Here is a 115,343-nt window from a genome sequence, read left to right as displayed (position 1 = left end):
CCTTGATGGTGTTCAGGCCGCCATACTGGGACGCGGGGAAGAACTTGGTGACCTTGAGGCCCAGGTTCTCGGCTGCGGTAACCTCGGAGGGGGTCACGGTGCCGGGAAGGACGGGCAGGTCGATGTCGATGCAGTGCTTCACGACGTTCTCGTTGTAACCCGGGGAGACGATGAACTTGGCACCGGCGGCGCGGGCCTGCTCAACCTGCTCGACGGTCAGGACAGTGCCGGCGCCAACGCACATCTCGGGCTCGGCCTCGGCCATAGCGGCGATGCACTCGGCGGCGCAGGCGGTGCGGAAGGTGACCTCGGCGGACTTCATGCCAGCTGCCATAAGGGCGTGGGCGAGCGGAGCGGCGTCCTCGACCTTGTCGAGCACAACGACCGGCACGATGCCCAGGGACTCAAGCGTGGTGTAGAACTGATCGAACATGATGTTCCTTTCGATGTGTGGCGCGCATGGGCGCGTGATTGCCAAATGTGCTGGTCAGGAGCCGATTTTGGATTGGTTATCGGAGGCACTGCTTGGGGTTCAAGCAATTCCAAAACCGGCTGCTCGACCAGTCATGTAGGAAATTCCAGGCAAAACCGGAATGGGACTGGTGGTTTTGCCCGGCCGGAGGAATCGGGGAGCGGGCCGCAGGGGTATGGGATTGGAAAGCTGCGGCCCGCGGAATGGAGACGGACTAGCGTGCGACGCGAGTGCCACCGTCGGCGGCTGATGCCACGGCTGCGATCTCGTCTGCGGTCACCAAGTTGGAATCGCCCTTGATGGTGAGCTTGAGGATCGAGGCCGCGATGGCGTAGTTGACGGCAGCCTGCGGGTCAAAGTCGTTGATGAGGGCATGGACGAGGCCGGCGTTGAAAGCGTCGCCGGCGGCAACGCCCTCGAGTACGTGCACGTCGTGAGCAGGGGAGAACCAGTGCTCGCCGCTCTCGGCCTCAAAGAGCATTCCCATCCAGATGGAGCGCTCGACGCAGGAGATGTTGCGGACGACCGAGGCGACCTTCTTGCAGCCGTACTCGGCGCAGATCTGACGGGCCATCTCGACATAGGTGTCGCGCTCCTCTATGCCGTGGGCAAGGGAGCCAGAGACGCAGGTCATACCGAGGCCAGCAGGCGCATCCTCGTCGTTGGCGATGCAGATGTCGACGAGCGGCAGGAGTTCCCTCATGGTGGCCTGCGACTTCTCGGGCGACCACATCTTGCCGCGATAGTTCACGTCACACACGGTGGTGATGCCCTTGGCGCGGCAGGCGGCGAGCGCATCCTTGCAGGCGGCGGCCATCTCATCGGAGACGGCGGGGGTCACGCCGGAGAAATAGAAGACATCGATGCCCTTGAGGATCTCGTCCCAGTCAAAGACGTCGCGCTTGGCCATGTTGATGGCAGAGTACTTGCGGTCGTAGACGCAACCGTTGCCGCGCTGCGAGGCACCGACCTCAAACACATAGGAGCCAAGGCGGTCGCCCTGACGCACGACGCGCGTGGTGTCGACGCCGTAGGCCTTCAGCGAACGCAGGGCGCACTCGCCCAGACGGTTGGCCGGGACAACGGAGACGTAAGCGGCCTTGTCGCCCTGGTAGGCCAGGGAAAGCGCAGTGTTGGCCTCGGCGCCGCCGTAGCGGACGTCAAACTCGGTTGCCTGCTCAATACGCAGGTGGTCTTTGGGTGAGAGTCTCATCATGATCTCGCCGAAGGTAAGAACCGTTTTACCCATGGTCGCGCAGCTCCTTTTACTCGTGCGTACACCTTTGATATGGCGTTGGCACGCAGGTGCCAAGACGGTAGGGTGCGTCTTTGCACCTGTGTGCCAACGCTCACCGAAATCGGTTTACGAAATCGGTTTCGTTTCGAGTTGTAGTATACTCACCTACAGCGTTTTGCAACCGAGATTTTTAAAAAATGCCTAAAATGGCTCAGACTGCCGACATTGGGAAACGGGGTGCGCTATGGCGCAGATGAGAATCAAGGACATTGCCGCCGAGGCGGGCGTGAGCCCGGCCACGGTCTCGCGCTATCTCAACAACCGCCCCGGGCAAATGACCGAGGAGACCCGTGCTCGCATCGCGGCAGTTATCGAGCGCACTGGCTATCGCCCACGTGCCGCCGCGCGCAATCTGCGCAGCTCGCGTACGAACCTCATCGGTGTGATTCTGGCTGACATCGCCAACCCGTTCTCGAGCGCCATGCTCGAGGGCCTTTCCGCCAGCGCCGCGGCGCGCGGCTGCTCGCTCATGACGGCCATTAGCGGCAACGACCCCGCTAAGGAAGCGGAGTCGCTCACCAGACTTATCGATGCCGGCGTGGACGGCCTGGTCGTCAACACCTGCGGAGGCAACGACAAGGCGATCGCCGCGGCAGCGGGACGTCTGCCCGTCGTGCTGCTCGACCGCGACGTTGCCGACGGCGGTGTTGACCTGGTGACATCTAACAACCGTGAGCTGGTCGCCGGCTTGGTAGACGCCTTGGCAGCTGCGGGCAGCGAGCGTCTGTGCCTGCTCACCGAGGCAAGCGACGACAGTCCCGTGCGTCGAGAGCGCGCCGAGGCCTTTGCCGACGAGCTTTCGCGACGCGGCCTTGCGGGCGAGGTCGTCACCCTGGCCGACGGTGGCGCCGCGGGCGTTGGCCGTTTGGACGAGACCATCCGCGGCTATGCGGGCAAAAAACTCGGCCTCATTGCTGTCAACGGCCTGGTTTTCCTGCGTCTGACCGAGGCGCTGGCGCAGCTTGGTCCCTCGCTGCCGGCGGGGCTCAAGATCGCGACGTTTGACGACTACCCCTGGAACCATGTGCTCTTTGGCGGCGTCACCACGGCAGCGCAAGACACCCTCACCATTGCCGAGCGCGTGGTCGAGCGTCTCTCCGAGCGTATCGACGTTGTTACCACCACCGTGGGCGAGGCCGCGAAGCTGGCGCCTAAACGCATCGAGATCCCCGGTCACATCGAACATCGCGCCTCGACCTCGCGCTAACCATTCGTTCGCAACTGCCTGTTCACACACGTTTTTTGAGCGCTTGATATGCTTTAACCCTGCGGAAACATTTTTCTGCGATAGTATCTGCGATATAGACCAGTCGAAACCCGCCCGAAAGAAAGGGGAGCGACATGAACCAGCAGAACATCGATTACGTACTCCGCTCCGTAGAGCAGCGTGACATCCGCTTTGTGCGTCTGTGGTTTGTCGACATTCTCGGCCGCCTCAAGAACTTTGCCATTAGCCCCGAGGACCTCGAGGTCGCTTTTGAGGAGGGCATTGGCTTTGACGGCTCCGCTATCGAGGGCTTTGCCACGCCCGAGGAAGCCGACATGCTGGCGTTCCCCGATGCTTCGACCTTCCAGATTTTGCCGTGGCGCCCGAGCCACAACGGCGTCGCCCGCGTGTTCTGCGACGTGTGCACTCCCGATTGCAAGCCCTTTACCGGCGATCCACGCGATGCCCTGCGCCGCATGTTCCGCAAGGCCGAGAAGGCTGGCTATCTGCTCAACGTGGGCGCCGAGCTGGAGTATTACTATTTCCCCGACGAGCACACGCCCGAGCCGCTCGACAACGTGGGCTACTTCGATCTTTCGGTGAGCGATGCCGCCCGCGACCTGCGCCGCAACACGGTCCTCACGCTCGAGAAGATGTCCGTGCCCGTGGAGTACACCTTCCACGCCGCCGGTCGCTCGCAGCACGGCATGAGCCTGCGCCACGCCGAGGCCCTGAGCATGTCCGACGCCATCACCACGGCCAAACTCATCATTAAGCAGCAGGCCTACGAGAGCGGTTGCCACGCCTCCTTTATGCCCAAGCCGTTGGCGGGCGAGGACGGCAGCGCCATGTTCCTGTGCCAGTCGCTATTCGACCACGACGGCAACAACGTCTTTTGGGGCGAGGACGACGAGAAGTATCACCTCTCCGATATCGCCAAGCACTACATGGCCGGCATTCTGGCACACGCGCGCGAGATCAGCGCCATCACCAACCCCACGGTCAACTCGTATAAGCGCATCACCACGGGCGGCGATTCCGTGCCGCAGTACGCCACGTGGGGCCTGCGTAACCGCGCGAGCATGGTCCGCATCCCGGTCTACAAGCCCGGCAAGCAGCTGTCCACGCGCATCGAGCTTCGCAGCCCCGATCCCATGGCCAACCCGTACCTGGTCAATGCCGTCACGCTGGCGGCTGGTCTGGACGGCATCGAGCGCAAACTGGAGCTCCCGCCCGAGGCAACGGCCGAGACGCTCAAGCTTACCGACCGTCAGATGGTCGAGGCCGGCTACACGCCGCTGCCGCGTTCGCTCAAAGAGGCGCTCGACGTGTTTGAGGACTCGCAGTTTATGAAGGATGCCCTCGGCGAGCACATCCACAGCTTCTTCCTCAAAAAGAAGCGCGACGAGTGGCATAAGTTCGAGTCTACGATCACCGAGTGGGAGATCAAGCACTACCTGGCGAACTCCTAATCGCGCTGGCTCGTTCCAGTACGATTGAGCTCATTTCTTTGGAGGCCGATATGTCCGAAAAGAGTGCCCTGTTCATGGCGCGCACGACGCGCTTCCACGAGTTTGCCCGCAGCTTGACGACCACCCTGGGTGTCGAGGTGAGCCTGGCAACCCCCGATTCGCCGACTGCGGCGCACGACTTTGACCTGCTGATTCTCGATTCCGATGGCATCCGCAGCGACCGCATCGATCAGATTGCCAAGTGGCTTGACGATCGTGGCGGCGTCCCCATGTTGGTGATCGTCGACGATGAGGCGCTCGGCACCCTGCGCCTGCCCAATCACGCGCATGCCGACTTTGTGTGCCCCACGGCGACGCCCAACGAGCTCAAGGCTCGCGCGCAGCGCTTGATGGGCGAGGAGGAGACCGTTACCGCCGACGATGTGCTCAATATCGATAACCTCGAGATCAACCTGGCAACCTACCAGGTAACGCTCGATAACGAGCCCATCGACCTGACGTTGATGGAGTACTCGCTGCTGAGCTTTTTGGCGACGCACCCCAACCGCGCCTACAGCCGCGAGGTGCTGCTGCACCGCGTGTGGGGCTTTGAGTACTGTGGCGGCACGCGCACCGTCGACGTGCACATCCGTCGTATCCGCTCCAAGGTGGGTCCGCAGATCGCGGCACACATCACCACCGTCCGTGGCGTGGGCTATCTGTTTAAGGACTAGCAAGTAAATAGAGGAATGTGAGGGTACCGGAGATTTCTCCAGTACCCTTTTCTCGTTTAGGGCGAAGAGAAGACCTTTCACCGATTTAAAGTGGGTCAGTAAAAACAATATCAAACGTATAACACTATCTCACGAATATCATTTAGTTACCGTATCTCCCTACTGCACGGATGGAGGAAGAAATGCGTTATTCGAGAAAGGTGATTGTCGGATTCATAGTATTGCTTGCCGCCCTGATGTCTCCAAGGTTGGTTTTTGGAGACGACGACTTGGTTCGTGTCACACCGCAAATAGCTGTGGAGCAAGCGCAAGCTTTCTTTGATGACGTATCGGATGAGCCGGTGACCGCTTGTGACCCAGTAAAAATGGTGAATTCCGATGGGGAATCAATCGGGTATATCGTTCGCGCGAAGCGGGATGACGTTAACTATGGCTACGTCGTATTTGATTCAGAGCGATCTTGGTGGATCAGCGAATACTGCTTGGCTCCGAACGCCCCTATGCCCATTGAGAATACAAGCGATGAAATAGCTCTTCTCGCATCCCAAGATGACATCGTTGCTTTGAAATTTGACGAGCTGTCTTTTGGTATTGCAGATCTGGATAATAACGTTGTTTTAGATGAGAAGGGATGCCGGTCAACAGCGGTGTCTTCTGTGGGAAATAGCCGCAGCGGATCTCCAGGCAGGTTCGAGGATGTTTTCGTATCGCCCAAAGACCTGTATAAGCAAGGATATGTCATTGACGCAAGTAAAACAATTTCAGGGATGATAACGCCTACACAATCAGAGGTTATTAAAGAAACGGGGACCTATGCTTGCGATGTGTCTGCAATGTTTGCGGTAAGCAGCCATTATGTAACGCTAAACCGGCTCAAATTGCCAGACTTATATCATGAGCTTTGGCAGTTATCGGGAACATCCGGCGATCCAAATAAGTCATTCGATCAAGCTACGGGCCTTTACTTTACCCAAGGAAGGACTCCATCTCCAAATGCTGCCCCGGCTATTAAGGAGTTCTGTGCTAGGCGCGGGAAAAGGCTTGAGACATCATTTGCTTGGTATCCATCTTGGGATTCTTTCAGGGCAACTGCAGATTCTGGAAATCTCAGTATTTTTTCTGGGACTCTCAGGTCAAGCCATGACGCTCATGCGATGGCTGTTGCGGGATATGTGGCTATGCATAATACATATTCAAATGATAAGAAATATATGCTTGTTGTCTGGGACGGTTGGTTTAATCAGCTGCGTTTTCTTCCATATGACACAACGATTTATATATCGCATGAAGGGACGTATTGTGGAGAGTGACGGCGAAGATGATAGAAAGCGCATACGTAAAACGCTGGGGCTTCTTTGCGCATTTCTTGGGATATTGGTTGTCGCGGCCTATCAACCGAGCCCCTCGGTCGTTGGTGGAAAAGATGACGAACATATTTCAGTTGAAGTACAGACGCTGTCGGATATTCATAACGGGCAATTTGAGGCGCTTATGCCAAGTGGTTGCCGTAAGAAAATCGATATGCGCCGTAAGTCAAGTTCCGGATATGTCTCAGGGTTGAAAGCAGGTGATAAATGGATTCTAGTTTTTGTGGAAGATAAGGAACTTGACGGGACTGTTCTGTATCCCCATTCAGCTGAGAAAGTCAAATAAAGTAGACAAGGGGAATGAAGAATGATTGATAGAAAGCAGTTTTTAGGTCTGATGGCAGGGGCTCCTATTTTGATGCGAGCTGGGATGGCAGAAGCCGTGGAGTTGCCGGGCGCTCGGAAGCGATTGACGCTCGTGGTCGACACGGTGGTCAGAGATGAAAATGGCAATGAAAAAACGCGAACAAGAAGCAGAGAGACTATTTTCACGCCAGAGAGCGAAATTGTGTCTGCGGACGCTATGGCCGGTGATGTCATAACAATCCAGAGGGAATCAGATGAAACGTTGCCGCTGCTTGCCAAGATTGAGCTCACGGTCGCTTATTTTAACGATAAAACAGAAATTGAGATTCGTTCCGGAAAGTACTCGATAGTCCAAACCGATCCGCTTGTGATGTATGCAAACGCTTGGTACGCGCTCATGCAGAAGGATAAATACGTGATGAATAACTTCACGGAAAGCGAAGCATCATATGAAACGGGGTGGGGGCCAACGCCATACGACGCGGAGAAAGATAAGTGGACGTGCGGATCAGGCATGGGTGCGACGATTACGGACTTTATTAACGATTCAACATATAGTTTTGCTATCGACTGTTATATCGAATAGACATGACGGCATAAAACGAATTGGCTTATAAGCATGTCATTACTTAAGCAAAGCTGAAATCTTGGCATCTAGTGCTCGGGACTGCCCAGCTTGGGGTACAACTCAACGTGAACAATGATGGCCCGCCACATGTTTGGCGGGCCTTTGGTTATTAGACGAAAGGATCGCAGCCATGAGCGAGAACGATTCCCAGCGTCCCCAGGATGCGGGCAACGCTGGCGAGACCCAGCAGCAGCCGCGTGTGCAGGTGGAGTCGACGCCTGCCGGCAGCAACATTCCCTATGTGCAGGCCTACGACACACAGACTGGCAAGCCGCTGGGCAGCCAGCAGGTTGTAAACAAGCACACAGTGGTCAAGACCAAGACCAAAAAGCTGCCGATCTTTATTACGGCACTCGCCGGCTGTGCCTGCGGAGCCCTGCTGGTCATTGCGCTCATTATGAGCGGCACGCTCGATATCGGCGGCGGCAGGAACGCCGTGACGGCGGGCGCTTCGGGTTCATCGACGCAAAAGATCACCATCGACTCCGAGGACACCACGCTGGCCGAGGCCGTTTCTGCCAAGGCATTGCCCTCCGTGGTTTCCATTACCGCCACTTCGAGCGGCAGCCAGAATGGCTCGCTTTCGCAGTCTGCCGACGAGTCGGATGGCTCGGGCAGCGTCGGCTCGGGCGTTGTGCTCGATACCGAGGGCCACATCCTCACCAACAACCATGTGGTCGATGGCTACGACCAGTACGTGGTGACCATGGACGACGGCACCACCTACGAGGCCGAGTTCGTGGGCAACGACGCCTCGAGCGACCTAGCCGTCATCAAGCTCAAGGACGCCGACGCCTCCAAGCTTACGCCGATCGAGATCGGTGATTCCTCCAAGCTCAACGTGGGCGAGTGGGTCATGGCCATCGGCTCGCCGTTCGGTAACGAACAATCTGTCTCTACCGGTATCGTCTCGGCGCTCTACCGCTCCACGGCCATGAGCTCTACCAGCGGTAACACCATCTATGCCAACATGATTCAGACCGACGCCGCCATCAACCCGGGCAACTCGGGTGGCGCGCTCGTTAACGACAATGGTGAGCTGGTGGGCATCAACTCGCTCATCGAGAGCTATTCGGGCTCCAGCTCGGGCGTGGGCTTTGCTATTCCCGTTAACTACGCCAAGAACATTGCCGACCAGATCATCGGCGGCAAGACGCCGGTTCATCCGTATCTGGGCGCCACACTTTCGAGCGTCAATGCGCTTAACGCCCGCACCAACAAGCTGAGCACCGATAGCGGCGCGTATGTGGCGAGCGTCGTTGAGGATGGTCCTGCTGCTAAGGCCGGAATTCAGGAGGGCGACGTCATCACCAAGCTGGGCGACGACGAGATCACGAGCGCCGATGGCCTGATTATCGCACTGCGCAGCCACGAGGTGGGCGAGAAGGTCGAGATCACGCTTATGCGCGGCAAGGACGAGAAGAAGGTCACGGTTGAGCTGGGCTCCGATGAGGAGTTGCAGAACCAGCAGCAGGACGACAGCTCGACCGACACCGGCAACGGCGGTATTACCGACGAGCAGCTGCGCCAGTACCTGGAGGAGCTGCTGGGCCAGCAGGGTCAGGGCCAGGGCTACGGCCAGGGTTACTAACGAGCCGTATCGCACATACCGATGCCAAAGGGGGCCGTCCCATCAATGTGGGACAGCCCCCTCTTTTCTCATTGATCCGTTGGGAACGGAGGAAAACGGATCACTTGTGGCTGGCAAGAGGCCTGGTTCGTAATGGTCTGGACAGTTAGTTCAGATACGTATAAATCTGGGGCAGCTTGGGATGCGTTTTGAGCAATTTTGATTGGGATGGGGTTTGAATGGGTGTTTGGGAGGGCGAGCGGGACGTTTACATGGTCTCAGGGAGCCCAAATTAGTTGAAACAGGGGTGTTCGTGTCTAATCCAGCTCTAGGATTTATACGTATCTGAACTAACTGTCCACCCCAGTCTGGCGGCTGCCGATTCGGTGCGGTTTGAGACCGCTATTCGGCCCCATTGCGACCGGTGGTACTCTTGTATCCGTTTGAAATCGAGCGAAGGAGTGCCGCTATGGAGCAATCGAGCCTGTTTGGTGACGGCGTGGACATCGATACCGAAACACCCGCGACCGCGGAAGCCACCGCACCGACCGATGCCCGTGCCCAGGCGGCAGCGCGCGCGGCCGAGCTGCGCCACGAGCTCGATTACCACGCCTATCGCTACTACATGCTCGATGCGCCCGAGATCACGGACGCCGCCTTTGACAAAATGCTCGTTGAGCTGCAGGAAATTGAGGCGACCTACCCCGATCTGGTAACGCCCGACAGCTACACCCAACGCGTGGGCGGCTACGTGAGCGAGCAGTTTACGCCGGTCACACACATGGCCCGCATGTATTCCATGGACGATGCCATGGATCTGGATGAACTTGACGCGTGGCTCCAGCGCACCGAGGATGCGCTCGGTGCCGGTAGCGTCACCTATACCTGCGAGCTTAAGATCGACGGCCTGGGCGTGGCGCTTACTTACCAAAACGGCACCTTTGTGCGCGCCGCTACGCGCGGTGACGGCACAACGGGTGAGGATGTGTCACTCAACGTGCGCACCATCAAGGACGTGCCCATGCATCTGTCCGAGGCGGCGCTCGCCCATATGGGCGCCGACCGCGAGCGCACCATCGAGGTGCGCGGCGAGGTCTATATGCCCAAGGGCAGCTTTGTCCGCCTGAATGAAGAGGCCGATGCCGAGGGCCGCGACCCATTCGCTAACCCGCGCAACGCTGCCGCCGGTAGCCTGCGTCAGAAGGATCCCAAGATTACGGCGCGGCGCGACCTGGCTACCTTTATCTATGCCATCGCCGATACCGATCCGCTGCACGTTCACAGCCAGCGCGAGTTTCTGGACTGGCTACGTAGCGCCGGCTTTAGCGTCAACCCCAACGTGGCTCGTTGCGCCACACCGGTCGAGGTCCACGAGTTCTGCGCCCAGGCCCTTGAGCATCGCGGCGACCTAGACTACGACATCGACGGTGTAGTTGTAAAGGTTGATAGCTTCCAGCAGCAGCTTGACCTGGGCTTTACCGCCCGCGCACCGCGCTGGGCCATTGCCTTTAAGTTTCCGCCCGAGGAAAAGCAGACCGTCCTGCGCGAAATTCGCATCCAGGTGGGCCGCACCGGTGTGCTCACGCCGGTCGCCGAGTTCGACCCGGTGACAGTCGCCGGCTCCACCATCGCGCGCGCCACGCTGCACAACATTGACGAGATCCGTCGCAAAAACGTGCGCGAGGGCGACACCATCATCGTGCATAAGGCGGGCGACGTGATCCCCGAGGTCGTGGGCCCGGTGCTCGATAAACGCCCGGCCGATTCGGTCGACTGGCACATGCCCGAGGTCTGCCCCGTGTGCGGTAGCCCCGTGGTCCACGAGGACGGCGAGGTCGCTTATCGTTGCGTCTCCATCGATTGTCCCGCACAGCTTAAGGAGCGCCTGCTCCACTGGGTGAGCCGCGGTTGCATGGATGTTGACGGCCTGGGCGACGAGATCGTCGACAAGATGATTGCCGCCGGGCTGATTCACGATGTTGCGGACTTCTACCAGCTCACGGTCGACGACATCGCCGGCTTGGACACGGGGCGCACCTATGCCAGCTCCAACAGCAAAAAGGGCGTCAAGAAGGGCGATCCCATTCCGGTAGGCCTCAAGACGGCCGAGAAAATCATCGCCGAGCTCAACAAGTCCAAGAGCCAGCCGCTCGGTCGCGTGCTGTTTGCCCTGGGCATCCGCCACGTGGGCAAGAGTGTGGGCGAGGTCATCGCCGAGCGATTCCTGTCGATTGACAAGCTCATTTTGGCGAGCGAAGAGGACATCGCCGAGTGCGAGGGCATCGGTCCCAAGATTGCGGCGAGCGTCAAGCAGTTCCTGGCCGTGCCCGAGAACCTTGCCGTGCTGGAGCGCCTGCGCCAGGCGGGCCTGTCGCTCGAGGTCGACTTGGGCGCCGCGCACGCGCAAGCCGCAGCCGACGCTGGCGTGGCGGGCGAGCTCGCCGACGCACAACCACTCGCAGGCCTGACCTTCGTGCTCACCGGCACGCTCGTCAACCGCACGCGCGACGAGGCGGGCGCGGCGCTCAAGGTGCTTGGTGCCAAGGTTTCGGGCAGTGTTTCAAAGAAGACGAGCTATCTGGTCGCCGGCCCCAAAGCAGGCTCCAAGCTCACCAAAGCCGAACAGCTAGGCGTACCCGTGTTGGACGAGGATGCACTCGAGCAGATCTTGGCTACTGGTGAGGTGCCGGAGGCGTAATGGATATAGAGAATCGCAATTGCTCGCAGGCGGAAGGGCGCACGAAGCACGCCCAAGGGCAGGCAAAAGAGCACCTGATGGCGCGAATTCGCATTGCGGAACGTGAGCGCTTGGCAGGTGCGTCTCGCGATGCTTTTGAGGCGTTGACCGAGCTAGAGACGAGGTTCGGTCTAGCCTAGCGATACGGGCACCGTGATTTGCGTCACGTAGGTCGCCGGGTCGTCGCTGATGATGTCATCGATAAGGGCGATCTCGCGCGAAGGCCCGGCGGGTGTCAGGCAGTGCTCGCGCATATAGCCGAGCAGCTGCTCGTAGCGCGGACCCGCTTGCCCGTGCGTGCCGCGGAAGCTTATAGTCAGGCAGCGTGCGGCGGGCCGTGTCTCGACATCGCCCAGGTATTCATCGGTATCGTCGAGCAGCAGAAAGACCTCGTCGTAGCCATCAAAGTCGCCGGCGGCCAGACGCTCGGCGCCAATCCCAACGCCCAAGTTGCCCAGGAAGACAAAGGTCTCGTGCTGGCCCTTCTGCAATTGACGAATCTGCCACTCCAGCGCATAGGCGTCGGTAGGGTTGACGCGTTCGCGCAGCACGGCGCAGCGAAGTTCGGGCGCATCGATTGTGCAAATGGTATCGAGCTTGGTGTTCAAGGCATCGTGCAGCAGCGCAAGCCGGTTATCGATCTTGCGCGACACGCGCTCCAGCTCGCGGCGCTTGCGCTCGATGAGCTCCTGCTGCTGAGCTAGCTGCCGCTGCATGAGGTCCACATCGCGCGTGGTCACGAACTCGCGAATCTGCGCCAACGGCAAGTCGAGAACACGCAGGTGGCTGATGGTGTTGAGGGTGGAGAGCTGCCGCGATCCGTAGTGGCGGTACCCGCTCACCGGATCGATGTGCGCCGGGTCCAGCAAGCCCATCTGCTCGTAATGGCGCAGCGTGCCCACACTCAGATTAAACAGGCGTGCAACTTCGCCAATGCGGAGCAGGCCCTCAGTATGTTCACTTGGCATGTCGGTCACAGGACCGCTCCTTTCGGCAAAAAGCAGGGGAGGGGCGTCAGACTCGCGTTGCCCCGCTACGCCACCAGCTTGTCAAAAGCCCCGCGCCGGTTGAGCACGGTAAACGCGACAACACAGATGACTGCCGACAAAATCGATCCGCACGGCGAAGCGATGCCCATGGGAAACAGCGTGTCGGAATAGGCGTTCGACAGCAGCCACGCGCCCGGCACGCGAATGAGCGCCACGGCCAGCACGTTGTGCGCAAAGCCGATGTAGCTCTTGCCGTATGCAGCGAAAAAGCCACTAAAGCAAATGTGGATGCCGGCAAAAATCGCGTCGAAAATGTAGCTGCGCATATAGCCGGTGCCGGCCGCGACCACCGCGGAGTCCTTGGCAAAAAAGCCAATAAACGCCGGCGCCACCAGCCACATCAGCACCGTGATCAGACAGCCGTACACCACCGAGATCGTCATGGCGTCCTTAAGCACCTGACGCGCGCGGTCGCCCTTGCCCGCGCCGGCGTTTTGCGCCGTGAGCGCGCTGACAGTGGCGCCCATGGAACTCGGCACAATGAACAAAAAGCTGATCATCTTCTCGACCAGGCCCACGGCAGCGGCGTCGACCAGGCCACGATGGTTGGCGATGACGGTGATAAACATAAACGCCACCTGGATGCAGCCGTCCTGCACGGCCACGGGCACGCCGATCTTAAGAATGCTGCCGAGCACCTCGGGCTGGGGGCGCAGGTCGCTGCGCTTAACGTGGATGTTCGTGCGACGGCTCTTGAGCCACACGAGCGCGAGGGCAACGCTTGCCGTCTGGGCGGTTACTGTGCCGAGCGCCGCACCCACGGGGCCGAGTCCCATGTGGCCGATAAATAGAAAGTCGAGCGCGATGTTGATGATGCACGCCACGCCGATCACGTACATAGGCGAGCGCGAATCGCCCAGCCCGCGAAAGATGGCCGAGAGAATGTTGTACGCGGCGATAAACGGAATGCCGACAAAGCAGATACGCAGGTAGGCGGCGGTGCCTTCGACTGCCTCGGCCGGCGTGCCAATGAGCGCCACGATTTGCGGGCACAGTGCGAGCAGGACAGCGGCCAGCACCACCGAGACGCCCATAAAGAGCGTGATGGTGTTGCCGATGGCGGTCTCGGCGCGATCGAAACGGCGCGAGCCCACAGCGTGGCCGACGATAACCGTAGTTCCCATGGCCAAGCCCACGAGCGTCACGGTAATGATATAGAGCGTCTGCGCGCCATTGCCCACGGCAGTGATGCCGGCGGCGCCGCTAAACTGCCCCATCATGTACAGGTCGGCCATACCGTAGAGCATCTGCAAAAAGTACGAGAGCATATAGGGCAGGGCAAAGACCGCGATGGTCTTAAGGACATTGCCGCGTGTGAGGTCGTGTTCCATGGGCGGGGCTTTCTGGCTGGGTTTGTTTACGTACCAGTGTAGTGAAAACCCTATAACGATTGTAGAGTCAAGGTTTGTGATGACGCCGGAGCGAAAAAGTCTCGCGCACCATTATTCCGAGTGAATATGGACACACATCACGAGAACTCGCCGCCGGCGCTAACCTTGCAGAAAACGATTTCGGAATACTTGACACCATTATTCGGCGCGCAATAATACGTGCGTTTGCGAACAACGTTTGATGGGGGTTGAACCTGCGTGCGCAATCTCAAAATACTGTTTTCCTATCTAGGGGCATACCGTCGCGATGCCATCCTCGGCGTGTTCTTTGTGTCGGTCGAGACGGTGCTCGAGCTGTTTATCCCGGTCATCATGGCCAACATCATCGATGTGGGCGTGCCTGCGGGTGATATCAACTACATGCTGCTGCAGGGCGCGTACATGTTGGTGTGCGCTGCGCTTTCGCTGGTACTGGGCTTGGGTTATGCCCGCACGTCCGCCCGCGTTGCCTCGGGCCTAGGCGCCAACCTGCGCGAGGCCGAGTACAAAAAGATTCAAACGCTCGCCTTTGGCAACCTGGACAACTACGACGCCAGCTCGCTCGTCACCCGCATGACCACGGACATCACCGTTATCCAAAATGCTGTGGGCAACGGCTTTCGCCCTATGGTGCGCGGCCCGGTGACGCTTATCGTCGGCCTTATCTACGCGCTGATGCTGTCGCGCCCGCTCGCCACCGTCTTTGCGATCATCTTGCCCGTGCTGGCAATCGTACTGGGCGTCATCACCTATCGCGTGAGCCCGCTCTACCGCCAACTCCAGACCTCGATGGACCACCTCAACGGCGTGGTACAGGAAGACCTCACCGCCGTGCGTGCCGTCAAGGCGTATGTGCGTGCCGAGCACGAGGAGGCCAAGTTCGACACCGTCAATACCGAGCTCGCCGGCACTGCGACGAAGACCTTTGGCAACGCGGTGCTCAACCTGCCGGTGTTTCAGCTGTCGATGTACGTGGCTGCGCTCTCCATCCTGTGGATTGGCGGCCGCATGATTCTCGCCGGCAAGCTGGGCGTGGGCTCGCTCACGGGCTTTATGAGCTACGTGCTGCTGATCATGAATTCGCTCATGATGATTTCCAACGTGTTTTTGCTGCTCACGCGCGCTCTTACGAGTGTGGGCCGTATCGCAGAGGTGCTCGATGAGGAGCCCTTTATCGCCAACCCCGCGGGAGACCTCGCGATTGCGGCGCCAGCGGATGGCAGTATCGAGTTTCGCGACGTTTCCTTTAAATACCGCGCGGATGCAGCCGAGGATGTGCTCGAGCATATCGACCTTCGCATCGAGAGCGGCTCGACGGTGGGCATCCTCGGCGGCACGGGTTCGGGCAAGAGCTCGCTTGTGCAGCTGATTGCGCGCCTGTACGACGCCACCGAGGGCGCCGTGCTTGTGGGTGGACGCGACGTGCGCGACTACGACCTCGCAACTCTACGCGACGCCGTGGGCATTGTGCTGCAAAAGAATGTGCTGTTTACGGGTACCGTGCGCGAGAACCTGCAGTGGGGCAATCCGCAGGCGTCGGACGATGAGCTCCTCGCGGCTTGCCGCGCGGCGTGCGTGGACGAGTTCCTTGATCGCATCGGCGGGCTGGACGGCGAGTTGGGCCAAGGCGGCGCCGGTGTCTCGGGTGGCCAGAAGCAACGTCTGTGCATCGCGCGCACGCTGCTCAAGCATCCGCGCGTGCTCATTTTTGATGACTCCACCAGCGCGGTCGATATGGCGACCGACGCAAAGATTCGCGAGCACATCGCTCGGATTCCCGATGCGACCGTGCTCATCATCGCCCAGCGCATCGCGAGTGTCATGGATGCCGATCGCATTGTGGTGTTGGACGACGGTCGTGTCCACGGCGTGGGCACGCACGAGGAGCTGCTGGCGGGCGACAACATCTACCAGGAGATTTACGCCTCGCAGATGGAGTTTGCGGGGAACGCGGACGCCGGCGATGGCAACGACGGTGGCTGCGCGAATGATCCATTTTCCTCTGTCGCATGCGGATCACCCTTGGAAGGGGGTGAGCGCCATGCCTAAGACCGCAGCCCAAGCACGCCCGGCCGACCTCAAGCGCACTGTGCGTCGCTTGCTCTCCTACATGGGGCATGCCAAGTTCTCGTTGCTCGCGGTGGGCGTGCTCGCCTCCGTCGCCGCCATCGCGAGCCTCGCCGGCACCTACATGGTGCGTCCCATCGTTAACGGTTTGGCCACGGGCGGGGAGGAACTGCTTGCCAAGCAGGTTATCCTGACGGCGATCATCTACGCCGCGGGCGTGCTCTCGGCCCTGGGCTACTCACAGATCATGGTGCGCGCGGCCCAACACGTGGTGTCCGATATTCGCCGCGACCTGTTCGCGCACATCCAGACGCTGCCGCTCAGTTATTTTGACAGCACGCGCTCGGGCGACATCATGAGTTTTTTCACCAACGACGTCGACACCGTCTCCGAGGCGCTTAACAACAGCTTTGCCAACGTGATTCAGGCCGCCATTCAGGTTGTGGGCACCACGGCTATGCTCATCATCCTTAACTGGCAGCTCACGATTATCACACTCGTGTGCGATGCGGCCATTGTGCTGTATGCGCGCTACTCGGGCGCGCGCTCTAAGCGTTTCTTTGCTGCCCAGCAGGCATCGCTTGGCGACCTGGACGGATATATCGAAGAAATGGTCTCGGGCCAAAAGGTCATCAAGGTCTTTAACCGTGAGGCAGCGAATGTCGCCGGCTTCACCTGCCGCAACGACGAGCTTCGCCGCACCGGTACCGCCGCCGTGAGCTATGCCAACTCCATGGTGCCCATGACCGTCGTGATTGGCTATGTCAACTATGCCATCGTCGCCGTGGCGGGCGGCATGCTCTGCATCAAGGGGCTCGCCGATGTGGGCGCACTTGCAAGCTACCTGGTCTTTGTGCGCCAGGCCGCCATGCCCATCAACCAATTTACGCAGCTCGGCAACTTCTTGCTCAACGCGTTGGCCGGTGCCGAGCGCCTGTTTGCGGCTATGGACCTTGAGCCCGAGGTGGACGAGGGCTGCGTGGAGCTGGTGCAGACGGGCGACGCCGCGTGGGCGTGGAAGATTCCCGAGGGCCAGGGCGTGGGCGCGTACGGGCACTTGCATGACGTGGCAGCCGTTGATGAGTCGGGCCGCGCGGTGGCCGCCGACGGCACCGAGCTCACGTGCGGCTTGGTCCCGCTTGCCGGCGACGTGCGCTTCCATGCCGTGGACTTTTCCTACGTGCCGGGCGCCCGCGTGCTCACGGACCTCAACCTGTTTGCCAAGCCGGGGCAAAAGATTGCGTTTGTGGGCTCCACGGGCGCCGGCAAGACGACCATTACCAACCTCATCAACCGCTTCTACGAGGTCGATGACGGCGAGATCACGTACGACGGCATCGACGTCAAGCACATTGCCAAGGCCAGCCTGCGCGGGTCGCTCGGCATTGTGCTGCAGGACACGCACCTGTTTAGCGGCACCATTGCGCAGAACATCCGCTTTGGCAAGCTCGACGCGACCGACGAGGAGGTGCGCGCCGCTGCCGAGGCCGCCTGCGCCGACTCGTTTATCCGCCGCCTGCCGCGGGGCTACGACACACCGGTCACGGCCGACGGCGCCAACCTGTCGCAGGGCCAGCGTCAGCTGCTCGCCATCGCGCGCGTGGCCGTCGCCGATCCGCCGGTGCTCATCCTGGACGAGGCCACGAGTTCCATCGACACGCGTACCGAAAAGCTCATCGAGCGCGGTATGGACCGCATCATGCGCGGTCGCACCACGTTTATGATCGCGCACCGCCTGTCCACTGTCCGCGACGCCGACGCCATCATGGTCCTCGAACACGGCCGCATCATCGAGCGCGGCACGCACGAAGAGCTGCTCGCCCAGCACGGCGAGTACTGGCAGCTGGCGCATGGCTTAAAAGAGCTGGATTAACCCGTTCGAGCACGATGCTTTGATCCCTCCGTGCCCCTCACTTCGCCTCAAACCATCACAACATTCGACGTTTTTTGCCAAAAACGGGAAAAGCATCGAATGTTGTGATGGTTTTTCTGCCACTCGACCGGGTGGAATCGCTTTCTTGCGCACGAAGGTGTGCGAACCCGTGAGCAGGGGAATAAGGTTGGTTATCCGACTCCATTGGAGGGCTCATGGACCTGCCGATCGTCCTGTCCCATAAGACTGCCTGGCTGTACCACAACGTGGCGCGCCCGTCCGAGCCGCTCTCGCGAGCAAGCAGCCTATACGATGAGGACTCGCTTGCTAACGAGGCGGAGCCGACCGCGAGCCTGCCCAAACTGGGACTCGATGCCAAGGGGCTGAGGGCTTCAACGGCAGTTGGGATCGTTACCGACTATCTGGTTTCGCTCGGTATTCCACGAGAAGAGCTCGATCATATCGATACGCTCGTCAACTTCGATTTTGAGCGCTCGACGCCGGCTGGATTTAGGTGCCACGTGTTTGGAGCGCCGGTACCTCCAGGCCATCTTATCGAGGTGGCGGAGGGCCTTCTAGTGGTTGATGAGGCCATGTGCTTTGTCCAAGCGGGTTCGTGGATGAGTGAGCCCGAGCAGCTGGAATATGGCTACGAAATCTGCGCTCGATACCATTTGAATCATCTGTCGACAGGCGATTATATCGAGATGGGGCAGAGGTATACCGTTGCCGACTTGATTGCTTATTGCAATGAGAACCGATCTCGTCAGGGGGCCATACGCGCGGCCGCCGTGCTCAAGCGCGTGCACGATGGCGCGCGATCGCCCATGGAGACGGCCACTGCAATCATGGTCGTAGCAAAACGTTCTCAGGGAGGGCTGGGATACGCCAAGGTTGAGCTCAACCATCGGGTGGATGTTCCCAACGAGTTCAAGTATCTCGCAAAGGCCGGGTATTTCGAGATCGACGTATATGCGCCTGCAAGCGGTACGGGGATTGAATACAACGGCTCGGACCATCTTGATAAACAGCGCAGCGCGTCGGATGCGGAGCGTATGACCGTGCTGAGTGCGCTGGGCTTTAGGATGATCGTCCTCACCGGGACTCAGTTTGCCCATCAGCTGCAATTGCATCGGGCGATGAACGCCATCGCACTCGCAATTGGTCTCAAGTGCGACCGAAGCGAAGCGTTCCAGAAACGTCAGAACGACCTGCGAGAATTCGTGATTCGACACTGGGACGGCGGCCTTTAGGGGCGCTTTGGTCCTTCTACGGGGTACCGTGGGCAGGCAAACCATCACAGCATTCGACGTTTTTTGCCAAAAACGGGAAAAGCATCGATTGTTGTGATGGTCTGTGCTGAGGATGGGCTTGGGAAGTCCGTTTTGCTCGAAGCGACCTGTCCTGTCGTACGGGTGTCGGCATGATTCTCTCGTGGAGTATTATGTTTTCCGAAGAATAAAACGCCGCGTGAGGGGAGGGCTGCGTGGACGGGCACGTGCAACATGACGGCTTTGGCCGCGATATCAACTACCTGCGCATTGCCGTTACCGACAAGTGCAATTTCCGCTGCATCTATTGCATGCCGGCCGATGGCGTGGCGCCCCGCGCGCATGACGAGCTGCTCAGCGCCGAGGAAATCGCCCGCTTTGTGCGCTTGGTAGCGGGGGAGGGCATTCGCCGCGTACGCCTGACGGGCGGCGAGCCGCTGGTCAGCCGCCGTATCATCCCGCTTATTCGCGACATCCGCGCGATTCCGCAGATCGAGGACATCTCGCTCACCACCAACGGCGCCCTGCTGCCCAAGCTGGCGCCGCAGCTCAAGGACGCGGGGCTTAACCGCGTCAACATCTCGCTCGATACGCTCGACCCTACGCTCTTTGGAAAGATCACGCGCTTGGGTCGGCTCGAGCAGACCATGGCTGGCATCGACGCGGCACTGGCTTGGGGCTTTGAGCCCGTTAAGGTCAACTGCGTTGTGGTGCGTCGGCTCAACCAGGATGTGGCGGCCCTTGCGCGGCTCACGCTTGACCGCCCCATCCACCTGCGCTTTATCGAATATATGCCCATCGGCGACGAGCACACGAGCTCGCATTGCGCTGTGGACCCGCATGCGCCCGCGCTCAATCCCGAACTGTGGGACGCGAGCGATACCGTGCCGAGCGACGAGCTGCGGGCGCGCATCAATGCCGGGGCCGCGGCGGCGGGTCTGGGCGAGCTCGAGCCGCTCGGCATCAACGACGCTCCTGCCGGCGCGGGCCCTGCGCGCTATTGGCACTTTCCGGGCGCGGCGGGAACGGTTGGCTTTATTAGCGCCATGTCCAACCATTTTTGTGCGAATTGCAATCGTCTGCGCCTGACGGCCGATGGCAACGTGCGTCCGTGCCTGTTCAGCGATGCCGAGTATTCGGTGCGTGAGGCGCTGCGCCGTGGTGATGATATGCAGGTACTTTCGATTTGGCGCGATGCCGTGGCCCACAAACCGCAGGAACACGCGATAATTGAGGGCACGCAACGATTTATGTCCCAAATCGGAGGATGATCATATGGCCAAGAGCAGGTACGCCGACGCCACCAAGGCCGCTCGCAGGGCCGCGATGTCTGCTCACAAAGTCACGGCTGCGGCGAATGCTGGCAACGCCGACGCGCCCGCGCAGCCGACTGCCAGCGCTGCCATCGAGCCCGCCCGCGACGCCCGTCGCGACGAGCTGACGCACGTGGACGCCAAGGGCGAGGTACGCATGGTCGACGTGTCCGACAAGGCCGAGACCCATCGCATCGCCATCGCCGAGGGCACCATCCTCATGCATCCTGAGACGCAGGCCATGGTGCTGCAGGACCGCGCCAAAAAGGGCGATGTGCTCGCCTGCGCGCGCGTGGCGGGCATCATGGCCATTAAACGCACGAGCGACATCATCCCCATGTGCCATCCGCTGCTCATTACCAAGAGCAAGTGCGACATTGCGCCCATCGCTTCGGCGGGGACGCCGGCCGAGGACGTGCCCGAGGGCTGGGCGCCGGCGCGCGCGGACGGGCAGGTTGGCTTTCACGTACTGGTTACGGCCGGCGTGACGGGCAAGACGGGTATCGAGATGGAGGCCCTGACCGGCGCGAGTGCCGCGTGTCTGACCATCTATGACATGTGCAAGGCGGTCGATCGCGGCATGGAGATCGTCGACGTGCGCCTGCTGCACAAGGAGGGCGGCCGCTCGGGCATATGGGATCGTGCCGAACGCCAGGCCGCTGCTGTTGAGGCTGTGGCCGCTGACGGTGCCGCGCCCGCGAGCGCACCCGTCGCCGTCGCGCCCGCAGCTCCGGCACCGGCCGTCCCCGCGATCGCGTTTATCGGCTACCAAAACTCGGGCAAGACCACACTTGTCGAGAAGGTTATCGCCGAGCTCACCCGCCGCGGCCTGCGCGTGGGTTCGCTCAAGCATCATGGGCATCACGGCTTTGATATCGATGTACCCGCTAAGGATACCTGGCGCCATCACCAGGCCGGATCCAAGCACGTGGGCCTCATCTGCGCCACGCGCTGGGCGGAGTACGCCGACACGCGCGAGGAGGACGAGATGCCCGCGCGCGAGCTGCTGTCGCGCTACAACGATGTCGACGTGGTGATCATCGAGGGCTACAAGACCGAGGGCTTCGACAACATCGTGGTCGCGCGCTCCGGTGTCGACCGTCTGCGCGGCAAGAGCTCGCTCGACCTGGTCGACGGTCACACGCTGGCCCTTGCCTGCAACGAAGCCCTGGCACGCCAGGCCTTCGACGCCGGCTTTGCGACCCGAGCCATCAACATCAACGACGCCCGAGCCATCTGCGATCTCATCCAAGATTATCTGGCCTAAAACCTGCCAAAAAAGACAGGTTAATTTGGCAGGTTTTATCTGGGCAAACGTCATTTCCACCACAAAGGGGCCAGGCACCTTTGTGGTGGTTTTTGTTTAAGTAGATGTGTGGGACATGCCTTACAATCTACCAAGTAGTTCATGACGGGCGAAAAACGGAGAGAAGGGGCTCTTGATGCGTCCTTAATGTTTCATGCGGATAGATTGATTTGACAGACGGTGGCGAATGCCCGCCGTCCGTATTCGTATGAAACAAGGAGTCTCCATGCTCGCCTCTCTTTTCTCAAAGCCTCAACCATCGCTGTCCGTGCAGGCCAAGCGCCTGGTGGCGATGCGCTTTCTCATCTACACCGGTTTTCAGACCAGCTACTTTATCGGCGTTATCGGAACGCTCACCTATGCAGACGATGCCTCGGTCGTTGCGACGTCGCTGGCCGTCCTCTTTATGAACGTCTTCGTAATCTTGGGGTCCTTTGCGGGTGGCGCTGCGCTCGACGCCTGGGGCCCGCACCGTCATTTCTTGCTGAGCATCGTGGGCACGCTGGCAACCGGCGCGGCGATCCTCGTTTTTGGTAGCGCGACCGGCATCGTCCTGCTCGGCGCGGTGCTCCTGGGCTTTGTGATGGGGTTCGCCCAGCCCATCGCCACATCCTATCCGGCCTACCTTACCGACGATCCTGTCGAGCTCAAAGACATCAACTCCGCCATCGCCATGTTTTCAAACGTGAGCATCATCGTTGGTCCCACGCTGGGTGGCTTTGTCGCGGCGGCTGCGTCGTCGCGCGCGGTGTTCGTGCTCATGATGCTCTTTACAGTGCTGGCACTCGTTGCCGGTTGGGGCTTTAGGCCGCAGACCAGCCATGTCGCCGGGGATGCGGATGCCGATTCGGCAGAGGAAGGGGAGTGTGCGGGACAAAGCCCCGACCCCAACACATCTTCCCGCGCCACCTTCGCGACCAGCATCAAGACGGTCTTTACCAATAGCGTTCTCGCCCTGCTGTTCTGCATTATTTTCCTTTCGAACTTTGGCTACGGTGCCTTCGACCCGCTGGAGTCGTTCTTCTACCGTGATGTCCTGCACGTCGGTGTCGAATGGATGGGCTGGCTCTCGTCGGCCAGCGGTGTGGGCGCGGTGCTGGGCGCCGTCCTCGCGCTCCGCTTGCCGCCGCACCTGGTCAACCTTAAAACCCTGCTCGTGGCGCTCATGTCCGTGGGCCTGGGAAGTTTGCTCTATGTGGGGACACCGTACGTGGGTGTAGCCCTCGTCGGCCAGATTGCACTGGGCATAGCTTGGGGCATCGTCAACCCGCTCCACAACACGATCGTGCAAACGACGGCCCCGCTCGAGCAGCTCGGTCGCGTGAACTCGGTCATGGGCTTTGGCAATATGTTCGCCGGCGTGGCCCCGCTGGCTATTGCCCCGTGGCTGGCGGCGACGTTTGGTGTGCAGCAGACGCTCATCGGAGCGGGCATGGTCGTGACGGCGGTTCCCGCGGCGCTGCTGTTGTTTGGCCGCCGGCACTTGAATCGTGCTGCAAAGCAGTAAAAACCATCACAACATTCGATGAAAATCGCGATTTTGCCGAAAAGCGTCGAATGTTGTGATGGTTTCGCCGCGGGTCCGGCCACCACAGGGGGGCAGGCACCTTTGTGGCGATTGGGTCCCAACGGCCTGCGCCTTGGTATACCATGTACGCCGTTCGCGAATACACCCCACACCGCCGCACAACCCAGAAAGGCCCCCATGGACACCACCTTCAGCCACATCAAAGCCGTGTTCTGCGATATCGACGGCACGCTGCTCACGAGCCAGCACACGGTGTCCCCGCGCACCGTGGCGGCGATCCGCGCACTGCGCGAGCGCGGCGTGCTCTTTGGTCTGTGCACCGGGCGCGACGCCCATGCGACCGAGGCCATGTACGAGCTCTGGGGCATCGAAGGCCTGGTGGACGTGCTCGTGGGCTGCGGTGGCGCCGAGGTCATCGACCGCGCGTACGACATCAACGAGCTGAGCTATCCGTTGCCGGGCGAGACCATCGCGCGCATCTGCGAGCACATGGCGGACCTTCCGGCAACGCCCGTCTGCCCCCGAGACGGCGTGTTCTACGTGCCCGAGAGCAACGCGTGCGTCGAGCACCTGTCGCGCGTCGACGGCGTGCCCTACCAGGTGGTCGATTTTGCCGAGTTCTTGCGCGAGCCGCAGCCCAAGGTGATGTTTACCATGGCGCCCGAGGTGATGCCGCGGGTGATTGAGCGGGCGTCGACGTTTGCCGATGACACTGTTAAGGCGGCGGCTCTGCAAACCACGCAGCGGCTCTACGAGTTCATGGATCCGCGCGTGTCCAAGACGCGCGGCCTTGTGCGCGTGGCGGAGCTCAACGAAATGGAGCTCCAGGACGTCTGCGTGTTTGGCGATGCGGACAACGACACCTGCATGGTGGCTGACGCCGGCGTGGGCGTGGCCATGGCAAACGGCAGCGATGCCACCCGTGCCGCCGCCGACTTTGTGACCGCGAGCAACGACGAGGACGGCATCGCGATCTTTATCGAGGAGCATCTGCTGTAGCGCCGGAGGAGAACCACCGCAAAGGGGGCAGGCATCTTTGTGGTGGCTTCAGGCGATTTGGGCGAATTGATACCGAAAATCTGTGTGAAAATTCAGATATGGTTGTCTGAACATTACATTTCTAACCACCGATGAGTTAAAGATATTCCCATCAATTTGGTAGTCTATTCCTCCCGGTTAATGACCTACCGCTCACGGTCGATTTTCGACCGTTCACAGGATGCTTGCTCTTGAGCAAAATGTTGTGCAAATAAATTAAATGCTATTAAAAAACTGATAACTAACTTAATTACCAGTAGAAACAGATATTTCAGAGCGAATAAACGAAGGCAAATCTGAGTAAATGTCAAGAGAATTGAGAACTGGCTACAAAAATGTCGGTTTTGTTGCTCGGATGTTTAAACAATAGTTACAATAGTATTACTACGCGAGCGCAATTACAGATTGCGCAGATACGTTTGATAGTGAAAGAGCAAGATCGCGGTCTCTTGGGGAGGAGACATCGATGAAAGCGAATTCGGACAAATCTAAGCAGAGTAAAAAAGCGACGCGTCGTGTACTGGCAGGCGTTTTGTGCGGAGCCTCCGTTTTGAGCCTGGTACTGTCGCTCGTCATGCCTCCGATCTCGCAGGCCATTGCCAACGATGCCCAGACAGTTTCTACCGAGGAAACTGTGATGGGGGGGGGTCCTCAAGTGAGTCTACTGGTGTAGACAACACTACCAACGGGGATACCGAAAACCAGAATAGTGACGCTATTGAGGGTGGCGAAGCCGATCCTTCAAATGGTGTTGAGCAGGTTCAGCCTGAAGGTAAGCTGCAGGCCGAAGATGGCGAGTTGTCGGATGGCAATACCGTAATGCTGGCTGCGGAAGGCGGGCAGACTAAAACGGAATCCACTGAAATACGAACAGCTGACGACTTGAAAAAACTGGCGAATGCAAGCGGTGTTGCAAGCTTCAAGCTTATGAATGATGTCGAGACCAGCGAGACGATCACGCTCAACAACGGCAGCAATATCACGCTGTATTTAAACGACTGCAAAATTAAGCATACAAGTCCGAGCCAGCCCCTATTCAACATAACCGGCGGCGCAACGCTGACCGTCAAGGATAAAGAACCAACGGATGATCAACCTATTGGAAGCCCTCAAACGGATCAACCTATTGGAAGCCCTCAAACGCTGAGTGACCAGGGTCAGAATCTGACTGCCGCTAATTACGGCAAGAAAGCCGAGCCGGTGGGTTACGATTCCAATGGCATTCCGGCTAACCTTATCTACTACGTAACCGAATCGGTCGCAAACGGAACCCGTACAACCGAGACTCTTAAGGCGTATAAGGCTAATATCCAGGGTGCCATCGTGGCGTGCGGCGGCGATAATGCTTATGGTTTGAAGCTTGTCAACCTTTTCGACGGTGGTCACTTCAACCTCGAGAGTGGCACACTTACGCAGAAGCAGGGCGATCACGTCGGTAATCTGATCTATGCCGAGAACGGTTCAACTGTCACCATGAACGGCGGCTACATTTGCGGCGCCGATACGGGAGACTCGGGTGCTGGCGCCGGCATCAAGGTGTCAAATTATAAAGGCAAACGGTCAACTTTTAAAATGACCAACGGTGTAATCGCCGGCAATACTGCTTCTAGCGGTGCTGGCGTTTTTGCAGAGGACTACGTTAATGCCTCCGAGGCGAATAAAGATAACGAATTTACTAGGGGTCATCCTACAGTCGAGATGACTGGTGGCATAATTACCGGCAACTACACACGCGATTCTGTCGACGGCCTTGGCGGTGGCATCTTAGCTTCGGGCGGTAGTGTGACCGTTTCTGGTGGCTATATCACTAACAACAAATACGCTAAGTATTGCCGCAACGATGGCTGGGGTTGTCATGGCGGCGCTGGGCTTGCTGCCAATAACGGCGCCAATGTCACTATTTCTGGTGGCCAGATTACCGGCAACTACTCCGAGGAAGCCGGCGGCGGTGTTTATGTCACGGATGTCAACCGTAATACTCAACCCCGTACGGGTATGGCGTGGCTGAAAATCACGGGAGGAATTATTGCCTCTAACGTGAGCTACCGATCTGAAGGTGCCGGCATTCGAGTGGGCCAGATGGTTGACGCGATGATTAACGGCACTGGAGGCAATAAAGTCTATATCACTAACAATCACTGCATGTCTCGCTTTGACTGGGGCGGTGGCGGCATCTTTGTTCAGGGAAACTCGGATGAGGGTAAGGAAAAGACCGCTGGTAGATTATTTGTATACAACTCGTACATTAGCAGCAATACCGCTGGCGGCTATGGCGGCGGTGTAGCAGTCTGCCCCACGGGCAAGACGTTGGTAACGAACACTGAGGGCACGGCAATCTTTGGCAATTTGTCTGCTCGCGATGAGCACAGTGCCAATGGTTACGATAAGACAAATGGCACTGGTAATGATGGTACGCCCCATCTTTCAGCTGGTGGTGCTGATGGTACTAATAAGACTGAAGATCAAGAGGCATACAACTCGAAGGATTTTCGCACGTACGGTCATGCCGATTTCTTCCTCGCAGCGACAGGTCACACAACGCCGGTCGCAGTGGTAAGCGGCAAGATGCTTGGCGATATAGACGCCAAGTATTCGGGAAGTATTGAGCTAAAGGGTCCCATTACCATCCCCGCCAACGGTGTTGCTCAGGTAAAAAATAGCATCGGTCTGACTTCGGGTGTTAGCGCCACGGATAAAGCGGTGATTGAGACATTACAGAATAATAAAGTGACAACTTTCATCACGGACAACTACTCCTGGAACCATGGTGGCGGCATCATGTCGAATGGCGACTTGTACCTAGGCGAGCCTGCGGATACGTACGTCTACCCGAGCCTTAAGTTGAAGGCAACCAAGGAGTTGGACGGCCGCGGCCTCAAAGATAAGGAGTTCACCTTTACGGTTTATCGCAAGGACTCCGGTACTGCGAAGGCGCCTTCTTGGAAGAATGATAAATTCGACAAAGGTGACTGCGAGCCTGTCGAATCTGTCCCGAATAGCGCTGACGGCAACATCGCCTTTGACCTTAGCGAAGACGTTCGCAAGCAGCTTCTTAATAACGAAAACGTTCGCAAGCAGTTCTTAGCGAATGGTGCTGCCGAAATTACATACTACTTGGTCGAAGATGCGGGCAAACTTCCTGGTGTCATATACGATCGTGCTGTATATGAGATTAAGGTGACAGTCAAATACACGTCGACTGTACTTATGTCTGTTCCGATACAGGGAAAGACGGATGAGTTTAAAAATCTTAATGTCTATAGCTACACGATTGATCGTGTGGACGTGACTAAGAATCCTGGGGGTTCAGCTAGCTCGCCGAGGACTGCGTCAGTAGATGCTAATGGGTATTATTCGATCGTCGACTCCAGCAGCGCAACCTCCACCAACAAGGCAACCTTCACCAACAAGTACGACCCTGAGGTTTCTTGGACTCCTGAGGCGACTAAGGTCGTTGAGGGTGGCGAGATGAAGGAGTTTACACTTCAGCTTGCGAAAGACAGCAAATTTGACAACATCATCGGTACTGCCGTGACCTCTGCTGGTGAAGATACGGAGCAGACGCTTTCGTTCAAGGACACCACTGATAACAATAAAAAGGTTGAGCTCAAGTACTCGCTTTCTGATATCAGGAATAATCCCGACGACCCGGGTGGTTCTTTCAAGACCTTTACGTACTATGTGCGCGAGGAAACCGACGGTTCGCAGTTCTCGCACTACACGTACGACCAGTCGGTCTATGAGTTCACGGTTGAGCCAACGTATGACGCCAAAAAAGGAGAGATCAAATGTAGGGTTACCTACAGGAAGGGAACCGTTGACCCCGGCGGTACGTGGACAGACACCGATAATAAGGACCACGAGTTTCCCGACACTACCCCCACCTTCACCAACACCTACTCCACCTCTTTACCCCTTTCTGGTATGTCGGGCGTCACTCTGACGTACCTTGCCGGCGCGGCGGTGCTTTGCGCTGCTGCGGCCTGGATGCACATTCGTCGTAAGGCGAATGCGAAGGGAGGTAAGCGTCGTGAATAAGAAAGTTTGCTCCTTCCCGATCTTGTTTGCGCTGCTTGCCCTCCTGATCGGCACCTGCGCGGTTGTGTTCCCCGCTTCCGCGCAGGCCGCGCCGACCTCGACCGGTTCCATCACGGTGAGCGGCACCGTGGCGCGCAGCTACGATGCCTACCAGATCTTTAGCGCCAACGTCGTCGACGGCGACAGCGACGCCAAGATCGCTACCGACCTCGCCTGGGCAAGCGACGCCGTGCGCGACGCCGCGCTGCCCGTGCTGCACAGCGCTGGCATGCCCAAATCCCAGACCACCGCGCAGGAAGCTGCCGAGTGGCTCAACACCGATTCCCACCTTACGAGCGCGCTGAGCGCACAGCTCGCTCGTTCCCTCCAGAGCTCTGATGCCGAGTCCGTGCCCCTTAACGCGGGCACGACGGCCGAGCTGTCCTGTGGCTACTGGCTCATCGTCGCCGACGACGCCGCCATCGCCCAGGGTGAGGCCGGCACCGCGCCGATTATGGCCCTGGTCGGCGGCAGCGCCGTCACCGTCAAGCCCAAGGCGGCGACGCCCAAGGTCGCCAAGCATGTGCTGGAGGACAGCACCGCCGCATGGCAGAAGGCCGCCGACGCCACGGTCGCCGACGACCTGTACTGGCGCCTTTCGGCCACGGTTCCGGCGGGGCTCACGGCCTACGACACCTATACGGTGCGGTTCGTCGACACCATGAGCGCGGGGCTCGACCCCTCCAAGGTCGCCGCGAGCATGCGCGTGTACGTGGCGGCGGGCGCGGACGGCGGCTTCGACGCCGTCCAGACCAGCAAGGACGGCCGCGCCGGCACCGAGCCCGCGAAGGGTTGGACCGACATCACGGCCCAGTGCGCCACCAAGGTAGCGGCCGACGGCAAGAGCTTCACCGTGCGCACCGGCGACCTGATCGCCGCGCTCGGCGGGGCCGACGCCTTCACCGCGGGCGCCCGCGTGGTCGCCGTGTACAACGCGCCGCTCAACAGCGCATGCAGCCACGGCATCGCTAAGGGCAACCCCAACGAGGTCTACCTGCGCTACCCGCGCTCTCCCTTTGCCGACCAGTCCGGCGATGCCGGCTTTACCCGCACGCCGAGCGACGATGCGTGCGCCTACACCTGGGATCTCGCGCTCACCAAGCGCGGCAGCGACGGTGACAAGCCGCTGCCCGGGGCGGTCCTGAGCATCGCCGACGACCGCGGTCGCACGCTGGCGGCCGACGGCACGTGGGATGCAGAGGGCAAGGCCACCGTCACCACGGGCGAGGACGGCCGCGTGACCGTCTCGGGCGTGGACTCGGGCAAGCTGGAGGTCCGCGAGCTCAAGGCGCCCAAGGGCTACACCGCCTTTGAGGGCACGCGCTCCGTGACGGTCAAGGCTGAGGGCCTGGACGTCGACCAGGTGGCCGCCGCCAAGCCCAAACTCACTATCACGGCCGAGTCGCCCCTGCGCGCCGACAGCGCGGACGGGTCGACGGGCAGCCTGGAGGCGTCGCTCATCAACACGCCCACCGGCACACCCCCTAGCATTACCACCGGAGGCTTTATGCCCTCGACTGGCGATATGGCAATGTACGCCGCGGCCGCCGCAGCGGTCGCCGGAGCCGCGCTCATCGTGGTCGCGCTCCTGGTCAAGCGGGGAGGTGGCAGCCATAAAGAGTAGCTGGCAGCCCCACAGAGAGCGGGGCGAGACGTAGCGAAGTAGATGCTAAGACACAGACAGATGATGACCGATCGAATGAGAACTAAACGGAAAACGGAGGAAAAGAAGATGAGCATGAACAAGAACATCGCACGCCTGGCAGTAACCGCCGGCCTCACGGCGGCGTTGAGCTTCGGCGGAGTCATGGCCCCGGTGACCATGGCGTTTGCTGCGGGTGCGCCGACGGTAGCCACGGAGAAGGGTAAGGTGGCTATCACCGACGAAGCATACACCGACACGACATTCAAGGGCATTCAGATCTTCACCGCGAAGGTCACGCAGGATCAGAAGGGCGATGGGAGCTGGGATGTCTCGGCCGCTAAGACTCTTTCCGATATTAAGTGGGCTTCGGATGATGTGAAAACCCTCGTTACGACTGCGCTCAAAGACGTTCCTGGAGTACCTAACGTAAATGAAGACGCCCAGACGTGGGCGGAGTTCATCAGCACGACTCAGGGCTCTAATTATGGAGAGACTACGGCGGTTGATAATGGCACGGTTCTGGACTTGATTGCCGAGGCCTTGGAGGGGGACAAGACGCTTACTTGGACACAGCCAAGCAATTCCAGCAAGGGTAACTTTGAGAGTCTGGACCAAGGCTACTGGCTTTTCGTGACCGATGCGCCCAGTAAGACCGGCAATACTGACGTGTACACTTCGCCGATTTTCACCATTGTCGGTGGCTCTGACGTTAAGGTAGCCCCCAAGAAGAGCGTCCCCACGGTCGTGAAGAAGATCAAAAACGATGGCGGCAGTGATTGGGCCGACAAGGCCGACTCGCAGATGGGCCAGAAAGTTGAATATAAGCTGACTGGCACCGTTGCCAGCAATATCGCAACGTTCGATACTTACCATTATGAGTTCAGCGATAAGCTTTCTGACGGTCTGACGGCAGATGATAGCAGCGTCATCGTTAAAATCGGTGAAAAGATCCTTTCACCCAACACGACTCCTGGCGCCAAGACCGGTTACGATGTTTCGATTGATAAGGCAACTAACACGTTGACCGTAAAGTTTGCCGACCTCAAGACTGCTGCGAAACAAGCTAACGCGGCGCTCGACGGTAGCTCCAATGTCGTCGTCACTTACACCGCTATGCTTGATCCCATGAAGGCTACGAACGTTACTGTCGGCGACACGGGTAACGACAACGCTGTAAAACTCATTTATTCCAACAATCCCATGGGCGAAGGAACGGGTGAGTCTGTGCCCGATACCGTCCGCGACTACACCTACGCGCTCAAACTCGTCAAGGTTGACTCTGTGGAGACGGCCAAGAAGCTTGAGGGCGTAAGGTTCACCATTCAAGCCACGACTCCTGACGACGCGTCCTCCAATGGCAAGTTTGTCCAAGAGAAAGGCAATCTCGGCGCTGATGCTTATGAGTTCACGACTAATAAAAATGGCGAGATCAGCGTAGCGGGTCTCGATGCCGGCACCTACACGGTGCACGAGGTCGAGGGCAGTAACCCCGGCTACAACACGCTGAAAGACTTTGACTTCACCATTGAAGCCAATGGCCTTAAAAAGCTCGAGGGCGAGAGGCTCGATGATAACACCGACCCGAATACGCTGAAGGTAACCGCGAGGAGCAATAATCCCACCATGGTTACCCCGTCAGCCGACGGCGGCACCATCACCCTTACCGTCAAGAACGAGAAGGGCTCTGGCCTCCCGCTGACCGGTCTCAACGGCGTGACCTTCACTTGGATCGCTGGTGGCGCGGTGCTGTGCATCGGCGTGGCGCACCTCATCCGCAGCCGTAAGCAGGCCGAGGAGTCCGAGCAGGAGTAACGCTCGCTCACCCATCCCTTTGGCAGGTGGGATGTGATGGCCATGAGACTTGCGGACACTTTTCTCGTCCATCCACGTTCTTGCTTTGCCATTTTCTTTTCGGGGCAGACTCCGCACTGGAGTCTGCCCCGTTTTTTGGGATAACGCAGCCAGCCTCCATCGTCCGATGCGGGCCCGTTCGTCATCGCGTTTCTTGACTCGTATGAAGTTCGGTTTAAGGTCCGTAGGCGCACGCGCGGTGCGGACGGTGGACGGCATTTGCGTCGAAAGCGCAAATAAGAATGCCCGGGGGTCGGATCCCGGGCATTTAACAAAAGCTGAAAACTAGGCCGCCCGCGCTCTCGTACACTTACGCGGGGTACGTCGTTTTCTATTGACATTGTATCCCGAATCGCCCCGCCGATTCGGGACATTTTGAAAACGCAAACACGTCGGGCAAACGCGGACAATGCGGCCAAGCTCCTCTGGGCGGGGAACCGTGTTTGTAACTATCGAACAAATGTTTGTCAAAATCGCGTTTACCAGGCGTGGGTGCATACACTCGCAGTAAAATACCCTTGCGACGCATTCCGTGCGCGGGCGGCCGACGACTCGATCGGAGGTCCCCAAATGCTGAAATTCCTTAACGTGCTCGCCGCCCTCGCGGCGGTGGGCACGTTCGTCATCGCGTTTTTTGACTCGTATGAGGTTCGGTTTAAGGTCCGTAGGCGCACGCGCGGTGCGGACGGTAGAAGGCATTTGCGCCGCAACAAGCGCAAATAAGAATGCCCGGGGTTCGGAGCCCGGGCATTTAACAACGTCGGAAACTGGTCGCCCGCGCTCCTAAGTACTTACGCGGGGTGCGTCGTTTCCTGTAGTTATTGTATCCCGAATCGCCCCGCCGATTCGGGACATTTTGAAAACTCAAATGCGGGCCCATACTCGCACTGCGCAATGCTGCCAAGCTGCGTTGTCCGGCGCGGAAGCACGCTAATCGGCTATTATTTGTTTAGACAACTTGAGTTGTAGAGGAGTGACCGGCGATGGTGCAGGGCGCCAAACATATGAAGAGCAATAACGCCGCGGACAACGGTGGCTCAAACCCCCAGCCCAAACCTCAACCAAAACCCAAGCGCCGCCGCAAGCGACTGCCGCGCTGGGCCGACCGGCTCATCACCATCGTCATCATCCTTATTGGCGTGGGCCTTATGACCTGGCCGTGGATCTTGGACCGGCTCGAGGCCTCGGGCGTGTTCAACCAGATCAGCACCGTGTCCAGCACCGTGGACGCGCTGTCTGCCGAGGAGCGCGAGCGCATCCTGCTCCAGGCGCGCTCCTTTAACGAGCAGCTGGCTGGCAAGGCCACCGAGCTTCCCGCCGACCAGATTGAGCCCTACACCCAGCAGCTCATCTTTGACCGCGACCCCATGATGAGCTGGGTCGAGATCCCCTCCATCGACGTGAGCATGCCCATCTACCACGGCACGAGCGAGGAAATCCTTATGGCGGGCGTCGGCCACCTGGAGGGCACGAGCCTGCCGGTGGGCGGCACCTCGACGCATTGCGTGCTCACCGCGCACTCGGGCATGCGCAACCTGAGCATGTTCGACGACATCCATTCGCTGAAGCCCGGCGACCTGGTGCTGCTGCACACCATGAACAAGACGCTCGCCTACAAGATGGTGGACTCCGAGGTGGTGCTGCCCGAGGAGATGGAGTCGCTGACCATCGAGCCCGGCGCCGACAAGGTGACGCTCGTTACCTGCACGCCCTACGGCGTGAACGACCATCGCCTGCTGGTGCACTGCGTGCGCACCAAGTACAGCAAGAAGGACGTCGACAAGCAAAAGTCGCTGGCCGGCCGCCACTGGGGCAAGCGCGAGTTTGCCGTGCTCATCGTGGTCGTAGCCATTGTGCTGTTGCTGCTGGACATCGTGATCCACGCGGCCCGCAAGCGCCGCAAGGCCAAGGCCTCGGCATAGGACATTCTCCAGAACCACCACAATGGGGACAGGCACCTTTGTGGTGGCCGGGACTTCCAAACCATCACAACATTCGATGAAAATCGCGATTTTGGCGAAAAACGTCGAATGTTGTGATGGTCTTCGTTGCGGTCGGGACGGCTTTCGCTGTGGACGGGACGGTTTTCGCTATGGGCGGTGCGGTTTCGCTGCAGAACCGCCAGCCCGACGCCTGCCAGCCCGCCGCCCTCGTTACGTTTTCGCTGCATTTGGGTAAAGCACCTGCTCCAAGCGGCGTTGCCTTGTATACTAGAGCGGTTTAACTGTTATGCGGAAGGGAGCGCCTATGGCACTCAGCGAGAAAGACGTGCGCGGCATTGCCGAGTACGCAAAGATCGCACTGACCGATGACGAGCTCACCCAGATGACGTCCTACCTGAACGACGCCGTCCAGATGCTCGAGCCCGTCTTGCAATATGACTTGCCCGACGTGGAGCCCACGTTCCATCCCATCGGAAGCCTGTCCAACGTGATGGGCGATGACCTGCGCGAGCCCGAGCGCGACCTGCCGCTCGACGTTGCGCTCGAAAACGCCGGCAGCGCGCGCGACCGCTACTTCCGCGTGCCGTCCATTTTGGGAGAGGGGGAGAGCGAGTAATGGCGCTAAGCTTCGATTCCCTTACCGCCGCCCAGATCGCCGCAGGCGTTGCCGCCGGCGACTATACCGCCACCGAGGTGGCCCAGGCCTCCCTTGCCGCCATCGAGGCGCGCGAGGGCGGGGTCCAGGCATTCCTGCAGGTGGCGCCCGAGCTTGCACTCGAGGCCGCTGCGCGCGTGGATGCCGACCGTGCCGCAGGCAAGCCGCTGCCCCCGCTCGCGGGCGTGCCGCTGGCCATCAAGGACAACATGAACCTCGTGGGCACGCGCACCACCTGCGCTTCCCGCATGCTCGAGAACTACCAGAGCGTTTACACCGCTACCTGCGTCCAGCGCATGCTCGATGCCGGCTGCCTGCCCATGGGCAAGGCCAACATGGACGAGTTTGCCTTTGGTAGCTCCACCGAGAGCTCGGCGTTCCACCGCACCAACAACCCCTGGGATACCGAGCGCGTGCCCGGCGGCTCCTCGGGCGGCTCCGCTGCAGCCGTCGCCGCGGGCGAGGTCGCGCTCTCGCTGGGCTCGGACACCGGCGGCTCCATTCGCCAGCCGGCGTCGCTGTGCGGCGTGGTGGGCTTTAAGCCCACGTACGGCGCCGTGAGCCGTTACGGCGTGGTGGCCTTTGGCTCGTCGCTCGACCAGGTGGGCCCCTTCGGCCACACGGTCGAGGATGTCGCGCTGGCCATGAACGCGCTTACCGGCGCGGGCCACGATCCGTACGACTGCACCAGCCAGGATTGCGCCGTCGACTTTACCGAGCATCTCAACGACAGCATCGAGGGTAAGCGCGTGGGCATCATCCCTGCGTTTATGGAGGCCGAGGGCCTGACGCCCGAGGTCAAGGCCGCTGTTCAGCGCGCCGCCCAGGAGCTGCAGAACCAGGGTGCCGAGCTGGTCGAGGTCGACCTGCCGCACTTGGACGCCGCCATCGCCGCCTACTACGTCATCGGCCCGGCCGAGGCGTTCTCCAACCTGGCACGTTTTGACGGCATTCGCTACGGCTATCAGGAGGAGGGCTGCGCCAACCTGTCCGACCAGAGCTCGCTTTCGCGCACCCATGGCTTTGGCGCCGAGGCCAAGCGCCGTCAGATGCTCGGCGCCTACCTGCTGAGCTCGGGCGTGTACGACAAGTACTACTACGCTGCGCAAAAGGCCCGCACGCTCATCACGCAGGACTACGACGCCGCGTATGCCAAGGTGGATACCATCCTCATGCCCGCCTCGCCGCGCGCGGCCTTTAAGTTTGGCGAGATCAGCGACCCCACGCAGATGTACCTCTCCGACCTGTACACCATCTCGCTCAACATTTGCGGCAACGGTGGTATCTCGGTGCCGCTGGGCCTGGGCGAGGATACTCAGCTGCCCGTTTCTGCCCAGCTGGTGGGTCCGGCCTTTAAGGACCGTCAGCTGCTCACGTTTGCCCGCGCCCTGGAGCGCGGCTTTGCCGATGCCGCCACGGGCGCGCCCGCGCTTTCCGTCGCGCCCGATTTTGCCGGGAAGGGAGGCGAGCTGTAATGAAGGAGCTTTCCGAGGTCCTGCAGGATTGGGAGGCCGTGATCGGCCTGGAGATCCATACCGAGCTCACCGCACTCGATACCAAGATGTTCTGCAACTGCAGGCTCAGCCACGATGACGAGCCCAACGCCAACGTGTGCCCGGTGTGCCTGGGCCTGCCCGGTGCGCTGCCGGTGCCCAACAAGCGCGCCATCGAGAGCATCGTCAAGGCCGGTCTTGCCACCAACTGCGAGATCCAGCGCCACTCGATGTTCTACCGCAAGCACTACTTCTATCCCGATATGGCCAAGAACTTCCAGACTACGCAGGGTCCGATCGCTTTTGCCATGTACGGTCACCTGGATCTGGACGTGACCGGTCGCGGTGCCGCCGAGCGCCCCGACTGCGCGTTTGGCGAGGCCGAGGCCCAGAGCCTGGCGAGCGCCTCGGCCAACGCCGAGGGCCTGTCCACGTCCATGACGTCGACCATGCGCGAAGGCAACCAGCGCGCCGGCCATCTGGCCAGCTATGATGCGTCCAACCTGCAGATGCCCGAGCGTCGCGAGGACGGTTCCTACACGGTGCCCATCCGCATCCTGCGCATCCACATGGAGGAGGACGCCGCCAAGATGGTGCACGTGGGCGGTGCCGAGGGTCGCATTACCGCTGCGGCCGAGTCGCTCGTCGACTACAACCGCTGCGGCACGCCTTTGATTGAGCTCGTCACCGAGCCCGACTTGCGTACGCCCGAGGAGGCTCGCCTGTTTATGGAGAAGCTCCGTCGCATCTTTGTGACGCTGGGCATTTCCGACTGCTCCATGGAGAAGGGTTCCATGCGCTGCGACGGCAACGTGTCGCTGCGCCGCCGCGGCGAGACCAAACTGGGCACCAAGACCGAGCTCAAGAACCTCAACTCGTTTAAGAGCCTGCATGACGGCCTTGCCTACGAGATCTGCCGCCAGGCCGAGGTGCTCGAGGAGGGCGGCATCATCTATCAGGAGACCCGCCACTGGGAGCCCAGCCGCAAGCGCACCGTGGTCATGCGTGTGAAGGAGACGGCCGACGACTATCGCCTGTTCCCCGATCCCGACCTGGCGCCGTTCGATCTGGACGACGAGTTCATCGACCGCTGCCGAGGCGAGATTCCCGAGCTGCCCGACGCCAAGCGTGCCCGTTTTGAGGCCGACTTTGGAATTAAGGCGGCTGACGCCGAGCAAATCGCCGGCGACCCCGAGTTTGCCGACTTCTTTGAGGCCGCTGCTGCCGGTATGGCCGGCAAGGAGGCCCAGACGGTCGCAAACCTGCTGGTCAACGAGATGATCGCCTACCTTAAGGGTGCAGGCGTTTCACTAGCCGAGTCCGGCATTGCGCCGGCTCAGGTGGCAGCCCTTGCCAAGCTGCTGGCGACCGATGCCATCAGCTCCAACCAGGCGCACGAGGTCTTTGAGGCCATGGCCCAGACCGGCGACGACCCCAACAAGATTGTCGACGAGCGCGGTATGCGTCAGGTGAGCGATGCCGGCGCACTGCAGCCGATCGTGGACGAGGTGCTGGCGAACTGTGCCGATCAGGCGCAGCAGTATCGTGACGGTAACCAAAAGGTCATCGGCTTTTTGGTGGGCCAGTGCATGAAGGCGAGTCGCGGCAAGGGCAACCCGAAGCTCTTCAACGAGTTGCTGAGAACGTCGCTCTCGTAAGCGGGAACCCGGGAGCCCCGGCAGGGCGGGTACTTGCTCAAAATTTCGAACAGTCCTGCGCAAGACGAAGGCCACATTAAGTGGCCTTCTTTGCGTGCGGAACTCATTTTGAGCAAGTACCCGCCCTGCCGGGGCTCCCGGGTTCTGCAACGACTCGACCGTTCGGGTCAGGCGGGCTGAATGGAATTTGGTGAATGAGGGCGCCGTTGGCGCCCTCATTCTTTATGGATGTTGAAAACGAAGGTGAATACTTTTCCGCGAAGTGAACGACCTATTTTGGACCCCTGAAACATCAACACTTTTCTGGCTCGGTTTCCTGCGGTTTTGTCGAGTTTTTCCTGCGGTTTTGCTGCGAAAAAATGCGGATGCTTCGGAGGTCCAATTTTGCTCGTTCACTTCACGGAAAAGTATTAGACCTCGATTCGTTGGGCCGGGGGAGAGCCTTTCTTGGATGCCGGAGATGTACATCGCGGCGGGCGGATCGCCAGAAGCCGGCTGCTCCGCATCTTAAGATTTCCAAAAAGTTAACCTTTGTTGACCTCAATAGTTAGATAAACTAAACTATTTTCCAAAAGTGTGCTCGAGCAAACTTGTTTACTCGGGTGCTGAGGCACCGTGCCGCGTCCAATGCGGCAAAAGGGAGAGACATCATGAAGAAGTCGACGTTCAATACCCTGCTTGTCGGTGGCGGTTTTCTGCTTGGCACGGCCGGCATCAAGCTGCTTACCAGCGCTCCGGTCAAGAATGCCTGCGTGCAGGGTATCGCGTGCGGCATGCGCATCAAGAACGGCTACCAGGACATGGTCGAGCAGGCCAAGGCTAATGTCGACGACATGGTTGCCGAGGCGGCCTACATCACCCAGAGCGAGGCCGCTGCTGACGAGGCAGCAGAGTAACGCTCCCAGGCACAAACTATGAGATTCTCGATTATTAGCGAGATCCCCGGCAGGACCCGTCTTCAATTGGCGGGTCCTGTGCCAGAGAGCGATCTCGATGCACTTCTTAAGCTCAGCGGCGATATCGACGGCGTGCACAAGGTGCGCGTGTATGGCCGCATTGGCCAAATGGCGCTCGAATATGACGAGCCACGCCGCGATGCCGTGCTGGCCGCCGTCGGTGCACTCGATGCCCAGGCCATTGCCGACGCAAAGACGGGTTACGTGATGCAGCTTGAGCCACGCAAACACAAGCTCGTCATGGATCTTGCCACACTTATCGGCGCCCACTACGCGCGCCGCTGGTTTTTGCCCACGCCCCTGCGTGCGGTGTTTGTCGTGGCCGGTTACATGGCATTTTTGCGCGCTGCCCTTCATGAGCTGGCGCAGCCGCGCCTAACCGTTCCTGTGCTTGACGCTTCGGCCATCGGCATTTCGTTCGTCAAACGTGATGTCGACACCGCGGGCCAGACGATGTTCCTGCTCAACGTGGGTGAGCTGCTCGAGGACTACACCCGCGCCATGAGCGAAAACGAACTCATCAACTCGCTGCTCGATGTGCCCGACAAGGCGCAAAAGGTCGTCGGCGACACTGAGGTAAGCGTTGCCGCCACCGAGCTTGAACCCGGCGATTTGGTCGCCGTGCGCACCGGCATGTCTATCTGTATCGACGGCGTGGTCGAGCAGGGGAGCGCTATGGTCAACCAGGCGACCCTGACCGGCGAACCGCTGGCCGTCGAGCGCAGCGTGGGCGACGACGTATTCGCCGGCACCGTTGTGGAAGATGGCAGCATCTTGGTGCGTGTGCGCGCCAACACGGCTCAGACCAAGCTCCGCTCGATCGTCTCGCTCGTGCAGACGGCCGACTCGCTCAAGTCCGAGGGTCAGTCGCACATGGAGGACCTCGCCAACAAGATCGTCCCATGGAACTTCCTGCTCGCAGGCCTGGTTGCGCTCACCACGCGCAGCCTCATCAAGACCTCAGCGGCGCTGATGGTCGACTACTCGTGCGCACTCAAACTCACGGGTTCCGTCGCCGTCATGACTGCCATGAGCGACGCTGCCAAGATGGGCGTAATGGTCAAGGGCGCCAAGTACTTTGAGTCGTTTGCCAAGGCCGACACTATTGTGTTTGATAAGACCGGCACGCTCACCGAGGCGCAGCCGCGCCTGGCTTGCGTGCTCACGACCGATGGCTGGAGCGAGGACGAGGTTCTGCGCCTTTCCGCATGCCTGGAGGAGCATTTCCTGCATCCGGTGGCGCGTGCCGTGGTCAACGCCGCCCGCGAGCGCGGGCTCGAGCACCGCGAGCGCCATGCCGCCGTCGAGTACATCGTGGCGCACGGCATCGCTTCGTCCATCGAAGGGCGTCGTGCCATCATCGGTTCGGCGCATTTTGTGTTTGAGGACGAGGGCGCGCAGCTCGAGTCCGACATTAAGGAGCGCATCGAGTCCCAGATGCAGGGCCTGTCGCCGCTGTATCTGGCGGTCGACGGCACCGTTGTGGGCGTGCTTGGTATCGAGGACCCGCTTAAGCCCGGGGTCCGTGAGGCCATCGCCGACCTGCATGCGTTGGGCGTTAAAGACGTGGTTATGCTCACGGGCGACTCGGAGCGCACGGCCGAGCGCATTGCTCGCGAGGCAGGTGTCGACGAGTTTAAGGCCGAGCTGCTGCCCGAGGACAAGTACGCCTATGTGGAGCGGATTAAGCGCGAGGGGCGCCACGTTGCCATGGTGGGCGACGGCGTCAACGATTCGCCGGCGCTCGGTTTGGCCGACGTGGGGCTGGCCATGGGCGGCGGAAGCGACATCGCCAAGGAGGTCGCCGATATCATCCTGACCGATACGGATCTGGCCGCAATCGTGCGCCTGCGACGCATGAGCCAGGGGCTTATCGACCGTCTGACGAGTTCGTATTCCAAGGTGATGCTCACCAACTCGGCGCTCCTGGCGCTGGGCATTACCGGCATGATCACTCCGCAGACGTCGTCACTGCTGCACAACGGCTCGACGATTGCCTACAGCCTGGGCAACGCGAAGGCATATCTGCGCTAGCAGGCGTGTTCGCCCACGTTATCTGGCCTGCGCCCAGACGGCATCGGTGCCGTCTGGGCGCAGGCCTTTTGCATTTGACCATTTGCTAGCTCCTCTATATAGTGTTGCTAGCGGTGTTAGCAATTGAAGGGAGCGGGATCAACGTGGGTGCTGTTAGCGGCATGGCGCAGGTGAACGTTCGCGTGGATCGCCAGGTCAAGAACCGTGCCGAGGAAGCGCTGCGGCTTTCGGGCGGGTCACTGCCCGAGCTCATCAAAAAGGTGGTGGCCAAGGTCGCGCAGGGTGGCGGGCAGTGCGAGGAGGTGCTTGCGGCTGTCGACGACCGGCACCAGGCCGTCGCGCCCGATACTCCGTTTGCCGTGTCGTGGGCAGCGGCAGACCGGCTTTATGCAGATTTGGGGATCGCTGCGTCGCCTGTATCCGACGATCGCGATTGGGACACAATCTATTCCGAAGCCATGGACGAGCGCTATCGCCAAAAGGGGATGATCCTGTGAGCGGGGCTCCCCTCAAAATAATGGTGGATGCCAACGTATGGGTCGATTCGTTTTGCGCCGACCATGCCGAGTCGCTTGCCGCACGCGCGTTTATTGGGCAGGCGACGGAGGCGGGGGCATTGCTGTTCTTTCCGGTGCATATCGCCAAGGACGTGCTGTACGTTGTCCAACACGAACTGAAGCGCAGCGTTCTTGCCAGCGGGGGAGCGCTCGACGAGGCATCTGCCCGTGCAATTGGCGATGCGACGTTGGCGTTTGTTCGGAACATGACCGAAAACGCCACGGCCGTGGGCGCAGATGCGTCGGACCTTTGGCTGGCCGACAAATACTTAGCGCTCCATCGCGATTACGAGGACAACTTGGTGCTCGCCGCGTGCAAGCGCGCGCAGGTCGATTACTTGGTGACCAACGATCGTAAGCTGCTCGAACATGCCGATCTTGCAGCAAAGACCCCGCGCCAAATGATGCCAATTCTGGCTTTGACCGAACGTGGCGGCGCGGCTATCGGTTGACGCGAACTGTTTGCGGGCCTCTTGGACGACGATGCGCCAAGGGGCCCGCGTCTGCTATTTACAAAAGCTCGGCCTTAATGGCGGGACTTTCTGCGAGCTGCTCGGCTGCCTTTTCGTCGGAGCTGTCGAGTGCTGCCAGGCTGCGGTAGACCCACTCGTTGACCTGGGTGTTTTTGACGCCTGCGGTCTGCATAAGGGCGCCTACCTCGCGGATTGCTGCGAGCAGATCGGCTTTGGGACCCGCGAGCTCGACCTCGACGCCGTGGTAGGCGGTCACGCCGCGGTTTTCGCTCACGTGGTCGATAAAGCCCTCGACGGTCTCAAGCTGCTGGGCGAGAGCTGCATCATCGTCAGCGTCCAGCGCAACAAGGGCGTTCGAAACCGTGAGGGCGGGATGTCCGCAGGGGACAAAGCCTTCGATGACATCCATAGCTTCGGTAATGGTTGAGCCCAGGCCTGCGAGGGCATTGACAAGTTGCTGCTTGGTATCCATAACGGTCCTTTCGACGGGTCAATTTTGCTTGGCGAAAATATACGTGACGCGATCGGTAGCAAAAGTGCGAAGTGCGGCGCACATTGGGGTCTTCACAGCTCGTGCATAGAACAGCTGTCCGCTTTCAGAACGTGGTAAGATAACACTCCACAAGCGGGGCTCGCCCTGCATGTTCCTTGAAAAGTCGACGGGTGTTGGGCGCTCGTGCCCAATGCCATCCAGACTTTCCCAACATTCGGGGGCGACTGGTTTCGACACGATAGCTCTGAGAGAGGAAGCAAGCCGAGGTTTCCTCGCCTCGTTAAACAGGGGTACCGTCAAATTGAATTGACAACAACTCTTCTTTTGAGCCTATGGCTCTCGCTGCTTAGTTTATAGCGGCGCGTCAACCCGGTGATTTCCCTGACACCGGCGCGACGTCATTTTAGGGGAATGCTCCCGCGCACGTAATCGGTATGGCGCGGGCTAAGACCGAACCGGTTGGGATGCCGCGAGCGTGTCGCTGCGCGCAAAGCGTCCGAGACTAAACCAGCGACTGAGCTTGGAGATGCCAATCAGGGGGCTTTCGTGGACCGGAGTTCGATTCTCCGCGCCTCCACCATAAGCAACAGGCAGGTAGATATTCGTATCTACCTGCCTTTTTATTTCCAGTCCGTACCGCGGAGAATCGAACTCTGTGCAGGGCGCGAGCGTTAAACAAACGCGGAGCGTTTGTAGCGAGCGGGCGAGGACGCCGGCGGGCGGCCGAAGCCGGTGCGGGTTCGCGAAGCGAACACGCGGATTCTCCGCGCAAACTATCAGCTCAATATGGATGCGATGTTTATCGAATCTCAGCCGGCCATGCGCTGCATCAACGGATCCCCTCCCGCACCGCGGAGAATCGAACTCTGTGCAGGGCGCGGACGTAAAGAAAATGCCGCAGCAACGCAGGGTGGGATGCGCTTTCCCGATGGCAGCCCAGGCGGAAAGCGCGTCCCGGAATCCGCGCTCAGACTGGGATGTAGTTTCCGGATGATGCCTCAAGCGGAAACTGCGACCCGGAATCGAGCCGTAGAGTGGGATATGCTTTCCCAATGGCAGCTCAAGCGGAAAGTACATCCCGGAATCTTCGTTCGGAATGGGATGCAGTTTCCAAATGAATGGCTAGCGGAAAGTTCGTCCCGGAATCCGCGCTCAGAACGGGACGCGCTTTCCCGCCGACCGCCCCGCCCTCCTCAACTCCAAAACCTGCGCTCTCGCCATCCCAAAACTGGGTAGAAGAAGGCCAAAACGCAATCGCAGGAGGTCAAAATGACTGCAGAAGATAAGGCAAAGAACGCTGGCAAGGTCGCGCTCGTCTTGGAGGGTGGCAGTTTTCGTGGGCAGTTTACCGCGGGCGTGCTCGACGTTCTCATGGAGGCCGGCGTCGAGATTCCGGCTGTCTACGGTGTATCGGCCGGCGCCCTCAACGGTGTGAACTACAAGTCGCATCAGATCGGCCGTGCCAACCGCATCAACCTGGCTTTCTGCGGCGACAGCCGCTTCATGGGCGCCGCATCGTTTGCGTCCACGGGCTCTATCGTCGGCTACGACTTTATCTTCAACGATGTCCAGGACCGCTTGGATCCCTTTGACAACGAGACGTTCGACGCGAGCCCCATCGAGATGTACGCTGTCGCGACGGACATGCTCTTTGGAACCGCCACGTACCTCCCGGTCAAAAGCGCCGTGCTCGATCTCGACGCTGTGCGCGCATCGACCTCTTTGCCGCTGGTGACGCCGCCGGTCGAGATTGACGGGCACAAATACGTCGACGGCGGCGTGGCCGATTCGGTTCCTATCGAGCATGTGCTCGAGGAGGCGGGCTTCGACCGTGCGGTCGTCATCGTCACGCAGGACCGCTCGTACGAGAAAAAGCCCTACGAGTTTATGCCTGCCGCGCGCGCCCGCTATGCCGACTACCCCTATCTGCTCGAGGCTATCGAGACGCGCCACGACCGTTACAACATTCAGCGCATGCACCTGTGGAAGTATGAGCGCGAGGGCCGTGCGTTGGTCGTCGCTCCGCAAAAGCCGGTCGAGGTCGGCCATGTCGAGCACGATTCGGCAAAGCTTCTGGACCTGTATATCCAGGGCCGTCAGGAGGCAAAGCTCCTGCTCGCGGAAATCCAAGAGTTCGTTGAGCGCTAGCGACGGCGAACCCTCAAAAAATGACAACAGCTAAAGAGCTGGAAAATCACGGCTCGTGGATGACATGTGCAGAAACTCTGGTCGGAGCCAAAATACCTGTTGACTCGTACGGCGAGCGGGGTAATATGGACGGGTTACTTGCAGAGCCCCGTGAATCTCTGTAACAACACGTACTGTACATGGAGGAGTCTAAGTGATTTCGAAATCGACTCACTACGCCAAGCAGGGCGAGGTCCAGCGCAACTGGGTTCTCGTCGACGCCGATGGTGCTGTCCTGGGCCGTCTTGCCACCCAGATCGCAATGATCCTGCGCGGTAAGAACAAGCCCCAGTTCACGCCCAACAGCGACTGCGGCGACTTCGTTGTCGTCATCAACGCCGATAAGGTCCAGCTTACCGGTAACAAGGCCGACACGAAGACCTATTATCGCCACAGCGGCTACAACGGCGGCCTCAAGGCTGAGAGCTTCCGCCAGGCTATGGAGAAGCACCCGGAGAAGGTCATCGAGCGCGCCGTTCGCGGTATGCTGCCCAAGACCACCCTCGGCCGTGCCCAGATGACCAAGCTTAAGGTCTACGCTGGTGCCGAGCATCCGCATGCTGCCCAGAACCCCACGAAGATTGAGCTGGAGGCTTAAAGATGGCTGAGAACACCGTTGTCTACCAGGGTACCGGCCGTCGTAAGAACGCCGTCGCCCGTGTCCGTCTCGTCCCCGGCACCGGCAAGGTGACCATCAACAAGCGTGACGCCGAGCAGTATTTCGGCCGTCATCAGCTCGTTGAGAACGCCCTTGCTCCCTTCAAGGTGACCGACACCGCCGGTCAGTTCGACGTTATCGCTCTGTGCGATGGCGGCGGCATTTCCGGTCAGTCCGGCGCTCTGCGCCTGGGCATCGCTCGCGCTCTTCTGAACGCTGGCGACTACCGTGCTGACCTCAAGAAGGCCGGTTTCCTTACGCGCGATGCTCGCGTGGTCGAGCGCAAGAAGTACGGTCTCAAGAAGGCCCGCCGCGCTCCCCAGTTCTCCAAGCGCTAAGGTTTTATCTCCTTTCGAGATACAATGTACAAGCGGGGCCTGCCGATTCCTCGGCGGGTCCCGCTTTTCTTTTTCGACTAGGGTGGGCGGTTGCATATCGCCTGCTAGGGAAGGAGCGATCCTATGCCCCAGAACATCTTCGGTACCGATGGCGTCCGTGGCGTCGCCAATGCCGACCTCTCGTGCGATCTTGCGTTTCGCCTGGGTCGCGCGGCGACCAAGTTCCTTGGTCCGGACATCTGCATCGGCCGCGACACGCGTCTTTCGGGCACCATGCTCGAGAGCGCTCTGACCGCCGGCATTATGGCCGAGGGCGGCCGACCGCACTGCTGCGGCGTCATCCCCACGCCCGCCGTGGCGCTGCTCACCGTTCAAAACGAGCTCGACGGCGGCATCGTCATCTCCGCTTCGCACAATCCGCCGGAGTTCAACGGCATCAAGTTCTTTAGCCGCAAGGGTATGAAGCTCCCCGATGCTGTCGAGGAAGAGATCAGCGCCTGGGTCATGTCCGAGGAAGCCATGGCTGCCGACACGCTGCCGACCGGTGCCGGCGTGGGCCACATTATTAAGATGAAGGACGCTCGCAAGGCATACGTCGACCACGCCATCGATACGCTTGATGGCCTGAGGCTCGACGGCCTGGTCGTTGCCGTCGACTGCGGCCACGGTGCTTCTTGCCAGACCACGCCCGCCGCGCTGCAGCGCCTGGGCGCCACGGTCCATGCCATCAACACCGATTACTGCGGCACCGACATTAACGTTGAGTGCGGCTCTACGCACCTTGAGCCCCTGCGCGAGCTCGTGCTGCGCACCCACGCCGATATCGGCCTGGCCCACGACGGCGACGCCGATCGCGTGCTCTTTGTGGACAGCGAGGGCAATGAGATCGACGGTGACTACATCCTGGCTATCTGCGGTTCTGACCTCGCCGCTCGCGGCAAGCTCGCCAACTCCGAGATCGTCTCGACCGTCATGTGCAACCTGGGCTTCTCCATCGCTATGAAGGAGCAGGGCTTCGAGATGGTCCAGACCGCCGTGGGCGACCGCTACGTTTTGGAGCGCATGCTCGCGGACGGCGCCGTCATCGGCGGCGAACAGTCCGGCCACATCATCTTCCTGGAGCACAACACCACCGGCGATGGCTTGGTGACGGCTCTGCAGCTGCTGGCCGTGCTCAAGCGCACCGGTCGTACCCTCACCGATCTTGCCGGCATCATGAAGAAGTACCCGCAGGTACTCGTCAACGTGCATTCCGACAACAAGGCTGGTCTGGACGATTGCCAGCCCATTTGGGATGCCGTTGCTGCTGCCGAGAAGGAGCTTGACGGCCGCGGCCGCATTCTGGTGCGTCCGAGTGGCACCGAGCCGCTGGTCCGCGTGATGGCCGAGGCCGAGACGCATGAGTTGACCCAGCGCGTTGTCGACGACATCGTCGAGGTTGTCAAGCGCGAACTTCCCTAATGGTCAAAAACCGTTGCCAAGTGGTAAACTGTTAAGGTTATTTTGATTGATCGGTATGTCCGAGGGGGAGCATGTTCACTAAAGTCCTAAGGTCTTTTGGTATGCGTGGTCGAGTCCTTACGCTGGATGCTCCCATCTCGGGCGACGTCATTCCGCTTTCCGAGGTAAACGACCAGACGTTTGCCACCGGCCTTTTGGGCCAGGGCGTGGCGATTCAGCCCACCGGAACGCGTGTGATTGCACCGGCTGATGCCAAGGTCGAGGCCATTTTTCCTACGGGACACGCCGTTGCGCTTAACACGGTCGATGGCTTGGACGTGCTCATCCACGTTGGTTTGGATACCGTTCAGCTCGAGGGCAAGCACTTTACCGTACATGCGCAAGTGGGTGACATCGTCCATAAGGGTGATGTACTCATTGAGTTCGATCGCGAGGCAATTGCTGCCGAGGGCTACGATGTGACGGTTCCCATCTTGGTGTGCAACTCCGTTGAGTTCTCAAGCATCAAGGGCTCCGTTGGCGTGCATGTCGAAGAGATGGACCAACTCATCGTTGCTCGCGAGCGCTAGCAAGTGCACGTGGCCATTAGCCTACAATTCAAACGCGTTTACGGAGGGCGCCCTTGAAAGAGGGCGCCCTCCGTGGCAAGATGGGTTTTGTCCGAAGCTAAACAGCTTTGGGTCACCGTGGACGGGCAGGGGCCTCGACGCGGCTAGACACGAGACACATACATTACGCGACCTCGCCCTGGTGGCCGCACACGTTGGTTGCGGCCGACGCGGGCCGCGGGCAAGTGCTTGTAAGGGAGCCTTGCCTCTCTTGTACGAGAAAGGACGCGTAATGAAGATCATTAAAGCTAAAGACTACGAGGATATGAGCCGCAAGGCCGCCAATATCATTTCGGCGCAGGTTATCCTCAAGCCCGACTGTGTGCTGGGCCTTGCCACCGGCTCCACCCCGATCGGTGCCTACAAGCAGCTCGCTGCTTGGTACAAGAAGGGCGACGTCGACTTTGCCGAGGTCAGCACCTACAACCTGGACGAGTATCGCGGCCTTTCGCACGACGATCCCCAGAGCTATCACTACTTCATGCGTGAGAACTTCTTCGATCACATCAACATCGACCTGAACAACACGCATGTGCCCGACGGTTCCAACCCCGATGCCGCCGCTGCCTGCTCTGAGTACGACAAGATTGTCGCCGACGCCGGTTACCCGGATCTGCAGCTGCTCGGCATTGGCAACAACGGCCACATCGGCTTCAACGAGCCCGATGACCACTTCTCCAAGGGCACGCACTGCGTCGACCTCACCGAGAGCACCATTCAGGCCAACAGCCGCCTGTTCGACAGCATCGACGATGTTCCCCGTCAGGCCTACACCATGGGCACTCAGACCATCATGTATGCCCGCATGATCCTGGTTGTCGCCAACGGCGAGGCCAAGGCTCAGGCTGTGCATGACATGTGCTATGGTCCGGTTACACCCGAGTGCCCGGCTTCGATCCTGCAGCTGCACACCAACTGCGTTGTCGTTGCCGACGAGGCCGCTCTTTCACTCTGCGAGTAGCGCGAATCCTGCAGCTCGACATAACCTTGCCTAAGGCCTCCGCTTTGCGGGGGCCTTTTTGCTATCCCTTTTCGCCCGCTTGACCAAAATCTTGGCGCAAGCTTGACGAATGCCGGATGCCCAACAGCTTGATTCATTCCATACCAGATTCTATGCAATAATGCCACTAGAAGGTCGTAGACGGTAGCGGGTGCTAGGCGAGTTGAATGACATGGCTGAACCTTGTTCATCTGCGTTACACTGCCGCTTAGATGGGACAAGCTGACAAGCTCATTTACCTGCTTAAAGACCGATTAGTCGGGGGATTAATAACAATCGGCCCTCGCTGTACAAAAACTTGCCGCTTGCGTACCAAAAGACAACCTAAAACACAAGGTCGCTCTATTCATAGCGCGGCTTGTATGGTCTTGCGGCTACAGTGTCCATACGGTCGAGTTGAGGAGCGGGCATGGTAAACGATTTGGGCGGTATAGACGAGCTCGAGCTGATGCCGTTGGGCGGAGGCTATATGGTGCGACGCGAACGCTTGATGAATGAGCTTATCGCCAAGGGCCGAAAGGCCGGCATCGTGGTTCTTTATGCGCCCGACGGGTTTGGGAAGACCTCGGTGTTGCTGCAGTACACCCATGAGGTTAAATGCGACCCGACGCGAGGCCCCGTGCGGATTATCGAGGCGGATCGCGCCATTGGGCGCGAGGTGTTTATGCAGCTCGAGGTGGTTACCGAAGAACTCAAAGACAAACCGCACTCCCTTATCGCGATTGATAATGTGCCAAACCTCGATCAGCACGATACCGAAGACCTCATCGACAGGATTCGCGGCCTGCGCGCTATGGGGGTAGGGGTCTTTATCTCCTGCCGTCCTTCAAATCGTCAGCTGATTCATGGGCTGGGCGATTCGGTTAAGATCAATGCGCAGATGCTTAAGGTGCATGCCTATGAGTATTCGGCGTGGGCATCGGCGTTTTCGATCAGCACATCGCTCGACTTTTATCAGCTCACGCAGGGCGTGCCCGAGCTCGTTTCGGCATTGCAGACGGGTCTGTATGGCCAAGGTGACGTAGCCGGTCTGCTCGAAAACGAGATTGTCAACGTATATGGCGCGGCACTTGCCGATCTGGCTTCGCTCGACAATAATGCGCTGTTTTGCGTGGCATGTCTCATGGTTTTGATGGGCGAGGGCAATATCGCAGAACTCGAGGCCTGTGGGGTGAGGCTGTCGATGGTCGACCAGTCCTATTTTGTGCGCGACTACCCGATCTTTGGCTTGGATCCCGCCGAGCGGAGTTTTACGTGTCTGGGCACGGAGGATAACGGACGCTTGCGCTTGCGTAAGTTGGTGGCCGAGGTCCGCCCCGAACTTGTTCCGAGGGCGGCCCGGATTTTGCTTAAGGCGGGCCGATGCGATGCGGCGATGGGCCTGGCGGACGCCTTTTTGGACCGTGAAGCGGTCCTTGAACTTGCTGGGCAGTATGGGGTCGATCTGGCTCTGACGGGGCACGGGGCCGATATCTGCCGAGCGGCGCTGGGCACGATCGATGCCGACGATCCGGCTCCAGAGCCAACGCCTGCCGAAGCGCTTGGCGTATATCTGGCAGCGGTCAGCGTGTCCAATACAAAGCTCGCTCGCTATATGGCATCGGTCGTCGAACGCGGGGGCGAACGGGCGGCCTGCGAAATAGACCCTGTTTCATGGAGGGTGGCCCAGACACTGACGGCTGTTTGCTATGGGGACAACGGGCTTGGGCTTCCTACGAACCTGGCCGTGCCAGAAATTGAGACATCCCACACCGCACTCGACATGCTGTCCGCGCATATCGAGGTCAAGCGCTGTCTGACCGAGCAGGGAGATGACGGCGGCGTTCTACAGCAGCTCAAAACGAGCAAGGCCTACGACTGCGAGCTCGACATCGCGGGGATTGTTATACGGGCCGATAGTATGCTGGTGGAGCTCTTTGACGGGTCGTTTGCGGGAACCGACGAGCGCGACGACGAGATGACGGTGGTGCGGGAGGCGCTCGACGTACGTGGGCTTAAGGCGATGGCTATCTGGGTGCGCATGGTGTTGGCGGCACGGCGGCTCCTTTCCGGCTTGCCGGTAACCGACGATGCGGCGTTCAACGAGCTCGATCGTTTTGCCGTGCGCATGCGCGACAACCAGATTCAGCTGTTTGGCCTGTTGCTAGAAGGCTGGCAGTCGCTGGCAGAGGGACGGCCGGTCAATGCAAAGTTCCGTGCGGTCCAAGTGCTCAAACTTGCCGAGGAGTCGATTGCGTACATGCGCGATAACGCATTGCTGCTGGAGCGCGCGGCATATCTGCGTAACACCTCGATGGTTTCGGTGCGCGAGGAAGCGGAGTTGCTCGATATAAGCCAGACGCAGGTTGGTGGCGCAGAAGCCTGGATAGTGGCGCTGCATTTGGCGTGCGCGGGACGAGATAGCGATCTTGCGGCCTGGATGTCCATGAATCGTGCGGGGATTCTAGAGCCATCGTATCGGCTCTTTGCGCGCCTTGCCATGCATTGTCTGGGCGAGCCGGCGGGCAGGATACGCAAGAAGCTTCCCGTGCGCGAGCTGTCGCGGTACTCGCTGCGCGACGATTTGGAAGGGGAGGGCGAGCGCCTGTTCCAGGCTGGCGAGGTTGAAGCCGTTGATACCATCGACCATATCGAGATTCGCATGTTTGGTGCGTTTCGCGCCGAGCGCGACGGGTTTCCCATCACGGACAAAATGTGGCGCCGCAAGAAGGCGGCGACGCTTGCCGAGCGGCTTGCGCTGGGCATGGATGCGCTCGTCGATCGTGAGACGCTGGCCATGGAGCTGTGGCCCCATGCCGAGTTCAATAGCGCCCGCAACAACCTGTACTCGACGATATCGCGCTTGCGGTCGGCTTTGGGACCGACGCCGGATGGCAAGTCGTGCGTGCTCATCCAAAATGAACGCATTGGGCTCAACGGCGACTACGTCAAGACCGATGTACGGCTGTTTGACCAGATAAGCCGCGAGGTTTTGGGAAATCGCACGGGTGCGCGCGGGCCCCATTTAGTTGAGCTGTGCCTTAAGATTGAGCAGCTTTATGCCGGACCGCTGTATGTTCCCAATGGCTGTAATCCCACCTACTTTTTGCGCATGCGGCGCATTATGCAGTCAAAGTACATCGATTGCATGATTAAGGGAGCAAATGCCGCTCTAGAAGAAAACGATCTGCAGTCGGCGATTTGGCTGGCGGAGTCGGGGCTTCGGCAGGAAACGGCGCGCGAGGATATGGTGCGCTGTGCTATGCGCGTCTACAGTGCGGCGGGGCGGCGGCGCGATATCGTCGAGCTATACAGCGGGCATATGCACCATCTGAGGGAGCAGGTCAATGGCGTGCCCGAGCCCGAGACGCGGCGCCTATACGAGCGCTTGGTGGAGGGGCGGCTCAATCGCGTGCTGGTCGAGCGATAAAAAACGGGCGCCCGAAGTACTTGGGCACCCGTAAGCTTGCTATGTGTTGGATCGCCGGATCATTGGCTCTTAGACGAGCTTGATCTTCTCGATGTCCTTGCGCGAGGACTCGCGATACAGTGAGAACTTGCGGCCGATGACCTGGACGACCTCGGCGTGGCAACGCTCGGCGAGCTCCTCGGCGGCCTCGCGGGCGGAAAGGCTGGAGCCGTCCAGCACAGAGCACTTAACGAGCTCGTGCTTCTCCAGGTAGGCGACCGTCTGCTCGACGGTGCCCTCGTTGACATCGGACTTGCCGATGATGATGGCGGGGTTGAGGTGATGGGCCATGCTGCGAAGCTGCTTGACCTGGGCTCCTGTCAGTGCCATGGGTTCTCGCTTTCTATGTATGGGGCGCCCCGCGACGGGGCCTTAATCTACGTGAGCTGTCCCACGATAGCGCAGGAACGGCGCGGTGTGGAGCGCGTTTGCCCAGTTCAAAAAGAATGCGGATGCCGAGTGAGTGGGCAGTGCGGGCTGCGAACAGGCTATGAGCTGGGCGCAGAGACCGGCTCCCATGCAATAAACGCCCAACGGACCTTGCGGACGTGGTCGAGCATGTAGCGTCCCTGCGGTACGCCCTTGGAGCCCGGCTCGCCGGCACGGGGATTCTCAATCATGTGTTGAGCGATGTAGTCGCGCAGGCGGTCGATCTTATCCTCGTTGCCATGCTCGAGCATACGGGAAAAATCTGCTACGCCCGCCTCAAGGCTATCGAAGGTGTCGCGACGGGGCGATTCAAAGTACGTAACCTGCGGCAACGCACCCATCTGAATGAGGATGTTGAAGGCGTACACAAAGCCATTACTGCAGGTAACCGAGGCACCGATAGCGTTCATCAAGTGCAGATCATAGCGCGGGCTGGAGTTGGCGACCATCGTGACAGCACAACGCCGACGAGCCGTACGATCAAGCTTGGCAAGCGCACCTTTTAGATTGGTCGTCGTAACCGACCGACTGGCAAAGGCCACATCCACTGCTTTCGCGACCGGTCCAACCAAATCCCAATCATCATCCCAAGCAAGCTCAAGCGGCGTAATAAGATCCTCGAGCCCGTAATACTCAATGCCGGCATCAAGGGTGCCCAGCATAGCGGGGGAGAAGTCGGCAGCAATCACAGGATGCCCAGCCTGAGCAAGCGGAATAGCAATCGACCCAGCCCCACATCCCATATCCAGCACCGACTCGCCGGGCTCAAGCGCCAACAGCTTTATAAAATCCCGAGCATAAGGGGCAGTCTCCAACGGCCGAAAATGCCGAGCCCGCTTATCCCATTCAAAAGAATCATCAGCCCGATGCCGAGCGGCCTGCATCTGCATCCACTCCTGGTTCCAATCTGTGGAAAGCAGCTCAGAACGATTCTCCCCATCAACCACGGGCCAACCTCCTAGCAACAAAAAAGCGGCCCCTCCCAAAAGAAGAGCCGCAACAAGCATATATCAGAAAAAGAACCGTTCCAACGCCAAACCGCCGCACCAGCCAAGTGGTGCAGGAGCGAAGCGACTGCAACCGGGATAGAACCCAACTGAGGTCCCGTTGTGCGGGAGCCCCGGGGAGGGCAAATATATAAGGTCGATCGCGAGTTCCGCACGAGCCGGAGAGCACTTAATGTGCTCTCCGTGCGAGTTAGGACTGTCCGAGCAGGCGACCTTATATATTTGCCCTCCCCGGGGCTCCTCGCCAGTCCCCTCAGCTAGTTCTTGAGCGAGTTCAACGGCGCCGGGAAGCGTCCACCGCGGTGGGCAAGCACGGTGCCGGCGTTGGGGTTCACCGGCATGATGGGCGCACGGCCGAACAAGCCACCGTACTCGACGCAGTCGCCCACGCCCTTGCCGATGGCAGGAATCACGCGGACGGCCGTGGTCTTGTTGTTGATGACGCCGATGGCCATCTCGTCGGCGATGATGCCGGCGATGGTCTCGACCGGGGTGTCGCCGGGGATGGCGATCATGTCCAGGCCAACGGAGCACACGCAGGTCATAGCCTCGAGCTTCTCGAGCGAAAGCGCACCGGCCTCGACGGCGGCGATCATGCCGGCATCCTCGGACACGGGGATAAAGGCGCCGGAGAGACCGCCCACGCTGGAGCTGGCCATGACGCCGCCCTTCTTGACGGCATCGTTGAGCATGGCGAGCGCGCAGGTCGTGCCCGGGCCACCGCAGGTGCCAACACCGATGATCTCGAGGATGCGTGCGACGGAGTCGCCGATGGCGGGCGTGGGAGCCAGCGACAGGTCGACAATGCCCTTCTCGACACCCAGGCGATGGGCGGCCTCGCGGCTCATGAGCTCGCCGGCACGGGTGATCTTAAAGGCGGTCTGCTTGATCTTCTCGGCGACTTCCATCATCGATGCGGAATCGGGCAGCGTCTCCAGGGCTGCGGCCATAACGCCGGGGCCCGAGACGCCTACGTTGATGACGGCGTCGGCCTCGCCACCGCCGTGGACGGCGCCCGCCATAAACGGGGAGTCCTCGACCATGTTGGCAAAGCAGACAAACTTGGAGGCGCCAACGGAATCCTCATCTGCCGTAAGCTTGGCGGCATCGATGATGGTCTGAGCCGCCATGAGCACGGCATCCATGTTGATGCCGGCGCGCAGGCTGGCGACGTTGACGCTGGAGCAGACGCGGCTCGTGGTGGCGAGCGCCTGGGGGATGGACTGGATGACGCGGCGGTCGGCGTCGCCGATGCCCTTCTGGACGAGTGCGGAGAAGCCGCCCAGGTAATCGATACCGAGCGTCTCTGCCGCGCGGTCGAGGGCATGCGCGATAGGGGTGAGGTCCTCATCCTTGCAGCACGCGGCGATCTGCGCCACCGGGGTGACGGAAACGCGCTTGTTGACGATGGGGATACCGTACTCGCGCTCGAGGTTCTCGGCGGTCTCGACCAGGTGCTCAGCCGTGTGCGTCACGTGGTCGTAGATCTTCGTGCACATGCGGTCGAGGTTCTCGTCGCCGCAACCCATGAGCGAAACACCCATGGTGATGGTCCTGATGTCGAGGTTCTGCTCCTCAACCATGCCGCGGGTTTCCGCGATTTCTGCGGGCGTGATCGCCATCCTTGCGCTCCTATCTGCCAAAACGAGCATAGTCTTATCTATTTTAACGTGCCGCACGTGCCAAGTGGCGCATGCGGCACGTTTTGGTGCTCGGTTGTTTCCGTTGTGTTACTGCCCAAAGACCTCTTCGGCGATACGAGCGCTTTCGGCGGCGTCCTTGGCGTAGTAGTCCGCGCCGATCTGCTTGGCGTATTCGGGGGTGAGCACGGCGCCGCCTACGATGACCTTGACGCCCGGTACTTCGGCATGAAGCAGCTTGATGGTTTCTTCCATGGCGACGACCGTGGTAGTCATAAGCGCCGAGAGGCCGACGAGCTTAATGTCACGCTCCTGCACGGTCTTGAGCACCTCTTGCGGGTCGACGTCGCGGCCCAGGTCAAAGACGGTGTAGCCGTAGTTATCGAGCAGCATTTTGACGATGTTCTTGCCAATATCGTGGATGTCGCCCTTGACGGTGGCCACGCAGATCTTGCCCTTGTCGGCGATCTCGCCGGCGGGCATCAGGCGCTTGATGGTGTCGAAGCCCACGCGCGCGGCCTCGGCCGAGGCCATGAGCTGCGGCAGGAAGAACTTGCCCTGGTCAAAGAGGACGCCCACCTCGTCGAGGGCGGGGATAAAGTGGTTGTTGATAAGATCCATAGCGTCGTGGTCGGCCAGCAGGCGCTCAGTCTCGGTCGCGATCTCGCCCTTACGGCCCGAGACGACCATGCGACGAATCGGGTCGTCGTTGCCGTCGGTGCCGGCGGTGCCAGCAGCGGGCACCGCATCACTCGATGCGGCCTGAGCCGCTGCCGGGTTTGCGGCGATCTTATACGGATCGGTCCAGCCGGCGTAGCGCTCGATGTATCCGGTCGAGCCCTCGTCCTCAACGCTCAGGACGCGATAGCTGTAGACAGTATCCATAAAGCGCTTGGAACCCGGGTTCATGATGGGGGCGTCCAGGCCCGCGCCGAAGGCGGCAGCCAAAAAGACCGAGCCCAGCAGCGGGCGGGCAGGCAGGCCAAAGCTGATGTTCGACACGCCGAGCGCGCATTTGACGCCCAGACGCTCCTTGCACAGGGACATGGCGCGTAGGATCTGCTCGGCCTGGCGTTGATTGGTCGAGGCGGTCATGACCAGGCAGTCGATGAGGATGCGGTCCGGTCCGATGCCGTAGCGGGTAGCCTCGGCCACGATGCGCTCGGCGATGGCGAAGCGGGCCTCGGCGGTATCGGGGATGCCGCCTTCGTCGAGCGTAAGGCCGACAACGTTGGTGCCGTAGTGGGCGACCAGCGGAAAGATCTCATCCATGATCTGCTGCTTGCCGTTGACCGAGTTGATGATGGGCTTGCCGGCGTAGCGGCGCACGGCGGCCTCGACGGCTGCGGGGTCGGTGGAGTCGATCTGCAGCGGCAGCAGCGTGGAGCCCTGGAGCTGTTCGGTCGTCTGTTGGATGATCTTGACCTCGTCGATCTCGGGCAGGCCCACGTTGACGTCCAGGATGTCGGCGCCCTGTTCCTGCTGGCTGATGCCCTGGCTCACGACGTAGTCCAGGTCGCCGTCGCGCAGGGCCTGCTGCAGGCGCTTTTTGCCGGTGGGGTTGATGCGCTCGCCGATGACGGCGATCTTGTGGCCGTCGCAGGGAAGGTCCACGACCGTTTGAGCGCTCGTGACCGACATGCTGGGCTTGCGGCGGCGCGGGCTGGGCGTGTGGTTATCGATAAGCGTGCGCAAGGCCGCCATGTGCGCCGGCGTGGTGCCGCAGCAGCCGCCCACGACGCTCACGCCGTCGGCGATCATGCCGGCGACGGCTTCGGCGTATTCGGGGGCCTGGATATCAAAGACGGTATTGCCGTCGTCGTCCACGTGGGGCAGTCCTGCGTTGGCCTGCACCATAACAGGCTTGTCGGTAACGGTGAGCATACGTGCGGCGAGTCCTCGGAGCTCGGCCGGTCCTTGGCTGCAGTTGATGCCCAAAACGTCGGCGCCGATGGCGTCGAGCGTGATGGCGGCCACCTCGGGACTCGTTCCCAGGAAGGTGCGACCGTCTTCCTCGAAGGTCATGGTGGCAAAGACGGGCAGGTCGGAGTTCTCGCGGCAGGCGAGGACCGCCGCCTTGATCTCGGCCAGGTCGGTCATGGTCTCGATAATAAAGAGGTCCACGCCCGCATCGACGCCTGCGCGCACCTCCTCGGCAAAGAGGTCGTAGGCCTCGTCAAAGCTGAGGGTACCCAAGGGGCGAAGCAACGCGCCGATGGGGCCGATGTCACCGGCGACGTAGCGGGCGCCGGCCTCGCGGGCACAGGCGACGGCCGCGGCAAAGACGTCTGCCACGGTGGCGGCGCCGTCGAGCTTGTGGGCATTGGCGCCAAAGGTGTTGGCGGTGATCACGTCGCAGCCAGCCTCGACGTACTGGCGCTGAATGTCGGTAATGACCTGGGGCTCCTCAAAGTTGAGCAGCTCGGGCAGGGCGCCCGCCTTCATGCCAGCGGCCTGCAACATGGTGCCCATGCCGCCGTCGAACAGCAGGTGCCCCGTGCCCTCGATGGCCGCACGCAGGCGACCGTCCTTAATGCGCAGATCGTCGATCGTGCGCGTCTTGTACGTGGCACCGTTGCGACGTGCGGCATCAACGGGTGCCGCCAGCGCGGCGCCGTCCAAATCATGAGTGATAAGCGGAGTAAACATCGAGGGCTCCTAATGGCTGGAATAGCAGGTGGTGTGGGCGGCGCGGAAGCGGCAGTTCTCGCGCATGCGGCAGATATTGCAGGTGGGGCGGGTCTGGGCGTCGTGGACTTCGCCTTCGAACAGGCCGATCACCGCGGTCACGCTTTTGGTGGGCATGAGCAGGCTGGTGGGCGTGACGGTAAGCCCGATGAGCCGCGTGGCGTTGAGCGCATTGACGATTGAGCGCTGGGCCGAGAGTGGGCAGTCGCCGTAGCCGGGACTAAAGCGCCAGTTGCCGGCGAGTCCATGAACGGCGGCGTCCGTCTTGACCTGCTGGTCCATTTGCTCAACGGCGGCTTCCGCGTAAGCGGAGCACGCGGCGTCGAGCACGGCGCCCTCTAGGGGATGTTGGGCTCCCGTGGTGCGCAGGCGACGCTCGGCGTCCATGCCGAGGGTGCATGCCATGAGCGCGGCAAAGCGGGCGTCTTTGAGATGTCGATAGATATCGCGACCGCGCAGCTCAACGTTGGTGCCGACCAAGCGAATGCAAGGCTTGCCCTGCTCGTCCACGCCCGTGGCATCGACGGTAAATACGCGGCGCACGCCACGGGGCTCAATGTCCAGTTCCAGACGTTCAACGACAAGCTCAATACGTCGTGACAGTTCGGGCTCAATCTGCTGGCCGCCGTAACCCAGATACCGTAGCATCTCGGCACGGTCGACACGGGGATGGTGCGCAGCATCGACACGGTAAAGCGCCGGCGACGCAAGGTCGGCCGGCACTTCGACAGTGGTTGTATCGATGTGCGGTTTTTCCATTACCCCAGGCGCTCCATAATGGTCGCGGCGATCGCAGGACGGTTCATAGTGTACAGGTGCAGGCCGTCGGCGCCGTGCTCCTTGAGGTCGCAAAGCTGGCGGGCTGCATAATCTACACCAGCTGCCTGCAGGCTCTCGGGGTCATTCTCGTACTTGGCGAGAATCTTGATGACGGGGGAGGGCAGCGACGCGCCGCACATAAAGACCATGCGGCTGATCTGCGACTTGCCCATAAACGGCATGATTCCCGCGGTAATGGGCACGGTGATGCCGGCCTTGTCGGCAAGCTCGCGAAAACGGTAGAAGCACTCGTTATCAAAGAAGAGCTGCGTCACAAAGAAGCTCGCGCCGGCGTCCTGTTTTTGCTTGAGGTGTTCGACCGAGAGGTTGAGATCCTCACAGGCAATGTGGCCCTCGGGGTAGGCTGCGGCGCCCACGCAAAAGCCGGCGTCGACGAGCTCGGGGATGAGGTCGCGGGCGTAGGCGTAGTCGGAGGCGGGCTTGTCGTCCTCGGTCGCGCCGGCAGGGAGATCTCCACGCAGGGCCAGGATGTTTTCAACGCCGGCGGTGCGATACTCGTCGATCTTGGCGGCGATATCGGCATGCGAGCGGCCCACGCAGGTAAGGTGTGCCACCGAGGGCGTGTCGAATTCGCTCGAAATCATATGCGCGATGGGGGCGGTGGTGGCACCGTTGCCCGAGCCGCCGGCCGAGCAGGTGACCGAGACAAAGCTCGGCGAAAGCTTGCACAGATTGCCTGCCACTTCGCGAGCCGTGTCGAGGGTGAGCTCGCCCTTGGGCGGGAACATCTCAAACGAAATGGGCGCGGTGCCCTGGGATGCTGCCTGCTTAAAAACCTCGTCGACGCGCATATCGTGCTCCTCTAGATACGTAATAGTGTGATGTGTTGTAAGGATTCTACAGCACCACTGTGCCACGGTGGAGTTTCACTCGCTATTTGAGGATACCAATCAAAGATGCCTTGCTATCGGCTTTCTCTATAACAGAGCGGCTAATCTAGGCACGGACTATAAAGACTGGTATCTGATGCAAAATACCAGTTAATAGAGCTCCATCCCAAATTGACTACCCTTAAACCATGGGGAGAGGTCTGCAATTTATGCAGTTGATTGGCTGTTGAGGGTGGCAACGCCGCCTCGATAGGGTAACCTCATTGATTGGTTTCGCGACAGCAACATAACGGTAATGTCGCGGAAACACGGCGAGTCTAAGCTATGACTCGTTCGTTAGTAATCAACACCGCTTCTCACGCGGTGCCGATACGAAGGGAGTTCCGTATGGCCGAACTTACTGACCGCTTCGGGACCATGGTGTTCTCTGAGGAAGTCATGAAGGACTACCTCCCCAAGGACATTTGGAAGCGCCTTGCTGCAACCCTCGAGGGCGGTGAGCCGCTCGACCTGGATGTGGCCAACGCCGTTGCCCATGCCATGAAGGTCTGGGCCATCTCCAAGGGCGCGACGCACTACGCGCACTGGTTCCAGCCGCTTTCGGGCATTACTTCCGAGAAGCACGACAGCTTCCTGGAGCCCAACCACGACGGCACCGCCATTACCAAGTTTACGGGCAAGAACCTCATCCAGGGCGAGCCCGATGCCTCCAGCTTCCCCAATGGCGGCCTGCGTGCCACCTTCGAGGCCCGTGGCTACACCGCCTGGGATCCCACCAGCCCCGCCTTCATTAAGGACGATGTCCTGTGCATCCCCACGGCTTTCTGCTCCTACACGGGCGAGGCCCTGGACAAGAAGACCCCGCTGCTGCGTTCCATGACCGCGCTCTCGCGTGAGTCCAAGCGCGTTTTGGCGCTGTTCGGTAAGACCCCCAAGAAGGTCGTTCCTTCCGTGGGCGACGAGCAGGAGTACTTCCTGATCAAGAAGGACGCTTACCGCAAGCGCAAGGACCTGGTCATCACCGGCCGCACCCTCTTTGGTGCTGCTCCATGCAAGGGCCAGGAGCTCGAGGAGCACTACTTTGGCGCTATCCGCCCCACCGTCTCGGCCTACATGAAGGACTTGGACGATGAGCTGTGGGCGCTCGGCATTCCCGCCAAGACCAAGCACAACGAGGTCGCTCCCTGCCAGCATGAGCTCGCACCGGTCTATGGCGAGGTCAACGAGGCCATCGACCAGAATCTGGTCATGATGGAGAAGATGAAGCTCATCGCCTCCCGCCACGACTTGGTCTGCCTGCTGCACGAGAAGCCCTTTGAGGGCATCAACGGCTCGGGCAAGCACAACAACTGGTCGCTTGGCACCGAGTCCGAGAATCTGCTCGATCCGGGCGACACTCCGCTCGACAACCTGCAGTTCATCGTCTTCCTCACCGCGGTGATCGAGGCCGTCGATAACTATCAGGAGCTCCTGCGTGCCTCCGTTGCCTCGGCCGGTAACGACCATCGTCTGGGCGCCAACGAGGCTCCTCCGGCGATTATGTCCATCTTCCTGGGCGACCAGCTTACCGAGGTCGTCGAGAAGATCATCGATGGCAAGGCTTCCGTCCATGCCACGCGCGGCGTGCTCGACTTGGGCGCCGATACCCTGCCCAAGCTGATGCAGGACAACACCGACCGCAACCGCACCTCCCCGTTCGCCTTCACCGGCAACAAGTTCGAGTTCCGTGCCTGCGGCTCCGAGCAGAACGTCTCCGACTCCAACCTGGTGCTCGATGCCGCCGTGGCCAAGTCGCTCAAGTCCTTCGCCGACGCGCTTGAGGGTACGCCCGAGGATGAGTTCCAGGATGCCGCGCTCGAGTACTGCAAGAAGGTGCTGACCGATCACCAGCGCATCCTGTTCTCCGGTGACGGCTACTCCGATGAGTGGCCCGTCGAGGCCAAGAAGCGCGGCCTTGCCAACAACAAGACCACGGCCGACGCCCTGCCCGCCTTTGTTTCCGATAAGGCCATCGCGCTCTTTGAGGAGACGGGTGTCCTGACCAAGGCCGAGGCCCAGTGCCGCTACGACTGCAAGCTCGAGAAGTACAACAAGCTCATGAACATCGAGGCCACCACGATGGTTCGCGAGGCGCGTCGTACCTATCGCCCGGTCATTACCGCCTATGCCACCAAGGTCGCTAAGGGCCTTGAGACTATTCGTGCTGCCGGTGCTGAGGCCGCCATGCAGTGCGAGCAGAACACGCTCAACAAGCTCTGCAACGGCATCACCACCATCAACGACTCCATCAAGGCGCTTGACGCCGTGCATCAGAAGGCTGAGGCCCTCGATGGCCAGGAGCAGGCCAACGTGTACGCGCACGAGGTCGTTCCCGCTATGGATGCGCTGCGTGCCGCCGTGGACGCCATGGAGGAGATCGTGGCAGCCGACTACTGGCCGGTCCCGACCTACGACGACATCCTGTTCTACGTGTAGGGCGTAACTGACATATCGTCACGGTATTGAGCCGGGGTCCGCATCATGCGGGCCCCGGTTTTTGTTTGCGAAGGACGCTTTGAAGCCCGTTTTGCCGCCGATGTGCCTAGGTATAAAGGGCTATGGGCAAAAAACGTCAAATATGAGTACTGTCACAAGTCCTGTAACATTATTTATTTGCAAAATATGTAGTGTTACGCAACATATGTCCAAGTACTTAGCCGATAAACGTCTGCAATTTTTCCGCCGTAGGACGCCCGACGGCTAAATCGCCTTCTGAAGGCATGAAATCGCTGTAACTAAAATGGTAACAGTACTCATATTTGCCATTTTTTGACCACAGGCCTTGCGATGATGCCGGGATTCGCACCCTGTCGGGTTCGAATCCCGGCATATCGGTAGCAAAAAGCCCGTCACCGCGGGGGTAACGGGCTTCTAGTTTCAAATGGTGCCCCCAGCGGGATGTCCGCGTGCGGCTGGCGCCGCCCGCTTCCGCTGCGTCGCTCCGCTCCTTGCGTGCTGCGCTGGAAAACGCTTGCGCGTTTCCTCAGCTCCGCACCCTGTCGGGTTCGAATCCCGGCATATCGGTAGCAAAAAGCCCGCTACCGCGAGGGTAACGGGCTCTTCAATTCAAATGGTGCCCCCAGCGGGATTCGAACCCGCGATATCCACCTTGAAAGGGTGGCGTCCTTGGCCGCTAGACGATGGGGACAGCGGGAAAGAGTATAGCAGACTTTTTTAGCCGTTCACATATCGTTGGCAAACTGAAAAACCACCACACAGGAGCTGACTCCCTATCCCGATCTTCAAACATCTCAACCTGTAACATCTGGGCGGGCAAATCGGCTCTATGTGTTACAGATTGAGACAAACCGCTGGGACGGGTCAAAACCACCACAAAGGTGCCTGTCCCCTTTGTGGTGGTTGGGGCGTTAGGGGAGGAGCTTCATGGCGGCGTCGTGGGCGGCGTGCTCGTAGGTGTCGTCGAGGGTTTTGAGCGGCAGCAGGGCCGTGGCCTGCGCATCGCCGCGGCGCTCGAGGGCGTGCGCGATCAGCCAGTCGGCGAGTTCGGGGTTCTTGGGCAGTGCCGGTCCGTGCAGGTACGTGCCGATGACGCCCTTGTAGATCAGGCCCTCAAAGCCATCGTCGCCGTTGTTGCCGGTGCCCGTGACGACGGACGTTCCGAGCGGCGTGGCCTCGGCGTCCAAAAGCGTGCGGCCACCGTGGTTCTCGAATCCCACAAAGGGCTCAGGTGCCAGATCGGTTTTGACGGCTACGTTGCCGATCAGGCGGTCGGAGCCGCGTACGGTTTCGGCGGCAATGACGCCCAGGCCCTCAATGCGATCGTCGCCCATGTAGTACGAACGGCCGAGCAGCTGATAGCTGCCACAGATGGCAAGCAGTGTGCCGCCGTCCTCAACATAGGCCGCGACCTTGTCTTTTTGGGCGAGCAGCTCGTGTGCCACGGCTAGCTGGTCGCGGTCGGAGCCGCCACCCATCATGACGATATCGGCATCGGTGAGATCGAGTGACTCGCCCATACGGACCTCGTCCACGCGCACGGGAATGCCACGCCAGGCGCAGCGGCGCTCGAGGGCGATGACGTTGCCGCCGTCGCCGTAGAGGTTGAGGGCATCGGGATACAGGTAGACGATGCGCAGCGGGCGCGAAAGCTCGACTGGCGCGATGCTGACAGGAAGAGCACTGCCGTCGGCACGGGCTACGGCGCGCCCAGCAACAGCGTCGGCGGTGGCGCCTTTCAGCCTGTCGAGCTCCTTGACCAGCGGCGGGAAGGCCGTGTAGTTGGCGACGGCGTAGAAGGTGTCATCGGCGGCCTCGTCTGCCACGGCGCCAATTGCCTGCGCGACGTCCGAGATAATCGCGGCATCGATGCCGGCGTACTTGAGGCGCACCTGCATGTCGTGCGCGCGCGTGCCTCCGGCAAAGGCGACAAGACCCGGCGTGTCGGCGATGCGCTCAAAGTCGACGTCGTAGATCCACGATACATCGTGGCCGTCGGCATCGTTATCGTTGAGGAAGAAAGCGCAGAGTCTGCCGCCTGCCGTCTTGATGGACTGGATTTGTCGATCGAAGCCTACGGGATTCTTAGCCAGGTTGGCCTCGACGGTGCGGCCGGCGATATCCCAGCGGCCCATGCGTCCGCCGGCGGGGACGTAGGCATCGAGCGTGGGCTGCAGGTGCGCCGTATTCACGCCTAACTCATGTGCGGCAAAGAATGCAGCGGCAACGTTGTAGACCATGTACAGGCCGTTGTAACGCGTGACGATGTGTGCGGCTAGCGCGCTGGAATCAGATCCAAACACCAGGTCAAAACCATAGCCGTCGCAGCCGAGCTCCACGCCCGTCACGCGACGGACAAGCGCAGGGCGGGCCCAGCCGCACGAGGGGCAATGGTAGGCGCCGAGCTGGCCGTATTGCACGTAGTCATACTCCAGCGGCGCGTTGCACTGTGAGCAAAAACGTGAGTCGCTAATACGGTCGGACTCGGTGTTGGTGGCGCCGTCGATGCCAAAGGCAATACTCGCGTTGGGAACGCGCGCGGCAATCGAGGCGCACAGCGGGTCGTCGGCGTTGTAGATAAGCGTTGTTGTCGGCGAGAGCTCCAACGCATGGGCGATGACCTCCTGGGTGTGATCGATCTCGCCGTAGCGGTCTAGCTGGTCGCGGAACAGGTTGAGTAGCACAAAGTACGTCGGCTTGAGCTTGGGCAGAACGCGTACGGTGTAAAGCTCATCGCATTCAAAAACGCCCACGCGCTTGCCGCCGCCGGCTCGCTTGAGGCCGCTGCGCGCCTCAAGCAGTGCGCCCACCACGCCCGGCTCCATGTTGTTGCCGGCGCGGTTGCATACCACGGTGGCGCCGCTGGCGGCAACGGCGTCGGCGATGAGGTTCGAAGTGGTGGTCTTACCGTTGGTGCCGGTGATCACCACGCTGCGGTCGACAAGGCCGGCGAGGTCGCTCAGCAGCTCGGGATCGATCTTCATGGCGATGCGGCCGGGGAGTACGCCGCCCTGGCGCTTAAGGACGGAGCGCAGCCCCCAGCGGGCGATATCGCTCGAGGTGCAGGCAAGAGATGAGCGGAGATTCATGAAGCCGTTCCTAACGTGAATGACATGGTCGTGGCGTTTGCACCGTTAAAAGCCGTAACGGCGCGCAAATTCCTGGGCAAGCTGCGACACGTCTTCGCAGGCATTGGCCCAGGGGGCAAAGTCGGGAGTGTCCGAGATAATGCCGTCCGCTTCCCAAACGGCCTGGTGCGAAAGATCCCAGGGATCGCGTGGCTCGGGCCGGCAGGGAAGGTACGGTGTCTGGTACATGGGATTCAGCAAGAAGAACGCGCCACCCTCGCAGCGGTTAGCGAACTCGCGCAGCGCGCGCACCGCCGGACGCATCTTGTTCGTTTTGAACAATAGGATTGTGCGGGCGAGCAGGTACCAGGGGGAGTTCTCGAGGGCATCGGCTCCCACCTGTTCCTCGAGCTGGTGGGCTAGGGCAAAAAAGCCGTCCTGGTCTTCCAGACGAGCGAGGGCGAGCAACACGGTGCCGGCAGCTCGGGTGGGATAGCCTTCTGCCTTAAGGACGCGGCGGGCGTAGTTGGCGGCAGCACGGTAACGAGCGCTCGCCATGCACAGCTGCGAGATGGCTTCGAGTGTGTGAAGCCACCCGATAAGAGCCGGCTCGCTCACGGTAAGGTCTGCTGCGGTGACACCGTCGGCCAAAACATTATTGGCCCAGTAGTGCGGGGCTTCCATGTCGAACCCGGGCACGCTTTGCTGCAGGTAATCGGCCGTGGTCGCCTCGAGCTTCATCAGGTCGCCCAGGCAGGCGTCAACGGGCGTGTCGGCCAGGATGATGGCGAGCAGCTGCGCGTCGAGGACATACGCATCGATGCGGACGATCTTGAGCAGCTCATCGCGCATATCGTCGAACAGGCGGTTGCGCGTCTGTTCAAACTCCTCATCGCTGCCCATGTCCTCGATGCGATGGAGCTCGTCGAGCAGGTGGCGATGAACACCGGCATAGGACAGCAGCGCCTGGGCATGCTCGGACTGCGCGTACTTTTGGGGATTCGCGCTAATGTCGTTATGGACAAGCTCGCGTGCTGCATCGGTGAGCTCGGGGTGCGACGCCAGATAGGTGCGCTCCAAGTAGGCGGGGATGTAGACGCTCGGATCCATCAGAGGTCCCCTCCCTTAAATGGAAGCCCCTGCTCGGCTGCGCGCAGGATGCGCTCGTCGATTTGGGAACGCACGATGTCGTTGGTGGCGACCCAGGCGGCAAAGCTGGCGTTGTCGGGAGCGCCCAGGCCCTCCTGCAGTACCGGCGTCGCCTCGGACAGTGCAAGGACGAGCTCGTCGGTGGAGCCTGCACCCACGTTGACGCGGGCATAGACGCCATCGGGAAACTCGGTTTGGAAGTAGAGCGCCTCGGCCGCGTGCGGACACGAGCGCGCAAGGATACGCAGGTAGTGCTCGGCGCCCTCGTAGTCCAGCTCGCGCCAGGCTGCGCTCATCAGTGCGATGAGCGTCCACGGGTCCAAGTCGCGCTCCGCATCTTTGGGGCGGCGGCGCAGCGGGGTATTCGCGAGATAGGGTACAGAGTGGGCAGAGCGAAAACGCTTGAGCTCCTCGGCAGAGTATTCGAGCTTTGCCATGGCGAGCATCGCGGTGTGGCGGACACCGGCCGGATCGTTGGGCGCAAAGTCCAAGCTGCGATTCGCGGCTTCGAGCGACATGCGGTAGCGTCCGCTAATGAGCGCGCGCGATGCCAAGGCGGCAAGCCAGCGCAGGTAGGGGCGGCGCATAAGGTCGCCAGCGGCCTCGCGCTCGTAGGGGTCCTGCGCCGAGGCGATCTTGAGCGCCAGATCGTGCTCCACCTCGTCGCACTTGGACACCAGATACTGCACGTATTCCTCGTTGGATTCGGCGGTGAGTGCCGTCAGCATGCGCTGAGCGTCCCAGTTGGCCGGATCGAGTGCGGCCGCCTCGCGGAGCATGTTCTCGGCAGCTGCCTCTTCTTGCTCTGCCTGGGTATCGTCAGGGATAAAGGGAATGCGGTAGTCGACAGCCTCGACCACCTTGGCAATGAGGTGCCCGGCGCGGTCGCGGTCGTGCACGATGAGCGGTGCGGGGTTGCGGGTGAATTGTTCCATCAGACGCTCTACGGCGGCACCGTCGGTGAGCGGGATACTGTCGCGGCGCAAGGCCTCAAGAACGAGGCGATGGCAATCCTCTTGAATGGGATCGAATGCCATGGGGCCTCCTTTGCTGCGGTTAGGGTTCAAATATCTCTATATAAGGTTCTAGTTTACCCGCATGTGGCACACCGGGGGTGCCGCACTTGGACTTGCACCTTTGCACCACGAAGTCGGATGTCGCACAAATGTCGGCACCATGGACGGCCGAGTGGTATCACGGTGCCGCAAACGGTCGATTTTTGGCGGCGAACGGTGCATATTTTGGATGGGCACAGCCCTGCCCGGGATATGTAGTCAACCTTGATAAAACGTTTGCCCAGCTTGGGAGTATGAATGCCGCACAAGGGTCTTCAGGGATAGAAAAAACGTTTCATCATTGGCGGCTTTAGGTGAATAACTGACCAACCAGAACGGTAAAATAGTGTTTGTCTGAGCGTTGAGACGTTTAGACATCGCGCATTGTCATCGCCGGCAACGCGCAAACCGGTCCTAACGGAGCCAATTGGGTGCTCCGTTATATACGCAAGTCTAAGAGGGGCTTGTTTAGGAGGCACAGTATGGGACGTTTTACCAATCCTCGCGATCTGTACTTTGGTGAGGGCGCTCGCCACGAGGTGAAGAACCTCAAGGGTAAGAAGGCCATCATCGTTTCTGGCGGCAGCTCTATGCGCCGCGGCGGGTTCCTGCAGGACGTTGAGGCCGACCTCAAAGAGGCCGGCATGGAGGTCAAGCTGTTCGAGGGCGTCGAGTCCGATCCCTCCATCGAGACCGTCATGAAGGGCGCAGCCGCTATGCGCGACTTCGAGCCCGACTGGATCGTTGCTATCGGCGGCGGTTCGCCCATCGATGCTGCTAAGGCCATGTGGGTCTTCTACGAGTATCCCGAGGAGTCCTTCGACAACATTATCCAGCCGTTCAGCTTCCCCGAGCTGCGTCAGAAGGCTCACTTCTGCGCTATTTCCTCTACCTCCGGCACCGCTACCGAGGTCACCGCATTCTCCGTCATCACGGATTACGAAAAGGGCATCAAGTACCCGCTGGCCGACTTCAACATCACCCCTGATGTCGCCATCGTCGACCCCGAGCTCACCTACACCATGCCCGCCAAGCTGTGCGCTCACACCGGCATGGATGCTCTGACCCACTGCATGGAGGCCTACGTTTCCACCTGCGCCTCTATGTTCACCGACGCCAACGCTCTGCACGGCATCCGCGAGATCGTCGAGTGGCTGCCCAAGTCCTATGCTGGCGACCATGAGGCCCGTCAGCACATGCACGAGGCTCAGTGCATCGCCGGTATCGCCTTCTCCTCGGGCCTGCTCGGCATCGTTCACTCCATGGCTCACAAGACCGGTGCTGCCTTCGAGAACGGCCACATCATCCACGGTGCTGCTAACGCCATGTACCTGGGCAAGGTCATCCAGTGGAACTCCAAGGACCCGCGTGCTGCCGAGCGTTACGCTTACGTGGCCAAGGAGATCCTGCACCTTCCCGGCGAGACCAACGAGGAGCTCATCGCTGCACTCGTCCAGAAGATTCGCGACCTCAACGACCAGCTCAACATTCCGCAGTCCATCAAGGATTACGCGAATGGTGGCGTGAAGGTCGACGCCGAGAACCCGCAGATGGTTTCCGAGGAGGAGTTCCTCGCCAAGCTGCCCGAGATCGCCGCGAACGCCGAGCAGGACGCCTGCACGCCCGAGAACCCGCGTGAGACCAAGGCTGCCGACTTCGAGAAGATCCTCAAGGCCTGCTACTACGACACCGACATCGATTTCTAATCGACTCTTGTTATCGTAACGAGGGGCTCCGCACGTATCTGTACGGAGCCCCTTTCTTTTTTAGAGAATGGGATAGTTATGGCTGCAATTTTCAATAGCCCCAGCAAGTACATCCAGGGTCCGGACGAGCTCGCCAAGCTCGGCTCCTATGTCGAGCCGCTCGGCGCTAAGGCCCTCGTCATCGTGACGCCTTCGGGCAAGAAGCGCGTCGGTGCCAGGATCGAGGGCGGCTTTGCCGAGGCTAAGGCCGAGCTGCTGTTTGAGGACTTTAAAGGCGAGTGCTCCAAGGGCGAGGTCGATCGTCTGGTTGCGCTCGCGCGCGACAACGGCTGCGACATCATCGTCGGTGTCGGTGGCGGCAAGATCCTCGACACCGCGAAGGCCGTCGCCTATTACCTGGAGTCCCCGGTTATCATTTGCCCCACCATTGCTTCGACCGATGCCCCGTGTTCGGCGCTTTCGGTGCTTTATACCGATGACGGCCAGTTCGACAAGTATCTCTTCCTTAAGGCAAACCCCAATATCGTCCTTATGGATACGACGGTCATCGCGGCGAGCCCGGTGCGCCTGACGGTTTCCGGTATGGGCGATGCGCTCGCAACCTATTTCGAGGCTCAGGCGACGCACGATGCCGACGGCGGCACCTGCGCCGGCGGCAAGGGCGGCATGGCCGGCCTGGCGCTCGCCAAGCTCTGCTACGAGACGCTTATGGCCGATGGCGTCAAGGCCAAGGTCGCGCTGGAGAAGGGTGCGCTCACGCCTGCCGTCGAGCACATCATCGAGGCCAATACGCTGCTTTCGGGCATTGGCTTTGAGAGCTCGGGTCTTGCTGCTGCTCATGCCATCCACAATGGCCTGACGATGCTGCCCGAGTGCCACGGCATGTATCACGGCGAGAAGGTCGCCTTTGGCACTATCGTCCAGCTGGTACTCGAGGATGCCCCGACCGAGAAGCTCGAGGAAGTCTTGGGCTTCTGCATTGAGCTGGGCCTGCCGGTCACGATGAAGGAACTTGGCGTTGCCGAGCTTACGCGCGAGCAGGCCATGATTGTTGCCGAGGCCGCCTGCGCGCCCGAGGACACCATGTGCAACATGCCCTTTGAGGTGACGCCTGAGATGGTCGCAAACGCCATCCTGGGTGCAGACGCACTGGGCCACTACTATCTCATGGATGAGTAAATCAAGCTAAGGAAGGGGCAAAGCCAGCAGATGGCTTTGCCCCTTTTTGCTATGGTGCAAAGGGGTCAGGTTACTTTGCACCAATCGTTGTTTGATGAAGGGTGGATTCTCGTATGGCGCTTCCTATGGTTTACGGCGGTCCCGGCCGGTATGTTCAGGGGCCGGGGGAGCTTTCGCGCCAGGGCAGGTATTTGTCATGGTTGGGCTGCGCTGCCTATGTCTTGTTTGACCAGGGCACCGAGGATCGGCTGTGCAGGCAGATTGTCGATGGATTTCTGGACGACGATCTGAGTGAGCCGTTCTTTAAGATTTATGACGGTCCGTGTACGGAAGAGGCCGTTGTCGAAATGGCTAAGGAAGCCCAGGCCGAGTATTGTGACATGGTGGTGGGTATTGGCGGCGGCAAGATGCTCGATATCGCCAAGGCCGTTGCGTTTTATGCCGAGTTGCCGTTGTACGTATGCCCCACGGCGGCCTCGATGGACGGTCCGTGCAGCGTGATTTCCGATGGCGATCTGCAGGGTGTTGCAAATGCGGTCTTTAGAAACGAGCGCAACATGGCCAACGAGCAGGCCAAAGTGACCAAACAAAAGCTCGTGCAGCTCATGTGCGAGGCATAGCTTGGCACTTGATTGACCTTGTGCAATCGAGGCGGCGATAGGCTATGGGCTATTTGCCGCAAAGATGCTCCGCGTGTAATTTGCCCGAGGCGTGGGCCGATAGCGTATCATTATCTCTTGCTTGTTTGCACTGCTCAGGGAGGGGCCGCGCATGGCGCAGGAACACGATCTGTTTGATGACATTATCGAGATCAGCAAGGGTTTCGACTTTCTTAAAAACCCGCTTGGCGGTGTGACCGATGCACTCGATCCGTCGGCGCCGCAGTGGAATCCTGCCGACTACAAGGAGCGTCCGCGCGGCAACACCATTCCGTGCCTGACCTGCAAAAACGAAAAGAGCGGCTGCACCGCGTGCATGGACGTGTGCCCGGTCAACGCTATCGAGGTCGAGGAAGACACCATCGAGATCCTCGACTCCTGTCGCAAGTGCGGCCTGTGCGCCGCTGCCTGTCCGACCGAGGCGATCATCTCGCCGCGCCTGGCGCCCAAAAACCTGTATGACGATATCGTCTCTGCTGCTACGAGCCACGAGACCGCCTACGTCACCTGCACGCGCGCCCTCAAGCGCATGCCGCGCGAAAATGAGGTCGTCGTTGCCTGCGTGGGCGATATTACGGCAGAGACTTGGTTTTCGGTACTGGCCGACTATCCCAACGTGAGTGTGTACCTGCCGTTGGGCGTGTGCGATAAATGCCGCAACACCGGCGGTGAGGACATTCTGGGCGAGGCCATCGCCACTGCCGAGGAGTGGGCCGGTACGGGCATGGGCCTGGAGGTCGACCCTAAGAGCCTCAAATGCCATAAGCGCCGCGAGTACGAGCGCAAGGAGTACATGGAAAGGATTGCCCGCACCACGGGCCTGACGGTGACCAAGCTCAACCCGGCGACGGCGGCGCTGGCCTCGGTGACGCAAAAGCTCAAGGCCCATCGCCATCAGATTACCCAGCTGGAGCGCACACTCAACACCATGTGCGGCACCACGACGACCAAGCGTCGCCGTTCGCTCACGCACGGGCGCCAACTGGTACTCTCGACGCTGCAAAACCATCCCGAGCTTGCCCAGAACATGCAGGTGAGCACGCCGGAGTGCGATTTTGACAAGTGCACGTCGTGCGGCGAGTGCGTCAACGTGTGCCCCACGTTCGCCTGCGATTTGGTGGGAAGCGGCCGCTTTGCGTTGGAGTCCACGTATTGTTTAGGCTGTGGCGCTTGTGTCAAGGTTTGTCCCGAGCATGCGCTCAAGCTTGTTGAGCACGACGCGTCCAATCTGGTCGTCGTCGATCCCGAAGCCGAGGAAAAGGCCGCCCAGAAGGCGAAGGCTCACGAAGAAGCTGAGAAGGTCAAGGCCGAGGCAAAGGCCAAGCTGGACAAGATGCTCGATCAGGTGGAGAAACTCGCGGACTAGCTAAAAGAGCGTAAATGATGGCCGGTGGGACAGGTGCTGCCCCGCCGGCCAAAAAAGTTGCGGTGGAATAGTTCCTGTTTTGCCCTTAAGCTGGCCATTCTAGGAACTATTCCACCGCAACTATTAGATGGTTAGCTCATACTGCTCTGATGGGTCTCGCTGCCGTTATTGCGGCGGGTGACCGTTTCGTGGAGTAAAAAGAAGCTGGGAACCTGCTTTGTCTCGGTGTATTCCATAAGGATACCGTCGGCGTTGTAGGTCTGCCCGCGTACAACGGCGAGTGCGTTAAAGTCGTCGAGATCGAGCACGCGTGCATCCTCGGGCGTGGGATGCTCAATCGTTACATCGCGTTTGCCCGTGGCAATCTTAATGCCAAGGTCTTCTTCGAGGTAACGATAGATCGAGTCGTTGACAATCTCGGGTGTCAACCCCGGTACCTGTGAGCTTAGGTAATAGGAGTCGTCGGAGCACACGGCCCGTCCGTCTGCATAACGGATGCGTTTGGCACGCGTGAGCTCACAGCCTTCAGGAAACCCGGTAATCTTGGAGAGCGCCTTGTTGCAGACGAGGAGCTCAAAGACAGTGGTAACCGTTTTGAGCTCAAAGCCTCGGCTGGCTGCGATTTCCTTAAAGGTCTCGAGTCCGCCGCCGCCACGACTCGTCTCGTCACTGATGTTGCGAATGACGCGCATGCCTTTGCCTTGCTGGGGGAGCACGTAGCCATCTGCCGCAAGCATCGAGATGGCGCGACGGACCGTCATGCGCGAACAGTCAAACAGCTGCGTGAGCTCAGTCTCCGAAGGCAGATAACTCTGATAGGCGTATGTGCCGTCGTCAATCGACTGCTTCACGTTGTCGTAAATAGTTTGGAAGATGGCTCGCGCCATGACGGTCTCCTAGAGCTGGGTGCGTGAACGACGGATGAGGGCCGTCCACGCAGGTGTCAATCGATTTACTTGCTGGGATCGATTATATATTTGCCCATGGCACGCAGGGCCGGGTCTGACAGGATGGCACCGAGTTCGTCGAGGGAGGCTACCTTTGCGACCATCGAGGATACGTCGAGCCTGCCAGAGTCGATGAGCTCGAGCGCGCGACGCTGCGTATAAGGGTTGATGTAGGACGAGGTAAGCACAAGCTCCTTCTGGAAGACCTCGAAGGGCTTGACGGTGATTGTCTCATCGGGCTTGGTGAGGCCGAACATCATGACCGTAGCCTTGTGGCCGGCGATCTGGATAGCCTGCTCGATGGTGACGGGCTTGCCAACACACTCGATAACGACATCGACGTTGCCGATGCCCTCCTGCTTCAGGCGGGTCGGGACGTCCTCGTGGATGGAATCAATTGCCAGGTCGGCGCCGAGTTTGAGCGCAACCTCGCGCTTGCCTTCGACAGGCTCGAGCAAGACAACCTTGGTGGCGCCGGCGTTTTTAGCAAGCTGCATCATGAGCAGACCGATCATGCCACCGCCGATAACGACAACTGTGCTGCCGGGCTTGATGTTGCACATATCGATGCCGTGCAGGCAGCAGGCGACGGGCTCGGTCATAGCACCCTGCTCAAAGCTGGTGTGATCGCCCAACTTGTAGACTTGCTGCATATCGACGGAGCAGTACTCGGCAAAGCCGCCGTTAACGGTGGTGCCGTAACCGGTCATATGCTCGCAGTAGTGGTTGATTCCGTCGCGGCAGGGTTCGCAGCAGCCGCAGGGATGGTTTGGGTCGATGCACACACGATCGCCCGGTTTAAAGCCAGCGACGTCGCTGCCCACGGCCTCGACAACGCCCGCAAACTCATGACCAAGGATCGTGGGCGGGGTAACGTCGGCTGCACCCTTGTCGCCTTCATAGATATGCACGTCGGTGCCGCAGACGCCGCAAGCTTTGACGTTGATCAGAACGTCACGCTTGCCCACGGTCGGTTTTGTCGAATCCTCGACCCTGAGATCGTGCTTTCCATAGAAGACCGCGCTTTTCATGGTGACTCCTTAACGTAGCGGTGAATGTTGTAATGAAGTATAGGCATGTCTATAGATATAGACAAGCACATCTAGACAAGTAGAAAAGAAAAATGAAATGCAGCCATCAGCTATGTCAGATTTAACAGGCGAAATACTGGACATATACCGTTTACGGCCAATAATCAACCGTTTACCGACCGTAGTATTTATGCTAACTTGTCTAGATAAGTGATATGATAAAAATAGAAGCGCAAGAAGTCAGGGAAGCGGGCCCACCCGTCCTATTGCACGAGGTACACGCAAACGGCGCGTCTGCGGTCTCGAGTGAAGCCAAAACCGCAGTCGCTCCGAATGAAGAGAGGGGGATTCCCCGTCATGATGCAAAAGATACAACGTTTCGGCGGTGCAATGTACACGCCTGCAATTCTTTTCGCATTTTCCGGAATCGTCGTCGGCCTGGGTACGTTGTTTACCACCGAGGCGATCTTTGGCGAGATGGCCACTGCGGGCCATCTTTGGTTTGATTGCTGGAATGTGCTGCTCCAGGGTGGTTGGACGCTCTTTAACCAGATGCCGTTGCTGTTTTGCGTAGCGTTGCCAATCTCGCTCGCGAACAAGCAGAACGCTCGCTGCTGCATGGAGGCTTTGGCCATCTACCTTACCTTCAACTACTTTGTAAGCACAATCTTGGGGCAGTGGGGCCCTGTCTTTGGGGTCGACTACTCTGTCGAGGCGGGCAGCGGTACTGGTCTTGCCACTATCGCAAGCATCAAAACGCTTGATATGGGCATCATGGGCGCGCTTATCATTTCTGGTATCGCCACGATGCTGCATAATAAGTTCTTCGACACCGAGCTCCCCGAGTGGTTGGGCGTGTTCTCGGCTTCCGTGTTCATCTATATGATCGGTTTCTTCGTTATGGTTCCGGTCGCTCTTATCGCCTGCCTGGTGTGGCCGCATGTTCAGGCTGCCATCTCTGCCTTCCAGGGATTCATCCTTTCCGCCGGTACGTTTGGCGTGGGTGTCTTTGCTTTCTTCGAGCGCGTGCTGATCCCTACAGGCCTGCACCACTTTATCTATACGCCGTTCTATTACGACAACGCGGCGGTCAACGGCGGCATCTTTGCTGCTTGGGCCAACATCCTGCCCCAACTGGCTGCCGATCCGAGCATTGCTCTTAAGGATGCCGCACCCTGGGCTGCCTATACCTGCCCTGGTTGGACTAAGGTCTTCGGCTCGCTTGGCGTCGCCATTGCGTTTTATATGACCGCCAAACCCGAGCGCAAGCAGCGCGTCAAGGCTCTGCTGATCCCGGTCACCCTTACCGCAATGCTTTGCGGTATCACCGAGCCGCTTGACTTCACCTTCCTGTTCATTGCGCCCGGCCTGTTCGTCGTCCACTGCGTGCTCGGAGCGCTCGGCTGCATGGCTCAAAACCTCCTTGGCGTCGTGGGCATCTTCGACGGCGGCATCATCTCGATGCTCTCGTGGGACTGGCTGCCCCTTTGGGCCGCACACGGTCTGCAGTACGCCATCTCCATCCTTGTCGGTCTGTGCTTTACCGCTCTTTGGGTCGTGGTCTTCCGTTTCCTGATCGTCAAGTTCGACTTTAAGACCCCCGGTCGCGAGGATGACGATGTTGAGGTCGAGCTCAAGTCCAAGGCCGACTACAAGCAAAAGCAGGGCGGTGCTGCTGCTGGCAAATCGGTCGCCCAGAGTAAAGATGATGAGCGCTTGGTGCTTGCCGAGAACATCCTCGATCTGCTCGGTGGCACGGATAACATCATCGATGTAACTAACTGCGCTACCCGTCTGCGCGTTAACGTCAAGGACAAGAGCGTCGTTGCACCCGAGGCTTCCTTCAAGGCGATCGGTACGCATGGCTTGGTGGTCCAAGGTCAGTCAATCCAGGTCATCATCGGCCTTACCGTCCCGCAGGTTCGCGAGAAGTTCGAGAGTCTTCTGAAGTTCGAGAGTCTTCTGTAAACCATCGTCCATCGAAACAATCGGCCTTGCAGAGCCGGTATGCACCGCAAGGTCGATTCTAGAGATAAAAAACTCCACTTCTAGGTAACAATTCCAAACCGCGCAAGGCCGCGTGCGGGGACGGATTGAGCAAGCGGCCAGAATGAGGAGGACATCATGTCCAAGAAGAACTATGCCGTGACCATTGCCGGCGGTGGCTCCACCTTCACCCCGGGCATTGCCCTGATGCTGCTCGAGGAGCGCGACCGCTTCCCGGTCAACAAGGTGACCTTCTATGACAACAACGCCGAGCGCCAGGAGATCGTTGCCAAGGCGTGCGAGATCTACTTCCACGAGAACGCTCCCGAGGTTGAGTTCAACTACACCACCGACCCCGAAACCGCTTTTACCGGCACTGACTTCGTCCTTGCTCACATCCGCGTGGGTCTGTACGCCATGCGCGAGCTCGACGAGAAGATCCCCCTCAAGTACGGCTGCGTTGGTCAGGAGACCTGCGGTGCCGGCGGCATCGCCTACGGTATGCGCTCCATCGGCGGTGTCATCGAGATCCTGGACTACATGGAGAAGTACAGCCCCAACGCCTGGATGCTCAACTACTCCAACCCCGCGGCTATCGTCGCAGAGGCTTGCCGCGTGCTGCGTCCCAACAGCCGCATCATCAACATCTGTGACATGCCGATCGACCTCATGGATAAGATGAGCCGTATGTGCGGCATCAAGGATCGTCGCGAGCTGCAGTACAGCTACTACGGCCTCAACCACTTTGGTTGGTGGAGCAAGATCTACGACAAGGAGGGTAACGACCTCATGCCGCAGATCAAGGAGCACATGGCAAAGAACGGCTACTTGGACGGCATTGAGCACGAGGCCGGTAAGGAGCAGCACGTCGAGGAGAGCTGGATTCACACCTTCGGCAAGGCCAAGGATGTCTATGCTGTCGATCCCGAGACGATTCCCAATACCTACCTCAAGTATTACCTGTACCCGGACTATGTCGTCGAGACGTCTGACCCCAACTACACTCGCGCCAATGAGGTTATGGACGGCCGCGAGAAGAAGGTCTTTGGCGCTTGCCGCGACATCATCGCCAAGGGTACGGCCAAAGACGGCGGCTTTGAGCCAGATGTACATGCCAACTACATCGTCGACCTTGCCTGCGCACTGGCCGAGAATACGCTCGAGCGCTTCCTGCTGATCGTCCCCAACGATGGCGCTGTGCCCAACTTCGACCCGACGGCCATGGTCGAGGTGCCTTGCATCGTCGGTTCCAACGGCTTTGAGAAGATCTGCCAGGGCCCGATCCCGCAGTTCCAGAAGGGCCTGATGGAGCAGCAGGTTTCCGTCGAGAAGCTCGTTGTCCAGGCTTGGGTCGAGGGCAGCTACCAGAAGCTCTGGCAGGCACTCACGCTCTCCAAGACCATTCCTTCGGCGAGCGTTGCCAAGCAGATCCTGGACGAGCTCATCGAGGCCAACAAGGATTTCTGGCCCGAGCTTAAGTAAGGACTACTGTCTCGAACCTCACGCATCTCTGCTTCATTTGCGCCGCCGCGGTGTCCGGATTCGCCCGGATGCTGCGGCGGCGCTATACTTATGAGGTTTGAAGTACCTGTACCAAAAGGAGCTGTCGTGTCCCTTTCCATCGGTATCGTGGGCCTGCCCAACGTGGGCAAGTCGACGCTGTTCACCGCGCTTACCAAAAAGACCGGCCTTGCCGCCAACTATCCTTTTGCCACGATCGACCCCAACGTGGGTATCGTCGATGTGCCCGATAGCCGCCTGCAAAAGCTCGCCGACATCGTCAACCCCGGCCGCATTGTGCCGGCGACGGTCGAGTTTGTCGACATCGCTGGTCTGGTGAAGGGCGCTAACGAGGGCGAGGGCCTGGGCAACCAGTTCTTGGCAAACATCCGCGAGACCGACGCTATCTGCGAGGTCGTGCGCTACTTTAAGGACCCCAACGTCATGCGTGAGGTGGGCCGCACGGGCGAGTTCGTCGACCCCGCCGGCGATGCCGACACCATCATGACCGAGCTCATCCTGGCCGACATGGGCACGCTCGAGAAGCAACTGCCCAAGCTCGAGAAGGAGGCCAAGCGCGACAAGGAGCTCATGCCCAAGTTCGAGGTGGCCAAGCGCCTGCTTGCCTGGCTCAACGAAGGCAAGCGCGCCGCGTCCATGGAGATGACCGATGAGGAGCGTGCCGCCGCCAAGGGCCTGTTCCTGCTCACCATGAAGCCCATCCTGTATGTGGCCAACGTGGACGAGGATATGCTCAACGACGATCTGGCCCCCATCGACGGCGTCAAGCCGCTGCCTATCTGCGCCAAGATCGAGGCCGAGCTTTCCGAGCTCGATCCCGAGGACGCCGCCGACTACCTGGAGAGCCTGGGCTTGGAGCAGCCCGGCCTGGACGTGCTCGCTCAGGCTGCCTACAAGCTGCTCGGCCTGCAGTCGTTCTTTACGGCCGGCGAGATGGAGGTCAAGGCCTGGACGGTTCGTCAGGGTGCGACCGCCCCGCAGGCCGCCGGTGTCATCCACACCGACTTTGAGCGCGGCTTTATTAAGGCCGAGGTCATTGGCTATGACGACTACATCGAGCTCGGCGGCGAGCAGGGCGCCAAGGCCGCCGGCAAGCTGCGTATTGAGGGCAAGGACTATGTCATGGCCGATGGCGACGTCGTGCACTTCCGCTTTAACGTGTAAGGGCGACGCGCATGTTTAAATATGGCAAAAAAGCCGGCTACATGGGCATCGCGCTGCTGGTGCTTGCGGTGCTTCCGCTGGTGGTCGCAGCGTTTGTAATCCCCAACATTGGCCCCGAGGTGGCAACGAAGTTTAATGCCGCCGGCGAGGCGACGCGCTGGGGCAAGAGCTACGAGCTGCTGGCGCTTCCGGTGCTCAACCTGCTGCTGAGCGTGGCAACGTACTTTACGGCGGGACGCCAGGCAAAGAACAATGATGACTCCGCCGCCATGGCGCGCATTGTGTGCGAGCGTTACCTGCGTAACGGTTGCATCACGGGTGTGTTCCTCAACGTGATCAACGTTTACTTTATGTACTCGGCGATTACCGGAACGGGCTTTGGCCTGGGCTTTTAGCATGCGCCTTTAGGCAACGAGCCTGCAAGCATATTCGATGGCTGCTGCGAGGCCGCCGCTCGATCGTGGTTGAAAGACCACGTCGGCGGCGGCCTCGTTTTCGTATCCGGCGCCACGAAGGGCGAGTGCGATGCCGGCTTCTAGAAGGAGCGGCAGGCCGCGTTGGCTGGTTGCGATTACGGCAGCCTGATTGAGCAAGCAGCTGTGCGTTTGGCATTGAATGGCAAGTTCACCTTGCGCCGGGCAAGGGGCCAGAACGGTGGCGACGCGACTTGATAGCAATGCAAATGCTGTGCGCTCATCGGGCGAAAGGCATTCAGCTTCAACGACGACGAGCTTGGGCGGTGCGCTGTTTGTGCGAAGCGTGGCTCGGTACATGCGGACCGAAGAACCCGACATAGAAAACTCCTGTGTATTCGGCAAAACGTAAACTATAGTTTACGTTTATGTTCGGCTCCATTTCAAACTCGGCTGCATGGACGAACGTGCGAAACAGATTCTTGGCAGGCGGGTCGAAGAGACACGCAGGGACCTTGGTATCTCCAAGGTTGATTTTTGTGTGGCGACAGGAATCAGCCGACCCTACCTCGACCGAATCGAAGATGGGACGGCAAATTTCACGCTCAAGGTTCTATTTAAGATCGCGCCCGCACTCGGCATGACGGTGTCAGAGCTTCTCGAGGGCATCGAATAGGGGATACCCGTCGACAACTGAATTACGCCATCGGGATACGGTCGTGGTTGACTTGGCTGTAGAACAGGCGCTGGATCTCGGCCGCATCGCGTGACTGGCCGAGTGCCCACATGGTCTTGGCCACGAGCGTCTCGGTGGTCATGTCGTCGCCGCGCAGAATGCCCGGATGATCGGCGTAAGCACGGCCGACCTCATAAACGCCCAGATCGAGGCCCTCTTCGGGGACCTGCGTGGTCATAACGACGGTGCGACCCGAATCGACCCAGCGGAAAATTGCCTCTTGGAACGACTCGCCCGACTCGCCAAACTCGGGGATACCGCCAATGCCAAAGGTCTCCAGAATCACGGCGTCGTAGCTGTCGGCAAGGGCGTCGAGGATGCCCGGGTTCACGCCGGGCGTAAGCTTGAGTACAAATACGCGCGGGTCGATGCTGTCGTAGAAACGCACCGGGTTTTCGCCCAGATGAGTGCCGTGGAGCCCGTTGCGCACGATGCGGTCGTTGCGGATGTAGGCAATGGGCGGATAGTTCACACTAATGAATGCGTTAAAGCTCATGGTGCGCTGCTTGCGGGCGCGCGTGCCGGCAATGGCTACGCCGCCAAACACGATCGAGACGTCGTGCGAATGCTCGTCGAGCGCATAGAGCAGGCTCTGGTACAGATTGAGCTTGGCATCGGTAAAGGGATTGCCCATGGGCTTTTGCGAGCCGGTGAGCACGATGGGCTTGGGGCTGTCCTGAATCAGATAGGAAAGCGCCGCCGCGGTGTAGCTCATGGTGTCGGTGCCGTGCAGGACCACAAACCCGTCGTGGTCGGCATAGCCCTCGACGATGACGTCGCGGATACGCATCCAGTCGCTCGGGCGCATATTGGTGCTGTCGATGTTCATGGGCTGCACCACGTCGAGCTCGCAGAGGTCCGAGATCTCGGGGACGCTCTGGGCGAGCTCCTCACCGGTCAGGGCGGGGGAGAGGCCGTTGCCGTCCTCGGTCGATGCGATGGTGCCGCCCGTGGCGATGAGAAGGATGCGCTTCATGCTGGTATTCCTATCGTATTTGCCGCCGCAAGGGCGGAGTCGTTCGGCAGTATTGTGGCACAGGGCGTCCAATGTTCAAACGTATTACATCATCTGTAACGTTTGGCAACACTTCAATTGCCGTCAAATAAGGGCCTAGGTCGTGCGTTTGCCGTGCGCTGATGGCTGCGAGGGGCGAGAAACCCCATATAACGTGTACACTATGAAGGCTATTTTCGTTCATTCACGCGGGTGGGCACCGGCTCCCCGCCAACAAGAGGGGGAACCATGGATCAAAAGGCTTCCGCAAAGGTCCTCGTACTCGACTTTGGTGCGCAGTACGGTCAGCTCATTGCCCGTCGCGTCCGCGACCTCAACGTGTATTCCGAGATTGTCCCCTGCGACATCTCGGCCGACGAGATTCGCGAGATGAACGCCTCTGCGCTCATCCTTTCTGGCGGTCCGGCTTCCGTGTATGCCGAGGACGCTCCGTCTATCGATCCCGCCATCTTTGACCTGGGCCTTCCCGTCCTGGGCTTCTGCTACGGCCATCAGATCACGGCCGTGACGCTCGGCGGCAAGGTCGGCCACTCCGAGGTGGGCGAGTACGGCCGCGCCACCATCACGCGCACGGCCGGCGCCAAGCTCTTTAACTCCACGCCCATGGAGCAGACCGTGTGGATGAGCCACCGCGACGCCGTTTCCGAGGTGCCCGAGGGCTTTACCGTTACCGCCAGCACTGACGTGTGCCCGGTTGCTGCCATGGAGTGCGTCGAGCGCAAGATTTTCACCACGCAGTTCCACCCCGAGGTCAAGCACTCCGAGTATGGTCAGCAGCTGCTGAGCAACTTCCTGTTTGAGATCTGCGGCCTGGAGCCCAACTGGAGTATGGACAACCTGGTCGAGACCATGACGGCCGAGTTCCGCGAGAAGGTCGGCGACGACCGCGTGATTCTGGCCCTGTCCGGTGGCGTCGACTCCTCCGTCGTGGCTGCGCTGGGCGCTCGCGCCGTGGGCAAGCAGATGACCTGCGTGTTCATCAACCACGGTCTGCTGCGCAAGGGCGAGCCCGAGCAGGTGGAGGAGGTCTTCACCAAGCAGTTCGACGTCGACTTTATCCACGTCCACGCCGAGGACCGCTATGCCGAGCTTCTGGCCGGCGTGACCGAGCCCGAGGAGAAGCGCCGCATCATCGGTACGCAGTTCTGGAAAGAGTTCTTCGCCGTGGCTCAGCAGCTCGAGACCGATGGCAAGCCGGTCAAGTACCTGGCTCAGGGCACCATCTACCCCGACATCATCGAGTCCGGCGCTCGCAAGACGGGCGGCAAGACGGCCACCATCAAGAGCCATCACAACCTGATCCCGTTCCCCGAGGGCGTGCACTTCGACCTTATTGAGCCGCTCGATCACTTCTTTAAGGACGAGGTCCGTGCACTTGGTCTGGCGCTGGGCCTGCCGGGTCACATCGTGTTCCGTCAGCCTTTCCCGGGTCCGGGTCTGGCCATCCGCATCATCGGCGCGATCGACAAGGAGAAGCTCGAGATCCTCAAGAACGCCGACGCTATCGTGCGCGAGGAGCTCGACGCCTACAACCAGCGCCTGTATGAGCAGACCGGCGAGCGTAACTCCGAGCACAGCTGCTGGCAGTATTTTGCGGTTCTGCCCGACATCAAGTCCGTCGGCGTTATGGGTGACGAGCGCACCTACCAGCGCCCGATCATCCTGCGTGCCGTCGAGTCCAGCGATGCCATGACCGCCGACTGGGCCAAACTGCCTTACGACGTCCTGGCCCGCATCTCCGGCCGCATCGTTGCTGAGGTCCCCGGCGCCAACCGCGTGTGCTACGACATCACGTCTAAGCCGCCCGCGACGATCGAGTGGGAGTAGTCTGACAGGGTTCTGACCTGTATTTTTGAGTGCCGCACTGTGCTGCTGAGTTTCGTTTTGTACGAGAGTCACGGCAAAGCCGCCAGCGACATTGGTGAGTAAATCCGATTATCGAGCCTCTGTTCCCGCGTCGGAACGGAGGCTTTTTCTTTGGCTATTTACTCCCTTTCACCTGCAATTTCGCGATTTACTCCCCGTGTTTCGAGACGGCAAGGCACGGGGCGGTATTCGGAGGAATGGGAGTAAGGATTTATCCCGAGTGAGTAGACGCGCGATTTTTGTCCCCGAGAACGAAAAGGGGCCGTTTTAGGTCCTTTGAAACTCAAATCGAACTCAATAGGCCTTTTGACGGTCTCTGTGCGGCGTTTTCCCAGGTCGTTAATGGGGAGTAAAGAATCTCACCGTCTCAAGGAAAGCGGGAGTAATCAGGGGAAATGCCGCGGGGTACCGCCGTGTGCCGCCATGTAAGCCACCGCGTCATTTACTCCCCAGGTGCGCCGAAAATGCCTTTGCATGCAATGGGGAGTAAAAACTCAACATACGCAGGCGTGAGCGGCGCTCACCGCCTAGCTTGGCGTCCTGATTCGGTTGCGCTGGTTGCGAAATGCGGGGAGCCGCTACAGCGAGGCTTTCCAGTCCTCGTATTCGTCGGCGTCGATCTCGCCGTTCTCGAGCTGCGCGCGCTTCTCTGCCCACAGCTCGATCGCCGTCGCGGCTTTGGGCGCGTGCGGAGCCTTGGGGTTCAGGGAGAGGCCCGTGCCGTCGGCGGAGGGAACGATGCCGAACGAGTCCTCGAGCCGCACGAGCAGCGACATGAGGTCGCCCGCGGTCTCGACGCCATAGTCCTTGAGGGCGTTGACGGACACGCCGAGCGCCGCGGAGATGGACTCGAGCAGCTCGGGCTTGACGGCGCGGATGCCGCTCTCGTAGTGGCGCACGGCCCCCTCGGTCAGGCCGACGGCCTCGGCGAGTTGAGCCTGCGTCATGCCGCGCGACTTGCGGTACCGCCTTATGTTTTTGCCTACGGACATGCGCCCTCCTCCTGGAATTACGTATCAGCACATCTTATCAGCGTACGTAAATGTACGCAATTCTATTGACAGTACAGATACGTACGTTTACTCTGAATCTGTAAACCGTACGTATTCGTACGCCATTGATTGGAGGAGCCATGGACGAGAAGGTGGCGAAGACGCCGAGGCCGCACATGCTGGACGCCGACGAGGTCGCGGAGCTGCTGAGGATCAAGAAAGGCAGCGCCTACGAGGTGATCAGGAAGATAAACGCCGAGCAGGAGGCGCGCGGGCGCGTGGTTATCCGCGGACGCGTCCGGAGCGACGTCTTCGACGCCCTGTACTTCCCGGAGGTGGACTGACATGCCCGTGTACAAGGATGGCAACAACGGCACGTTCTACGTGCAGTGCTACTACCGCGACGCCCGCGGCTCGAAGCGCCACAAGACGAAGCGCGGCTTCTCCTCCGAGGTGGAGGCCGCAGTGTGGGAGAGCCAGTTCAAGAGCCTTAACGGCGGGGCCATGGACATGACGTTCTCCGAGTTCGTCGAGGTGTACGCCTCCGAGGTGAAGCCGCGCGTACGCGAGCACACGTGGATCACCAAGGAGTACATCATCAGCGACAAGCTCGTGCCGTTCTTCGGGGACATGCGCATGTGCGACGTGAGGCCGATAGACGTCATCAGGTGGCAAAACGAGCTCACCGAGCACCGGGACGCCGACGGGAAGCCCTGGGCGCCGACGTACCTGCGCACGGTGAACAACCAGCTCAACGCCATCTTCAACCACGCCGAGCGCTACTACGGCCTCACCGACAACCCGGTGCGCAGGGTCGACAAGATAGGCTCGAAGAAGGGCGGCGAGATGCAGTTCTGGACCAAGGACGAGTACCTGAGGTTCAGCGAGGCGGTCATGGACAAGCCGCTGTCGTTCCACGCCTTCGAGCTGCTGTACTGGACGGGCATCCGCTGCGGCGAGCTCCTGGCGCTCACGCCGTCCGACTTCATGCTGGATAGCTCGCGGCTGCGCATCAACAAGTCGTACCAGAGCCTCCGCGGCGTGGACACCGTGACCGACCCCAAGACGCCCAAGTCCGTGCGCACGATCGTCATGCCCGCCTTCCTTCGCGACGAGATGGCGGACTTCATCGAGATGCGCGACGACGTCGCCCCCGACGAGCGCCTGTTCGCCGTGACCAAGCACTTCCTGGCCCACGAGATGGAGCGCGGGTGCAAGGCGTCGGGCGTGAAGCGCATCCGCGTGCACGACATACGCCACAGCCACGTGAGCCTGCTGATCGAGATGGGCTTCTCCGCGCTGGCCATCGCCGAGCGCATGGGCCACGAGGCGGTGGACATCACCTACCGCTACGCGCACCTGTTCCCCACGAAGCAGGACGAGATGGCCGCCGCGCTCGATGGAGCGAGGGGGTAAGCAAGATGCCGTGCGAGAACAGCGCCCGCAAGCGCAGCAAGACGATGGCGTTTCGCTGCACGCCCGAGGAGCACAAGCTCATATGCGAGATGGCAGCCTGGAGCGGCATGAGCAGGCAGGACTACATCATCGCCAAGCTCACCGATACCCAGGTCGAGGTGAGGCCCTCTGTAAGCGTGCAGAAGGCGTTGAAGGACTCGATGGCGGAGTTGTCCAAGGAAGTACGGCTGGCGGCCTCCTACGGCGAGCTGAGCGAGTCCCTGCAGCAGAGGATCGAGCTCGTGATGAGGTTCTTCCTGGCGCTCGGCGAGGGGGTTGAGGCACCAGTGACGGAAGCGCCACCGCAAACCTCGCATTTGGAAGAGCCGACAACATCCGTCATGGATGCGGGCTCCGACACCGCAAGCATCTTCGAGATGGGGCGCATGTAAGGTTTAACGCCAGACCTCCAACGCCTTGTCCGCAAGCCATTCGGCGCGATCGGCGATATCGCCCTCGTCCCAAGACTCCTTCTCCAGGGCGCCGGCCATGGTCGCAAGGCCGGCGGCGCAGAGGGCAAGACCGTCCTTGTATCCCTTTCCCTGCTTCTTGGTGGGCCAATCGGCATCGCGGATGGAGGCGTTGAGCGAATGCGTGATGATGGCGAGGTTGCCGAGCGTGAGGAGCTTCCTGTCCCTTCGCGTGGCAGCCTCATCGTCGAGGGCTCCCCATTTGTTGCGCCACTTCTTGGGCATCATGTGTTCGAGGGTGTACTGGTTGAACCCGAGCAGGGCCGTGCTGCTCATGCCTGGGCGAATGGCGCTTTCCAGCAGATAGAGGACGCCCTTGGACTGAAGGTTGTACAGACACGATTCCTCGAACGCCCTTCGAACCTCGTCATCGCCGGGCATGTACGTCGTCGCCTCTTCGTTTGCTTCAAGAGCCTTCCTCAGCGTCTCCGCGTCCTTCACCTCGTTCAGGATCAGCGAGGTGAACAGCCTGTTGTAGTTCTTCGTGGTCGCCTGAACCAGCGTTCGGCGGACGATGTAGCTCTCAAGCAGGGCGAAGACCTCGGATTCCTCGCCCGAAGACTCCGCGTTCTTGCGAACGTAGAGCACGTACGGGATGAGCGTCGAGTTCTTGAGGCCGAATATCAGCACGTTCAGGCGCTCGACGCCGGGAGCGGAGGGGATGTCCGCGTCGCAGTAGCCGGGGTCGAACGTGGACTCGAACACCTCGGCATACGCCTTCATGCTGTCGAGGATCTCGTCCTTGTCTCCGTTGCAGTACCTGCCGATGAAGTCCTTGTAGGACTGGAAGAGGTTGGACGTGCGCGAATAGAAGAGCTTGTCCTCGGTCGTGACGCCGCGCTTCTTGTCCTGAACCAGGATCTGGAGGAACGCGTCGAAGAACAGGTCGACGAGCGTGCGCTTGATGCGCCCGGTAACGACCTCCTGCTCCCAATACTCCCTCTTCTCCGCCGTGGGTTCGAAGACGTCCTCCCAGCACTCCTTGAACGCCTGCTCGTTCTCGCGGTTGAAGAAGTAGTTCTTGAGGAGCTCCGCCGTCGTCAGGCGCACCCCGAGCGAGTTGATGGTGTCGAATATCTGCTGCTCGTCCTCGCCCTCGGTGAGATCGATGCAGACGAACTGGACGTTCGACTTGATCGTGTTCCTGTCGACCTTCTCTGGGTCGATGTTCTTGAGGAAATAGTTGTAGGCAAGGACGATGGACGAGGAGCCCTCGACAGGCTCGCAGCCCGTGGCGCTGACGACCTTCTCGAAATCCTGCCGGTCGTACTTGCCATGTCTCAAGGCGACTTCGCCGGTCTCCAGGACGAAATCTCGCTCGAACAGCCTATCGGCGTCGATTCTCGCGCAGAGTGCCTTGAAGAAGATGACCATGGTCGTGAGGCGCTGCTGGCCGTCGATGACTGTGCGAACCTCGGACACCTCGGACCAAGTGTTGCCGGAGGAGGCTTGCTTCAGGATGATCGAGCCCAGGAAATAAGGTCGCTTCGAAGCCGTGACGAACTCCATGTCGCCGAGGAAGCGCTCCCATTGCTCTTCTCCCCAGACGTACGCCCTTTGGTAGAAAGGTATTTCGAGCAGGCGCGATCCGTTGAACACGCCGCTTATCGTAGATTTTCCTGCATCCATCCTTAAAGCCCTATCTTTCCTTCGCAGTTGTTACTTATGAGCCAATATCGTCAGTGCGCCGTTCGGCCTCTTAGTATTCCAGGCTCTTGGCATCTTCTCCCAGCAGGCGCTCGAAGACGATACGCAGGTCCTCGTCATCGAGGTAGCCGCCCTCAAGGCAGCCGCGGTCGATGGCGTCGAGCATCGTCTGCTCCTTCTCCTTCAAGCGGTCGTAGATCACGGCGTCGAGGGATAGCTCCCTGCCGTCGCGCATGAACTTCTCGCGCATGAAGTAGTAGCGCGTCTTCTGGTCGTCGGGCAGGCCCAGACGGTGTATGCGGTCCTTTGACTGCAGCAGGTGCACCAAGTTGTAGCTGTACTCGAAATACACCGCGTCGTGGCAGACGCTGTGCAGAGAGACCGACTCGGCAAGCGTCTGCGGGTTGGTCACGAGCACCCTGAAGCGCCCCGCGCGGAAGTCGTCCAGAATCTCGCGTCTCTCTTCCTGTGGCGTGGCGCCGTAGATCGCCTCTGCCGGAATCCCCATGGCGGCGAGGTCGCGGCGGAGGTTGCTGATGCTGCGTACGAAGATGCACCATACTATGACGGGGCGGCCTTCGGCGACGATGCGCTCCACGAGCCGCTCGCACGCCACGAGCTTCGAGCTCGGGCGGCTTCGCTCGATGGCCTCGTAGAACGTCTGCGAGAAGTCGACGTAGTCGATATCCGAGTAGTCATCGCCGACCTGGTCGAGCACGTACTCGAGGTCGCCTGGGTCCACTGCAGAGCAGAGCATCTCGGGGTCGCTCTCGAGCTGCAGGGTGCGTATGATCCTCGCGAGCGCGTTGGGGCAAGACGCGTACAGGACTCGCAGCAATGTGTCCTCATCGGGCGTCGCCTCGACCTCCACGATCTCGTCGGGCTCCGGGCGCGGCACGCCGAGCTCGTCCTTGTTCGTTCGGCAGAAGAAGGGCGCCAGGCTGTCGTTGAGGCTTGCCTGGAGGTCCGCATCGGGCGCGCGGAGCTCGCCCGGCTCGTAGCCGAAGAACGTGTCGTAGTCCTCGGGGTACAGGATGTGCAGCAGGTTGTAGATGTCCTGGTAGGTGTTCGGGATGGGCGTTCCCGTAAGGGCGATCACGAACTTCGCGCCGTCGGCCGCCTCGAGCGCGGCTTCCGCGCGCCTGCCGCCGATGGCCTTCACCCGGTGCACCTCGTCGAAGACGAGCAGGGTCTGGTCGGGGATGATGGCATGCAGCTCCCGCACGTAGCCCGAGAGCGACTCGTAGTTGAACGTGAACAGGTTGCACGCGCCGCTGTCGAGCGACAGCGCGTTGCGCCTGCGCTCGGTCGACATCGCCGCTATGGCGGGGTCTCCCAGCGAGAAGCAGCTCAAAGGCAGCTTATCCCCGAAGGTGGCGACCCACTCCTTCTCCCACGACTCGAAGCCGTTCTTGGGGCAAACCACCACGATGCGGCGCGCGAGCCCCAAATGGCGAAGGTAGGCGAACACGCCGAGCACCGTCGCGGTCTTGCCGGCGCCGGGCACCGAGAAGTCGGCCGCGCGCCCAACCGTCGCCATGAAGAAGGCGTCGAGCATCTGCCGGTCGCGCAGGGGACGCACCATCGAGGCGTTCACTACGTCGCGGAACTCCCGGAAGCGCGGCCCCAGCTGGGGGTCGTCGGCGATGCCCTCGGCGGTCTGCGCCTTGATGGCCAACCCCACCTCGGAGCGCTCGCGGATGTAGGTCTCGCCGGCGTTCACGAAGGCGCCGAAGCTCGGGTCAACCGCGACCTCGACGCCGTGGCCGTCGGCCTCCATGATCGCCTCGAGCATGTCCTGGCACTCGCGAAGGCCCATGCCGCCGTCGAGTAGGATGCGGTCGCGATCGGTGCCGTCGACGGCGCTCGCCGGGTAGTACAGCCAGGCGCGCCATGCGGCCGAGGCCATGAACGAGGCGATGTCTTGCCCCTCGATGCGCAGGTACATGCCGGGGCGCGCCTCGTCGTAGCAGACGACGGCCCTAGGCGCGCTCATCGATCTCACCGATCAGCTCTTCCACCTTGTCGGCGACGGCAACGAGGTTGCGGCGCACCTTCTCGAGCTCGTCGGGTCCCAGCACGTCGAGCATCTCGGGAAGGATCTTCTCGAGCTCGGAGAGGCAGTCGGCGGATTTCTTGGCGGGCGTGTCCATGAGCTTGACGCGGCGCACGGTCTCTCTTGCGCGGTCGCCTGCGCGCTTGAAGCCGTCGACGAGGTTGCCGTCCGAGCGCAGCTCGCTCACCTTCTCGCGCGTGAGGGCGTCGGGACCCATCTTCTCGAGGAGCTCGGACATGGCCTGCAGCTCGGCGGCCTTGAAGTCGGCCTCCGCATCCGTGCCTGCCACGCTGCCGAAGTCTCTCACGTATCGGGTGATGTCGCCCTCGGGCTGCACCACCATGTTGGCGAACATGAGTCGTTTGACAAGCTGTTTGTCGCGCCTGTTGTCGTACTTCTTCAGCACGCGGCTGAACTCGCCCAAGGGGCCATCGACCTTGAGGGCGCGGGCGAGGTGGTACTGCTCGGGGGCCTGGCAGAATTCGAGGAACTCCTCCATGTACTGGGCGCGGTCGACGAGTTTTTTCACCTCCGCCTCGGTCATGCCCGTCGCGTTGCCGTACTCCGCAGGGGTTATGAGGTGGTTCTTAACCACGTCGCGGTATACGCCGACGAGGCGGTCGACGGGATCGTACGCCACCTTCTCCTCTTCGCCGATTTGGATGGCGAGCTCGAGCAGCTTGATGCGCTTGGGGTCGCTGCCTGTGGCGTCGTCGAGGATGGCGGCCTCGAACCAGCCCGCCTCGTTGTTCGCCCGCGCGAGGCGGCGGACGCAGGTCAGGCGTCGGTTGCCGTCGATGACGCGTCCGTCGTTGAGCACGATGCCCGGCCTAAGCTGGCCGCGAAGGGCGATGCTCTTCTCGGTCTTCCTGAGCGCGCCGGGGTTGCTCTCGACGATGAAGTCCTCGATGACGCCGTTGTACTCGTCGCGGCCAAGGGCGAGCAGATCCGCGCCCTGCGCGGAGTTGTACTCGCTTACCCAAGTGGCGATGCGGTCGTTCTGGTCGTTGTAGAACAGCAGATCGCACTTGATGCGGTAGATGTCGAAGTCGCGCGTCACGTTGTCGATGGAGTGCTTCTCCTTGCGACCCGTCGGCAGGACGTTGCCAGTCGCGATCCCTTCCTCAAGCAAGCTCATTTCGTGCCTCCTTCTTCCATGCCTCCATGGATGAGTAATATGCGTCCCCGATGTCGTCGTAGTAGACGTCGGAGTTGTAAATGGTCGTCGTCAGAAGCGGTGCCGGGCACGTGATGCCCAGATCGTTCGCGAGCAGTCTCGGCAGGTCATCGCGCTCGATTCCCTCATGGTGGGCGACGATCCACTCGATGAGGTCGGCTGCGGAAAGCCGCCCCTCGCCTCCGGCGACGAACACCTTGGTTCCGGCGAGCGTGCAGCTGCGCAGGAGCCCTCCCGCGTCGAGCAGTCCCTCGTAGAAGTCGTCGGGCATGTCCAGCCCGTACAGCGGATGCGGAGTGGCGCCGCCCGCGCGCAGGCTCGCCACGGTGAAGGGCTCGCCTTCGGGCGCATCCACGCTCACCGCGGGCGCGTACGACTCGATGTCCGCCATGCGCGCGCCTAGCACGTCGTGCAGCCGCGAGAACGAGATGTAGCTGTCGCCCTCGTAGAGAAGTAAGCGGTGGTCCGAAAGCGCCTGGCGCAGCACCTGGCGGAAGGCGGGGTGCTGCCACACGGCGTTCTCGAAGCCGGCGTCGCCCTTCGCGAAAGACGGATGCTCGGCCAGCAGCCGCGTGAAGTGGTCGTTCGGGGTGCTCCCTTCTCGGAAGAGCAAGCCGCGGTCCTCGTAGTAGCCCGCATCCTCGATGCCGCGGTCGAGCGCTTCGGGCGGATCGTCGGGAAACTCGAAGGCGAAGCGCCGACGCACGAGGCCTTCGTCGCAGATGCGGCCGGCAAGCTCCCGGGCAAGGAAGCCCTCGAGGGTGGGTGCCTCGCGCTCGGTGTCGTGCGCTACGGGCACATCCGCACGGGAGGCCGGGGCGCCCGTCGGGCATTCAGCGACCTCGACGCCAAGCCACTCCGAGAAGCTCACGTCCGCGGGCTCGGCGAACAGGTCGAGCCATATCGCGGCGATGCCTGCGCTGAAGCCGTATTCGCGCTCGTAGGCTTTCGCGGCGACGTTTCTGGGCTCGTCCGCATGGCGCTCGGCGAAGGCGCGCACCTGACGGCGGCGGTCGACCTTGCCGAACCCGACAGAGAGGTGGTCGCCCAGGGTGACGCCCTCGTCTGCGTTCCAGAAGACCTGCTTCAGCTCATCGTAGAGAGCGATGGGCGTGGTGATCCCCACGCGCCTTAGCTCATTGCGCGAGACGCGAAAGACTAGACGGGCGCAAAGTTCGGTATCCTCACGCCGTGCCGCACTCACCGCCGCTCGCGCAGCCTCTGCACGCCCATCCTGTTTGCTGTCGACTACTTCCGCCACGCGCTACGCCTCGCCCAGCTTGGGCCCGAAGACGCGCTCGACGTATGCCTCCAGCGTGCCCTCCTTGGCGAGCTCCGCGGCGTCCGCGAGCTCGAAGTTAGAGTCACATCCTTGGCCGACCTCGTCGTGGAAACCCAGGATGAAGTGGGTGGCAATCTCGTAGATAATCTTGGTGGGCGCGATGCCGAACACCTGATGCTCCAGGATGTGGTCCAAACGCTCGCGGTCGTCCGGGAAGGCGGCCTTCATGCCCTCGCTTCGGTACAGGCGCTTGATGATCTCGGTGATGTAGAGGCCAGACTTCATATACAGGTCGGCGAAGGTGTGGCTCGGGTCATCGAAGCAGCCCGGGTTCTCCTTCTCGAAGAGGTCCACCATCTGAACCACGACGTTGCGCGGCGTGAAGATCTGATTGGTCTTCTGGGGCGGCACGTAGTCGAAGATGTCCTCTGTCTGGGACTCGTCGAAGTAATTGGCCAGGCGTTCGCGCAGCTTGATGAACTCGCTCACGGAGTCGTTGAATACGACCTCGTCGAAGAGGTGCCCAACGAAGCGCTTTACCTCGCCGGTCTCGCCATCGGTGTAGTCGCCGCCATCACGCAAAAAGCGGAACTCATCAACGGTGATGCTCGTGACGTCCTGGAAGACGTCAGCGGGGATCACGGTGTCGAAGTTCGCGAGCGTCGTGCCCTCTTCGCCGTAGGCCATGAGGAACGACGGGATGGTACGCGAGAAGCCGCGCAGATGAGCGCGCACCTTGTCCTCGATGCCCTGCTTCTCGTCCTCTTTCTTCGCCGTCTCCACCTCGCGCACCACGGTCTCGCCGGCGCGTTGCACGAGCTCCTCGCGGGAGTCCTCGAGCTTCTGGGCGAGCGTCTGGAACGCCTCCGCTTTCTGCTCGTCATGGCGCTTGTTCACCTCGGCGCGCTCGGTCTCGCTTGTCGCCGCCTTGAGCTCGTCCTTGCGCGACTGCTCGATGCGGCGCGCCTGAATCTGGTAGTCGCCGACCTGGCGGTTGAGTTGGATGTCGGCGTCCGCCTGGACCTTGCGCTCGATCTGCTGCTGCTGGCGCGGCTTGAGCTCGCTGCCGTAGCTCTCCTTGGCGGCCTGTACCAGAGGCGCGGTCACGCTCTGCTTGAAGGCCTCCTTGAGGTTGTCGAGCATCACCCGATCGTCGTCATCGGCCTCGTGGGCTTTCGCGATGTCGTCCATGTGGCCTGAGAATTCGACGGCGATGTCGCCGTAGACCTTCGGCCCGAAGATGTCCGCAGCCTTGCCTACGACCTGCTCGTCGGGAATCTCCACCTCGCCCTCGTCGTTGATGGAGAGCTCGTCGGCCGTGCCCTCATCGATCTCGACCTTGTTCTTCTCGGCGTTCTGTGCCTTGCCCTGCTCGTAGGGATCGAAGCGCTGGATGATCTCCACGACCTCTGCCGGCGCGCGGAAGACGCTCGCGATGTTCTGGAACAGGAAGTTGCTCATAAAGCCGCGCCTGACCACCTCGCGGGCATGGATGCGCCTCGGCACGCTGAGCACCTGCTCGGCGTCGAGCTCGACCATCTGCCCCTCTTCGTCCTCGCCGTAGACGGGGAAGAAGTTCAGCAACTGACGGATATGGCGCTCGCGCGTTTCGACATCGCCGCCGCCGCGCGCGGTCTCGCCGTACAGGTCGTTGGCGAACTGCTCAAAGATAGTAAGCGTGCGCGCCGGGTCGAAGTCGAAGACGTAGGCGTTCTCCTTGCGCGCGTAGTTGCCGCCGCCCAGGTCGAACAGGCACGGGTTCTGGCTGCGGAAGGCCGCCTGCATGTACAGTGCGGGGCTCGCCATGTTCGAGAGCATGAGCACGGCGGTCCACTCCGGCACGGTCACGCCCGTGGTCAGCTGGCCGACCGAAAGGGTGATGGTCCTGTCGTGGTCCTTGATCGCGCGGCGTACCTTGTCGAGCGATTTCTCGTTCTCGTCATCGGCGTCGATCTTGCCGTCGCCAGCAGCGAGTACCACCTCGTAATCCTTGAAGACGGGGTGCGCCTGCAGCTTCTTGGCGAGGGCGCGGGCGGAGTCGACGCGGTTGAGCATCCAGAACGTGTGACGCAGCTCGTCGCGCAGCCCGGGTGTCGAGAACGGGAACTTCTCCTGCGTGGTGAGCGCGTCGAGGAACTTATCCACGTCGGCGTCGTGCACGAAGCCGCCGTTGTGCTTGGTCGAGAAGAACTCGTTGAGGTCGAAGGCGAACTCGGTCTGCTCGCCATCAATCTCCATGCCGCCGCGGGCCTCCTGCTCGACGATGTCGCTCATCTGGTAGGTGAGCAGGTTGAGCTTGGGGAGGTTGGCGTAGGGGTTCGGCTGCTCAGAGTCGGCAGGCCAGTCACGCTTGGCCTGCTGCTCGTCGGCATAGGTCCAGTTGTAGATGGCGTCGTCGGCGAACTTCTCGTTTGCGATGGCCTTGAAGGGCGTGCCAGAGAGGTGCAGCGTGAAGCGGCGCTTGATGTGGTCGAATGCCACGTCGGTCTTGAAGGTGTCCACGCCCTCGTGTGCCTCGTCGATGATGAGCACGTCCCAGGTGAGGTCGGCCACCTCGTCGAGCTTCTGGTACACGCCGCCGAAGCGGATGGAGCCCTTGAGGTCCTGAAGGCTCACGAACTCGATGAACCCCTTGGGGCCTTCCGGGTCGTTGCGGATGGCGCGCAGGTACTCCTCGCGGCTGAGGCAGTAGGGCTTGCCGGTCAGAGCGTCCACGCCGCTGATGAAGCGGTAGCCGCCCTCCAAGCCCACGAACTTCACGTAGTCGTCGTACCAGGAGTTGGCGATGGCAGGGCGGTTGGTGACGATGAGCACCTTCTGCGCGCCGATACTGCGGCACAGGTCGTATGCGGTGAGCGTCTTGCCGAAGCGCGGCTTGGCGTTCCACAGGAACTCGCCGCCGTGCGCGCCGCCCTCGTCCCAATGGGCGCGGGCGAAGGCTCCCGTCTGCTCCACTGCGCGCTGCTGCTCGGCGCGCAGGGTGTAGGAGGCAGCGCCGGGTGCGTCCAGCACGCCGTCGGTGTCGCGGAACCGGTAGAACTGCTGGTGAGACTCCTCGCCGCTAATCTTGAACCATTCCTTCTTGGGTTCGCGCTCGACGCCCTGCTTCTCGAGGTAGGCGTGGAAGTCGGTGTCATGGAACGTGCCCGCACGGTGCTCCCACGTGGCGTTGCCGCTCCACTCCAGATGCCACTGCACGTCGGCGGTGTGCGTTTGCTGTTTGATTCGCTCGCGCACGTCCTGCTCGGTGTAGCCGATCTTGGTCCAGCCGTTGTGGCGGACGATCTCGGGCGTGGTGTAGGCATAGATCTGCGGCACCGCGGGAGCGGTGGTCTCGATGATCTGGGAGATGTCGATGCTCGCCATTGCTAGTCCATCTCCTTCACATGGGATTCGATGAACTGAATCTCCTCGTCGTCGAGGCCGTACTTCGCATAGAGCTGACGGTCGATGTCAGCAACAGACTGCGACCAATCGATGTCGGAGTCAGAAGTAAAGTCCTGTAGGGGGACATACTTCCATTTTGGTGCGGGATTGTGCTGCGTAATCTTCAGAATTCCGAGCATGGTCCGAGCGAACTTCGATTTTATGTATTTGAGGAGAGCCGTAGCTTCCGCTTCGGAATTGAAACTGCCAATGCTTATGAAGGACTGCGTATGCCCTATTAAGGGCCGCCCTATTAAGGGCGTAGAAAGCACTTCTCCAAGCGCGCCCGATCCGTTGGCGGCAGGAACAAGTACTTTCCATTTGTCGAGGTTCGGATGCGGAGCGATATATCTGGCGGAAATGAACTTGTAAGCTCTTCCGGCGCGACCTCTGCCAAAGATTCTGATGCAACTATCTCCGTCGCCAGGCATCTCGTCAAAGAAAACTACATTGTTAAGGTTGTCGAGAACGTTTGTCTTAAGGTCATAGTCGTGGTTCTTGCTCAACAGACCATGGTCGTCGTCAACATAACGAATCTCGGGATGGTCTTCGTGCATGGCTTCAGTGAAGTGGTAGCTATCGGCCGCGAAGATGATATCGCCGAGGGGTTGGATGCCATGTTTTACAACCTTCTCTTTGATGGTACGAAGCTCATCGAAATGTGTGAACACTTCTATCGCACCGAAATCCCGATCAGCATCTCGATAGGTAACGGCAACACCGCCCTTGATGTCGGTATTCGGAAAGGCGCTGGACGCATCCGCTTTATAGCTCATCACTTTGAAATGGGGGTCGTTAAGCATCTTCCTGTTCCAGGCCTTTGGGGTTGAGCCGGCGTCAAATAGGAATCTAGCGGGAGTGACAAGCTCCACCTTGTCGGAAACCTTGAACGCCGAGTCCATAAACTCGTGATAGATGGGCGGTGCATAGGTCTTATTGCCAGAATCTTGTTCCGCCACTGAAAGCTGATATGGGGGATTACCGATTACCGCATAGAACTTCTTTCCCATAATTGCTGCCTCACCTTTCAATGCGGCGAACTCGAAGGGCTCGCCGTTCTGCCAGTCGTATATCACGCAGAGGGGAACCGTTTCCCTTGGCTCCTCTTCTTTGGTCTCTTCGGTTGTCTCGTCGGGGAATACGTCATCGAACAGGTCGAAAAGCGACGGTTGCATCGGCTCCGGCTCGGGCTCCTCGAACGTCCCCAGGGTCGACTCCACCTCGGCGCCCATCTTGTTGGTGGGCACGGCGTCTGTGAAGCCGTTCATCTGCCAGAAGTTCCAGGAAACGATCCATGCCGCCTGCTCGAGCTCGTCCTGTTGGGGGCCCGACCCCCAGCGATTGCGGAGATGCTCGACGAACGTCTCGAGCACATTGACGCGAGCAATAAGCAGGTTGTCGCCCTGGTACTCGAAGCCGTACGTCGCGCGCAGCGCGTCGAGGGCCCGGCGCACCCATTCCTTGCGAGTCTTGGTCTTCTCGGTCACAACGCGAAGCTTGCGGTCAAGGAAGCCTACGCGCTCGCTTACGGGTAGCTCGTCTCCCGTCACGGTGTCGTAGCGCGAGCACACAAACGGCGCCTCGCCACACGTGATCTCGAGCCGCGTAGCCTCCACGTATGCGCGCCAGCCGTGTCCCTTTGACTTTGGAAATTCGATTGGATCACTAGTCGGCGTCCATGTATTGGCGCCATCATCCGCAACGATCTCGGTGTTGAAGACATCGCGCCGGCCGAACCAAGCCTCGTCCAAGTCGTTGTTCATCTGATTGCACAGCCATGACGGGGTGAACACCTCGGCGCGGCTCTTGGTGCGCTGGGATTGCTTCTCCTGCTCTTTGGCGATGCGCGGCTTGATGACGCCGGAGTTCATGCCCGTGATCTTCTCGACGGTCATCTCGTCATCGCCCATGTAGCCGTCGCCTAGGGCCTCGTATTCGTTGTCGGCCCATATGATGTTGCGCCCCGTAGTGCGGTCGCACAGCAACGTCTTGAGAATGAAAGTCGGGTATCGGCGGTCGAAGGACTCTATGAAGCCTTCGACCGAGATGTCGTGCATTGGCTCCGTCACGGGCTATTGTCCCTTCTTCGCGAGCTCTTCGATCATGCAAGTGCGCACAAAGGCGGAGAAGCTCATGCCGCGAAGGGCAGCCTCCTCCTTCGCCGCGTCGCGCAGGGTGTCGGGGATGCGCAGGGTCACAGATACCTGGTCGCCGTTTACCAGGAAGCTCCTGATCTCGGTCTCGCCGGGGTTACCCTTGATGAGCTCCTTATAGCCGTTAGACATTCGCGCCTCTATCCCTCGAAATGCAATACAAATGCGTTTTCTGAATTATAACGCAGCGGTACGCCGCGGCACTGGGAATAGGGGGACATCAGCCGCTCGGACACAATGCGACACCGGGCGGCGGAGAAGATCATCCGGCCGGAATCAAGGAACAGTTTCCGGACCGGGTTTCGTTCCTCAGTTATCGCGCGGTTTGACTTTGGCCCGCTCCTCCGCATAGAGGACCTCGTTCTGAGCCTCCAGGATGCGCGCCGCGTCGCCGATGCGCTCGGCACACCTCTCGCTTATAGACCTCAGGGCCAGGACCCCCTCGACGTCGAGCGGGTCCAGCTGGTCGGCGTGAGCCAGGGACTCGAGCAGCTGGTCCAGGCCCCTCGCCAGCCTCCCGGCATCTGCCACCGCGTCGAGCAGTTCGAGGCGCTATATCTTTTCTTCGTAACCCAACATCTGCTTGTCTCCTTCTCTCAATGCTCATGTACGGTAAGGAAGCGAGCAACCGAAAACAAGAGATAGACCGCCAGCACTACACTATTCCGAACCAAAGACCAAAAGATAAGCATTGTGGGAAAATCTAAACTTTTGGATTTTCCTACAATGCCAACTACGGCGGAATCCCTCCCACTCCTTATATCTTTCTGTATACATTGAATTTGTATTTAGTAAAATGCAGACAACACCACGGATCGGCTTTTGGTTGGACAATTCCAACCAAACACCACAGCAGACAGCAGAAAACATTCTGAACGCTAGGAAGCCGGTATGATTGTTACATATAAGGGGAAGAAAAATTTCTTTTAGGTACTTGCTTTCCTAAAACTGATGTGATACAATGATTTAATCCAGAAAAGGAGTAAAAAATATGCGGCAAGGTATTCTTAAATAAAATTTGATAATGGGCGCAAAAATGATTGCCCCTTGCAGGGGCTTAGTTTTTGTACCCAATTTAAGAATACTTTTGCCTTTTTAGTAAATATCGTGACGGACAGCGGCTCATGTAAGCCGTCATACTTCTGTTTGTCCGAAGTCATGATCCCCAGCGGTAAAAGTATTAGCCGCTGGGGATTTTTGCGCCCATTTGGGCCTTGTATGGAGGATAGACATGAACATTATCAATATCGGGATTCTTGCCCATGTAGACGCTGGAAAGACAACCTTGACGGAGAGCCTGCTATATGCCAGCGGAGCCATTTCAGAACCGGGGAGCGTCGAAAAAGGGACAACGAGGACGGACACCATGCTTTTGGAGCGGCAGCGTGGGATTACCATTCAAGCGGCAGTCACTTCCTTCCAGTGGCACAGATGTAAAGTCAACATTGTGGATACGCCCGGCCACATGGATTTTTTGGCGGAGGTGTACCGCTCTTTGGCTGTTTTAGATGGGGCCATCTTGGTGATCTCCGCTAAAGATGGTGTGCAGGCCCAGACCCGTATTCTGTTCCATGCCCTGCGGAAAATGGACATTCCCACCGTTATCTTTATCAATAAGATCGACCAGGCTGGCGTTGATTTGCAGGGCGTGTATCAGTCTGTTCGGGATAAGCTCTCCGCCGATATTATCATCAAGCAGACGGTGTCGCTGTCCCCGGAAATAGTCCTGGAGGAAAATACCGACATAGAAGCATGGGATGCGGTCATCGAAAATAACGATGAATTATTGGAAAAGTATATCGCAGGAGAACCAATCAGCCGGGAAGAACTTGCGCAGGAGGAACAGCGGCGGGTTCAAGACGCCTCCCTGTTCCCGGTCTATCATGGCAGCGCCAAAAAGGGCCTTGGCATTCAACCGTTGATGGATGCGGTGACAGGGCTGTTCCAACCGATTGGGGAACAGGGGAGCGACGCCCTATGCGGCAGCGTTTTCAAGGTGGAGTATACAGATTGTGGCCAGCGGCTCATCTATTTGCGGCTATACAGCGGAACGCTGCGCCTGCGGGATACGGTGGCTCTGGCCGGGAGAGAAAAGCTGAAAATCACAGAGATGCGTATTCCATCCAAAGGGGAAATTGTTCGGACAGACACCGCTTATCCGGGTGAAATTGTTATCCTTCCCAGCGACAGCGTGAGGTTAAACGATGTATTAGGGGACCCAACCCGGCTCCCTCGTAAAAGGTGGCGTGAGGACCCCCTCCCCATGCTGCGGACGTCGATTGCGCCGAAAACGGCAGCGCAAAGAGAACGGCTGCTGGACGCTCTTACGCAACTTGCGGATACTGACCCGCTTTTGCGCTGCGAGGTGGATTCCATCACCCATGAGATCATTCTTTCTTTTTTGGGCCGGGTGCAGTTGGAGGTTGTTTCCGCTTTGCTGTCGGAAAAATACAAGCTTGAAACAGTGGTAAAGGAACCCACCGTCATTTATATGGAGCGGCCGCTCAAAGCAGCCAGCCACACCATCCATATCGAGGTGCCGCCCAACCCGTTTTGGGCATCCATCGGACTGTCTGTTACACCACTCCCGCTTGGCTCCGGTGTACAATACGAGAGCCGGGTTTCGCTGGGATACTTGAACCAGAGTTTTCAAAACGCTGTCAGGGATGGTATCCGTTACGGGCTGGAGCAGGGCTTGTTCGGCTGGAACGTAACGGACTGTAAGATTTGCTTTGAATACGGGCTTTATTACAGTCCGGTCAGCACGCCGGCGGACTTCCGCTCATTGGCCCCGATTGTATTGGAACAGGCATTGAAGGAATCAGGGACGCAACTGCTGGAACCTTATCTCTCCTTCACCCTCTATGCGCCCCGGGAATATCTTTCCAGGGCTTATCATGATGCACCGAAATACTGTGCCACCATCGAAACGGTCCAGGTAAAAAAGGATGAAGTTGTCTTTACTGGCGAGATTCCCGCCCGCTGTATACAGGCATACCGTACTGATCTGGCCTTTTACACCAACGGGCAGAGCGTATGCCTTACAGAACTGAAAGGGTATCAGGCCGCTGTCGGCAAGCCAGTCATCCAGCCCCGCCGTCCAAACAGCCGCCTGGACAAGGTGCGCCATATGTTTCAGAAGGTAATGTAAAGATACCTACCGTCAACGCCGAGAAATTTATGGGTATTGTCCGCAAGCACCTTGCCTTTGAAGAACTGACCCCCACTCTCTTGCGGGAAATGATCGAGAAAATTGTGGTGCATGAGTGCAGCTATGATGAGAACGGCACCCGCAGGCAGGACATTGAGATTTATTACAGCTTTGTCGGCAAGATTGACTTGCCCGAATAACCGCCCGACCTATCCGACACAATGGCCAAGTGTCGGATAGGAACGGCAAAATTTTTTGCACTTCTATTGCTTCTTTATCACACATAAGCAAACGGACGTGTCGCGCAGCACCGTAGCCGTTCCGCGCAACGAAAAGCCTCACCGCCAGCGATCTCGTGCGCACATCGGCCGCAAGCGGCACGGGAGAGGCCGTCCCGATTAGGGTAGCGGCGCCGCGACTCGGAAACGCGCCTCCGTCCTCCACGCGACGTCCCGACGTAACCCTCGCGAGCGCCCCGGCAACCGCCGACGGGCCGCATCCCATGCCCGGAGGGTCTCGGCGCCCATGGCCGGTTCCATGCCGCACGCCTCCGCCCCTCCGACCCGAAACCCGCCCCGGCGCTCCTTGGACGCGCAGGGTCGCACGCCGGCAGGCGGCCCGCAAGGGCCGCGACACTTTTTCGGGTTCTTCGCCCCATGCGCTGCGCGCGCGAACAACGCGAAAAACTGACGTCGGGAGATTTCTACAACCACGTCCGACTTCGCTTCCTCCCTTGCCGGCACGCCCGCGCTGCATGCGACTCACGCGACGCAAGGCACGCCACAGGGGCGGGCCTCAGAGTCTAAGGAGCAAGACATGAACGACATGAAGGAAAAGGCGATGGGCGCGGTCAAGGCCTTCCTCGAGCGCAAGGGCTACGAGATCGTCGACGAGGCCTGGCAGGGGCCCGAGGGTATCGGCGGGATCGACCTCGTGGCGGTGGACGAGGACGGGACCCTGGTGTTCGTCGACGCCACGGCCCGGATCGGGACGGACGGCTTCCCCGAGGCCCACAGGGCGCGCGGGCTGCGCGAGGCGCTGGCGGCGACGTGGCTCGCCGGCAACGGCGACGACTACGCCGACACCCCGGTCCGCTTCGACGAGGTGGCGATGATGGTCGTCAAGGAGAACCGCGCGCTCCTGCGCCACCACGTCAACTGCTTCGGCGAGATGGAGCCGCTCTCCTAGGCGGCGCGCCCGGCCCCGGGCTCCCGGGGCCGGGTTTCCCCGAAACTCGGCCCCTGTACCACGAAAGCGTACATATCCGTACGTTTTCGTGGTACACTCCGCTTGTCGGACAAATCCGTACGATTTTGTCCCGACGCTCCGAGACTCGGGGCGCGCCGGACCGGATGCGGCGAGGCGCGCCCCACGCTAGAGAGGACGCGACCCATGCGCACGATAGCCATTTCCAACTACAAGGGCGGCGTCGGCAAGACGACGACCGCCGTGAACCTGGCGGCCATCTTCGCCGCCCGGGGCCTTCGGACCCTGCTCGTCGACCTCGACCCGCAGGCGTCGGCCACCGACTTCTTCGGCCTCTACGACCGGGCCGCCTCCGAGCGGCGCACATCGGTCGAGCTGCTCTACGGCGGCGCGCCCGTGGAGGAGATCGCCTACGCCGCCGGGGAGAACCTCGACGTGGTGGCCTCGACCATCGACCTCGTCGACCAGAACGAGATGCTCCTGCGCGAGCAGCGCCTCAAGTTCGCGCTCGACGACGCCTCGGGCTCCTACGACGTCTGCCTCATCGACTGCAGCCCCGTGATGCGCAGGCTCGCCTTCAACGCCTACCTCGCCGCCGCGGAGGGCGGCATGGTCGTCATCCCCGTGAAGCTCGACTCCACCGTGATGCGCGGCACGGCGCTCACCGTGGAGGCGACGCGCTCAATCGCGGACGCCCTGCGCATGCCCACGCCCAGATGGAAGATACTGCGCACCTGCGTGCCCGGCCGCATGACCAACGCCGAGACCACGGGCGCGGCCGTGCTCGACGGGTTCTTCCCAGACGAGCAGTTCGAGACGGTCATACACGCGAGCAGCAAGGTCTGCGAGGGCAGCTGGCAGTGGAAGCCGGTGGCCGCCTTCGAGCCGGGGAGCCGCCCCGCGCGCGACTACGAGGCCCTCGCCGACGAGGTGTACCGTGAGCTCGCCTAGCCAGGTGGCCGCGGGATTCACCATCACGGGGCTCCTCGACGGCGCGTCCCGCACCCGCGGGCGCTACCCGGTGTCCGAGATCGCGGTGGCCGACATCGCCGACCACCCGGCGAACGCCGCGTACTCCATGGACCCGGCCGGCATAGCCGAGCTCGCCGAGTCGATACGCCAGGACGGCCTCACCGACCTGCCGCTGGTGCGCAAGGTCGGAGACGGCTCGTGGCAGATGGTCTCCGGGCACCGCCGCAAGGCCGCCTACGCGCTGCTCGCCAAGGACGACCCCGCCTACGAGAGGATGCCCTGCCGCGTGATAGAGGGCATCGACGACGAGCGGGCGGTGACGCTGCTCCACGCCGCGAACTACTTCACCCGCGCGCTCACCGTGACCGAGCGCGCCGCCGCGACCGAGGCGCTCAGGGGCGACGCCGTGCGCCTGCGCTCCGAGGACCCGTCGCTTTCCGGCATGCGCGTCGACGACGTGAAGGCCGCCATCATCGAGCGGCAGACGGGCCGCAAGGTCTCCGGCAAGACCATCGCGCGCGAGGAGAGGCTTGCCCGCAGGATCGCCGAGGACCTCTCGCCCGAGTGGGCCGCCGAGGCCGACCGAGGCAACCTCAGCGCCGAGGCGGTGCGCTCGCTCGCGGGCATGCCGAAGGAGCGCCAGGCGGAGATGCACGCCGCGATGGAGCCCTGGCGGCGCACCAAGCGGGAGCTCTCCGACTACGTGAGGAGCGAGAGCAAAACGCAGGCCGGCCCCGACGGGCGCATCGCGAAGGCCGCGAGGCTCGTGGCCGACTTCCTCGAGAGCCCGCCCGAGAGCCCGAGCGCTGCCGACCTCTCGCTGCTGCGGGAGATGGCGCTCATGACCGCGCCCTACGCGGAGGCGGGCGCAGGAGCCCGGAAGGTCCGAAGAAGGGCCTCGCATTCGAAATCCAGCAAGTAGCCTATGGCGTCCGACATCGCGTCGGGCGTCCATAGCACTTGGGGACCGGGCGGCCTCGGACCCGTCATGCCGCGGGCCGTTTGGGAGCCCGCTTACGCGAGGCCCGGTCCCAGAGGCGGCGCCCGAGCCGGGCCGCCGCCTGCGGGGAATCCCCCGCGCCCCTAGAGAGACGCGCCCGCCGCACGGCGGGCCCGAGGAAAGGAATCCGCAATGGAAGAGAGCGTCGGCGGCGCCAGGGGCAAGGAGCGCCGCGTCACGTTCCGCATGGAGGGAGGCGACTACGACGCGCTCTGCGAGCGGTGCGAGCGCGCCGGCCTCAGCAAGTCGGAGTACCTGCGCTACCTCGTGCGCATACCGCTGTCGACGGAGGCGAACGCGGGAGACGAGCACCGCATACTCGTCGACCGGAAGGCCCTGTGGGCGATGTCGCGCGAGCTCACGAAGTGGGGCTACCACTACAACCAGGCCGTGCACGCGATGAACCTCATCAACTTCCACGCCCGCCACGGGCGCGTCGACCGCGACCTCGTCGCGGATAGCGTCCCGACGATCGAGCGCGAGCTCGCCGACGTGAACGCCGCGGCCCGAGAGATGGCGGCGGAGCTCGGTCGCATCGGCGCCGACTCGCTCGTGGAGGGCTCGCCATGCCGATCCTGAAGCCGATAAGCGGCCACGGCTCGACGGGCGGCATCCGCCGCTACCTCGAGAAGGGAGGCCGCGCCCTGGCGCGCGACCTGTTCAACCTGAGCTACGACGAGCGCGACGCCGGCGCGCTGGGGGAAGACGCCAAGGAGGCCTGCGCCTGGGACGCCGAGATGGACGCCACGCGCGCCGCCTTCGGCACGGACGCGCCCTGGCGGGGAAAGCCCGCGCGCACGTTCAAGCACTTCGTGCTCTCGCCGGACCCCGGCGACAGCATCGACCTGGCGGCGCTGCGCGAGCTCGCGTGCTCGTGGGCGCTCAAGCACTTCGGCGACCACGAGATCGCCATCGTCTACCACGACGACAACGCCCGCGGCATACCGCACGCGCACATCGTCGTGAACAACGCCAACCTCCGAACCGGCTACCGCATGCAGACCCAGCACCCCGAGGACCTCAACCGAGACCTTCAGGACATGGCGCGCGAGCGCGGGCTGTCGGGGCTCTCCAACGACCGAGCTCCCGAATCGCCGTCGAAGGCGCGCGGGCATGCCGGCGCGGGCGGGCCAAGGAGCCGCAGGAGCGTCTACCTGGGCCGGGCCGAGAAGGAGATCATGCGCTCGGGCGGCTACTCGTGGGTCGGCGACATCCGCGCCCGCGTCGCGCTCGCCAAGACCACGGCGCGCGACGAGGCGGAGTTCCTCGGCATCCTCGACGCCCTGGGCGTGCACGTCGCCGACAACTCGGCCAAGGCGCGGCGGGACGACTGGGTGTTCAGCCTGGCGGAGGAGCCGTCCAAGAAGGTAAGCGGCGAGCGCCTGGGGTTCGTCTACGGCAAGGAGATGCTCCGCCGGCGCTTCGAGCGCGAGGGCGCCTACCGTCCCACGGACGCGAGCACCGCGCGCATCCGCGAGGCCGCCGAGCGGGCTCTCGAGCTCAACGACCTCTCGGAGCTGAGCAGGCTCTCCTCGGCGCTCGAGACCTGCGCGAAGTTCGACGTCGAGTCCATCGAGGAGTTCGGGCTCAGGATGGCGACGTTGGAGCGACGCGGCCAGGCGGGCGGCGAGGGGTACCGCCGCCTCGAGGCCGCCCGCGCCTACATGGCCGAGAACGGGCTCATGCCGCTCAAGACCCGCTACGGGGACGGTGAAGGGCGCGACGATGCCAGCGGCAATTCGCGCCAGTGCCACCGAGCGGACGAGCAGAAGCGCATCCTCGCCGCCGAGCGGCAGCGGGCCCAGCAGGACCAGCGTAGGGAGAGGGGCCGGAGATGATGGTGAGGATAGAGTACGAGGGCGGCAGGACGACGCTGTTCGACACGCTCTCGTTCACGGAGGGGTCGCCGTTCTCCGGCGCGAACATGCTCACGGAGTTCGAGCTCGAGATGCGGGAGGAGCCCGAGAAGGGGCTCTGGCTCACGGCGAACTGGCACCAGGTGCGCGACGACTGGCGCGCCGACGCGCCCGCGGACGGCATCCCGGCGGCGCGCAGGTCCCGCGGCTGGCGCTTCATGCTGGCCTCGGAGGCCGAGCTGGGGCGCGCCCGCCGCGTCCTGCTCGACGGGGACGAGGCGTTCGCCCGGGTGCGGGGGTACCTGTGCGACGCGGCAGCGATCGGCGCCTGCTACCGCGAGTACGTGGGCCCTCCCTCAAAACCGCTGAAGTCGCAGATAAGGGAGCTGCAGCACGCGCTGGGGAGGGCAGAGGTCCCGGGCGTGCCCGACGAGCTGGCGAGGCTGCTCGCGGAGGAGAAGGAAGAGGGCGCCGAGGAGGGCGTGCGTAAGGTCAAGGAAGATTGGGGTGACGTCGATGAAGAGGCTTGGTAGGTTCCTCGTGGCGGCGCTTAAGGTCACGCTGGGCTTTTTCGTCTGGCTGTTCCGCGCCGTGTTCAAGTGGGTGATGTGAGAAGAGGCGGGCAATTGCCCGCCTCTTCTTCTTGGCTTCTAATCTTTCTTATCGTCGATGAGCCAGCAGTCGGTTCCGTCCGTGAGCAGCGTCCTGGCTGTCCGGGATGCCGCTGCGATGCGTTCGATCTCGCCTTTTCGATCTTCGGCTTCGGACCTCAGTTTCGACTCTCCCGAGCGTAGGCTCGTGCGCATCTCGACCTTAGCCTCGAGGAGCTGCTCCTTTGCGGCGGCTCTAGGCGTCTGGGAGACCAGCCTCTTGAGGGCGTTCCCCTGGGTGCCGCGAGGAAGCGCGATGGGCGCCCCCTTCATGCCCCCGATCTTCATCTCCATGAGCGCGGCGAGGACCTGCCTCTTTTTCAGGAAGCCCTGAGATTTGTCGAGGATCCGCTGCTCTTCGATGAGGGCGCTGCGGTCGTCCATGCTGCCGTCGTAGTACATGCGCGTCATGGCGAGCGCCGACAAGGCCTGGAGGCACATGCCGAACTGGGCCTCGTAGGATTGGATCTCTTTAAGCAGCGGTTCGAGGTCCTTCTCGCGCTCGGCGGCGCTCCTGACCCCGTCTTCGACGCCGGCGAGCTGCTCGGTAATCCAATCGATTACCTGGCCGACGTCGTTGTACCTGCCCTCGATCTCGTTTCTTGCCGCCTGGCGCGCCTCGGCGGGCTTTTGGAGGTAATCGTCATGAAGGGCTGCGTAGGTTCTGGCGATGTCCAGGGCGTTTTTGACCTTCGCCTTCTGATCTCCGGCGATCATGGAGGCGATCGATTCCAGCTTAGCGTCGATGCGCTGGAGGCTGTCGCTGATTTCTGTCATGTACGCCTGGCCGACAACCATCGCCGCCGCGGCAAGGCCGATGCTGGCGATCTGCGCCGGGCTGACCCCGGTAGCTTTGAGCGAGACGTCGCCGCTCAGGCGACCCTTTGGGTCTCGGATGAGGGCCCTCACCGCTTCCGGATCCTTCTTCGAGGCGACGAGGTCCTTAAGGCTGTAGCCTTCGGGGACCTCGACTTTGTAGAGCTGCTTTCCCTCGACGAGGTCTATGACGTCCGAGGCGAGGCCGAGAAAGGCGTCCGCCCGCTCTCCGATGCCGGCGTTGTTCTCTTTGCTCGTATTGGTGTTCGCGATGACCTTGATGCTGTTGAGGTCGTCGATCGCAACAACCTCGACGCTAATCGGCGCAAGTTCTTTGTCGCTCATGCTCTTAGCGCCTATCTCGCCTCGTCGGAGCGTGCCAGGACGTCCCATTTGTTGTACGAGCTCTCGGCCTGAAGATCCCTGACGAGGGCCTCATAGCGGCTCTCGAGGTCTTTTTCCTCACACGGGAAGAGCAGGATCATCATGGGTCTTTTGAACTTGAAGTCGGCGTAGACGTCGACGTTGCCGAAACCGCAAAGCTGTGTGTATATGCTGAAGCCCATGGATTTGCCGCAACCGACATAGACGTCCTCGTAGGCGGAAGGGTCTTTCTCTCGTGCCGATTTCATCGTGACGACGGCGTAGCAGCCGGCGATCGCCATGTACCCATCGCTGAGGTCGGCTTCGCTGGAGACGTTGTTCTCAAAGTTCTCGAAGAACTCTTTTGCGGAGATCGGCGGAAGCGAGCTTGCCACGGCCTTCTTGCGGGATGCCTCGAGTGACTTTTGCTGCTCCTTCTTGTCTTTGATTGCCCGACCCTTTGAAAGGAATGAGTCCCTGGCTTCTCCCAGGCTATCTGCCGCCTGCTTCCCCCTTTGCTGCCCCCAGTCGATCAGAGCGGGCCCGTATTTGTTCACAGCGGGCTCAACGAAGGGCAGAACGTCTTTTCCGATGTCGATAGCCTTTTTGACGTCTTGCAGCTTAATCTTTCCCAATTGCGTACCTCTGTTCATGGACAACCGGAAGCTTATCGAGAAGCAGCCGGCAGCGTCTTGTTTCTATCAAGTGCGTAAATTATCTCACCACATGCAAGACCCCTTGCCGAGATATAGCGGCAAGGGGTCGAAGGGCCATATTCGGTTGTAGTTTCGATCTGCAAGTCCTAGTCTCGGTCGTCGTCGTCGCCGGCTGCGCAGCAGGCGTAGGCCGTGAGCGTGAGGAGCCCCATGAGGAGCCCTATTCCGAAGGGCGCGAATCCCATCCTTCCACCTCCTTCGCGTAAACGACGGTGCGCGAGTTGCTCGTCTGGTAGCTGCACGTCACGAAGGCCCAGGCCTGCGCGACGTCCGAAGGCTCTTCCAGGACGACCTCGCACCGGGACAATTTGTCCCCGAGGTAGGCGGCGAGCGCCGCCGCGTCTGCGAAGTCGGTCCGCTTGCCCTCCGAGCTCGCGTCGACCACGTCGGCCGCGAAGACCTCGAGCTCGATCGCCTTCTCGCGGGTGTAGACCCGGATGGTGCGGTGCCCCTCGGCGAAGTCGCGCGACGAGTACTGCGCGAGCGGCGCGAACATGGTGCCGTCGGACATGTGGTGCCCGTAGACGATGACGAGCGGGCTCTCGGCGCCCTGCGCGCACCCGGCGTCTATGTAGGGAGCGCCCCACGCGGATCTTTCGCCGCCGGCGTCGTGCGTGAGGTAGAAGTCGGGCGATTCAGTCCGGCCCTGGACGATCGGGTAGTCGACGGTCGTGCCCGGCACGCGCACCCAAGCGACGACGGAGGCGGGAAGGGCGTCCCAGTCGATGCCGCCTCCCGTCTCTTGAGCCTCCATTGTCGCGTCCTCTTCCGCAGTAGGCACCTCGTGCACCTCGTACGGGTTCCTCTCGGGCAGCGGCAGGACGGCGAGCGCCCCCATCGCCAGCAACGCCACGGCAATGGCGAGCGCCGTGGCAGCTTTCCCTTTGTTCATGTCCTCCCCCGTTCGCAGGGGAGGCCCCGGGCGAGCGCCCAGGGCCTCCGGTTCGGTATCGATGCGGCGCCGCTACTCTTCCGGCTCTTCGGCAGGCTCTTCGGCTGCCGTGTCCTTGCTTGCGCCGGCCGTCTTGCGCTTGCGGTACGCGAGCGCTCCGCCCGCACCCGCCGCAGCTGCCAGAGCGATGCCCGCGGCCACGGCGTAGCCGGTGCCGTCGGGGGCGTCGGCCCCGGTCTTGGCGTAGGGCTCCTCGGGGACCTCGGGCGTGTCGGGGTTGTCCACGACGACGCTCTGCTCGGCGGAGTCGATGTCCTCGTGGGTTGCAACGACGTTGCCGGCGGAGTCCAGGACCTTCTCGAAGACGACGAGCTCGTCTCCCTCGGCCAGGCCCTCGGTGTCGAACTCGAAGGTCACCTCGACGGTGCCGGAGGGCGCCTCGGGCTCGAAGGGCGTGCGCGCGGTCACCTCGTTGCCGTCCTTGTCGAGGAACGGCTCTCCGGTGCCCTTGTCCATGAGCGTGCCCACGGCGATGTAGGTCTCGCCGGGGACGAGGCCCTTGTAGGCCACCGTGTCGACGACCTTGGCCTTGCCGGCCTCGATGACCTGGTCGCCGTCGGCGGCGTCAGCCGCCTGCGTGCTTACCTCGACGGCGACGTGGACTGTCTGGCCCTCGTCGGAGAGGTCCGCGTGCGACGCCACCTCGGCTCCGTCCTTGCGTAGGCTCTCGAACACGACCAGGTCGCGGCCGCCGAGCAGGCTCGCGTCGAAGGAGATCTCGACGTCCTGGTTGCCCGTCGAGAGCGCGGGGGCGAACTCGGCCTTGGCCTCCACGGGCATGCCCGAGACGTCGGTCACGGGCTCGCCGGTCGCCTTGTCGACGAGGGTGGCCGAGAGCTCGTACTCCTCGCCGGCCTTCAGGCCCTCGTAGGCGACGGCGTCGACGACCTTGGCCTCGGCGTCGGCCGAGACGTCCTTGTCGCCGTCCGCCCCGTCCTTTGCCGTGGTGGAGATGCGCGGGCCCTCCTGGTCGTCAAGGCCCATCCACACGGCCTTCGCGACCATCGAGTCGCGATCGATCCAGAAGCTTCTCGTGATGAGCTCGAGGCCCTCGTTGGCATCGCAGCGCAGCTCGGTCATGGTGTAGGCGCCGTACGGCAGGGCCGCCAGCGAGTCGTCGACCGGCGCCGAGGAGCCGTCCTCGCCGAGCGAGAACCAGATGCCGGCCTTCGGGTCCATGTCGGCGGCAGCAATCGGGCCCTCATGGCCGAGCAGGGCGTCGTTGGCGTTGGTGTCCCTCGAGTGCTTGTTCCAGCTGCTCGCGGTCGACGCGTCGCCGTTGCGGTCCGTGACCAGCACGTGAATCTCGCCGGTGGCCGCGTTCTCGATGGCGAACGGAACCATGAGGCCGGCGTTGTCGGACTCGCTCTTCTTGGAGAGCTCGAGGTCGTTGCGCACCACCTGGTCGCGGAACTCGAGCGCGGCGCCGTCCGCGGAGGCGCTCACGATCTCGTCGCCGGTGCGGACCTCAAAGGTGCGGGGCTCGCCGTCGGTCAGCAGGTAGCTCCCGTTCGTCGCCGTCTCCCGCACGTCGTAGGTTCCGTACGGCAGTGCGTTGGCCGCGGTCTGCGCGGTGTAGGCGCCGGCCTCGTCGTTCCATGCGGTGGTCAGCGTGGCCACGGCCTCGCCCGGCTCGCGCCACTCGCCGTCAACGAGGACCTTGTGCGCCGAGCGGTTCGTGACGGTGAACTCGATCCCGTCGAGGCCGGGGTGCTCGCCAGGCGCCTCCTTGTGGCCGCTGCCCGCGAGCGCCTCGGACGCCTGCAGCTCCTTGTCGGACTTGGTCACCTGCACGCCGCCGCGGAAGACCTCGTCGGTCACGGGGTCGCCCGTGAGGTCGCACACCTCGCCGGCCTTCACGGTGAACGCGACGGGGACGTCGCTGGCGTCGTAGCCCTCGGGCGCGCCGGACTCGACGATGCGGTAATTGCCCGCGGGAAGCGCGTCGGCGCCGGTCGCGGCGACGTGCGACCCGTCCTCGGGCGCGGTCTTTATCGTGGCGCATACCTCACCGTCGGCGTAGTACTTGCCGCCGACCAGCACGTAGCGGCCGGTCTCGTTAACGACGAAGAAGCTCGCGCCGTCGAGCGAGGCGTCGCCCTGGGGCTCCGCGCCCGCCTCGGAGTCCGTTTTGGCGACCTTGACTCCGCCTGCGGACCAGCTGAAGCTCACGAGCGTCTGGGAGCCGCCGCCGGTCCTGACGCAGAACGCCTCGAACCCGGCGGATACCTTGCCGGCGCCCGCCTTCATCTTGGCGAAGGTCCCGCCGATCAGCTCGGATTTCGCCCAGGAGGCGAACTCGGCGCTCGTGCCGTGCGTGGCAGCCGACTCGGACCCAGAGTAGGCGTAGGCGATGAGCACATGGCTCGCCGCCGCGTACTTGGCGTCGTCCCAGCCGCCGCCGTCGTACCAGCTGCCCGGGAACATCGACGCGTCGAAGCCGGGAGAGCCGAACGAGTACCAGATCGCCGCTGTCACGTCGCCGCTCGGCACGGGGCTCGTCGAGTAGGAGCCCGGCGCGGGCGTCGGGGACGAGGGCTCGGCGCAGTAGGCGATGTTGCCGTCGGCGCTCATCCACGTGGTGGCGAAGCCGCCGTAGGGGATCTTGCCGCCGATGGACACGTCTACCGTGCTCGGCGCGGCGTAGGCGGGCGAGGCCGCCACAGAGGCGAGCAGAGCCCCCGCCGCCAGGATGAGCGCCATGGCGCATCGGAGGAGCTTTTCCTGCAGGGTGCAGTCTTTCGCTGCGTTCATCTTTCCGCCTCCCTATCTCTCGACGCTTCGCTGTGCGCGGGGCGCCTCGTGCTCGGCGGCGCGGCTCGCCTGGCGGGCGTGCTCGGCGCGCTCCGCGAGGTAGCGCGAGCGCCCTGCGTCAACGGCCTCCTTGAGCTGCGCCGGCATGACCTTCACGGTGTCCTTGACCGTGCGTCCGTCCTCGTCGAGCTCGGGCTGGCCGTCCGGGCCCATCACCGTCTTCCTCAGCCACACCTCGCGGTTCGCGAGCAGCGGTATGTCTCGGAAGTCGGCCCCCTTGAAGCGGCTCTCGTTAACGAACATGGGGCTGAACTCGTAGCCTCCCACGTCCATGCCGTCGACGACGGTGCCCTTGGGAAGGGTCGCCGAGTTGAAGGTCCTGGCCTCGCCGGTCGCGCGGTCGGTGTACTCGATGCCCTCGCGCACGAAGCTCTTGTGCAGCGAGAGGTACACGTTCTTCCTCTCTTCCATGTCTTTCCTCCTTTTCGTTTTCAATCGGTCCTTGTCTTCATCCGCCGGGACGCGTGCCCCGGCGCGGTGCCCCTATCTCATGGCGACCGCCCCCTTCCTCGCTTTTCCGCTAGAAGCCGCTCACGATGTCGCGCGCCCAGGAGCCGCTTTTCACGAGGGCCAGGATGAGCAGCACGCACATGGCCAGGTACTGCAGCGCGTAGGTGAGCCCGTTCGCGACCGCGTCGGCCGGGGTACCCGTCCCGGGGTTCGCCCCGGTGAGCCCGCCGAGCACGAGCGGGAACGATATGAGTAGCACGAGGATGATGACGCCGGCGATGCAGACCGCCCCGAAGCTCTTCAGGTAGCCAAGGCCTATCTGGCGCGTGGCGTCCATGCCGAGGAACGCCAGCGGGATCGGGGCGAACGCGGCCATGATGTAGAGCTGGAGCGCGCGGGCCCAGCAGACCACGAGGGCGACGACGTAGGCCGCCAGCACCACGACCCAGCTGATGAGGCTCACGACGAGCATGGCGATGAGCGACGGGATGTCGTCGTCGGTGGTGACGACGGACACCTCGGGCAGGTCGAGCGCGCCTCCGGCGCCGAAGAGCGCCTCGACTCGGTCGATGGCGAGCCCGCAGACCTCGTAGATCGACGCCATCAGGTCGAAGCTGTTCTGTATGAGGAACAGGAACACGGCAAAGAACACGAGAAGGAAAACGACCTCCTTGACGCCGGGAAGGCTCTGGCTGCCGTCCATGCGCTGGGAGATCTCGATGAGCTTCAGGGTGAAGACCAGGCCGAGCACCCCGCACCCGATCGGCAGGATGGCAACCTGCCATACGCCCCGGGCGACGTCGTGCATGGTCAGGTCGCTCGAGCTCGTGAGCATGTGCGCGAAGTCGGCCGAGAGGATCCCGTTCGCGCCGATCGACCCGAGCACGCCCGTTTGCGCCTTGAACATCCAGTTGCAGCAGTCGCGCAGAAGGCCGCACAGCCAATCGTTGACGTCCCCGGCTATGTCGGCGTATGCCGGCTGCACGGGGACGAGCAGGAGCGCGCAGAGGGCGAACGCCGTCGCGGCGGAGATGGCGAACGCCCTTCGGCGTCGCGCCTTGAGCGCCCCCATGGCTACATCGCCTCCAGCGAGCCGCCGCGCGAGACCACGGTGACCACCGTCGAGGCGGGGTCGTCGAGCGTGAAGGTCGTCGACGCGACGTTCCCGGCGTAGTCGAGCCACACCTCTTTGTCCCAGGAGGCACCCGCCGCCTGCGGGGACACCTCCGCCGCCTTCCTGGCGACGGCCTCCTCGATGGCGGCGACGTCTACGCCAAGCGCCTCGGAGAGGCGGCCGTCGGTGCCGGTCACGGAGAACGTTCCCTCGCGTGCCTTCTGGGGCGCGTAGGCCTGCGTCAGGAGGTCGCAGGCCAGGGTGCGGGCGTCCCCGCCGCCCGAGACCTGGATGAGGGACAGGCCTCCCGCCTTGTCGCCGGTTCCCTTGACGTCGATGGGCACGCTGAGCACGCCGTCGGCCTCGGTTGGCTCCTCTGCCGAGAAGAACCAGGCTCGCTCGGTGCCGCCGGCGCTCTCCACCATGGCGCCCTCGACGATCCGCAGCGTGGCGGTCGGGTCGTCGGCTCCCGTCCACACGGTGTTCCAGAGCGCCTCGGCGCCCGAGGCGGCCTTCCCGGTCGCCGCGTCGGCGCCTGCAGCCGCGGGCTGCGCCTGCCCCTGGGGGCTATCCTGCGCGCCTTCCTGCGGGGCGATGGCGCAGCGCGCCGCGCCCGCGCCGAGCGCCACGGTGAGCGCGCCTGCCGCGACGGCGGCCATGACCCTTGACTTTCCCTGCATTGGTTTCTCCTATCTCGCGGTGAGCGCGCAGCTGAAGCTGCCGATGCCGCTCGCTATGCGGCACACGTCGCCCGTTCGCGGCTCGTGTATGTACCTGTCGTCGCCGATGTAGATGGCCACGTGGCCCGAGCGGTAGAGGATGTCGCCGGGCTTCGCCTCCGAGAGCGGTATGCGCCTGAGCTCCTCGTACTGGGAACCCGTGTAGTGGCTTATGCGGATGCCCGCCTGCGCGTAGCAGTACTGCGTGAGCCCGCTGCAGTCGAGCGCCTTGCCGGGGGTCGAGCCTCCCCACACGTAGGGCACGCCGAGCTGGCTGTACGCCGCCTCGACGATCGCGTTCCCGCTCGCGGACGGGTCCTTCAGGTCCTCGACCGTCATGGAGTCGAGCCGGTAGAGGCCCCATTGCGCCATGATCGACTTCAGGGACTCGACGTAGGACGAGTCGGTCGCCCAGCCGGCGTCCTTGAGCCCCTCGGCCATCCTGTCCGAGTCGTGCCCCTCGATCGCCTCGCGGATGAGGGCGTTGCCCGAGTAGCGCTCCGCCTGCAGGAAGATCCTGCTGCGGAAGCGGATGCACTCGGCGTCGCCGGTGAAGCGGATGAAGCTCGCCGTGATCTGGGTGTGCTCGCCGGGCACGTACTCCTCGCTGGTGGCCCAGTTCGCCTTGCCTGCGACCTCCGGGCAGCCCGCGTAGCCCGACCACCACTTCATGCCGAAGAGGTTGTGGTCGCGCTCTGCGAGCCGGCTCATGCGGTCGCCCTGGCCGGACTCCTGGATGATCTGCGCGATGGTGCAGCCCGCCGGGTGCCCGTACTCCTCCTGGCACTCGAGCGCCGCCTCGACCATCTCGTAGGTGATGTAGGGCGGCAGCCCCTCGAGACCCTGCTTGGAGGCCGCGTCGTCCCAGAAGCCGAACAGCGCGCTCAGCAGCTGCGCGACGGCGAGCGCGCAGGCGACGAAGGCCACGATGCCGGCCACCGCCCCGAGCAGGGCGGGCGCTGCGCCCGAGGCCGCGCCCGCGATCGCGGAGGCGGC

At 61.1% G+C, this 115,343-nt stretch carries 89 protein-coding genes, 1 tRNA gene, 1 other RNA gene and 1 pseudogene (1 of these 92 running past the window's edge); 56 read left to right on the top strand and 36 right to left on the bottom strand.

Annotated elements, in window-relative coordinates; genetic code table 11:
* Both eda and AAA021_RS01610 read right to left on the bottom strand, forming a co-directional pair.
* On the bottom strand, positions 1-433 hold the 5' portion of the coding sequence (gene eda, locus AAA021_RS01615) for a bifunctional 4-hydroxy-2-oxoglutarate aldolase/2-dehydro-3-deoxy-phosphogluconate aldolase (protein WP_349087677.1). The gene continues 209 nt to the left of window position 1, outside the view; the window shows 433 of its 642 coding nt (coding positions 1-433); it begins with the start codon at positions 431-433; the stop codon falls past the left edge of the window.
* A gap of 253 nt (positions 434-686) precedes the next feature.
* Positions 687-1,721: a sugar kinase gene (locus AAA021_RS01610; RefSeq protein ID WP_349087676.1), complete on the bottom strand. Its 1,035-nt coding sequence runs from the start codon at positions 1,719-1,721 to the stop codon at positions 687-689.
* A 232-nt stretch (positions 1,722-1,953) separates the two neighbouring features.
* Here AAA021_RS01610 and AAA021_RS01605 point away from each other — a divergent pair, with 232 nt between their 5' ends.
* From AAA021_RS01605 to ligA, 8 genes are all read left to right on the top strand, one after another.
* On the top strand, positions 1,954-2,976 hold the full coding sequence (locus AAA021_RS01605; RefSeq protein ID WP_349087675.1) for a LacI family DNA-binding transcriptional regulator: 1,023 nt from the start codon (positions 1,954-1,956) through the stop codon (positions 2,974-2,976).
* A 134-nt stretch (positions 2,977-3,110) separates the two neighbouring features.
* Positions 3,111-4,448, top strand: coding sequence for a glutamine synthetase family protein (locus AAA021_RS01600; RefSeq protein ID WP_349087674.1), 1,338 nt, complete (start codon positions 3,111-3,113; stop codon positions 4,446-4,448).
* 50 nt (positions 4,449-4,498) lie between these two features.
* Complete coding sequence (locus AAA021_RS01595) at positions 4,499-5,161, top strand: response regulator transcription factor (protein WP_006234733.1); 663 nt, start codon at positions 4,499-4,501, stop codon at positions 5,159-5,161.
* Between the two features lie 182 nt (positions 5,162-5,343).
* The gene (locus tag AAA021_RS01590) at positions 5,344-6,471 is read left to right on the top strand and encodes a hypothetical protein (protein WP_195192605.1); all 1,128 of its coding nucleotides are present in this window, start codon (positions 5,344-5,346) and stop codon (positions 6,469-6,471) included.
* Positions 6,461-6,814: a hypothetical protein gene (locus AAA021_RS01585; protein ID WP_195363717.1), complete on the top strand. Its 354-nt coding sequence runs from the start codon at positions 6,461-6,463 to the stop codon at positions 6,812-6,814. The genes AAA021_RS01590 and AAA021_RS01585 overlap by 11 nt, the downstream gene beginning before the upstream one ends.
* A 21-nt stretch (positions 6,815-6,835) precedes the next feature.
* Positions 6,836-7,420: a hypothetical protein gene (locus AAA021_RS01580; RefSeq protein ID WP_349087671.1), complete on the top strand. Its 585-nt coding sequence runs from the start codon at positions 6,836-6,838 to the stop codon at positions 7,418-7,420.
* A 172-nt stretch (positions 7,421-7,592) separates the two neighbouring features.
* On the top strand, positions 7,593-9,053 hold the full coding sequence (locus AAA021_RS01575; protein ID WP_349087670.1) for a trypsin-like peptidase domain-containing protein: 1,461 nt from the start codon (positions 7,593-7,595) through the stop codon (positions 9,051-9,053).
* Between the two features lie 448 nt (positions 9,054-9,501).
* A complete protein-coding gene (ligA, locus tag AAA021_RS01570; RefSeq protein ID WP_349087669.1) occupies positions 9,502-11,730 on the top strand; it encodes an NAD-dependent DNA ligase LigA in 2,229 nt (742 codons plus the stop codon).
* 170 nt (positions 11,731-11,900) lie between these two features.
* Here the strand turns inward: ligA and AAA021_RS01565 are convergent, their stop codons facing one another.
* Together AAA021_RS01565 and AAA021_RS01560 are read right to left on the bottom strand one after the other, a co-directional pair.
* Positions 11,901-12,737, bottom strand: a complete 837-nt coding sequence (locus tag AAA021_RS01565) for a MerR family transcriptional regulator (RefSeq protein WP_349087770.1) — start codon at positions 12,735-12,737, stop codon at positions 11,901-11,903.
* 65 nt (positions 12,738-12,802) lie between these two features.
* Positions 12,803-14,149, bottom strand: a complete 1,347-nt coding sequence (locus tag AAA021_RS01560; RefSeq protein ID WP_349087667.1) for an MATE family efflux transporter — start codon at positions 14,147-14,149, stop codon at positions 12,803-12,805.
* Between the two features lie 258 nt (positions 14,150-14,407).
* Here AAA021_RS01560 and AAA021_RS01555 point away from each other — a divergent pair, with 258 nt between their 5' ends.
* The 18 genes from AAA021_RS01555 to AAA021_RS01470 all read left to right on the top strand — a co-directional run bounded on the left by AAA021_RS01555 (position 14,408) and on the right by AAA021_RS01470 (position 41,905).
* On the top strand, positions 14,408-16,237 hold the full coding sequence (locus AAA021_RS01555) for an ABC transporter ATP-binding protein (RefSeq protein WP_349087666.1): 1,830 nt from the start codon (positions 14,408-14,410) through the stop codon (positions 16,235-16,237).
* Positions 16,230-18,128 (top strand): ABC transporter ATP-binding protein, encoded by a 1,899-nt coding sequence (locus tag AAA021_RS01550; protein WP_138339689.1) that lies wholly within the window; start codon positions 16,230-16,232, stop codon positions 18,126-18,128. The genes AAA021_RS01555 and AAA021_RS01550 overlap by 8 nt, the downstream gene beginning before the upstream one ends.
* A gap of 215 nt (positions 18,129-18,343) precedes the next feature.
* Positions 18,344-19,381 carry a hypothetical protein gene (locus AAA021_RS01545; protein ID WP_349087665.1) on the top strand — a complete coding sequence of 346 codons (1,038 nt, stop codon included), beginning with the start codon at positions 18,344-18,346 and terminating at the stop codon, positions 19,379-19,381.
* Positions 19,382-19,614: 233 nt separating this feature from the next.
* Positions 19,615-20,670 carry a GTP 3',8-cyclase MoaA gene (gene moaA, locus AAA021_RS01540; protein WP_349087664.1) on the top strand — a complete coding sequence of 352 codons (1,056 nt, stop codon included), beginning with the start codon at positions 19,615-19,617 and terminating at the stop codon, positions 20,668-20,670.
* Between the two features lie 4 nt (positions 20,671-20,674).
* Positions 20,675-21,979, top strand: a complete 1,305-nt coding sequence (gene mobB / locus AAA021_RS01535; RefSeq protein WP_349087663.1) for a molybdopterin-guanine dinucleotide biosynthesis protein B — start codon at positions 20,675-20,677, stop codon at positions 21,977-21,979.
* Positions 21,980-22,244: 265 nt separating this feature from the next.
* Positions 22,245-23,525: an MFS transporter gene (locus AAA021_RS01530; RefSeq protein ID WP_349087661.1), complete on the top strand. Its 1,281-nt coding sequence runs from the start codon at positions 22,245-22,247 to the stop codon at positions 23,523-23,525.
* Positions 23,526-23,723: 198 nt separating this feature from the next.
* A complete protein-coding gene (locus AAA021_RS01525; protein ID WP_349087660.1) occupies positions 23,724-24,545 on the top strand; it encodes an HAD family hydrolase in 822 nt (273 codons plus the stop codon).
* Positions 24,546-25,118: 573 nt separating this feature from the next.
* Positions 25,119-28,622, top strand: a complete 3,504-nt coding sequence (locus tag AAA021_RS01520) for an FctA domain-containing protein (RefSeq protein ID WP_349087659.1) — start codon at positions 25,119-25,121, stop codon at positions 28,620-28,622.
* Entirely contained in the window at positions 28,615-30,285 is a 1,671-nt protein-coding gene (locus AAA021_RS01515; protein ID WP_349087657.1) for a SpaA isopeptide-forming pilin-related protein, read from the top strand. The genes AAA021_RS01520 and AAA021_RS01515 overlap by 8 nt, the downstream gene beginning before the upstream one ends.
* A 114-nt stretch (positions 30,286-30,399) precedes the next feature.
* On the top strand, positions 30,400-32,118 hold the full coding sequence (locus AAA021_RS01510) for an isopeptide-forming domain-containing fimbrial protein (RefSeq protein WP_349087656.1): 1,719 nt from the start codon (positions 30,400-30,402) through the stop codon (positions 32,116-32,118).
* Between the two features lie 1,043 nt (positions 32,119-33,161).
* Positions 33,162-34,079, top strand: a complete 918-nt coding sequence (locus AAA021_RS01505) for a class C sortase (protein WP_349087655.1) — start codon at positions 33,162-33,164, stop codon at positions 34,077-34,079.
* 325 nt (positions 34,080-34,404) lie between these two features.
* Complete coding sequence (gatC, locus tag AAA021_RS01500; RefSeq protein ID WP_055287082.1) at positions 34,405-34,716, top strand: Asp-tRNA(Asn)/Glu-tRNA(Gln) amidotransferase subunit GatC; 312 nt, start codon at positions 34,405-34,407, stop codon at positions 34,714-34,716.
* Positions 34,716-36,230: an Asp-tRNA(Asn)/Glu-tRNA(Gln) amidotransferase subunit GatA gene (gene gatA / locus AAA021_RS01495; RefSeq protein WP_349087653.1), complete on the top strand. Its 1,515-nt coding sequence runs from the start codon at positions 34,716-34,718 to the stop codon at positions 36,228-36,230. The genes gatC and gatA overlap by 1 nt, the downstream gene beginning before the upstream one ends.
* On the top strand, positions 36,230-37,906 hold the full coding sequence (gatB, locus tag AAA021_RS01490) for an Asp-tRNA(Asn)/Glu-tRNA(Gln) amidotransferase subunit GatB (protein WP_349087652.1): 1,677 nt from the start codon (positions 36,230-36,232) through the stop codon (positions 37,904-37,906). Before gatA ends, gatB begins: the two co-directional genes overlap by 1 nt.
* Positions 37,907-38,556: 650 nt before the next feature.
* Positions 38,557-38,802 (top strand): DUF6110 family protein, encoded by a 246-nt coding sequence (locus AAA021_RS01485; RefSeq protein ID WP_055250999.1) that lies wholly within the window; start codon positions 38,557-38,559, stop codon positions 38,800-38,802.
* Between the two features lie 78 nt (positions 38,803-38,880).
* The gene (locus AAA021_RS01480) at positions 38,881-40,896 is read left to right on the top strand and encodes a heavy metal translocating P-type ATPase (protein WP_349087651.1); all 2,016 of its coding nucleotides are present in this window, start codon (positions 38,881-38,883) and stop codon (positions 40,894-40,896) included.
* 143 nt (positions 40,897-41,039) lie between these two features.
* A complete protein-coding gene (locus tag AAA021_RS01475; RefSeq protein ID WP_349087650.1) occupies positions 41,040-41,393 on the top strand; it encodes a hypothetical protein in 354 nt (117 codons plus the stop codon).
* A complete protein-coding gene (locus tag AAA021_RS01470) occupies positions 41,390-41,905 on the top strand; it encodes a type II toxin-antitoxin system VapC family toxin (protein WP_349087649.1) in 516 nt (171 codons plus the stop codon). Before AAA021_RS01475 ends, AAA021_RS01470 begins: the two co-directional genes overlap by 4 nt.
* Before the next feature lie 58 nt (positions 41,906-41,963).
* On the opposite strand, the gene AAA021_RS01465 is transcribed toward AAA021_RS01470, so the two are convergent.
* Entirely contained in the window at positions 41,964-42,398 is a 435-nt protein-coding gene (locus tag AAA021_RS01465; protein ID WP_195361384.1) for a hypothetical protein, read from the bottom strand.
* Between the two features lie 237 nt (positions 42,399-42,635).
* Between AAA021_RS01465 and ssrA the strand changes: the two genes are divergently transcribed.
* The 8 genes from ssrA (at position 42,636) to AAA021_RS01425 (ending at position 52,080) form a co-directional block, all read left to right on the top strand.
* Positions 42,636-42,999: a transfer-messenger RNA gene (gene ssrA / locus AAA021_RS01460) on the top strand.
* A gap of 689 nt (positions 43,000-43,688) precedes the next feature.
* Positions 43,689-44,567, top strand: a complete 879-nt coding sequence (locus tag AAA021_RS01455; protein WP_349087648.1) for a patatin family protein — start codon at positions 43,689-43,691, stop codon at positions 44,565-44,567.
* 193 nt (positions 44,568-44,760) lie between these two features.
* Entirely contained in the window at positions 44,761-45,204 is a 444-nt protein-coding gene (gene rplM, locus AAA021_RS01450) for a 50S ribosomal protein L13 (protein ID WP_022094635.1), read from the top strand.
* Positions 45,205-45,206: 2 nt separating this feature from the next.
* Positions 45,207-45,602, top strand: a complete 396-nt coding sequence (rpsI, locus tag AAA021_RS01445) for a 30S ribosomal protein S9 (RefSeq protein WP_022094634.1) — start codon at positions 45,207-45,209, stop codon at positions 45,600-45,602.
* A 123-nt stretch (positions 45,603-45,725) separates the two neighbouring features.
* Entirely contained in the window at positions 45,726-47,063 is a 1,338-nt protein-coding gene (gene glmM, locus AAA021_RS01440) for a phosphoglucosamine mutase (protein WP_006234694.1), read from the top strand.
* 101 nt (positions 47,064-47,164) lie between these two features.
* A complete protein-coding gene (locus AAA021_RS01435) occupies positions 47,165-47,632 on the top strand; it encodes a PTS glucose transporter subunit IIA (protein ID WP_306421699.1) in 468 nt (155 codons plus the stop codon).
* A 271-nt stretch (positions 47,633-47,903) separates the two neighbouring features.
* Complete coding sequence (gene nagB, locus AAA021_RS01430; RefSeq protein WP_195443890.1) at positions 47,904-48,632, top strand: glucosamine-6-phosphate deaminase; 729 nt, start codon at positions 47,904-47,906, stop codon at positions 48,630-48,632.
* Positions 48,633-49,080: 448 nt separating this feature from the next.
* Entirely contained in the window at positions 49,081-52,080 is a 3,000-nt protein-coding gene (locus AAA021_RS01425) for a BTAD domain-containing putative transcriptional regulator (protein WP_349087647.1), read from the top strand.
* 69 nt (positions 52,081-52,149) lie between these two features.
* On the opposite strand, the gene AAA021_RS01420 is transcribed toward AAA021_RS01425, so the two are convergent.
* The 6 genes from AAA021_RS01420 to AAA021_RS01395 form a co-directional block, all read right to left on the bottom strand.
* A complete protein-coding gene (locus AAA021_RS01420; RefSeq protein WP_006234690.1) occupies positions 52,150-52,449 on the bottom strand; it encodes a YhbY family RNA-binding protein in 300 nt (99 codons plus the stop codon).
* Positions 52,450-52,607: 158 nt separating this feature from the next.
* The gene (locus tag AAA021_RS01415; RefSeq protein ID WP_349087769.1) at positions 52,608-53,432 is read right to left on the bottom strand and encodes a methyltransferase domain-containing protein; all 825 of its coding nucleotides are present in this window, start codon (positions 53,430-53,432) and stop codon (positions 52,608-52,610) included.
* A 380-nt stretch (positions 53,433-53,812) separates the two neighbouring features.
* Positions 53,813-55,177 (bottom strand): PFL family protein, encoded by a 1,365-nt coding sequence (locus AAA021_RS01410; protein ID WP_118205271.1) that lies wholly within the window; start codon positions 55,175-55,177, stop codon positions 53,813-53,815.
* A gap of 108 nt (positions 55,178-55,285) precedes the next feature.
* Entirely contained in the window at positions 55,286-57,844 is a 2,559-nt protein-coding gene (locus AAA021_RS01405; protein ID WP_349087646.1) for a homocysteine S-methyltransferase family protein, read from the bottom strand.
* A gap of 9 nt (positions 57,845-57,853) precedes the next feature.
* Positions 57,854-58,642, bottom strand: coding sequence for a hypothetical protein (locus tag AAA021_RS01400; RefSeq protein ID WP_349087644.1), 789 nt, complete (start codon positions 58,640-58,642; stop codon positions 57,854-57,856).
* Positions 58,642-59,514 carry a methylenetetrahydrofolate reductase gene (locus tag AAA021_RS01395; RefSeq protein WP_349087642.1) on the bottom strand — a complete coding sequence of 291 codons (873 nt, stop codon included), beginning with the start codon at positions 59,512-59,514 and terminating at the stop codon, positions 58,642-58,644. Before AAA021_RS01395 ends, AAA021_RS01400 begins: the two co-directional genes overlap by 1 nt.
* Positions 59,515-59,940: 426 nt before the next feature.
* On the opposite strand from AAA021_RS01395, the gene AAA021_RS01390 reads away from it, so the two are divergent.
* Positions 59,941-62,028: a glutamine synthetase III gene (locus tag AAA021_RS01390; RefSeq protein ID WP_349087640.1), complete on the top strand. Its 2,088-nt coding sequence runs from the start codon at positions 59,941-59,943 to the stop codon at positions 62,026-62,028.
* A gap of 217 nt (positions 62,029-62,245) precedes the next feature.
* On the opposite strand, the gene AAA021_RS01385 is transcribed toward AAA021_RS01390, so the two are convergent.
* The 5 genes from AAA021_RS01385 to AAA021_RS01365 all read right to left on the bottom strand — a co-directional run bounded on the left by AAA021_RS01385 (position 62,246) and on the right by AAA021_RS01365 (position 67,303).
* Entirely contained in the window at positions 62,246-62,473 is a 228-nt protein-coding gene (locus AAA021_RS01385) for a hypothetical protein (RefSeq protein ID WP_349087639.1), read from the bottom strand.
* Between the two features lie 190 nt (positions 62,474-62,663).
* Positions 62,664-62,740, bottom strand: a tRNA-Glu gene (locus tag AAA021_RS01380).
* Between the two features lie 220 nt (positions 62,741-62,960).
* The gene (locus tag AAA021_RS01375) at positions 62,961-65,138 is read right to left on the bottom strand and encodes a MurT ligase domain-containing protein (RefSeq protein ID WP_349087638.1); all 2,178 of its coding nucleotides are present in this window, start codon (positions 65,136-65,138) and stop codon (positions 62,961-62,963) included.
* Positions 65,139-65,183: 45 nt separating this feature from the next.
* Positions 65,184-66,227, bottom strand: coding sequence for a hypothetical protein (locus AAA021_RS01370; protein ID WP_349087637.1), 1,044 nt, complete (start codon positions 66,225-66,227; stop codon positions 65,184-65,186).
* On the bottom strand, positions 66,227-67,303 hold the full coding sequence (locus AAA021_RS01365) for a hypothetical protein (protein WP_349087635.1): 1,077 nt from the start codon (positions 67,301-67,303) through the stop codon (positions 66,227-66,229). The genes AAA021_RS01370 and AAA021_RS01365 overlap by 1 nt, the downstream gene beginning before the upstream one ends.
* Before the next feature lie 500 nt (positions 67,304-67,803).
* Between AAA021_RS01365 and AAA021_RS01360 the strand changes: the two genes are divergently transcribed.
* The 4 genes from AAA021_RS01360 (at position 67,804) to AAA021_RS01345 (ending at position 72,231) form a co-directional block, all read left to right on the top strand.
* Positions 67,804-69,027: an iron-containing alcohol dehydrogenase gene (locus tag AAA021_RS01360; protein WP_022093871.1), complete on the top strand. Its 1,224-nt coding sequence runs from the start codon at positions 67,804-67,806 to the stop codon at positions 69,025-69,027.
* Positions 69,028-69,105: 78 nt separating this feature from the next.
* On the top strand, positions 69,106-70,206 hold the full coding sequence (locus tag AAA021_RS01355; RefSeq protein WP_349087634.1) for a glycerol dehydrogenase: 1,101 nt from the start codon (positions 69,106-69,108) through the stop codon (positions 70,204-70,206).
* A 113-nt stretch (positions 70,207-70,319) separates the two neighbouring features.
* Positions 70,320-70,826, top strand: coding sequence for an iron-containing alcohol dehydrogenase (locus tag AAA021_RS01350; RefSeq protein ID WP_349087633.1), 507 nt, complete (start codon positions 70,320-70,322; stop codon positions 70,824-70,826).
* 151 nt (positions 70,827-70,977) lie between these two features.
* Positions 70,978-72,231, top strand: coding sequence for a 4Fe-4S binding protein (locus tag AAA021_RS01345; RefSeq protein WP_349087631.1), 1,254 nt, complete (start codon positions 70,978-70,980; stop codon positions 72,229-72,231).
* A gap of 131 nt (positions 72,232-72,362) precedes the next feature.
* Here AAA021_RS01345 and AAA021_RS01340 read toward each other — a convergent pair whose 3' ends face one another.
* Together AAA021_RS01340 and AAA021_RS01335 are read right to left on the bottom strand one after the other, a co-directional pair.
* Complete coding sequence (locus AAA021_RS01340; RefSeq protein WP_349087630.1) at positions 72,363-73,118, bottom strand: GntR family transcriptional regulator; 756 nt, start codon at positions 73,116-73,118, stop codon at positions 72,363-72,365.
* Positions 73,119-73,183: 65 nt separating this feature from the next.
* Positions 73,184-74,209, bottom strand: coding sequence for a zinc-dependent alcohol dehydrogenase family protein (locus AAA021_RS01335; protein WP_349087629.1), 1,026 nt, complete (start codon positions 74,207-74,209; stop codon positions 73,184-73,186).
* Positions 74,210-74,566: 357 nt separating this feature from the next.
* Here AAA021_RS01335 and AAA021_RS01330 point away from each other — a divergent pair, with 357 nt between their 5' ends.
* The 4 genes from AAA021_RS01330 (at position 74,567) to AAA021_RS01315 (ending at position 79,275) form a co-directional block, all read left to right on the top strand.
* Complete coding sequence (locus tag AAA021_RS01330) at positions 74,567-76,177, top strand: alpha-glucoside-specific PTS transporter subunit IIBC (RefSeq protein WP_349087628.1); 1,611 nt, start codon at positions 74,567-74,569, stop codon at positions 76,175-76,177.
* 156 nt (positions 76,178-76,333) lie between these two features.
* Entirely contained in the window at positions 76,334-77,677 is a 1,344-nt protein-coding gene (locus tag AAA021_RS01325) for a 6-phospho-alpha-glucosidase (protein WP_055287031.1), read from the top strand.
* A gap of 126 nt (positions 77,678-77,803) precedes the next feature.
* Positions 77,804-78,880, top strand: a complete 1,077-nt coding sequence (gene ychF / locus AAA021_RS01320; protein ID WP_035136922.1) for a redox-regulated ATPase YchF — start codon at positions 77,804-77,806, stop codon at positions 78,878-78,880.
* A gap of 11 nt (positions 78,881-78,891) precedes the next feature.
* Positions 78,892-79,275: a DUF1648 domain-containing protein gene (locus tag AAA021_RS01315; protein WP_349087627.1), complete on the top strand. Its 384-nt coding sequence runs from the start codon at positions 78,892-78,894 to the stop codon at positions 79,273-79,275.
* Positions 79,276-79,284: 9 nt separating this feature from the next.
* Here the strand turns inward: AAA021_RS01315 and AAA021_RS01310 are convergent, their stop codons facing one another.
* Positions 79,285-79,674, bottom strand: a complete 390-nt coding sequence (locus tag AAA021_RS01310) for a hypothetical protein (RefSeq protein ID WP_349087626.1) — start codon at positions 79,672-79,674, stop codon at positions 79,285-79,287.
* A gap of 76 nt (positions 79,675-79,750) precedes the next feature.
* Here AAA021_RS01310 and AAA021_RS01305 point away from each other — a divergent pair, with 76 nt between their 5' ends.
* Positions 79,751-79,969, top strand: coding sequence for a helix-turn-helix transcriptional regulator (locus AAA021_RS01305; protein ID WP_035136926.1), 219 nt, complete (start codon positions 79,751-79,753; stop codon positions 79,967-79,969).
* A gap of 22 nt (positions 79,970-79,991) precedes the next feature.
* Here the strand turns inward: AAA021_RS01305 and AAA021_RS01300 are convergent, their stop codons facing one another.
* Entirely contained in the window at positions 79,992-81,005 is a 1,014-nt protein-coding gene (locus AAA021_RS01300; protein WP_349073793.1) for an asparaginase, read from the bottom strand.
* A 267-nt stretch (positions 81,006-81,272) separates the two neighbouring features.
* Between AAA021_RS01300 and guaA the strand changes: the two genes are divergently transcribed.
* The gene (gene guaA / locus AAA021_RS01295; RefSeq protein ID WP_349087625.1) at positions 81,273-82,871 is read left to right on the top strand and encodes a glutamine-hydrolyzing GMP synthase; all 1,599 of its coding nucleotides are present in this window, start codon (positions 81,273-81,275) and stop codon (positions 82,869-82,871) included.
* Between the two features lie 617 nt (positions 82,872-83,488).
* On the opposite strand, the gene AAA021_RS01290 is transcribed toward guaA, so the two are convergent.
* Positions 83,489-83,902 carry a helix-turn-helix transcriptional regulator gene (locus AAA021_RS01290; RefSeq protein ID WP_129423098.1) on the bottom strand — a complete coding sequence of 138 codons (414 nt, stop codon included), beginning with the start codon at positions 83,900-83,902 and terminating at the stop codon, positions 83,489-83,491.
* Positions 83,903-84,042: 140 nt separating this feature from the next.
* On the opposite strand from AAA021_RS01290, the gene AAA021_RS01285 reads away from it, so the two are divergent.
* Genes AAA021_RS01285 through AAA021_RS01275 form a run of 3 tightly spaced genes read left to right on the top strand, consistent with a single transcriptional unit; the run spans position 84,043 to position 85,749 of the window.
* Positions 84,043-84,246 (top strand): hypothetical protein, encoded by a 204-nt coding sequence (locus tag AAA021_RS01285; RefSeq protein ID WP_006681531.1) that lies wholly within the window; start codon positions 84,043-84,045, stop codon positions 84,244-84,246.
* A 1-nt stretch (position 84,247) separates the two neighbouring features.
* Entirely contained in the window at positions 84,248-85,318 is a 1,071-nt protein-coding gene (locus AAA021_RS01280) for a site-specific integrase (RefSeq protein ID WP_349087624.1), read from the top strand.
* Positions 85,319-85,323: 5 nt separating this feature from the next.
* On the top strand, positions 85,324-85,749 hold the full coding sequence (locus tag AAA021_RS01275) for a hypothetical protein (protein ID WP_099432718.1): 426 nt from the start codon (positions 85,324-85,326) through the stop codon (positions 85,747-85,749).
* Between the two features lie 3 nt (positions 85,750-85,752).
* On the opposite strand, the gene AAA021_RS01270 is transcribed toward AAA021_RS01275, so the two are convergent.
* The 7 genes from AAA021_RS01270 to AAA021_RS01240 all read right to left on the bottom strand — a co-directional run bounded on the left by AAA021_RS01270 (position 85,753) and on the right by AAA021_RS01240 (position 97,700).
* The gene (locus AAA021_RS01270; protein WP_101677769.1) at positions 85,753-87,456 is read right to left on the bottom strand and encodes a DUF262 domain-containing protein; all 1,704 of its coding nucleotides are present in this window, start codon (positions 87,454-87,456) and stop codon (positions 85,753-85,755) included.
* Between the two features lie 70 nt (positions 87,457-87,526).
* Positions 87,527-89,470, bottom strand: coding sequence for an SNF2-related protein (locus AAA021_RS01265; protein ID WP_101677770.1), 1,944 nt, complete (start codon positions 89,468-89,470; stop codon positions 87,527-87,529).
* Positions 89,457-90,668: a hypothetical protein gene (locus AAA021_RS01260; protein WP_079535895.1), complete on the bottom strand. Its 1,212-nt coding sequence runs from the start codon at positions 90,666-90,668 to the stop codon at positions 89,457-89,459. Before AAA021_RS01260 ends, AAA021_RS01265 begins: the two co-directional genes overlap by 14 nt.
* Positions 90,655-91,833, bottom strand: coding sequence for a hypothetical protein (locus AAA021_RS01255; protein WP_101677771.1), 1,179 nt, complete (start codon positions 91,831-91,833; stop codon positions 90,655-90,657). Before AAA021_RS01255 ends, AAA021_RS01260 begins: the two co-directional genes overlap by 14 nt.
* 138 nt (positions 91,834-91,971) lie before the next feature.
* Positions 91,972-95,355 carry a DEAD/DEAH box helicase family protein gene (locus tag AAA021_RS01250; RefSeq protein WP_101677772.1) on the bottom strand — a complete coding sequence of 1,128 codons (3,384 nt, stop codon included), beginning with the start codon at positions 95,353-95,355 and terminating at the stop codon, positions 91,972-91,974.
* Positions 95,356-95,357: 2 nt separating this feature from the next.
* Positions 95,358-97,472: an Eco57I restriction-modification methylase domain-containing protein gene (locus AAA021_RS01245; RefSeq protein ID WP_349087622.1), complete on the bottom strand. Its 2,115-nt coding sequence runs from the start codon at positions 97,470-97,472 to the stop codon at positions 95,358-95,360.
* Positions 97,473-97,487: 15 nt separating this feature from the next.
* Positions 97,488-97,700: a YlcI/YnfO family protein gene (locus AAA021_RS01240; RefSeq protein WP_172596416.1), complete on the bottom strand. Its 213-nt coding sequence runs from the start codon at positions 97,698-97,700 to the stop codon at positions 97,488-97,490.
* Positions 97,701-98,799: 1,099 nt separating this feature from the next.
* Between AAA021_RS01240 and tet(W) the strand changes: the two genes are divergently transcribed.
* From tet(W) to AAA021_RS01200, 8 genes and pseudogenes are all read left to right on the top strand, one after another.
* Positions 98,800-100,719: a tetracycline resistance ribosomal protection protein Tet(W) gene (gene tet(W), locus AAA021_RS01235; protein WP_075843486.1), complete on the top strand. Its 1,920-nt coding sequence runs from the start codon at positions 98,800-98,802 to the stop codon at positions 100,717-100,719.
* Between the two features lie 8 nt (positions 100,720-100,727).
* Positions 100,728-100,919 (top strand): annotated as a pseudogene (locus tag AAA021_RS01230) (DUF4368 domain-containing protein); the annotation flags it as partial.
* Positions 100,920-101,535: 616 nt separating this feature from the next.
* Positions 101,536-101,907 carry a YraN family protein gene (locus AAA021_RS01225; protein WP_075279297.1) on the top strand — a complete coding sequence of 124 codons (372 nt, stop codon included), beginning with the start codon at positions 101,536-101,538 and terminating at the stop codon, positions 101,905-101,907.
* 204 nt (positions 101,908-102,111) lie between these two features.
* Positions 102,112-102,876, top strand: a complete 765-nt coding sequence (locus AAA021_RS01220; protein WP_075279298.1) for a ParA family protein — start codon at positions 102,112-102,114, stop codon at positions 102,874-102,876.
* Positions 102,863-103,819, top strand: coding sequence for a ParB/RepB/Spo0J family partition protein (locus AAA021_RS01215; RefSeq protein ID WP_101677773.1), 957 nt, complete (start codon positions 102,863-102,865; stop codon positions 103,817-103,819). The genes AAA021_RS01220 and AAA021_RS01215 overlap by 14 nt, the downstream gene beginning before the upstream one ends.
* Positions 103,820-104,029: 210 nt before the next feature.
* Positions 104,030-104,476, top strand: a complete 447-nt coding sequence (locus AAA021_RS01210; protein WP_101677774.1) for a CopG family transcriptional regulator — start codon at positions 104,030-104,032, stop codon at positions 104,474-104,476.
* Positions 104,464-105,735, top strand: coding sequence for a relaxase/mobilization nuclease domain-containing protein (locus AAA021_RS01205; protein ID WP_101677775.1), 1,272 nt, complete (start codon positions 104,464-104,466; stop codon positions 105,733-105,735). The genes AAA021_RS01210 and AAA021_RS01205 overlap by 13 nt, the downstream gene beginning before the upstream one ends.
* A complete protein-coding gene (locus AAA021_RS01200; protein ID WP_101677776.1) occupies positions 105,732-106,286 on the top strand; it encodes a hypothetical protein in 555 nt (184 codons plus the stop codon). Before AAA021_RS01205 ends, AAA021_RS01200 begins: the two co-directional genes overlap by 4 nt.
* A 117-nt stretch (positions 106,287-106,403) precedes the next feature.
* Here AAA021_RS01200 and AAA021_RS01195 read toward each other — a convergent pair whose 3' ends face one another.
* From AAA021_RS01195 to AAA021_RS01160, 8 genes are all read right to left on the bottom strand, one after another.
* The gene (locus tag AAA021_RS01195) at positions 106,404-107,564 is read right to left on the bottom strand and encodes a hypothetical protein (protein WP_101677777.1); all 1,161 of its coding nucleotides are present in this window, start codon (positions 107,562-107,564) and stop codon (positions 106,404-106,406) included.
* A gap of 11 nt (positions 107,565-107,575) precedes the next feature.
* Positions 107,576-108,217 (bottom strand): hypothetical protein, encoded by a 642-nt coding sequence (locus AAA021_RS01190; protein WP_219350860.1) that lies wholly within the window; start codon positions 108,215-108,217, stop codon positions 107,576-107,578.
* A gap of 241 nt (positions 108,218-108,458) precedes the next feature.
* Complete coding sequence (locus AAA021_RS01185; RefSeq protein ID WP_101677779.1) at positions 108,459-109,190, bottom strand: class B sortase; 732 nt, start codon at positions 109,188-109,190, stop codon at positions 108,459-108,461.
* Between the two features lie 72 nt (positions 109,191-109,262).
* On the bottom strand, positions 109,263-112,004 hold the full coding sequence (locus AAA021_RS01180; protein WP_349087621.1) for a VaFE repeat-containing surface-anchored protein: 2,742 nt from the start codon (positions 112,002-112,004) through the stop codon (positions 109,263-109,265).
* A 12-nt stretch (positions 112,005-112,016) separates the two neighbouring features.
* On the bottom strand, positions 112,017-112,475 hold the full coding sequence (locus AAA021_RS01175) for a DNA gyrase (protein WP_101677781.1): 459 nt from the start codon (positions 112,473-112,475) through the stop codon (positions 112,017-112,019).
* Positions 112,476-112,584: 109 nt separating this feature from the next.
* Positions 112,585-113,586, bottom strand: coding sequence for a hypothetical protein (locus AAA021_RS01170; protein WP_219350861.1), 1,002 nt, complete (start codon positions 113,584-113,586; stop codon positions 112,585-112,587).
* Between the two features lie 2 nt (positions 113,587-113,588).
* Complete coding sequence (locus AAA021_RS01165) at positions 113,589-114,287, bottom strand: hypothetical protein (RefSeq protein ID WP_180805340.1); 699 nt, start codon at positions 114,285-114,287, stop codon at positions 113,589-113,591.
* A 30-nt stretch (positions 114,288-114,317) separates the two neighbouring features.
* On the bottom strand, positions 114,318-115,343 hold a 1,026-nt coding region (locus AAA021_RS01160; protein ID WP_349087620.1), incomplete at its 5' end, for a glucosaminidase domain-containing protein.

It is taken from the genome of Collinsella sp. CLA-JM-H32, assembly GCF_040098165.1.
GTDB lineage: Bacteria > Actinomycetota > Coriobacteriia > Coriobacteriales > Coriobacteriaceae > Collinsella.
This window is presented reverse-complemented; position numbering and strand designations above follow the sequence as displayed.

Coding starts and splice junctions, on each gene's coding strand:
- AAA021_RS01610 (WP_349087676.1), bottom strand. CDS start 1,721: ATGGGTAAAACGGTTCTTACCTTCGGCGAGATCATGATGAGACTCTCA.
- AAA021_RS01605 (WP_349087675.1), top strand. CDS start 1,954: ATGGCGCAGATGAGAATCAAGGACATTGCCGCCGAGGCGGGCGTGAGC.
- AAA021_RS01600 (WP_349087674.1), top strand. CDS start 3,111: ATGAACCAGCAGAACATCGATTACGTACTCCGCTCCGTAGAGCAGCGT.
- AAA021_RS01595 (WP_006234733.1), top strand. CDS start 4,499: ATGTCCGAAAAGAGTGCCCTGTTCATGGCGCGCACGACGCGCTTCCAC.
- AAA021_RS01590 (WP_195192605.1), top strand. CDS start 5,344: ATGCGTTATTCGAGAAAGGTGATTGTCGGATTCATAGTATTGCTTGCC.
- AAA021_RS01580 (WP_349087671.1), top strand. CDS start 6,836: ATGATTGATAGAAAGCAGTTTTTAGGTCTGATGGCAGGGGCTCCTATT.
- AAA021_RS01575 (WP_349087670.1), top strand. CDS start 7,593: ATGAGCGAGAACGATTCCCAGCGTCCCCAGGATGCGGGCAACGCTGGC.
- ligA (WP_349087669.1), top strand. CDS start 9,502: ATGGAGCAATCGAGCCTGTTTGGTGACGGCGTGGACATCGATACCGAA.
- AAA021_RS01565 (WP_349087770.1), bottom strand. CDS start 12,737: ATGCCAAGTGAACATACTGAGGGCCTGCTCCGCATTGGCGAAGTTGCA.
- AAA021_RS01560 (WP_349087667.1), bottom strand. CDS start 14,149: ATGGAACACGACCTCACACGCGGCAATGTCCTTAAGACCATCGCGGTC.
- AAA021_RS01550 (WP_138339689.1), top strand. CDS start 16,230: ATGCCTAAGACCGCAGCCCAAGCACGCCCGGCCGACCTCAAGCGCACT.
- AAA021_RS01545 (WP_349087665.1), top strand. CDS start 18,344: ATGGACCTGCCGATCGTCCTGTCCCATAAGACTGCCTGGCTGTACCAC.
- mobB (WP_349087663.1), top strand. CDS start 20,675: ATGGCCAAGAGCAGGTACGCCGACGCCACCAAGGCCGCTCGCAGGGCC.
- AAA021_RS01530 (WP_349087661.1), top strand. CDS start 22,245: ATGCTCGCCTCTCTTTTCTCAAAGCCTCAACCATCGCTGTCCGTGCAG.
- AAA021_RS01525 (WP_349087660.1), top strand. CDS start 23,724: ATGGACACCACCTTCAGCCACATCAAAGCCGTGTTCTGCGATATCGAC.
- AAA021_RS01510 (WP_349087656.1), top strand. CDS start 30,400: ATGAACAAGAACATCGCACGCCTGGCAGTAACCGCCGGCCTCACGGCG.
- AAA021_RS01505 (WP_349087655.1), top strand. CDS start 33,162: ATGAAGAGCAATAACGCCGCGGACAACGGTGGCTCAAACCCCCAGCCC.
- gatC (WP_055287082.1), top strand. CDS start 34,405: ATGGCACTCAGCGAGAAAGACGTGCGCGGCATTGCCGAGTACGCAAAG.
- gatA (WP_349087653.1), top strand. CDS start 34,716: ATGGCGCTAAGCTTCGATTCCCTTACCGCCGCCCAGATCGCCGCAGGC.
- gatB (WP_349087652.1), top strand. CDS start 36,230: ATGAAGGAGCTTTCCGAGGTCCTGCAGGATTGGGAGGCCGTGATCGGC.
- AAA021_RS01485 (WP_055250999.1), top strand. CDS start 38,557: ATGAAGAAGTCGACGTTCAATACCCTGCTTGTCGGTGGCGGTTTTCTG.
- AAA021_RS01465 (WP_195361384.1), bottom strand. CDS start 42,398: ATGGATACCAAGCAGCAACTTGTCAATGCCCTCGCAGGCCTGGGCTCA.
- AAA021_RS01455 (WP_349087648.1), top strand. CDS start 43,689: ATGACTGCAGAAGATAAGGCAAAGAACGCTGGCAAGGTCGCGCTCGTC.
- rpsI (WP_022094634.1), top strand. CDS start 45,207: ATGGCTGAGAACACCGTTGTCTACCAGGGTACCGGCCGTCGTAAGAAC.
- glmM (WP_006234694.1), top strand. CDS start 45,726: ATGCCCCAGAACATCTTCGGTACCGATGGCGTCCGTGGCGTCGCCAAT.
- AAA021_RS01435 (WP_306421699.1), top strand. CDS start 47,165: ATGCGTGGTCGAGTCCTTACGCTGGATGCTCCCATCTCGGGCGACGTC.
- nagB (WP_195443890.1), top strand. CDS start 47,904: ATGAAGATCATTAAAGCTAAAGACTACGAGGATATGAGCCGCAAGGCC.
- AAA021_RS01425 (WP_349087647.1), top strand. CDS start 49,081: ATGGTAAACGATTTGGGCGGTATAGACGAGCTCGAGCTGATGCCGTTG.
- AAA021_RS01420 (WP_006234690.1), bottom strand. CDS start 52,449: ATGGCACTGACAGGAGCCCAGGTCAAGCAGCTTCGCAGCATGGCCCAT.
- AAA021_RS01415 (WP_349087769.1), bottom strand. CDS start 53,432: ATGCAGGCCGCTCGGCATCGGGCTGATGATTCTTTTGAATGGGATAAG.
- AAA021_RS01410 (WP_118205271.1), bottom strand. CDS start 55,177: ATGGCGATCACGCCCGCAGAAATCGCGGAAACCCGCGGCATGGTTGAG.
- AAA021_RS01405 (WP_349087646.1), bottom strand. CDS start 57,844: ATGTTTACTCCGCTTATCACTCATGATTTGGACGGCGCCGCGCTGGCG.
- AAA021_RS01400 (WP_349087644.1), bottom strand. CDS start 58,642: ATGGAAAAACCGCACATCGATACAACCACTGTCGAAGTGCCGGCCGAC.
- AAA021_RS01395 (WP_349087642.1), bottom strand. CDS start 59,514: ATGCGCGTCGACGAGGTTTTTAAGCAGGCAGCATCCCAGGGCACCGCG.
- AAA021_RS01390 (WP_349087640.1), top strand. CDS start 59,941: ATGGCCGAACTTACTGACCGCTTCGGGACCATGGTGTTCTCTGAGGAA.
- AAA021_RS01375 (WP_349087638.1), bottom strand. CDS start 65,138: ATGAATCTCCGCTCATCTCTTGCCTGCACCTCGAGCGATATCGCCCGC.
- AAA021_RS01370 (WP_349087637.1), bottom strand. CDS start 66,227: ATGGATCCGAGCGTCTACATCCCCGCCTACTTGGAGCGCACCTATCTG.
- AAA021_RS01365 (WP_349087635.1), bottom strand. CDS start 67,303: ATGGCATTCGATCCCATTCAAGAGGATTGCCATCGCCTCGTTCTTGAG.
- AAA021_RS01360 (WP_022093871.1), top strand. CDS start 67,804: ATGGGACGTTTTACCAATCCTCGCGATCTGTACTTTGGTGAGGGCGCT.
- AAA021_RS01355 (WP_349087634.1), top strand. CDS start 69,106: ATGGCTGCAATTTTCAATAGCCCCAGCAAGTACATCCAGGGTCCGGAC.
- AAA021_RS01350 (WP_349087633.1), top strand. CDS start 70,320: ATGGCGCTTCCTATGGTTTACGGCGGTCCCGGCCGGTATGTTCAGGGG.
- AAA021_RS01345 (WP_349087631.1), top strand. CDS start 70,978: ATGGCGCAGGAACACGATCTGTTTGATGACATTATCGAGATCAGCAAG.
- AAA021_RS01340 (WP_349087630.1), bottom strand. CDS start 73,118: ATGGCGCGAGCCATCTTCCAAACTATTTACGACAACGTGAAGCAGTCG.
- AAA021_RS01335 (WP_349087629.1), bottom strand. CDS start 74,209: ATGAAAAGCGCGGTCTTCTATGGAAAGCACGATCTCAGGGTCGAGGAT.
- AAA021_RS01330 (WP_349087628.1), top strand. CDS start 74,567: ATGATGCAAAAGATACAACGTTTCGGCGGTGCAATGTACACGCCTGCA.
- AAA021_RS01325 (WP_055287031.1), top strand. CDS start 76,334: ATGTCCAAGAAGAACTATGCCGTGACCATTGCCGGCGGTGGCTCCACC.
- AAA021_RS01315 (WP_349087627.1), top strand. CDS start 78,892: ATGTTTAAATATGGCAAAAAAGCCGGCTACATGGGCATCGCGCTGCTG.
- AAA021_RS01310 (WP_349087626.1), bottom strand. CDS start 79,674: ATGTCGGGTTCTTCGGTCCGCATGTACCGAGCCACGCTTCGCACAAAC.
- AAA021_RS01305 (WP_035136926.1), top strand. CDS start 79,751: ATGGACGAACGTGCGAAACAGATTCTTGGCAGGCGGGTCGAAGAGACA.
- AAA021_RS01300 (WP_349073793.1), bottom strand. CDS start 81,005: ATGAAGCGCATCCTTCTCATCGCCACGGGCGGCACCATCGCATCGACC.
- guaA (WP_349087625.1), top strand. CDS start 81,273: ATGGATCAAAAGGCTTCCGCAAAGGTCCTCGTACTCGACTTTGGTGCG.
- AAA021_RS01290 (WP_129423098.1), bottom strand. CDS start 83,902: ATGTCCGTAGGCAAAAACATAAGGCGGTACCGCAAGTCGCGCGGCATG.
- AAA021_RS01285 (WP_006681531.1), top strand. CDS start 84,043: ATGGACGAGAAGGTGGCGAAGACGCCGAGGCCGCACATGCTGGACGCC.
- AAA021_RS01280 (WP_349087624.1), top strand. CDS start 84,248: ATGCCCGTGTACAAGGATGGCAACAACGGCACGTTCTACGTGCAGTGC.
- AAA021_RS01275 (WP_099432718.1), top strand. CDS start 85,324: ATGCCGTGCGAGAACAGCGCCCGCAAGCGCAGCAAGACGATGGCGTTT.
- AAA021_RS01270 (WP_101677769.1), bottom strand. CDS start 87,456: ATGGATGCAGGAAAATCTACGATAAGCGGCGTGTTCAACGGATCGCGC.
- AAA021_RS01265 (WP_101677770.1), bottom strand. CDS start 89,470: ATGAGCGCGCCTAGGGCCGTCGTCTGCTACGACGAGGCGCGCCCCGGC.
- AAA021_RS01260 (WP_079535895.1), bottom strand. CDS start 90,668: ATGAGCTTGCTTGAGGAAGGGATCGCGACTGGCAACGTCCTGCCGACG.
- AAA021_RS01250 (WP_101677772.1), bottom strand. CDS start 95,355: ATGGCGAGCATCGACATCTCCCAGATCATCGAGACCACCGCTCCCGCG.
- AAA021_RS01245 (WP_349087622.1), bottom strand. CDS start 97,472: ATGCACGACATCTCGGTCGAAGGCTTCATAGAGTCCTTCGACCGCCGA.
- AAA021_RS01240 (WP_172596416.1), bottom strand. CDS start 97,700: ATGTCTAACGGCTATAAGGAGCTCATCAAGGGTAACCCCGGCGAGACC.
- AAA021_RS01225 (WP_075279297.1), top strand. CDS start 101,536: ATGAACGACATGAAGGAAAAGGCGATGGGCGCGGTCAAGGCCTTCCTC.
- AAA021_RS01220 (WP_075279298.1), top strand. CDS start 102,112: ATGCGCACGATAGCCATTTCCAACTACAAGGGCGGCGTCGGCAAGACG.
- AAA021_RS01210 (WP_101677774.1), top strand. CDS start 104,030: ATGGAAGAGAGCGTCGGCGGCGCCAGGGGCAAGGAGCGCCGCGTCACG.
- AAA021_RS01205 (WP_101677775.1), top strand. CDS start 104,464: ATGCCGATCCTGAAGCCGATAAGCGGCCACGGCTCGACGGGCGGCATC.
- AAA021_RS01200 (WP_101677776.1), top strand. CDS start 105,732: ATGATGGTGAGGATAGAGTACGAGGGCGGCAGGACGACGCTGTTCGAC.
- AAA021_RS01195 (WP_101677777.1), bottom strand. CDS start 107,564: ATGAGCGACAAAGAACTTGCGCCGATTAGCGTCGAGGTTGTTGCGATC.
- AAA021_RS01185 (WP_101677779.1), bottom strand. CDS start 109,190: ATGAACAAAGGGAAAGCTGCCACGGCGCTCGCCATTGCCGTGGCGTTG.
- AAA021_RS01180 (WP_349087621.1), bottom strand. CDS start 112,004: ATGAACGCAGCGAAAGACTGCACCCTGCAGGAAAAGCTCCTCCGATGC.
- AAA021_RS01175 (WP_101677781.1), bottom strand. CDS start 112,475: ATGGAAGAGAGGAAGAACGTGTACCTCTCGCTGCACAAGAGCTTCGTG.
- AAA021_RS01170 (WP_219350861.1), bottom strand. CDS start 113,586: ATGGGGGCGCTCAAGGCGCGACGCCGAAGGGCGTTCGCCATCTCCGCC.
- AAA021_RS01165 (WP_180805340.1), bottom strand. CDS start 114,287: ATGGCCGCCGTCGCGGCAGGCGCGCTCACCGTGGCGCTCGGCGCGGGC.